General features: G+C 39.3%; 88 protein-coding genes and 1 pseudogene (2 of these 89 cut by a window edge). 32 read left to right on the top strand and 57 right to left on the bottom strand.

What is annotated here, in order from left to right; translation table 11 throughout:
• The 6 genes from dprA to SOM16_RS19500 form a co-directional block, all read right to left on the bottom strand.
• Positions 1-901: the 5' portion of a DNA-processing protein DprA gene (gene dprA, locus SOM16_RS19525; protein ID WP_320465675.1), read on the bottom strand. 194 nt of this gene lie to the left of the window's left edge; only the first 901 of its 1,095 coding nucleotides appear in the window; the start codon lies at positions 899-901; the stop codon falls past the left edge of the window.
• A gap of 55 nt (positions 902-956) precedes the next feature.
• A complete protein-coding gene (locus SOM16_RS19520) occupies positions 957-1,223 on the bottom strand; it encodes a hypothetical protein (protein WP_320465674.1) in 267 nt (88 codons plus the stop codon).
• A gap of 143 nt (positions 1,224-1,366) precedes the next feature.
• Entirely contained in the window at positions 1,367-2,875 is a 1,509-nt protein-coding gene (locus SOM16_RS19515; RefSeq protein WP_320465673.1) for a S41 family peptidase, read from the bottom strand.
• A 3-nt stretch (positions 2,876-2,878) separates the two neighbouring features.
• Entirely contained in the window at positions 2,879-3,487 is a 609-nt protein-coding gene (locus SOM16_RS19510; protein ID WP_320465672.1) for an HAD family hydrolase, read from the bottom strand.
• Positions 3,488-3,493: 6 nt separating this feature from the next.
• On the bottom strand, positions 3,494-3,973 hold the full coding sequence (locus tag SOM16_RS19505) for a hypothetical protein (RefSeq protein WP_320465671.1): 480 nt from the start codon (positions 3,971-3,973) through the stop codon (positions 3,494-3,496).
• Between the two features lie 111 nt (positions 3,974-4,084).
• Positions 4,085-4,738: an ABC transporter ATP-binding protein gene (locus tag SOM16_RS19500; RefSeq protein WP_320465690.1), complete on the bottom strand. Its 654-nt coding sequence runs from the start codon at positions 4,736-4,738 to the stop codon at positions 4,085-4,087.
• Between the two features lie 272 nt (positions 4,739-5,010).
• Between SOM16_RS19500 and SOM16_RS19495 the strand changes: the two genes are divergently transcribed.
• The 7 genes from SOM16_RS19495 (at position 5,011) to SOM16_RS19465 (ending at position 11,447) form a co-directional block, all read left to right on the top strand.
• Positions 5,011-5,646: a hypothetical protein gene (locus tag SOM16_RS19495; protein ID WP_320465670.1), complete on the top strand. Its 636-nt coding sequence runs from the start codon at positions 5,011-5,013 to the stop codon at positions 5,644-5,646.
• A gap of 1 nt (position 5,647) precedes the next feature.
• On the top strand, positions 5,648-5,944 hold the full coding sequence (locus SOM16_RS19490; RefSeq protein WP_320465669.1) for a transcriptional regulator: 297 nt from the start codon (positions 5,648-5,650) through the stop codon (positions 5,942-5,944).
• A 364-nt stretch (positions 5,945-6,308) separates the two neighbouring features.
• The gene (locus tag SOM16_RS19485; protein ID WP_320465668.1) at positions 6,309-7,886 is read left to right on the top strand and encodes a DUF4173 domain-containing protein; all 1,578 of its coding nucleotides are present in this window, start codon (positions 6,309-6,311) and stop codon (positions 7,884-7,886) included.
• 28 nt (positions 7,887-7,914) lie between these two features.
• Positions 7,915-8,223 (top strand): hypothetical protein, encoded by a 309-nt coding sequence (locus SOM16_RS19480; RefSeq protein ID WP_320465667.1) that lies wholly within the window; start codon positions 7,915-7,917, stop codon positions 8,221-8,223.
• A gap of 82 nt (positions 8,224-8,305) precedes the next feature.
• Positions 8,306-9,007, top strand: coding sequence for a hypothetical protein (locus SOM16_RS19475; protein ID WP_320465666.1), 702 nt, complete (start codon positions 8,306-8,308; stop codon positions 9,005-9,007).
• A gap of 171 nt (positions 9,008-9,178) precedes the next feature.
• Complete coding sequence (gene sucC, locus SOM16_RS19470) at positions 9,179-10,378, top strand: ADP-forming succinate--CoA ligase subunit beta (protein ID WP_320465665.1); 1,200 nt, start codon at positions 9,179-9,181, stop codon at positions 10,376-10,378.
• A 388-nt stretch (positions 10,379-10,766) separates the two neighbouring features.
• Positions 10,767-11,447, top strand: a complete 681-nt coding sequence (locus tag SOM16_RS19465; RefSeq protein WP_320465664.1) for a DUF3575 domain-containing protein — start codon at positions 10,767-10,769, stop codon at positions 11,445-11,447.
• Between the two features lie 247 nt (positions 11,448-11,694).
• Here SOM16_RS19465 and SOM16_RS19460 read toward each other — a convergent pair whose 3' ends face one another.
• Positions 11,695-12,897: an MFS transporter gene (locus SOM16_RS19460; protein ID WP_320465663.1), complete on the bottom strand. Its 1,203-nt coding sequence runs from the start codon at positions 12,895-12,897 to the stop codon at positions 11,695-11,697.
• Positions 12,898-13,000: 103 nt separating this feature from the next.
• On the opposite strand from SOM16_RS19460, the gene SOM16_RS19455 reads away from it, so the two are divergent.
• Entirely contained in the window at positions 13,001-13,558 is a 558-nt protein-coding gene (locus SOM16_RS19455; RefSeq protein WP_320465662.1) for an NADPH-dependent FMN reductase, read from the top strand.
• Between the two features lie 313 nt (positions 13,559-13,871).
• A complete protein-coding gene (locus SOM16_RS19450) occupies positions 13,872-14,474 on the top strand; it encodes an outer membrane beta-barrel protein (RefSeq protein ID WP_320465661.1) in 603 nt (200 codons plus the stop codon).
• 73 nt (positions 14,475-14,547) lie between these two features.
• Here SOM16_RS19450 and SOM16_RS19445 read toward each other — a convergent pair whose 3' ends face one another.
• The 3 genes from SOM16_RS19445 to SOM16_RS19435 form a co-directional block, all read right to left on the bottom strand.
• Positions 14,548-16,200 (bottom strand): M28 family metallopeptidase, encoded by a 1,653-nt coding sequence (locus tag SOM16_RS19445; protein ID WP_320465660.1) that lies wholly within the window; start codon positions 16,198-16,200, stop codon positions 14,548-14,550.
• Positions 16,201-16,727: 527 nt separating this feature from the next.
• Positions 16,728-17,801, bottom strand: coding sequence for a cellulase family glycosylhydrolase (locus SOM16_RS19440; RefSeq protein WP_320465659.1), 1,074 nt, complete (start codon positions 17,799-17,801; stop codon positions 16,728-16,730).
• Between the two features lie 45 nt (positions 17,802-17,846).
• Positions 17,847-18,896, bottom strand: coding sequence for a glycoside hydrolase family 43 protein (locus tag SOM16_RS19435; RefSeq protein WP_320465658.1), 1,050 nt, complete (start codon positions 18,894-18,896; stop codon positions 17,847-17,849).
• Between the two features lie 372 nt (positions 18,897-19,268).
• Between SOM16_RS19435 and SOM16_RS19430 the strand changes: the two genes are divergently transcribed.
• Entirely contained in the window at positions 19,269-19,517 is a 249-nt protein-coding gene (locus SOM16_RS19430; protein WP_320465657.1) for a hypothetical protein, read from the top strand.
• Between the two features lie 63 nt (positions 19,518-19,580).
• Here SOM16_RS19430 and SOM16_RS19425 read toward each other — a convergent pair whose 3' ends face one another.
• Together SOM16_RS19425 and SOM16_RS19420 are read right to left on the bottom strand one after the other, a co-directional pair.
• Entirely contained in the window at positions 19,581-20,408 is an 828-nt protein-coding gene (locus tag SOM16_RS19425; RefSeq protein WP_320465656.1) for an MBL fold metallo-hydrolase, read from the bottom strand.
• Between the two features lie 23 nt (positions 20,409-20,431).
• Positions 20,432-21,070, bottom strand: coding sequence for an MgtC/SapB family protein (locus SOM16_RS19420; protein WP_320465655.1), 639 nt, complete (start codon positions 21,068-21,070; stop codon positions 20,432-20,434).
• 148 nt (positions 21,071-21,218) lie between these two features.
• Here SOM16_RS19420 and SOM16_RS19415 point away from each other — a divergent pair, with 148 nt between their 5' ends.
• Positions 21,219-21,428, top strand: coding sequence for a hypothetical protein (locus SOM16_RS19415; RefSeq protein ID WP_320465654.1), 210 nt, complete (start codon positions 21,219-21,221; stop codon positions 21,426-21,428).
• Positions 21,429-21,521: 93 nt separating this feature from the next.
• Here SOM16_RS19415 and SOM16_RS19410 read toward each other — a convergent pair whose 3' ends face one another.
• Together SOM16_RS19410 and SOM16_RS19405 are read right to left on the bottom strand one after the other, a co-directional pair.
• Positions 21,522-22,322, bottom strand: a complete 801-nt coding sequence (locus tag SOM16_RS19410; RefSeq protein WP_320465653.1) for a helix-turn-helix transcriptional regulator — start codon at positions 22,320-22,322, stop codon at positions 21,522-21,524.
• A gap of 120 nt (positions 22,323-22,442) precedes the next feature.
• Positions 22,443-23,351 carry an NmrA family NAD(P)-binding protein gene (locus tag SOM16_RS19405; RefSeq protein WP_320465652.1) on the bottom strand — a complete coding sequence of 303 codons (909 nt, stop codon included), beginning with the start codon at positions 23,349-23,351 and terminating at the stop codon, positions 22,443-22,445.
• 377 nt (positions 23,352-23,728) lie between these two features.
• Here SOM16_RS19405 and SOM16_RS23280 point away from each other — a divergent pair, with 377 nt between their 5' ends.
• Positions 23,729-23,881 (top strand): helix-turn-helix domain-containing protein, encoded by a 153-nt coding sequence (locus SOM16_RS23280; RefSeq protein ID WP_414692279.1) that lies wholly within the window; start codon positions 23,729-23,731, stop codon positions 23,879-23,881.
• A 661-nt stretch (positions 23,882-24,542) separates the two neighbouring features.
• Here the strand turns inward: SOM16_RS23280 and SOM16_RS19400 are convergent.
• The 5 genes from SOM16_RS19400 to SOM16_RS19380 form a co-directional block, all read right to left on the bottom strand.
• On the bottom strand, positions 24,543-25,250 hold the full coding sequence (locus tag SOM16_RS19400) for a hypothetical protein (RefSeq protein WP_320465651.1): 708 nt from the start codon (positions 25,248-25,250) through the stop codon (positions 24,543-24,545).
• 89 nt (positions 25,251-25,339) lie between these two features.
• Positions 25,340-27,196, bottom strand: coding sequence for an RHS repeat-associated core domain-containing protein (locus tag SOM16_RS19395; protein WP_320465650.1), 1,857 nt, complete (start codon positions 27,194-27,196; stop codon positions 25,340-25,342).
• 476 nt (positions 27,197-27,672) lie between these two features.
• A complete protein-coding gene (locus tag SOM16_RS19390) occupies positions 27,673-27,900 on the bottom strand; it encodes a DUF7336 domain-containing protein (RefSeq protein WP_320465649.1) in 228 nt (75 codons plus the stop codon).
• A gap of 34 nt (positions 27,901-27,934) precedes the next feature.
• The gene (locus SOM16_RS19385) at positions 27,935-28,687 is read right to left on the bottom strand and encodes an RHS repeat-associated core domain-containing protein (protein ID WP_414692277.1); all 753 of its coding nucleotides are present in this window, start codon (positions 28,685-28,687) and stop codon (positions 27,935-27,937) included.
• Positions 28,688-28,805: 118 nt separating this feature from the next.
• A complete protein-coding gene (locus SOM16_RS19380; RefSeq protein ID WP_320465648.1) occupies positions 28,806-29,312 on the bottom strand; it encodes a hypothetical protein in 507 nt (168 codons plus the stop codon).
• Between the two features lie 193 nt (positions 29,313-29,505).
• On the opposite strand from SOM16_RS19380, the gene SOM16_RS19375 reads away from it, so the two are divergent.
• Entirely contained in the window at positions 29,506-29,823 is a 318-nt protein-coding gene (locus SOM16_RS19375; RefSeq protein ID WP_320465647.1) for a hypothetical protein, read from the top strand.
• A 113-nt stretch (positions 29,824-29,936) separates the two neighbouring features.
• On the opposite strand, the gene SOM16_RS19370 is transcribed toward SOM16_RS19375, so the two are convergent.
• The 6 genes and pseudogenes from SOM16_RS19370 to SOM16_RS19345 form a co-directional block, all read right to left on the bottom strand.
• A complete protein-coding gene (locus SOM16_RS19370) occupies positions 29,937-30,233 on the bottom strand; it encodes a hypothetical protein (RefSeq protein WP_320465646.1) in 297 nt (98 codons plus the stop codon).
• A 19-nt stretch (positions 30,234-30,252) separates the two neighbouring features.
• Positions 30,253-31,107 (bottom strand): annotated as a pseudogene (locus SOM16_RS23275) (RHS repeat-associated core domain-containing protein); the annotation flags it as partial.
• Positions 31,108-32,462: 1,355 nt separating this feature from the next.
• Positions 32,463-32,693: an RHS repeat-associated core domain-containing protein gene (locus SOM16_RS23270; RefSeq protein ID WP_414692276.1), complete on the bottom strand. Its 231-nt coding sequence runs from the start codon at positions 32,691-32,693 to the stop codon at positions 32,463-32,465.
• A gap of 524 nt (positions 32,694-33,217) precedes the next feature.
• Complete coding sequence (locus SOM16_RS19355; protein ID WP_320465645.1) at positions 33,218-33,880, bottom strand: hypothetical protein; 663 nt, start codon at positions 33,878-33,880, stop codon at positions 33,218-33,220.
• Between the two features lie 3 nt (positions 33,881-33,883).
• Positions 33,884-34,456, bottom strand: a complete 573-nt coding sequence (locus SOM16_RS19350) for a hypothetical protein (protein ID WP_320465644.1) — start codon at positions 34,454-34,456, stop codon at positions 33,884-33,886.
• Positions 34,390-34,833 (bottom strand): RHS repeat-associated core domain-containing protein, encoded by a 444-nt coding sequence (locus SOM16_RS19345; protein WP_320465643.1) that lies wholly within the window; start codon positions 34,831-34,833, stop codon positions 34,390-34,392. The genes SOM16_RS19350 and SOM16_RS19345 overlap by 67 nt, the downstream gene beginning before the upstream one ends.
• 731 nt (positions 34,834-35,564) lie before the next feature.
• Between SOM16_RS19345 and SOM16_RS19340 the strand changes: the two genes are divergently transcribed.
• Positions 35,565-35,930 carry a chorismate mutase gene (locus tag SOM16_RS19340; RefSeq protein WP_320465642.1) on the top strand — a complete coding sequence of 122 codons (366 nt, stop codon included), beginning with the start codon at positions 35,565-35,567 and terminating at the stop codon, positions 35,928-35,930.
• A 128-nt stretch (positions 35,931-36,058) separates the two neighbouring features.
• On the opposite strand, the gene SOM16_RS19335 is transcribed toward SOM16_RS19340, so the two are convergent.
• The 6 genes from SOM16_RS19335 to SOM16_RS19310 all read right to left on the bottom strand — a co-directional run bounded on the left by SOM16_RS19335 (position 36,059) and on the right by SOM16_RS19310 (position 48,076).
• The gene (locus SOM16_RS19335) at positions 36,059-38,545 is read right to left on the bottom strand and encodes a DUF4982 domain-containing protein (RefSeq protein ID WP_320465641.1); all 2,487 of its coding nucleotides are present in this window, start codon (positions 38,543-38,545) and stop codon (positions 36,059-36,061) included.
• 72 nt (positions 38,546-38,617) lie between these two features.
• Positions 38,618-41,161 (bottom strand): membrane or secreted protein, encoded by a 2,544-nt coding sequence (locus SOM16_RS19330; protein WP_320465640.1) that lies wholly within the window; start codon positions 41,159-41,161, stop codon positions 38,618-38,620.
• Positions 41,162-41,257: 96 nt separating this feature from the next.
• The gene (locus tag SOM16_RS19325; protein ID WP_320465639.1) at positions 41,258-42,307 is read right to left on the bottom strand and encodes a glycoside hydrolase family 53 protein; all 1,050 of its coding nucleotides are present in this window, start codon (positions 42,305-42,307) and stop codon (positions 41,258-41,260) included.
• Positions 42,308-42,314: 7 nt separating this feature from the next.
• A complete protein-coding gene (locus SOM16_RS19320; RefSeq protein WP_320465638.1) occupies positions 42,315-43,430 on the bottom strand; it encodes a SusE domain-containing protein in 1,116 nt (371 codons plus the stop codon).
• 15 nt (positions 43,431-43,445) lie between these two features.
• Positions 43,446-45,053, bottom strand: a complete 1,608-nt coding sequence (locus tag SOM16_RS19315) for a RagB/SusD family nutrient uptake outer membrane protein (protein ID WP_320465637.1) — start codon at positions 45,051-45,053, stop codon at positions 43,446-43,448.
• A gap of 41 nt (positions 45,054-45,094) precedes the next feature.
• Positions 45,095-48,076, bottom strand: coding sequence for a TonB-dependent receptor (locus tag SOM16_RS19310; RefSeq protein WP_320465636.1), 2,982 nt, complete (start codon positions 48,074-48,076; stop codon positions 45,095-45,097).
• Between the two features lie 192 nt (positions 48,077-48,268).
• On the opposite strand from SOM16_RS19310, the gene SOM16_RS19305 reads away from it, so the two are divergent.
• From SOM16_RS19305 to SOM16_RS19290, 4 genes are all read left to right on the top strand, one after another.
• Positions 48,269-52,345 (top strand): hybrid sensor histidine kinase/response regulator transcription factor, encoded by a 4,077-nt coding sequence (locus SOM16_RS19305; RefSeq protein ID WP_320465635.1) that lies wholly within the window; start codon positions 48,269-48,271, stop codon positions 52,343-52,345.
• A gap of 603 nt (positions 52,346-52,948) precedes the next feature.
• Positions 52,949-53,731, top strand: coding sequence for a (2Fe-2S)-binding protein (locus SOM16_RS19300; RefSeq protein ID WP_320465634.1), 783 nt, complete (start codon positions 52,949-52,951; stop codon positions 53,729-53,731).
• 16 nt (positions 53,732-53,747) lie between these two features.
• Positions 53,748-54,731: a xanthine dehydrogenase family protein subunit M gene (locus SOM16_RS19295; RefSeq protein ID WP_320465633.1), complete on the top strand. Its 984-nt coding sequence runs from the start codon at positions 53,748-53,750 to the stop codon at positions 54,729-54,731.
• 14 nt (positions 54,732-54,745) lie between these two features.
• A complete protein-coding gene (locus tag SOM16_RS19290; RefSeq protein ID WP_320465632.1) occupies positions 54,746-56,881 on the top strand; it encodes a xanthine dehydrogenase family protein molybdopterin-binding subunit in 2,136 nt (711 codons plus the stop codon).
• Between the two features lie 233 nt (positions 56,882-57,114).
• On the opposite strand, the gene SOM16_RS19285 is transcribed toward SOM16_RS19290, so the two are convergent.
• The 26 genes from SOM16_RS19285 to SOM16_RS19165 form a co-directional block, all read right to left on the bottom strand.
• Positions 57,115-57,663 carry a hypothetical protein gene (locus tag SOM16_RS19285; protein ID WP_320465631.1) on the bottom strand — a complete coding sequence of 183 codons (549 nt, stop codon included), beginning with the start codon at positions 57,661-57,663 and terminating at the stop codon, positions 57,115-57,117.
• Positions 57,664-57,817: 154 nt separating this feature from the next.
• Complete coding sequence (locus SOM16_RS19280) at positions 57,818-59,269, bottom strand: TolC family protein (RefSeq protein WP_320465630.1); 1,452 nt, start codon at positions 59,267-59,269, stop codon at positions 57,818-57,820.
• 31 nt (positions 59,270-59,300) lie between these two features.
• Positions 59,301-60,599: an HlyD family secretion protein gene (locus tag SOM16_RS19275; RefSeq protein ID WP_320465629.1), complete on the bottom strand. Its 1,299-nt coding sequence runs from the start codon at positions 60,597-60,599 to the stop codon at positions 59,301-59,303.
• Between the two features lie 52 nt (positions 60,600-60,651).
• Positions 60,652-61,656 carry an ABC transporter ATP-binding protein gene (locus tag SOM16_RS19270; RefSeq protein ID WP_320465628.1) on the bottom strand — a complete coding sequence of 335 codons (1,005 nt, stop codon included), beginning with the start codon at positions 61,654-61,656 and terminating at the stop codon, positions 60,652-60,654.
• 293 nt (positions 61,657-61,949) lie between these two features.
• A complete protein-coding gene (locus SOM16_RS19265; RefSeq protein ID WP_320465627.1) occupies positions 61,950-62,078 on the bottom strand; it encodes a hypothetical protein in 129 nt (42 codons plus the stop codon).
• Between the two features lie 405 nt (positions 62,079-62,483).
• Positions 62,484-63,167 carry a hypothetical protein gene (locus tag SOM16_RS19260; protein WP_320465626.1) on the bottom strand — a complete coding sequence of 228 codons (684 nt, stop codon included), beginning with the start codon at positions 63,165-63,167 and terminating at the stop codon, positions 62,484-62,486.
• 215 nt (positions 63,168-63,382) lie between these two features.
• Complete coding sequence (locus SOM16_RS19255) at positions 63,383-63,943, bottom strand: suppressor of fused domain protein (protein ID WP_320465625.1); 561 nt, start codon at positions 63,941-63,943, stop codon at positions 63,383-63,385.
• A gap of 331 nt (positions 63,944-64,274) precedes the next feature.
• Complete coding sequence (locus SOM16_RS19250; RefSeq protein ID WP_320465624.1) at positions 64,275-64,595, bottom strand: hypothetical protein; 321 nt, start codon at positions 64,593-64,595, stop codon at positions 64,275-64,277.
• A gap of 284 nt (positions 64,596-64,879) precedes the next feature.
• The gene (locus tag SOM16_RS19245; RefSeq protein ID WP_320465623.1) at positions 64,880-65,413 is read right to left on the bottom strand and encodes an SMI1/KNR4 family protein; all 534 of its coding nucleotides are present in this window, start codon (positions 65,411-65,413) and stop codon (positions 64,880-64,882) included.
• Between the two features lie 53 nt (positions 65,414-65,466).
• Positions 65,467-65,940: a hypothetical protein gene (locus SOM16_RS19240; RefSeq protein WP_320465622.1), complete on the bottom strand. Its 474-nt coding sequence runs from the start codon at positions 65,938-65,940 to the stop codon at positions 65,467-65,469.
• Positions 65,941-66,103: 163 nt separating this feature from the next.
• Positions 66,104-66,370 (bottom strand): DUF4259 domain-containing protein, encoded by a 267-nt coding sequence (locus tag SOM16_RS23265; RefSeq protein ID WP_414692278.1) that lies wholly within the window; start codon positions 66,368-66,370, stop codon positions 66,104-66,106.
• A gap of 237 nt (positions 66,371-66,607) precedes the next feature.
• Positions 66,608-67,327 (bottom strand): hypothetical protein, encoded by a 720-nt coding sequence (locus tag SOM16_RS19235; RefSeq protein WP_320465621.1) that lies wholly within the window; start codon positions 67,325-67,327, stop codon positions 66,608-66,610.
• A 13-nt stretch (positions 67,328-67,340) separates the two neighbouring features.
• Positions 67,341-67,823, bottom strand: a complete 483-nt coding sequence (locus SOM16_RS19230; protein ID WP_320465689.1) for a Tox-REase-5 domain-containing protein — start codon at positions 67,821-67,823, stop codon at positions 67,341-67,343.
• Positions 67,824-67,953: 130 nt separating this feature from the next.
• A complete protein-coding gene (locus SOM16_RS19225; RefSeq protein ID WP_320465620.1) occupies positions 67,954-68,538 on the bottom strand; it encodes a suppressor of fused domain protein in 585 nt (194 codons plus the stop codon).
• A 24-nt stretch (positions 68,539-68,562) separates the two neighbouring features.
• On the bottom strand, positions 68,563-69,465 hold the full coding sequence (locus SOM16_RS19220; RefSeq protein WP_320465619.1) for a hypothetical protein: 903 nt from the start codon (positions 69,463-69,465) through the stop codon (positions 68,563-68,565).
• Between the two features lie 17 nt (positions 69,466-69,482).
• Positions 69,483-71,003: a hypothetical protein gene (locus SOM16_RS19215; RefSeq protein WP_320465618.1), complete on the bottom strand. Its 1,521-nt coding sequence runs from the start codon at positions 71,001-71,003 to the stop codon at positions 69,483-69,485.
• 7 nt (positions 71,004-71,010) lie between these two features.
• Positions 71,011-71,964, bottom strand: coding sequence for a hypothetical protein (locus SOM16_RS19210; RefSeq protein ID WP_320465617.1), 954 nt, complete (start codon positions 71,962-71,964; stop codon positions 71,011-71,013).
• Positions 71,965-71,976: 12 nt separating this feature from the next.
• On the bottom strand, positions 71,977-73,731 hold the full coding sequence (locus SOM16_RS19205; RefSeq protein ID WP_320465616.1) for a type VI secretion system Vgr family protein: 1,755 nt from the start codon (positions 73,729-73,731) through the stop codon (positions 71,977-71,979).
• Positions 73,732-74,336: 605 nt separating this feature from the next.
• A complete protein-coding gene (tssD, locus tag SOM16_RS19200) occupies positions 74,337-74,732 on the bottom strand; it encodes a type VI secretion system tube protein TssD (RefSeq protein ID WP_029281980.1) in 396 nt (131 codons plus the stop codon).
• A gap of 286 nt (positions 74,733-75,018) precedes the next feature.
• Positions 75,019-75,414 (bottom strand): type VI secretion system tube protein TssD, encoded by a 396-nt coding sequence (gene tssD / locus SOM16_RS19195; protein WP_029288480.1) that lies wholly within the window; start codon positions 75,412-75,414, stop codon positions 75,019-75,021.
• A 396-nt stretch (positions 75,415-75,810) separates the two neighbouring features.
• Complete coding sequence (locus SOM16_RS19190; protein ID WP_320465615.1) at positions 75,811-76,824, bottom strand: cellulase family glycosylhydrolase; 1,014 nt, start codon at positions 76,822-76,824, stop codon at positions 75,811-75,813.
• Between the two features lie 38 nt (positions 76,825-76,862).
• A complete protein-coding gene (locus SOM16_RS19185; protein WP_320465614.1) occupies positions 76,863-78,707 on the bottom strand; it encodes a beta-galactosidase family protein in 1,845 nt (614 codons plus the stop codon).
• Positions 78,708-78,744: 37 nt separating this feature from the next.
• On the bottom strand, positions 78,745-80,274 hold the full coding sequence (locus SOM16_RS19180; RefSeq protein WP_320465613.1) for a glycoside hydrolase: 1,530 nt from the start codon (positions 80,272-80,274) through the stop codon (positions 78,745-78,747).
• Between the two features lie 169 nt (positions 80,275-80,443).
• Positions 80,444-82,135, bottom strand: a complete 1,692-nt coding sequence (locus tag SOM16_RS19175; protein ID WP_320465612.1) for a RagB/SusD family nutrient uptake outer membrane protein — start codon at positions 82,133-82,135, stop codon at positions 80,444-80,446.
• Between the two features lie 4 nt (positions 82,136-82,139).
• Positions 82,140-85,331: a TonB-dependent receptor gene (locus SOM16_RS19170; RefSeq protein ID WP_320465611.1), complete on the bottom strand. Its 3,192-nt coding sequence runs from the start codon at positions 85,329-85,331 to the stop codon at positions 82,140-82,142.
• A gap of 380 nt (positions 85,332-85,711) precedes the next feature.
• Complete coding sequence (locus SOM16_RS19165; RefSeq protein ID WP_320465610.1) at positions 85,712-89,824, bottom strand: hybrid sensor histidine kinase/response regulator transcription factor; 4,113 nt, start codon at positions 89,822-89,824, stop codon at positions 85,712-85,714.
• Between the two features lie 2,947 nt (positions 89,825-92,771).
• Here SOM16_RS19165 and SOM16_RS19160 point away from each other — a divergent pair.
• The 14 genes from SOM16_RS19160 to SOM16_RS19095 all read left to right on the top strand — a co-directional run.
• Entirely contained in the window at positions 92,772-93,173 is a 402-nt protein-coding gene (locus SOM16_RS19160) for a hypothetical protein (protein WP_320465609.1), read from the top strand.
• A 168-nt stretch (positions 93,174-93,341) separates the two neighbouring features.
• Positions 93,342-94,346: an ABC transporter transmembrane domain-containing protein gene (locus tag SOM16_RS19155; protein WP_320465608.1), complete on the top strand. Its 1,005-nt coding sequence runs from the start codon at positions 93,342-93,344 to the stop codon at positions 94,344-94,346.
• Complete coding sequence (locus tag SOM16_RS19150; protein WP_320465607.1) at positions 94,312-95,703, top strand: HlyD family secretion protein; 1,392 nt, start codon at positions 94,312-94,314, stop codon at positions 95,701-95,703. The genes SOM16_RS19155 and SOM16_RS19150 overlap by 35 nt, the downstream gene beginning before the upstream one ends.
• Before the next feature lie 14 nt (positions 95,704-95,717).
• Positions 95,718-97,193 (top strand): TolC family protein, encoded by a 1,476-nt coding sequence (locus SOM16_RS19145; RefSeq protein WP_320465606.1) that lies wholly within the window; start codon positions 95,718-95,720, stop codon positions 97,191-97,193.
• 218 nt (positions 97,194-97,411) lie between these two features.
• Positions 97,412-98,167, top strand: coding sequence for a class I SAM-dependent methyltransferase (locus SOM16_RS19140; RefSeq protein ID WP_320465605.1), 756 nt, complete (start codon positions 97,412-97,414; stop codon positions 98,165-98,167).
• A 125-nt stretch (positions 98,168-98,292) separates the two neighbouring features.
• Positions 98,293-99,114, top strand: a complete 822-nt coding sequence (locus SOM16_RS19135; RefSeq protein ID WP_320465604.1) for an MOSC domain-containing protein — start codon at positions 98,293-98,295, stop codon at positions 99,112-99,114.
• A 312-nt stretch (positions 99,115-99,426) separates the two neighbouring features.
• Positions 99,427-100,926, top strand: a complete 1,500-nt coding sequence (locus tag SOM16_RS19130) for an acyl-CoA dehydrogenase family protein (protein WP_320465603.1) — start codon at positions 99,427-99,429, stop codon at positions 100,924-100,926.
• Between the two features lie 758 nt (positions 100,927-101,684).
• Positions 101,685-104,852 carry a SusC/RagA family TonB-linked outer membrane protein gene (locus SOM16_RS19125; protein WP_320465602.1) on the top strand — a complete coding sequence of 1,056 codons (3,168 nt, stop codon included), beginning with the start codon at positions 101,685-101,687 and terminating at the stop codon, positions 104,850-104,852.
• Positions 104,853-104,921: 69 nt separating this feature from the next.
• Positions 104,922-106,889: a RagB/SusD family nutrient uptake outer membrane protein gene (locus tag SOM16_RS19120; protein ID WP_320465601.1), complete on the top strand. Its 1,968-nt coding sequence runs from the start codon at positions 104,922-104,924 to the stop codon at positions 106,887-106,889.
• A 369-nt stretch (positions 106,890-107,258) separates the two neighbouring features.
• Positions 107,259-110,222 (top strand): glycoside hydrolase family 2 protein, encoded by a 2,964-nt coding sequence (locus SOM16_RS19115; RefSeq protein ID WP_320465600.1) that lies wholly within the window; start codon positions 107,259-107,261, stop codon positions 110,220-110,222.
• A 34-nt stretch (positions 110,223-110,256) separates the two neighbouring features.
• A complete protein-coding gene (locus SOM16_RS19110; protein WP_320465599.1) occupies positions 110,257-111,924 on the top strand; it encodes a GH39 family glycosyl hydrolase in 1,668 nt (555 codons plus the stop codon).
• Positions 111,921-113,528 (top strand): family 43 glycosylhydrolase, encoded by a 1,608-nt coding sequence (locus SOM16_RS19105; RefSeq protein WP_320465598.1) that lies wholly within the window; start codon positions 111,921-111,923, stop codon positions 113,526-113,528. The genes SOM16_RS19110 and SOM16_RS19105 overlap by 4 nt, the downstream gene beginning before the upstream one ends.
• Before the next feature lie 52 nt (positions 113,529-113,580).
• A complete protein-coding gene (locus SOM16_RS19100) occupies positions 113,581-114,993 on the top strand; it encodes a family 43 glycosylhydrolase (RefSeq protein WP_320465597.1) in 1,413 nt (470 codons plus the stop codon).
• Between the two features lie 7 nt (positions 114,994-115,000).
• Positions 115,001-115,343: the 5' portion of a glycosyl hydrolase 115 family protein gene (locus tag SOM16_RS19095; protein WP_320465596.1), read on the top strand. The gene runs 2,030 nt beyond the window's last position; the window shows 343 of its 2,373 coding nt (coding positions 1-343); it begins with the start codon at positions 115,001-115,003; its stop codon lies off the right edge, out of view.

Raw genomic sequence — 115,343 nt, 5'->3', positions numbered from 1 at the left:
GTGCATTTTTTTTCTTCTCCTTCACCTCGTTATCCCAACCCAGGTAATAAATTAAATCATTTGCATGGTTAATTAATCCGGCACGGTTTGTTTTAATGAGGAAGTTGCATCCTTCAGAGAAAACATCATTTGTTCTCCCCGGAAAAGCATAAACATCTTTATTATAAGAATTTGCGATTTCGGCGGTAATCAGTGCACCTCCTTTGATAGATGCCTCCACCACAATGGTTGCATCTGCAATACCGGCAATGATCCGGTTTCGCTGAGGAAAATTTTGCCGATCAGGATTTGTTAACGTTGGAAATTCGGAAAGCAGGCCACCATTTAATACCATTTTCTGTGAAACGGTTTTATGAATCTGTGGGTAAAGCCGGTCTAAGCCATGGCCCAGCACACCAACAGTGGTGATCTCATTTGCAATGCATTCTTTATGAGCAGTAACGTCAATTCCATAAGCTAAACCACTAACCACTAAAACGTTATAAGCAGATAGCACTTCACCAAGTTGTTTACAAATATTCCTTCCGTAATCAGTTGCATTTCTTGTACCCACTACACTGATGATGCGTGGATGATTAAGATCAGCTTTGCCTTTAAAATAAAGTAAAATTGGCGAATCAACACAATGTTTTAATCTCCTGGGATAGTTATCATCAGAGAAAAATAAAACTTCTATTCCATGCTTTTCTACAAATATGAGTTCTTCCGCTGCTCTTTTTAAGGCATCTGTATTTAAAATTGCATCAATCGTTTTATCCCCTATTCCTGGAATTTGTAATAACTGTTTCCTGTTGGCTGAAAATACCGCTTCGGCACTTCCGCAATAAGCCAATAAGTTTTTTGCATTGACAGGACCAATAGACTTTATAAAAGTTAAAGCGATTTTGTGGAGCGTACTCATTCATTTTAGGTTAAGGTTAATAAATGCGGGATGATTTATTTCCTTAAAAAGCAACCTAAAACTCGATATCGATCAGGCTAGTAAGTGGAATATGGATGTTGTTTTTAAGTTGAATATATTTTTCTGTTACGGCCCAAACAGTGGTATCTACACGTTTCGGACCTATTGTAGTATTAAATGTGATCACAGCTTTTGATTTAAATTCATTTCCAAGTCGCTGGGCTTCATCAAGTTTTGTTTTCAGGTTGGTAGTGTGATCTTCTCCGGCATTGATAATATTTAAATATTCTATATGTTCTTTCGCTATAATTTCTATTGACATAATCTGCTTCTAACTAATAATCTTAAACAAGCTTATTAATTTTTAGCAGAAAAAACAAGCTTAAAAGTGCTTTTAATGTAATATTTAGCAAAAAAAAGTCTTAAATAATTATTTCCGGCTGTGTGTCAATGGTTTTAAGATTATTATTTAAGAATCGGCTTCCTGGTTTCTACCATTCCTTTAAATTCGTGATCTAATTTCTCGTTTACCTGATCAATCTGCACCCTGGAAACCCCGTTAGTACTACTTAAAGCATTTTCCTTTGTAAATGACGTGAAACGGCCTGTAGCAGAATAATTAAGGGCTTGCGCAAGCAGGCTTTCAGCCGGATCGCCGAAATCAGTTGTTAAGTCATCTGAAAGATCTTTATCTACCGCCATCCCATCGAAATAATCACCAAAATCTGCAGAATTTTTGGTCTGGAACTGAGGAATATATAAATCATTTTTATCTATACGCAGCGAAAAGAAACCAACTGGTTTCCCATACGTTTTACGCCCAATTAACTTCACATCCATTACTGGTTTCAAGTTGTTGATCAGTAATTCGCTAGCTGAAGCCGTGCCGCTTGTTACCAAAAAATAAACCCTTGTTAAGCCATTAAGTGATCCCCTCTTTTTAAAGAATTCCTGGTTTCCGGCAGCTGCTGTTGGCTTATAATCATAATCAAACATCGAAAATAAAGTTTTAACTCCGCTTGAATTGGTATCGTAAAACTTTTGATTCTGAAGTATCGTAGCTTGCTTATCCTGCATGGTTTTGGTCCAATAAGTAGTGTACATCACTTTCCCGTTTTGAGAAGAAGGTGCAATCAAATTGGTAAACGCTTCAGATGTTGCAACAGAACCACCGCCATTATATCGCAAATCTACAACCAGTTCGGTAACACCATCCGTTGCAAATTTGCTGAATGCCGCATCCAGTAACGGAACAGCGTTAGTTGTGAAACTATTAAACACAATATAACCAATCTTTTTAGCACCTACAGTATAAGTATTGCTGAATAAAATTGGATTAATATTATACGATCCCCTGGCTACTACTAAATTTTGAACCGTATTATCGGTTTTGGTAATGGCTAGCGCAATTGTTGGATTATTACCAAAAATACCATCATTTAAATTATCAATATTGGCCTGGCTGGATCTCGAAGTTGAGCGTCCGTTTACCATGGTAATTATATTTCCCCTCTTTAAACCTGCAAGTGCTGCCGGAGATCCCGGATAAACATATTTTACACGTAGAAGGTCCCCATTATCATAATTAGCAGAAAATCCGTAGTCGCCGCTTACGCCACCTAATTGGCTGGCAACACTACCGTCATCAATAAAAGAATATTTATCTTTACCGCCCGTGCTTGGCAATGCCTTTAGCGCAGCTAAAACCTGATTATTGTTACTGTATTTTCGGGGATTAAAATCATCGTAAGCCGGCATTCCTACATTCCAGAAATAGGTTTGCTTGGCATAAAGAAAAATCGAATCCCGTGTTAAAAAATCACGGTTGGTCGTTGGCGTTTGTAAATTATTCTTATCTGGCACGGTAGATTGAGTATCCTCGCCTGGAGAATCCTTTTTACAAGAGGTAATTAATCCAACCGATACCAGTAAAAAACACCAAAAAAGATTTTGTGCGCTAACTTTTTTCAACATAGTTTATTTGTAAATTTTTAGTGACTCAATATACGGTAAATTACTTAATCTGGATTGTGCTTCGTCGAAATTATTTGCACCGATTACCAATGCTTGTTCAGCAGATATATTATTAATGCTAAGTACGTTCTGGAAAATCTCTGCCTTGGTTTGTTTCAATTCGTCTGCAAAATAAACGGTTAGATATTGTTCCAACCCATTCCATTCCGTTTGTTTAATTTTATTGAGTTGTTGTTCAGGATTTCCAGCCGTAACAATGAAGATTTTTATTCGGTTTACAACCAGTTCCTGAAGAAATTTGAGCATTTCCTGAAAAAGCAAAAGCTTTAATGGCAATCTGGCATTCTGATGCAATAAATCGAAGTTATATTGATATTTTGGATCGATTTTGAATTGAGCTGCTGTCTTTTCAAATAACCCATCCGAACCAGATTGCTCATACGCTGAACGCATAAATGCTACAATTGGCTGGGCCTCCTTCTGCTCTGCATATTCAATAAATTGTGCAAAAAGATAATAAACTTGCAACAGGTAATCTTTCTCCGGAAATAAGACATTATCTAACTCGAAAATTACAGCTTGCTTATTCTTTAATAACTGAAAAATCTCCATATGCTCTTAAACGGTAAAAAGTTTTAACTCATCATCAGGTAAGTTGTAACCAAAAACACCACTCCATTCTTCTTCGCGCCTGATAAAGATTTCACCTCCGCTAGCGAAAATGCATTCTCCATGAATGAATACGGCAAAGTTTTTAAATGTATTTTTTTCTTTCGAAAGATAAGAATCAATTAATTCTGGCTGTGGCGTAAGTACCTGAATACCATATTCTCCAAATAACACTGCAGATTTGGCCAAGGGTTCCAGCTCGTAATCGTGCAATGGAATGATACTATCAATTGCTTCTGTGATACAAAAATTTAATAAAATATGGGCAATGCTTTCCTTATTTAGTATCCCAAGAGATGAAAAGGCATAATTTTCGGTGATTACGCTCGGCACATCACCATAATCTGCCAGTAAAACGAAGTGGCTGGGAAAGGCTTTCATCAGCTTCAATGCTTTAGCACTGTTGCCTCCTGTAATAAGTATTTTCAAGATTTAGTAATTGAATGAGTGAATTTTGAATGATTGAATGATTGAGTGATTGAGTGATTGAATGAATGTCTTTCCTATTTCTTAGAACTGCAAAAACCTCTGTAATCTTACCTATTGTACTATTAAACCGTCTTTCATCGTTACTACCCGATCGCTTGTTTTGGCCAGGTGTTCATTATGCGTAACAATTACAAATGTTTGCTGGAAATTATCTCTCAAAGTCACAAATAGTTGATGCAAAGCTGATGCATTCTCTGAATCCAGATTTCCAGACGGTTCATCGGCCAAAATAATAGATGGATTGTTAATCAGTGCCCTTGCTATCGCAATTCTTTGCTGCTCGCCACCAGATAACTGATTTGGCTTGTGGTGAGCCCTGTCTTTTAGTCCAAATAAATCAAGTAACTCCAAAGCCCTGGTTTCTGCTTGTTTCTTATTTGTTTTAGCAATAAAAGCTGGAATGCAAACATTTTCAATAGCACTAAACTCTGGCAATAAGTGGTGGAATTGAAATACAAAGCCAATATTCTGATTGCGGAAATTGCTCAGCAAATCTCCTGAAAGCTTACTAATTACTGAACCTTTCAATTCTACATCACCTTCATCCGGTTTATCAAGCGTACCCAAAATATGTAATAAAGTACTCTTTCCCGCTCCAGAAGGACCAATAATACTCACAATCTCTCCCTTTTGCACCTCGAAATTCACCCCCTTCAGGATCTGCAGATTTCCGTACGATTTTTTTATTCCAGTGGCTTTTAGCATGGCGTAAAAATAGTTAAAAGTTTTAAGTGGAAAGTTATAGGTTGTAAGTTTTAGCAAAGATTAAGGAGTAAGGATTGAGGAGCAAAGAGCAAGGATGAAAGAGCAAGGATCAAAGAGCAAAGATTAAGGAGCAAAGCGCGAGGATGAAAGAGCAACGATTAAAGAACAAAGAATCAGTGTAATCTCTATAGCTGTGAAATCAACCCCCAGAAAAAATAAAATTTGCATTTACCAATTTCTTGTTTAACTTTGAAAAACAAAGCACTTTCAAAATGAGCAATCAAGAAGAACAATTAAATGCCTTAAAAGACATCAGACAAATGATGGATAGATCGACCAGGTTTATTTCTTTGAGTGGCCTGTCTGGCGTTTTCGCTGGTGGTATTGCATTGATTGGAGCTTATTTTGCGCACGAAGAGATTGAAAAGTTTTTTGATAAAAGAGGATATGCTTATGGCGTACAAGGTGAAATCGATTTAGAATTCAACTTGGTTAAACTCGGTTTAATCGTATTATTTGTTGCACTCGCCGGAGGCGTTTTATTTACTTACAGAAAAAGTCAGCAAAATAATCTTCCCATTTGGGATAAAACATCGAAGGCTTTACTCTTTAATTTAATGACACCTTTAATTGCTGGTGGCTTATTCATCATTGCTTTACTCGTTAATCATCCAAATACCTATAGCATCATAGCGCCTACCTGTTTAATTTTTTATGGCCTGGCACTTATCAATGCCAGTAAATTTACTTTTAGCGATATCCGCTACCTCGGTTATCTGGAAGTAATACTTGGCTTAATCTGCATGTTTTATGTGGGTTACGGTTTGTGGTTCTGGGCATTTGGCTTTGGCGTACTTCATATTATTTACGGATTAGTGATGTATTTTAAATACGAAAGAGGCGAGTAAGATGAAGAATCCGATAGCAGATTTAAATAAAATTTTCGATAGCAGAATCAGGTTAGGTGTAATGTCTATGCTTGTGGTGAATACAGAAATTGGCTTCAACGATTTAAAACAAATGCTGGAACTAACTGATGGCAATTTGGCTTCCCACCTGAATACCCTCGAGCAAGCCGAATTTATTAAAGTTCATAAGGGTTTTATCGGTCGCAAAACAAGCACCACTTATTCGATTACTCCTTTAGGAAAGCAAGCCTTTAAAGCACATTTAGATGCCCTGGAAAAAATGATCAAAAAACTATAAACTATTTTTTTACCTATTCACTTTGAAATTCAAAGCACTTTTAGAAATGACAAATACATTAGAACCACAGATTATACTTATCGGGAAAAAGGCTTCAATTTATTCGGCCGTTATTGGGACACTCCTGCTCCTCGCCTATCTGATAAGCAACGAACATTCCTTGATAGCGATAGGTATAAGTTATATCCTGTTTGCTTTCGTTATTAATAGTTTAATTCTACTGGCTTTAGTTGCAGCACTTTTTTTTCACACCCCACATTGGAAGAAAATTGTTGCAACCATCATTTGCGTATTGCTCAATATTCCCCTAAGCATTTTTTACTTGTCCTTCGTGATTATTTAAATAACACTTCATCATTCAATTATGAAAAATAAATCCAACCTCCTACTCCTCGCCTCCTTACTCGGTGGCTTACTGTTCAGCTTCTTATTTTGGGAAGAAAGACTGGCATTTAATTTATTAATATACAGCATTTTTATACTGGCTATTACTTATTTAAATGTTGAGGTAATTAAAAGCACAAAATTTAAGATTTATGGCCTGGCACATCTTCTAGCTGCCATTTTAGTAGTAGTGAACAATACAGACTTATCTATAGCAACTTATTACATCAGCTTGTTGGTATTTGTTGGGATTAGTCATAACCAGCAGATCAGAACCGTATTTTCGGCCTTGCTGGCGTCGATCCTTCAGATCGTCACAACTCCCTTTAATCTCATTAAGAACCTGAATAAAATAAGTATAGGCAACTTTAACCTGAAACCTATTTTCAGATTAATCAAGTATATCATCATTCCTGTTATCGCAGTAATCTTTTTTACTTGTCTGTATGCTGCAGCCAACGACCTTTTTGCGCATTACGTAGAGACTTTTTTAACCAGCATTTTTAATTTCTTTAAAGGAATTCTTCAATTCTTTTTTAAAGACCTGGATATTGAACGTTTCGTTCATTTCTGCTTTGGATTAGTGCTAACCACTGGTTTACTCTTGGCGTTTCTTGATAAAAGTATTGAAAACGCAGAGCTAAAAGCCAGTGAACAATTAAGAAGAATCAAACGAGGATCAACTCAAAAAACACTATGGTATCTGGTTATAGAAACGTTTGCCGGAAGTTTATTAACACGAAAAATGGCACTTAAAACCGAATACATTATCGGTATAATTATGTTTGTTGCACTAAATTTCCTGCTGCTACTCTTAAATACCATCGATATCACTACACTTTGGTTTGGCTATAAACCAGCAGGTAATTTCTCTGGAGCATTACATGAAGGCACAAATTCGTTAATTTTCAGCATCATCATGGCGATGGCTGTTATTCTCTATTTCTTCCGTGGGAATTTAAATTTTTACAGCAAAAGCAAAATACTTAAAGCACTTGCTTTTACCTGGATGATTCAAAATGTTATTCTCATTGTTTCAGTTCTGATCAGAGATGGATATTACATCGAGTTTTACGGCCTCACCCATAAGCGGATTGGCGTTTTGGTATTTGCCTTGCTCTGCATCATCGGCCTGGCTACCGTTTACATAAAAGTGGCCAAACAAAAAACGCTATTTTATCTCTTCAAAATTAATGGAGGCATTTGGTTTATGCTGCTGCTTGCTTTCAGCATCATCAACTGGGATGTTGCCATTGCAAAATACAACCTGTCGCAAAGTGAGAAAATTTCTTTAGATGCAGATTATCTGCTCTCGCTTTCTGATAAAACATTGCCTGTACTGGATGAGAACAGAGCGAAACTGCACTACACGCCAACCAAAGTATATCAAGAAAGGGAGGTCCCAACGCCGCAAACCGCCGGTTTTTACAGTGATCAACTTGATGAACGTATTGGCTATTTTAAGGAACGCTACAAGAAAGAAGGCTGGTTATCATGGAATCTGCAGGACTGGAATGTGGCCAGGTATTTTGGGATTAAAAAATCACTTCATAAATAGTTATAAAATTCTTTAAATTTAATACATCATGATAAATCAACAAACAGGTAACTCATCAAAACTAAGGATCAGGATTATTCTGGTTACCACCGCTTTAATTTTAAGTATCCCATTGATAGCCATGCAGTTTACCAAAGAAGTAAACTGGACACTTTCAGACTTTGTGATAGCAGCAGTGTTATTATTAGGCACAGGCTTAGCAATAGAACTGGTCATCAGGTATGTAAAAATCGGTTTATCGAGAACCATACTTTTGGTTATTATTCTATTGCTTTTATTCTTAACCTGGGCAGAATTGGCTGTTGGTATCTTCGGAACTCCTTTTGCCGGAAGCTAAAATCATACAAATGCGCTTTCCTGATGCAATGCTGCAGTTGGAAAGTGCATTAAGATTAAATTATGTTAAAAAAACTAACCAGATGAAAAAGAACGTTTCAATACCATTACTCGCCCTATTTTTGATTATTGCATCAGCCTGTACTGAAGATCAAAAAACCATTTCAACTATTAAAGAAAGTGTTGGCGCAACAAGTACGAGTCAGCAGGAAGTACAATATGGGTCGGCCATTATTGTTAAAAATACAGACGTATTGATATATCCCCTAAGTTTGAGTGGGAAGGATGAGGATAGTTATGAAAGGGAGGTAAAAAGCAATCAGTGGAATTTCATTTTTTATAATGTAATTTCTGGCACCAGGGATTTCCTAACAAGAGAAAAGGTGATCATCAACAGTTTCCAAATTGGTGATTCAGAACAAGGAGCAGGTAATCAACCCACATTATCGGATCAGTTTATTTATTATGATATTAACGATGCTGATACTGATGGAGATAGGAAATTGACCCGGAAAGATGCCCATAAGCTGTATCTTTCAACATTGGCCGGAAAGTCATTTATCAGGATAACTCCAAAAAATTACAAGCTTAAGAGCTGGAAGTTAGACACTAAACATGATCTCATTTTATTAGACTTAATTAAAGATTTAAATGGCGATAAAAAATCAGATTATCAGCAAGAAGCTGAATATTTTACTTACAATTTGAAAACAGGCGTTTTAAATGCGGTTTTCGATCAGAAATTAAAAGATGAAATTAAAAATCTGGCGAAGAAAGTATTATAACATACAATCAGCTGGATTAAATATTAGAAATCAGCTTTTTATCAAATAACGATAGATCTGGTTACGCTCATTTATCCGATTAACATAAAACGTTCATTTTCTATAAAAAAAGGGTAAATACTATTTGTTTAAAGGCTTTAGAATTGTAGCTTTGGGCAAATTTTGTAGCAAATGAATATTCACGAATACCAGGGTAAACAAATATTAAAAAGTTTCGGTGTTAACGTTCAAGAAGGAATTGTTGCCGATACTCCGGAGCAAGCTGTTGAGGCTGCCAAGCAATTAAAGATCGATTATAACTCTGATTGGGTTGTTATTAAAGCGCAAATCCACGCTGGTGGCCGCGGTAAAGGCGGCGGTGTTAAATTGGCTAAAAACCTTGAAGAAGTTAAGCAACGCGCTACCGATATTATTGGTATGCAGTTGGTTACTCCTCAAACCGGACCAGAAGGAAAGTTGGTAAGTAAGATTTTAGTTGCTCAGGATGTTTATTATCCAGGTGCATCAGAAACCAAAGAATTCTACATTTCAGTATTGTTAGATCGTGCAAAAGGTCGCAATATTATTATGTACAGTACTGAAGGCGGTATGGATATTGAAGAAGTTGCTGAACATACGCCACACTTAATTTTCAAAGAGGAAATAGATCCTAAAGTTGGTTTACAAGGATTCCAGGCACGTAAAATAGCTTTCAAATTAGGTTTAAGCGGTGTTGCACATAAAGAAATGGTTAAATTTGTATCTGCTTTGTATAAAGCATACGATGTAACTGATTCTGCCATGTTTGAAATTAATCCGGTGTTAAAAACAAGTGATGATAAAATTATTGCTGTTGATGCTAAAGTTGATTTAGATGAAAATGCATTATTCCGCCACAAAGATTACGCAGCAATGCGCGATACAATGGAAGAAGATCCAATGGAAGTTGAGGCAAGTGCTTCTAACCTGAACTTTGTTAACCTTGACGGTAACGTTGGTTGTATGGTTAATGGTGCTGGTCTAGCCATGGCAACTATGGATATCATTAAATTAGCTGGTGGTGAACCTGCTAACTTCTTAGACGTGGGTGGAACTGCAAATGCACAAACAGTTAAAGCGGCTTTCAACATCATTTTGAAAGACCCTAATGTTAAGGCCATTTTAATTAACATTTTTGGTGGTATTGTTCGTTGTGATCGTGTTGCTCAGGGTGTAATTGATGCTTATCAGGAAATTGGAAATATCCCTGTGCCAATCATCTGTCGTTTACAAGGCACAAACGCAGAAGAAGCTAAGAAATTAATCGATGAGTCTGGATTGCAAGTTTACTCAGCAATCGCATTAAAAGAAGCTGCTGATTTAGTAACTAAAGTACTGGCAGAACAAGCGTAAAAAAAGGTAAAAGCGAAAAGCAGAAAGTGTAAAAGCTGAAAGTGTAAAAGCTGAAAGCGAAAAGCGAAAAGCGGAAAGCGGAAAGACGTTTACAATAGCCATAAAAATAAATGCAAATGGCCTGTTCATAAATTGAGCAGGCCATTTTGTTTTTCGGTTGGTGAGGCACCTACCTTATTGATGAGTCGGTTCACCAGAGAAGAACTTATTTTGTTAACCGAAAACAATCATCATCAAATAAATATGCAAAACAGCCTATTTCATCAATCACAATCTTTATTTCAAAGTGTCTCTTCATCAGTTGTATCCATGTAAAATAAAAACAACTAATCATGTAGTTTTGTGCATTTTTTATTTTATTTTGGAGCACACAAAAACACAAATGAAAATGAAAAAACAACTACTATCGCTGGCTATGCTATGCGCTGTTGCATTTGCTTCAAATGCACAAACTGAAAAAGGAGATAACCTAATTGGAGGAAGTATTTATTACACCAAAGATAAACGGACGCCTGAAAATTTAAATAATTTGAATTCATTAGATCAGACTAACTTCGGTATCATCCCTCGTTTCGGCCATTTTGTAAGCACAAATTTAGCAATTGGTTTGAGTGCTGGCTTTTCGAGAAACAAAGTTTTCTACGAATCAAACTTTTACACTGGTACAGGTACGTTAGTCAGCAATTCTGAAACTACAAACAAAAATTTCAATGTAGGCCCGTTCGTAAGATATTACGTTAATATCGTTGATAAATTTAAATTTTTTGGTCAGGCTAACGCCTTTGTGGCTTTTGGAAATTCCATTTCTCACGATGGAGGTTCAGTTACGGTTATTCCTCGAAGTACTAGGTACAAAACGACCTCATACTCGGCAGCTGCTAATCCAGGCTTTGCATTCTTTCCTACAAAGCACTGGGGATTCGAGTTTTCTTTTTCTTTAATCTCCTATAACAAATACAAAATGAAAGATGACGGAAATAATGTCGGATCTCAGGCCTACCAAAATGAAGGATTTCAATTCGGACTCGATTCATTTAATCCAAGCCTGGGACTCAATTACCATTTTTAATAAAGATCTGCGGAACTATCAATAAGATAACGGTGAATTAAAATAAAAGTAAACCAACTTACAAGATAAACAATAGACGCGCATCAAAAAATAAAGAATGGCCTGTTCATAAATTGAGCAGGCCATTTTGTTTTTCGGTTGGTGAGGCACCTAAACTATTGATGAGTCGGTTCACTAGAGAAAAACTCATTTTGGTAACCGACCAATGAACAACGAAAAAGAAAATCATTTATCTTCCTTTAAATCCTTATTTTCTCTTGGTTTCTATATTTGGCAGAAAACCTGTTAACAAACCAATTAAAGGAAGGAAAGCACAAATCTTAAATACATAATCTATTCCTTCTGAATCAGCAAGCCTGCCTAAAAGTGCTGATCCTATTCCACCCATTCCGAAAGCGAAGCCGAAGAATAAACCAGCTACGAGTCCCACTTTTCCTGGAATTAATTCTTGTGCGTATACTAAGATGGCAGAAAATGCAGAAGCTAGAATCATCCCAATGGGAACAATCAGTACACCTATCCAAAACAAATTGGCATGTGGTAGTAGTAAAGCAAAAGGTGCTGTTCCCAGTATAGATGCCCAGATTACGTATTTTCTCCCAATTTTATCACCAATTGGCCCACCCAACAATGTTCCCGCAGCAACAGAAAACAAAAACACAAATAGATAAATTTGTGACGTTTGAACCGAAACCTGAAATTTATTGATCAGGTAAAAGGTAAAATAATTGGTTAAACTTGCCATATAAAAATATTTCGAGAAAATTAAAAGCAATAAAATCACCACAGAAAAAATAACTTTATTTCTTGAGAATTGACTGATTTCGGTTTGGATGGCTGTTTTCTTACTTCTAGCCAGTACAAATCCTTTATACCAGTTGCCAACATAGGTTAAAATCACAATGGCCAGTAATGCAATTGCCGAGAACCAGATTACGCTAAATTGCCCGTATGGCACAATAATCCAAGCCGCCAGTAATGGTCCTAAAGAACTTCCGGCATTACCACCCAGTTGAAAAACCGATTGTGCTAAACCACGCTTCCCGCCAGATGCGGCATGTGCCATTCGCGAAGCTTCAGGATGGAATATAGAAGATCCGATCCCAATAAAAGCAACAGAAATTAACATCGTATAAAAATGAGCCGATTGAGATAAGGTGATTAACCCAGTCAGAGTAAATGCCATTCCAATAGCCAGAGAATAGGGCTGTGGTTTCTTATCTGTATATAAACCCACAAACGGTTGTAATAATGATGCAGCCATTTGAAAGGTAAGTGTAATTAATCCGATTTGAGAAAAACTTAATCTGTAATTCGTTTTTATAATCGGGTAAATTGCCGGGATTAATGATTGAATGGTATCATTTAACAAATGTGAAAAACTAAGCGCAAATAGAATAGGAAAAACAGTTTTTTCGATGATAGGAGAAATGGTACTATTTTCAGCCATAGATATTGAATTTAAGAGTGTAAAAGTAACTATTTTAGATTTTATGCATCAGCTGAATAGCTGATAATGAAAAACTTTTATTCTAATGTTCGGTTTATTTAAAATGGAAAAGAAAAAAACTATTATCGGCCTCTGCGGAAGCCTTAGAAAAGGTTCGTACAACGAAATGTTGCTAAAAGTTGCTGGCGGTTTACTCCCTGACGATATTCATTTTGAAATTGTAAGGTATGATGATATTCCTGTTTATAATGAGGACCATGACACCCCTAAAGCAACAGAACGCCCTGACAGTGTTACGAAATTGAGAGCATCATTAGCCACTGCTGATGCCTTCATAATTGCTTCACCAGAATACAACTATTCTATTCCTGGTGGATTAAAAAATGCCATTGACTGGGCCAGCCGTGGAAAAGATAGTCCGTTGATGCATAAGCCTGTTGCTGTTTTAGGTGCCACACAAGGTCTTTGGGGAACAGTAAGAATGCAAACTGCGTTTCTTCCGGTTTTTACTTTTTTAAATATGAATCCTGTTTTACAACCAGAAGTTTTAGTTGCCCAAGCGCAGAATAAGTTCGATGAATCAGGAAATCTGAATGATGAAATGACAATTGGTCTCATTAAACAGAAGATTGAAAAGCTTGTTTCGGCCTGTAATGTATAACCCCTAAATGAAAACATTCCCATAAGCGCTGACACAATTACAGTTAAAAAATCTGACATTTATGCCAAAAAAGTCAGTTTGTCAATTTTTTTTAACTTAAAAATTAATCAACTGATTAATTTTTAGTCACACAAAAATAATAATGAATTAACCCCAATTTTATATATCATTATCAATTAAGCAGTTGATCTAAAACTGATTTTCTGATGACTGTACGATAATTTATTGGCATCGATATTGACTTTTCAGCAAATATAGTCAGACATTAAAAAATTAAACTGGCTGTATTTTTAAACAAATAAATAATATAACGATGAAAAAATTATTATTATCATTAGTGGCAGTTGCGGGTTTAGTTTACAGTGCAAATGCACAAACTGAAAAAGGAAAAATTATGTTGGGTGGTAGTGTTGGTTTCAATTCTACTAAAGTAGAAGGTGCCGCAAAATCTGACGTGAGCTTTAGCATTGTTCCAAATATTGGTTATTTCGTAAGCGATAACTTCGCAATTGGTACAGGTGTTGGTTATACATCAAACAAAGAAGTAAGTGACAACAATTTAAACCAAGCTTTCAAAGTTGCACCTTTTGGTCGCTATTATGTTAATTTATCAGATCAGTTTAAATTCTTCGGTCAGTTAACTGTACCGATGGAATTTGGCAATGATAAATTTGTAGATAACAATGGTGATACCGGTGCTAAATTGGCAAAAACTACAGATATTGGCGTAAATTTAGCTCCTGGTTTTGCGTTCTTCCCAACTAAAAGAATTGGTATCGAAGTTTCTGTTAATGGTTTAGGTTATAATAACCGTAAAATTACTAATGAGGTTACTGGTAATGAAACAACTACTAACTCATTCGGTTTAGAAGCCAGCACTTTAGCTCCAAAATTGGGTGTACAATTTCACTTCTAATGTTTAGCATTTAGTAAAAAATACTTTAATATTTTTAAACGCGTCCAGGCTTTGCAGTCGAGACGCGTTTTTTTTATTTCTTCTCCCTGATTGATTTAAATTCAGAGCCTTCTTTCCATTTTGGATAAGACGCCTCATTACTCAATCGATAGCCCAAATCAAAAACTAACCTTACATCTTCCACAATACCAGATAAGTCCCAGGTATTGGCATCAACATTATCCTGGGGAGAATGATACCTGAATTTGGTAAAATCTGCTACCTGTTTCAAACCCCAGGCCCTCCCGTTTTTTACATTATCAACCCCGGAACCTGTAAATAATGATGGCACACCAACTTTTGCCAGGTTAAAATGATCAGATCGGTAATATAATCCTGAAGATGGAACGGGATCAGGAACAACTACCCTTCCCTGCTTCTTAGCAGAAGTTGAGGCATAATCTTCTAATTCGGACTGGCCAAAACCATAAACAACAATATCTTTCGTTTTGCCGGCAATTCCCATCATATCCATATTAATGTTAGCTACCGTTTTAACCAAGGGAAAAACCGGATGTTTGGCATAATATTCAGACCCCAACAAACCTTGCTCTTCTGCGGTATAAGAAATAAATAAAATGGTACGGCCTGGTTTTTTAGGCAGCTTTTTAAAGGCTGTCGCCAATTCGAGTAAAGAAGCTACACCAGTAGCGTTATCAACCGCACCATTGTAAATAGAATCGCCCTTTACCTTTTCACCAATACCTAAATGATCCCAATGGGCAGAATAAATAATGGCTTCATCTTTATGTTTATCGCCAGAAACTTTAGCCAGCACGTTGTATGATAAAGATTTTTTAATCTTATTTTCTATCGTTAATGATGTAGTTAAACCCAAATCAACAGCTTTAAAACCTTTCTTTTTAGCCGATTCCATCAGGCCATCACTTTGTCCTGCCAATTTAAAAAGTGCTTTTGCTTTATCCAGGCTAATCCAACCCTCAACCACAGTTCTATTCATTCCATTATCTTCAGATTGTAGATTGAGTTTCGATTTAGACCAGCCACTTCTTACTACACTCCAAGGGTAGGCTGCAGGTTCGGTATCATGAATAATTAAAATCCCGGTAGCACCTTGTCTTGATGCCTCCTCAAATTTGTAAGTCCACCTGCCGTAGTAGGTCATGTTTTTCCCTTTAAATAAGGTAGCATCTGCAAAACCCGGATCGTTAATCATCACCACTACCGTTTTACCTTTCACGTCTAAATCCTTATAGTCATTCCAACCATATTCTGGTGCCACAATGCCGAAGCCAGCAAAAACCAATGGAGAATTTGTAATGTTTACCTGATCCTTTAACCTTCGCGATCCGGCTACGAAATCGGTTAGATAAGTAAGATCTAATGAACCCGACTGGCCTTTAATAACCATTTTAGCTTCCGGTACCGATTTAATTTCCACCATAGGTACTTCCTGAAAATAACTATCTCTATTTCCAGGTTCAAGACCTAATTTTTCAAATTCATTTTTTAAATAGTTTATCGTTTTGGTTTCGCCACTGGTAAAAGGCTTTCTACCGGCTAAACTATCTGCTGCAATAACGGATAAATATTGGCTCAGACTAGCATCATTAATCGCTTTTACGGAAAGTGAATCGGGTGAAATACTGTCTTTTTCACTGGTCTGTTTGCAAGAGCCCAGTAAAAGAAAGGCACAACCAGATAAGAGTATTGTTTTTTTAATCATAATCATGTTTTGAAATTACGAAGAAATTCACAAAGGCAAAGCATTCGAGCGCAATACTCCTATCCGCCTGCCAGCACGTTTCGACTGAAGGGGCAAGGACGCATGAAAAAAACATTTTTCGCAGCTAAGAATTAGAAAAGAATATTAAACCGTAAGTCTTGAATCAAGTTCAGGACGACTGCTTTAACCCACGGTTCAAGCCCATGGAAAAGATCTAAGATTCAATCCTGCTATTTTCAACCTGCAATCCGGCCCAGGAGATGATGGGAGGAGAAGCCTCGAAATTTATATGCCAACAATTCAAATAACCCTAACACAAGGTAGCGCAAACGGCTCTTCAAACATTTTTTTATCCCGAAGTAAATCGAGCCCTTGCGCTACCGCCATTTAAATTTCGCCGCACGAATCCTATTCCAGGCCCAAGCCATGAGTTATTTATTTGTTTTATAAAAAGCAGAAATTATCGTTACTCAAGCTGATATTTCGAATTTATGATACAACTTCCTGGCACCTGAATAACAAGCTTGCTATTGATCATTCAGTTTTTTAATCAACTCTACTTCTTCTTTTTTATAAGGACTTCCGTCTTTTCGGAAAACTTCGTGAAACCATTCTTTCGGTTCTTCGCCATTTCTAAGTGGGGTATCCCAAGCGTATTTTGTATTCGATTTCCCGTCAACCAGGCCCCAGTTAATTGCTCCAATATTTTCCTTCTTCAACAATGGCATCACATTCTCAAAACGGCTTCCCCTTGTTCTGGCCATGTATTCAGTACAAATCATTGGGCGGCCATGCGACCGCAGCATGTCAATTACCCGTTGATGCCATTGCGGTTCTTCATAATCATGGTAAGTAATCACATCGGAATTTAAGGCCTGAAAAGCATTTAGCTCTTTATAATCCCATGCCCATAAGCCAGCACTGATGGGCTGCTCGGGATTAACCGCTCTGGCCCAGGTAAATACACTTTTTAACAGCGGGTAGGAACTAGTTAACTTACCAGAGTTGCCAGGCTCGTTGTATAAATCCCATAAAAGAATTCGCTTGTCGGTTTTAAAATGCGTCATCACATCTTTTACATAGCGCTCTAAGGCAGGAAAATTGGCTTCCTGTTTAGAATCCGGATCACCGGGATCCTGTACCCATCCAGAGTTGTGAATGCCTATCTGTGGTTCAGGTTGCTTACCAGGTTTGGCTTGCTTATTCCAGCAATCATCAAAAAACACAAAAATAGTCTTGATCTGGTGTTTGTTGGCAATGGTAAGGTATTGATCCATTCGTTTTTTAAAGCCCTGTTGATCTTGTTTCCAGGCGAGGCTATGCAGGTAAACCCGCATCGTATTGAAACCAATTCCTTGTGCCCAACCCAGTTCCTTATCTATTGTAGCCGGATCAAAGGTAGCTGCCTGCCACATTTCCAGCTGATTAATGGCTGTGCTCGGCAAAAAATCGGCCCCGTTAATCCATTTATACTGTTTGTACCAGGTAGTGGCCTTGTCTATCGACCAGACTTTTCCCACCACTGGTGTACGCTCTTGGGCGTGAGTAACCATAGCTATACTTAGCAGTAGAAATAGCAGGTAACTGAAATGTTTTCTCATATTTGGTTAGGTTTTTTTTATATTAAGTAGATGTTTAATTAAATACTATTTGTTTTGAGATGGAATAGGAAGTTCCTGGTCGCTGCGAACCGGAATCCCGAAATTTGGTGAACCATCCGGATTCCAGCTAAACTTTTGTGCCCGTGGCGAACGCTGTCTGCCACAACCCTGGCCCGGCGCTGAATTGGCATGGTATAAAATCCAGTCTTCCTTCCCGTCGGGAGATTTGAAAAAAGAATTGTGACCAGGTGCATAAACGCCATTTTCTACAGATTGCTTAAACACGGGCTGAGTGCTTTTTTCCCACGAGCTGGCTTTTAACAAATCTTTGCCTTTTAAAGTTAACATCCCCAAAGCGTAAAAATCTGTCCAGCAACCACTTGCTGAATAAATCAGGAACACGCTATTGTTGTGCATCAGGATCTGAGGTCCTTCGTTAACATCAACATGCGGCGGATTTCCAGGATCATTTAAGTCGCCATGTTTTTCCCAATCGAACTGTGGTGTGGAAATTTTATACCTTTTACCATCGATGGTCCAGGGGTTTTTCATTTTTGCAATAAAAATTTCCTGCTTTTGGTTAACGTCTCCCTCCCATCCTGCCCAGACCATATAAAGCTGGTTTTGATAAGTAAATACAGATCCGTCGATTGCCCATTTGTTAGTAACATCTCCAACTTGTCCTTTAAGTTCCCAGCTTCCGGTGAGCGGATTTTTAGCATCGTTTTCCAACACATACATCCGGTGATTTTTATTTTCGCCGTTATCCGCAGCGAAATAAACGTACCATTTATGATTGATATAATGGATTTCCGGTGCCCAGAGTTCTTTAGAATAAGCTGTATTTACTGACGGAATGAAAATAGTTTTCTGTTCGGCAGTTTTTAAATCTGCCAGGTTCTTTGTTTTCCAAATTACCAGTTTATTTTGCATAGAATGGGTGTAATAGTAATACCCATTCTTATAAATGCTCCAGGGATCGGCTCCTGCCGGAAGCAATGGATTCTTGAAAGTTTGTGCACAACTTACCTGAACAATAAACATCAGCAGGCAAGTGAGTAGCATTTTAAATATCGCAATTAGTTTTCTCCTCATTTTTCCGAAATCTTATCTACCGCATATCGCTGTTAGTACCGATTGATCTTTTCTAATCTTTATTGCTACCGATACCTATCCGAAGTTATATTGATTTTTCTTTAAAAGATGTAATTATTTTGTTTCAAAACCACACTGCATCTGCTGATTGGAGGCACTAATAATTTCCGCATTTTTATTTTGATCAAGCCCGTAAAAACACCTGTATACCGGAGATAGCTACCTGAAAAGCATATTACAGGGGCAAGGGCTCAACTATAAAGCAATTGTGCATGTTTTTAATAGGATAATCTGGTTATTTAAATCCAATACCTCTACCATCTAAGTGACCTGATTAATCGGACAGCTATTTTTTAATTAAAAATGAAAAACATGGAATCACAAAAAGAACAACATTCAGAGGGCAAAGTTGCTCGTGCAATTGAAGAACAGACCGCTAAATTACCTTCAGACCTTTTCTTATGGAGTGCCCTGGCATCAATGGGCGTATCCTTAACCTTAAAATGTTTAGGGCGGAAAAATACAGCTTTATTTGTAGGCCAATGGGCTGCACCTTTTCTATTGCTGGGCTTATATAACAAAGTCGTAAAAACGGAAGGCCATGACCAAACAGAAGGCTAATTACCAGATCAGCCAAGCGTCTATACTGACCTTGGCTGATTTTTTTTAATCGAAACGATATTACTACACGAATTTCCCGTGATCTGGTATAGCTACCGTAGCAAAATCCTCCACCAGTTTTTTCAGTCCTAAACGCAATTCGGCACCCTCCATGTATTGGCCATGGCCAGCGATAACTATTGCCGGACGTAAATCTTTAAGTTTCCTAACTGTTTCCCATGCGGCCTGCCAGTCGGTAGTCAGGTATCTGGGTGGCCCCTGTACTTCTTGCTTTTGAACAAGCACTTTATAAAATGAGTCTTGCTTAACGGTGATGAAAGCATCGGCAGAGATCAGGATTTTATCCTGCTCACGAAAGAAAACAACCTGCCCTGGTGAATGCCCTGGTGCGTGAAGCCATTGCCATTCGGGAAGGCCAGGTAGACTTCCATCTGCAGGAAAGGGAGATACGTGCCCGGAAATATCTATGGGTTCGTGTGGGTAAAGCGAAGAAAGTTTCGCCAGTAAACCGCCTTCAACAGAACTATCAGGTTCCGGATATTCCTGCTGTCCGGTGAGAAAAGGCATTTCTAAAGGATGCGCATAAACCCTAACATCCCATTTTTGTAGAATCTCTACAATGCCGCCCACGTGGTCGAAATGCCCGTGTGTTAAAAAAATCGCCTTTGGTGGGTTATCTTTTCCATAACGTTTCTCTGCCGCTGCAATAATTTCAGCACCGCACTTTGGCATCCCACAGTCGACTAAAAACCAGTCAGCATCCGGCTTCCCCAGCATCACTACGTTCACAATCTGGTTGGTAAAATAATACACATCATCAGTTACCGATTGACCATTCCCGCTTGAAAATGAAGTCATCGGAATCATTCTATTGTCTTTGCTCTGTTCCATCGTTGTTAGTTTAAATAAAGCACTTAGGTAAAGCTGACTACTTCTTCCATTTCAGCTAAAACCATATTAATTTTATCAATCTCTTTTTTCTTAGCATTCAATAAATAAACTGCAGTTAACCGGCCATTATCTTTGCCTACTTCCAATCTGCTGGGCTTCATCCCTGTACTTTCCAGGCGTTTTTCCAGCTGGTAAAGTTTTGAAATTTCACCATCAATAAGTGTAATGGCAAGCATCTTTTCCTTCTTAAACCCCGAAACCATTTTTTCTACGTAGCCCACTAACACGAGTACGATCAGGGTGCTCACGGTAAGGAGAAAGGCCAGGGCGTGATAGCCGATCCCCGCTGTCATGCCAATTGCGGCAGATGTCCAGATTACAGCAGCTGTGGTAAGTCCGCGAACGGAGATCCGATCCTGAAAGATGACGCCAGCACCAATAAAACCTATACCTGTAATGATGTTGGCAGAGATGCGATCGTCTGTTCCGGCGCCATGCCAGGAAACAATGGTGAAGATGGTGGAACCCAGACAGATGAGTATGATCGTTCGGAAACCAGCGGATTTGTTTCGGTATTCACGCTCAAAACCTATAATACTTCCGCATGCTACCCAGACGAGCATGGCTACTATATCCCTTGATTGTATTGTGAAATCCATCATATCGTTTAACGGCTGTTACCTCATCTAAAACAAAAAGAAATTTGTGGAGGTTTAGTTTTTATTCCCTTATCTCTTTTCTCAACGGAATACTATTTAAAATTTGGCTAAACCCATCTGCCTTTAGCCATGTTTTAAAGAGAAAAAGGTTATGAATAAAGACGAAGAAAACAAACTGGATAAAACCAAAACAACGGTAAGAATACCTGCCGAAGATATCAGAGCAGGTGCATCTGAAGAAGATCAATTGGAAAAGCTTGCCGAAAATGCAGCGAAAGATCCAGTACCGAAGGAAGATCAGATTGGTGCTTCACCGGGTAAAGGGCCACGCAACGGAGAAGAAGATACCGGCAATTCCTAGCTTTGCCAGCGAATCTTTTTCTGCCTGTCTGATTTTGCCGCAGGCCTGCGGAGCCTTGGTTCGGAACTTTTGCTGATACTAAACTGAATGCTTTTAGTTAAAAGACTTTCTAAAGTTATTTGGACTCATTTCTGTATAGCGCTTAAATAACTTATTAAAAGACTGTGGGTGTTCAAAGCCCAGTTGGTAAGCGATTTCACTCACAGACATATCAGAAATAGACAGCTTCTCTTTCGCCAGCTCAATTAATTTATCATGAATATGCTGTTGTGTACTCTGGCCGGTTAGCACCTTTAATAAACCGCTTAAATAATTTGGCGACATGCTTAACTGTTCAGCAATATACTGAACACTAGGCAGCCCCTTCTTTTGCAACTCGTCATCTCCAAAATAAGCGGAAAGGATGTTTTCCAGGCGATGAAGAACAGAGTGGTTGGATATTTTTCTGGTGAGGAACTGGCGGTGATAAAACCGATTTGAATAGGTCAGCAGTAATTCCAGCTGGGCGATCATCACATTTTCGGTAAATTTATCGATATTGGAATGGTACTCCTCCAGAATACTCTGCATAATCGCTGCAATAGTATGCTCTTCTTTCTCGGAGAGGAAAAGCGCTTCGTGTACCGAGTAATCAAAAAATTCGTTTTGCTTAATGGTTTTGGCCAGGCTGGTGTTCCACAAAAAGTCGGGATGAACGAATAACATCCATCCCGAATGGTTTAGAGCCGTTTCTTCTTCCACTTCAATGCGAAAAAGCTGCCCTGGTGAAATGAAAAACATGATGCCTTCATCAAAATCATACTGTTGCTGTCCATACCTCATTTTCCCATTAAAATTTCGCTTCAAGGCAATGGAATAGAAATCAAACACAATGCTGTTTTCTCCCTTCGGCATAGTTTTCACGTCATCGAGATTAATTACGCTAATAAGCGGATGCTCTGGTTTGGGTAAGCCTCTGAATTGATGAAATTCGCTAATTTTTTTAAACCTATGAAAGTGGGAATTGGCCATATACTAAGCTAACGATTCTTGTTTAAAGACGATTGCAAATTCTTTTGCATAGTCTGACATTTTTACTTTCCCCATTACCGTGGGTTTATTTTGGTAATAGTCTTGCGCCAATAATCCACTATGGAGTGCTGCATACATCTCCACTAAACCAGCAGCAATTTTCGGATTCATCCCAACGGTTAATAAACCATTTAAAGTTTCTTCATTAGAAATAAGTACCCATTTCAAATCTGGCTGACCAATGGCTTTGCCTAAAATGCGGGCTGTTTCATTTCCTGAGAGATCCTCACTTGCTACCGAACGAGCTTTTCTTCCTTCAAATGGCGTGGTTAACTCCTCAGCAACTGCCGCAGCAATATCAATCGGAGATACCCATGGTATGATATGATCGCCTCCATAATTGGCAGCGATTACACCTATTGATTTAATCATCGGGATATAGCTGAGCAAATTATAATAGAAAGAATTTGGGCGCATGTGGGTAATGGCAATACCTGTGGGTAACGCATTTAAAATCAATTCTACTTGATGCGCGCCTCGCAAAATACCATTTCCCTCGGCTAAGTTCCCTCCTATTGTACTTAAGTTCACTACCCTTTTAATGCCTGAATGTTGAATGGCCTGGGCATAATTCTGACCAAGGGCTTGGTAATAAGCCAACAGATCGAGATTTGGATCGAAATAATTTCCGGGTGGCACCATGGTGTAAACGGCATCTGCACCGGTGAAAGTTTTCGTTAAAAATTTAACATCATGCAGTGAGCCAATGGCTGGCGATGCACCAATTGATTCAATTTCCTGCTTTCTTTCGAGGTTGCTACTGATTACGGTAACTGAATGTCCTTTCCGAACCAGTTCTTTGGTTAAGGGTTTGCTAATATGACCCAGGGATCCTGTAATTATAATTTTCATTTTCTAATGTTTTGGTTAGTCAAATGTCAGAACAATCAATTCTGCAGATGAAGCCAAATCTATCTTTGTTGTAGCCAAAAAATGAGTTGGGGAGTATTTAAATGATAAGTTATCCTTTGAAGTGAGGATAAGAAAGCGGATAAGCCGTAATCTCCATTTACTTAAACTGTTTAGTATTTTGTAGTGGGTTAAAATAACTGAATCGGTTAAGCTGTTCAGCCTGCCGTGGCCGGAAGATATGAATACCGGAAGAAAGCAGATTGGAAGTTGCCGACCAGGATTGCCATTAGATATGGATCGCCTTAGCGAAACGCAATGACTAGATGAAATAAGATAACCGCATTATACGCAAAGCCAAGTAGATCTCGTAGCCGGAGCTGGCCAAAGAGGCAAATGTATTTCGCGAGATTATCGGCAGATACGAACGAAACGAAGTCTCGCCGTCGGTTGATGTGGCCAAAAAGATAGCCGATACACTCGAAGTTTCACTCAATTACCTGGCCGGAGGAAGGCAGCAAAACTGGCTTTGACAAACAAACCCTAAAGCTTATAGACGAAATATGGGAACTCGAACCTTCCATCAAGGACAAGCTCCTTTTCCTGGCTAACGCAATTATACGCGATGCTAAAACTGGTAAGCTCATTAAAAAAGCCCAACAATTTTTACATTGATGGGCTTCTAATTTATCTATTTTGGTACCAGCCACAGGCTGGCACCAGCGAACCAACTAAACACGCGATGGAACAGTGGGGCAAAGATCGCCAAGGCTTTCGAGGTAACGGTGGATTTCCTCATCGGTGCGGGCGAGAATCGCATCCTACAAAAGGAAACCGTGGAACGCATCAACGACATACAGAAAATGGATGAAGATACCCAATTCGTCCTGTTCAACTTAATCGATACCTACATACAGAACTTCAAGACAAAAAAGGCGTTCACCAAGTAACAGCAAAGCCCGACATCTCTGCTGGGCTTGCTATAATTTTATTCATTTCCCACACGCGACACGCGTGCGCCAGCGAGGGGATGTACGTACAAAAACACAACTTGTAGATCACAAAACAAACTACCCAACCTATATATCCAACTAAACGTATATACAGCATAGTATATAAACAATAAAGCCTGGCTCAATTGAACCAGGCTTCATATTTTTTAGGATTTTCAACATTTACTCAATTAAAGTCATTTCAGTTTGAAAGTAGGCTAAACTTGTCATTCAACTCGTACTTGAGCATAAGTGTTCTCTCACCTAGTTGTTTATTAGTTTTAATATCGTTTACCGTCAAAAGATATTGATCCATCTTCTTTGCATTAACAATCCTTAAATACCCTATATTTCCATTCTTATCATAGCTGACAAGGCTGTTTATATTTCCGAAACGGCTAGTAAATTCCTGACAAGAACTAGCCTTCGCAGACTTTCCCAGTTCAAAGAGCGTAAAATAAGAGACTTGGACTCCTGAGCCTGATGCGGATTGACCTTTCCCAATAAGGCACAAGTATTTCCTATCTTGGTTATAAACCCAATGTATAACCAGGGAAGAAGGATCTATTTTATTCTGAAGGCTAAATGTCTGTTTGCCCAAAACAACAGCATCCTTTTTGCTACCGGCATAGCTTACATAATCAATTGAAGGCACAATTTCTTTAGTTATAAACTTAGCTAAGAATTTACCCGTAAGCTCGTTTGACTCTACATAAGCGAACTGTCCTACTATTTTTTTATGCTTGACGGCATGGCTCAAAGAAAAGGAACTATAAATCGCATCAATACTTTTTGTTTGATGAGACTTAACAACAGCAGCCTTCCTAGCACCTTCCGTGTCTTGTGAATTAGCAAACGAGGAAAAGGTAAAAAGAGTAATGAATACTTGATATATAGCTATTTGTTTCATAATCAATTTTAATATCTTGGTGCTCCGGAGGCTTTAATAAACGAATTCGTTTTCTTCATAAACGTTGTAACTCCTTGATAACCATTAGTTTACCACGTATAAGAATAGTTGCCTCTAACGCCTGTTGCTTTACCGCTTTTATTGTAATAATATGTTGTAACAGGTGCTCCCCGTACTGTTTTACTTCCCAAGCCCTGCATGTCGTGGTCTGGCTTGGTAAACAATAATCCTCCAGTAGCTCTTTTTTCCGCACTAGATCCTATATCTGAACCAGCCCAGTGTGTTGCGCCATTTGAAATATCAGGCCCACCTGTCACCGCATTTATTGCTCCAGCAATAGCTGTCTGCATAAATGTGCCATTCCTTCCAACTTCGCTTGTACTATTAAATTGACCTGTTCTTGAATTACCATCCGTTGCGGCCAATGCAAAGCCGTTTATTGTTGAAGAAATGGTCGCATTGCTCCCTCTTGCTTCCATGTTGTTCATAATGGCACTGGCAATACCAAATACTTCTGCTTTAACATTTGATGTGCCAGACTCTCCATATGAAGTAGATGCAAGTTGCATCAATTCTGTATTGCTAACACCAAGTTCTGTAACCTTGCTATGATTTAGAAGTGTAGTTGTCACACCATTGGAAGTAGAAGATTTAATAATGGCACCTTTCCCAGCTACATATGCTTTATCATCGTCCTTTCCATCATTTCCTATATAACTGCCGTCCGCACCATAATAGTCACCAAACATTCCATCAGGATCTGTAAAAATCATTGGGTTATTGAACACATAGGCATATGGGGTGGTCTTTCTGTCCATTTCCGCCATCGGATCAATTACATTCCATCTCCCAATTACTGGGTCATAGAACCTCGCCCCATAATCATACTGCCCTAGCTCCTCTTGCAACTCCTTGCCGTTATAAAGATATTTATTATTTCCGAATTGCGCATTTTTTCTTAAACCAAAAGCATAATAATCATCTCGCTGTAATACTTCCAGTTGGTTGGTTGTAGGATTCTTGTAAAACGTTGTCCGCACATTCCCTAAATGATCTGAAAGGTTATACTCGTAACTATAACTTCCGCTGCCGTTATTCCTGGCCAAGCCTTCTTCTGTTTGAATGAAATCAATACTATTATCCGTTTTATATTGGATTCCATTAATATAATTGATGGTTCCCGCCGGTGTTATTTTCTTAAGTTTATTACCCGTGGCATCGTAGGTATAGCCAGCAACCAGGTTCTGGTTGTTCGCATCTCTAACCTGTTGCGGAAGGTTGAGTACATTATAATCAAAATGGAATCCCGAACGCCCATCAATTACCGCATTTCCATTCCGGTCATATTCATAGCCATTGGTTACCTCTGCAGCGAACCATAACTGGCTGCCATGGTAATGGTACTTATTATCCGTACCATTATCCCGCTGGAACCTGTCGATATTACCAAGCACATCATAAGCAATTGTCTCATTCATCGTAATCCCCGTACCGATAGAACTGCTCAACCTATTCAACTTATCGTAACCGTACGACATATAAATACCCGAAGACAGTGGATTAGAAGTTGCCGACCAGGATTGCCTGCCAATGTTGCCATTATACAAACCACTACCATTTTCGTTGTAATCGAGCTGCATGCTGAACAGATTGTTAACGCTGCTCTTCATCCAGCCCCTTTCATTATAAGCAAAGCTGGTATTCTGCTGGAAGTTAATTTTATCCTCGCTGTGCTGGCTTTTGTTCTTCAGCTGCCCAAGTTCATTGAATTCCAGTTTCGAAAGCACTACTTCCCCCTTATCATTAATATTTTCAAAGCTGGCCAGCTTCCTGCCCACATGATCGTATTCATAACGGTTGGCTATCGTTGTAGTTGAACTACCTGCCGTATGCGTACGTGTACTCGCGGTAAGCTCACCGCTAAAGTTATAGGTATTGTCCAGCACATCGGTACCGTTCAGGTGATTGCTGCATTATATTGTACCAATGCATCTTATAAATAAGTAATATTTTATGATAAATGACCTTTTAGTATATATTGTGAGAATCTAGCTAAACTAGCATCTTTCAAAATAGTGCATCTTAAAGCCCTCACCGAAAAAGGAAACCAGAGAATGCCATGGAATGAACAAGAAGATGCAAGGCTTACAGAACGCTTTGGTAATGGCTCCAAGATTATAGAACTTGTCACTCCATTCCCGTACTTACAGATGAATAAAAGCCAGGCTAATCAAACTTGTATTAGTACAGAAATAACAAAGCCCAGCAAGCTTTTAAACTGCCAGGCTTTGTTATGTGAGTTATATTTTGGCCTTAGCGAGACGCTAAGGCCAGATTTGGCTTATAAAACGCCGGGCTTTGCTATGTAAGTTACATTTAGTCTTAGCGACACGCTAAGACTAGATTGGTTCAAATAAATTTATTATTCGGTTACAAATCCAGAAGACCATTCATCTTGGTCTATCTTATTACAAGAAATCTCAAACCCTTCTTTAGAGTCCTTGAAGCCTTCCAATAGTTCAGCTCGTAATTGTGCTTCTATTGCTTTCTTCTCATCACTATAGACACCTATCAATTTGACATCCTCACTAGCAAGCAGTTTTTCATCGTAATGAGTATGCCATAATAAGTAAACAAATTTTATTTTCATTATATATTAATTTAAAGATTGAAAGTGTTTTAGCCTATTTATTTCTGTCTACATTCTTTTTAAGCTTATTATATTCACTGCCTGGCCCCGTATTACTCCAATTTCCTGATCCATACTGCTGATCCATTAATCTTTGGGCATAATCTTTCCCTGACTCTCCAGTTTCTGGTTTTTGGCCTGCTGCCCAAGAAGGAATATCGTTTGCTTTATCCTTATCACTTTTTTTAGTTTGAACTATTTCTGGCCGATACAGCTCACCAGGTCTTCTTCCTTGCATCCAAGCATCCATACCACTATTTGTTATTAAAGCCGCTAGGAACACTAATATTGGGTGTGGTGGCGGTATTCTAGGTAATCCTATTGTTCCAGATGGTGGAGACAAAGTAAGTGGAAAAGTATTTGCCTTTGTAGTCGTAATGGATACCTCTCCTAAATTGATCCCTAACTCAGCACTCTTAATTCCATACTGAATTTTCATATCAGTAGTAAGTTGGCCGTATTGCAACTGATCAACACCGCCAGTACTATTCACTTGATAAAATCTATCTGGCAAATCATTAATGACAACCGTTTGTAATTTTCCATCTTGGCCATATTGATAATCATTGTAGAAGCCCATTGTCCCTCTACCGTCTGGATCGATATTAAAAACAGGGTTATTCAATCCATAGTTATATGGCGAAACATGATCATAATCTTCCGCCAGCGGGTCAACCACGTTCCACCTTCCAATAACCGGATCATAAAACCTAGCGCCATAATCATGCTGCCCCAATTCCTCCTGCATCTCCTTGCCGTTATAAAGATATTTATTATTTCAGAATTGTGTGTTTTTTCTTAAACCATAAGCATAGTAACCGGGGCTTTGCCGAGCTCATGAATACCGATAAAAATATAAGCAACGATCAATAATCATCCCGCTGCAATACTTCCAGTTGGTTGATTGTAGGATTCTTATAAAACGTGGGCCGCACATTTCCCAAATGATCTGAATGGTTATACTCATAACTATAACTGCCGCTACCATTGTTACTGGCCAGCCCCTCTTCTGTCTGGATGAAATCAATACTATTATCCGTTTTATATTGGATTCCATTGATATAATTGATGGTTCCCGCGGGTGTTATTTTCTTAAGTTTATTACCCGTGGCATCGTAGGTATAGCCAGCAACCAGGTTCTGGTCGTTCGCATCTCTAACCTGTTGCGGAAGGTTAAGTACATTATAATCAAAATGGAATCCGGTTCTACCATCAATTATTGCGTTACCATTCCGGTCATATTCATAGCCATTGGTTACCTCCGCAGCAAACCATAACTGGCTACCATGGCAGTGGTACTTATTATCCGTACCATTATCCCTCTGGAACCTGTCGATATTACCAAGCACATCATAAGCAATTGTCTCATTCATCGTGGTCCCTTTACCGATAGCTCATACAACCAGCTAGAAATCAACAGGGTATTATTCTTTCCTCTTGATGAACTTAGGGCGGTAGCTTAAAAAGGTAATCGGGGTTTGGCCCAGAATGAAGAAGAAGATGAATTGCTTGCAGAACGCTTTGGTAATAATCTATCTATTTGGGACTTCAAGGCAAAAAAAGCTTATGCAGGATAATAACCAACACCTGGAGGTTCTCCAGGCCCTGGCCGCCGGCACCGACCCCATAACAGGTGAAGTGTTCCCTGCAGACAGCCCATACAACCAGTCCGAAATCATCAGGACGCTTTTCTTTGCCATTAGCCAACTCGAAGCCCTAGCCGAAAAAGGCAACCAGGGTTTAGCATGGAGTGAGGAAGAAGATGAATTGCTTGCAAAACGCTTTAACGAAAGCATTAAGATTACTCAGCTCGCTAAACTACACTCCAGGACTTATGGCGCTATAAAAGCCAGATTGCTTAAAGTTGGACTCCTACAGAAATGACAAAGCCCAACAGTTTTTAAACTGCCGGGCTTTGCCACTAATTTTATTTATTCTCACACGCCACAGGCGTGCGTTAGCAAAACACACGCTACAACAGCGGGGGCTATGCGAAGTTATTCAAATATGAGGCTATCGTCTAACGGTGTGTTTTTTTCGTCTTCATAGTACAAATACCTTCCTATTAAACGGTTATCTTGTGAAATCAATTGAAGCTTTACTTCTATTACAAACTTGTCTATATTACATTTAAAAAATTGAAACCGTATAAAATCTTCCACCAGAATAATTTCATCTATTTGGATATCAATCTCATCTTTTAGATAATCATTATCTGGATTCAAAATACATTCATTGAAAGAAAGCTTTGCTTTCAAATATAGGTCTTCAAAAAAATCAGCTTCTATTTTCATTATTTATCCAAATATCTATTTAGTGACCCATAACCTTATCAAACACAACGTGACCATTTTTTTCTTGATTCCCATAAATTCTTAGATCTCCACCTTTCCCCAATATTTTAACTTTGTGTGTGTATCCCGTTGCTTTTGCCTCACTTGCTGTTAATTTGATGATGCCGGAGTTTCCTGTTGGCGCAACAATTTCTTTTTTAATTGCATCTGCTACTTTCTTTTGAACAGCTGGATCTAAAGATTCAAATACTGACCGTTTTACCCACCCACTTACCTTAGCAATTTTTGTTCCCATCTTAAATTCTGAAACAAAAGGAATTACTCCAGCTAATCTCCATCCCCAAGACAATTCATTACCAGATCGATCTGTACCTTCAACAGCATTTGCTAAATCTAGACCAAGACCAACGGGTGTAAATCCAAAACCGAATTCCAACATATCGCTCATTCCAGTACCTCCATCCCCTTGTTCAACTTGACTTACAGAATACCCATCCTGAGTTTTTCGAATTATAGTTCCAGGCTTATTAACTACATTTCTGCCTGTTTTCTTAGGAGGATCTTCTTCTTTGTCTTGCTGAGACCTATTTTGCCCCAAGAATGCGGCTATTTCATCAGGGTTGTTTGTTGAATAGCCTCCTGCTGTCTCCACCCACATCCCATTAGGATCCAATTTTCCAATGGGGTCATTCAGGGCATAATTGTATGGTGAATAAGCATGGTAACTTTCAGACATTGGATCCACCACATTCCATCTTCCAATAATTGGATCATAGAACCTTGCGCCGTAGTCATACTGCCCTAGCTCCTCTTGCAACTCCTTGCCGTTATAAAGATATTTATTATTTCCGGATTGTGTGTTTGCTCTCAAACCAAAAGCATAATAACCGAGGCCTAGCCGAGCTTATGAATACCGATAAAAATATAAGCAACTATCAATAATCATCCCGCTGCAATACTTCCAATTGATTGAATTTGGGTTTTTGTAAAACGTAGCCCTGTCGATATTACCCAGCACATCTTAGGCGATTGTTTCATTCATCGTGATCCCTTTACCGATAGCCCGTACAACCAGCCCAAAATCAACAGGGTATTATTCTTTGCCCTTGATGAACTTAGGGCGGTAGCTGAAAAGGTAATCGGGGTTTGGCCTAGAGTGAAGAACAAGATGAATTGCTTGCAGAACGCTTTGGTAATAATCTATCTATTTTAGTACCAGCCACAGGCTGGCACCAGCGAACCGACTAGACAAGCGCTGGAACAGCGGGGGTTACTATAAAAATAACAAAGGCCAACATTACTGTCGGGCTTGCTATAATTTTATTTAGCGATAAAATCGCTTTTCTAAATCATCTTCGTTAAAAACGAGGACGATAGGGAGTATTCAATTATTATACCTCTTAGCCAACCAAAGAAAGCCTTTCTTTATTAAAATTTTATCCCTTTGTATTGGTAGCCTTAAATTCGGAACTAATAAACTTGTTACGGTAAGTACCCGGCCATTCTTTAAGTGAATATAAGAATGGTTATACCCCTCCCAAGGACCTACAAAAACTCTATTTGCAGCCTGATTATAAGACAAATAGCATTTAACATAATCAATATCATCCAGAGTAAAGGTTAATGACTTTCCTTTGTGTGTAAAAGTAATCTCTTTCTTCTGATAAAAATACTGAAATATGTCTCCACGATTGACAATGTAATAATTTGCATGAACTACGATCGCTGGCAACCCCATAACAAGAAACATGAATGGCCCTATCCAAAGTACAGAATTAATATTTATATGCTTTATTACTGATAACCCATAAGGAAAAATTGAACTGATTATTACGCATAAAATTATTAACCATCCACTTTTAACATGGCTTATAAAATTCACTCTAAATACTTCCATTATGTTTACCTTCCTCTCGTTTTTGCTCTAATAATTGATTGGACAAAGTTTACTCCGTTGTTTAAACTTTATCTTGAATATCCTCAATTATCTGTGAATATTTATTAAATTAAACTAAAGATATCACACGGCTTTCTCCTACAGCCTCCAAACCGGCCCCAGCAGTCATCAATCCAGTTGCCACCCAATTTATAGCATCTTTAGTTGAATTATCCGCTGTAACATTATGTACGTCAGAGCAGCTTTCACCTAATATATACTACAAACTTCTCCATCCTTACCGAGTTTTATATTATCTACAACCGAGCCTTGGGCTCTATAATCGTCATAACCTACGATTTTAGCCTGTTCAGCAGTGGCAATATTTTAATCCCATTCCAGGTATTGCCTTTCTTTACCCAATCATTTAACTCCATACCATCAGGGTCTATAAACCTAATTGGGTTATTGGACGCATAGGTATAAGGTGACCACCTTCTACCTATCTTAGCTTTCGGATCCACCACGTGCCATCTTCCAATAACTGGGTCATAGAACCTTGCGCCGTAATCATACTGCCCCAATTACTACTGCAACTCCTTACCGTTATAAAGATATTTGTTATTTCCGAATTGTGTGTTTTTTCTTAAACCAAATGCATAATAACCGAGGCTTTGCCGAGCTCATGAATACCGATAAAAATATAAGCAACTATCAATCATGATCCCGCTGCAATACTTCCAATTGATTGAATTTGGGTTTTTGTAAAACGTAGCCCTGTTGATATTACCCAGCACATCATAGGCGATTGTTTCATTCATCGTAATCTCTTTACCGATAGCCCGTACAACCAGCCCAAAATCAACACGATATTATTCTTTGCTCTTGATGAACTTAGGACGGTAGCTTAAAAAGGTAATCGGGGTTTGGCCTTGAGTGAAGAAGAAGATGAATTGCTTGCAGAACGCTTTGGTAATAGTCTATCTATTTTGGTACCAGCCACAGGCTGGCACCAGCGAACCAACTAAACACGATGGAACAGCGGGGGCTTTGTTATGTAACTTACATTTTGCTTTTAGCGAGACGCTAAGGCCAGTAAGAGGTTATTTTACTGAACCTTGGACTGATAGATATTTTCAGGATGTCTTCTTTTCTCTTCCTCGAATCTTTGCTTCTTAATCTTTTCATATTCTATTTCTTTCCAAATTGAACTACTCCAAAAGCGTATGTCATTTAAATTATATTCGTAAATATCTGTTGTATCTTTAGTAACAAAATTATTAAAGCAAGCCTCTCTAATGTCCACTGATATATCGCTTTCGCTGGAGGAATTGGTAAACACCGGTCCTTTCCATGTTAGGCTTATTGTATTCCCTTGACGAATACCCAAATAACTTGTTGCGTCATAATACCAGGTATTTTCATTATCTGGAACTAATTGCCATTTTGTGAGATTTTTCACTATAACAAATACTGCCATCTTGTTAAAATCGGAGCTATAGAGAATACTGTCTATGATTAAATCCATTGAATCAGAGTATGCTGAATTATCAAAAAAGCCTTCTCTTTTCAATAAAAGTAATTTAAATTGTCTTTTTAATTCTATTTTATCTCTTAGGTAATATTCTTTTTTTATCGAACTATGATTTAGAAATTCTCTTGGGGTACTTTTTTTTTTTTGAAAGTCCATCCATCCATTAACATTTTTAAAATACCAATAGACTGAGAAAATAGAGCCAAAAAGAATAATGGTTAATATTATTTTTTTCATCACTTATTGTTTTTCCCATTTACTACCATTCCATTTATACGTTCCTTCAGATAAAGAACTAATATCGTTAAAGAAAGTAAATATAGAATGGTCTGTACTTGTTCCGGTATTTGTTCTTATATTTTCTTTAGAAAGTCCACTCTCATTTTCATTAGCCAGCCAACCCATTCCAAATATATTCAAATCATTTTTATGTTTAAATTGTAGTGTTTTAATATCTGGATCAGCGATTATATCTCCCGCTCCATAAGGATCAAAATCGGCCACTAAGGTAATTTTAATTTGTTTTTGTTGTTCAATCGGAAGAGTTTTTATATAATCTTTTAGGCCTTGGACAAATCCGTTACCATATGCTCCGCCCATGCTATGAGTTATGATCTTTATAGTTTCGACAATGTTGTTATTTTTATCTCTTGCCAAATTGGATATTATGTTAGCTGCGTCTTCTCTACCTTTTTTTCTACCTAAATCAATCCTCCCACTTGCTGTAGATGACTTATTAAAGTTAGTTAATGGATGCCATCCACCACCTGACCCATCGTAATATCTATCGCGGTAATCATGTAGTTGAGCCATGACAGCATCGGCAAAGCTATAATTCGCATACCCACTTGCATTTGGAGAATTAGGCATTTTATTAGCTGGAGTACTCCAGTAATTTCGACTTTTTCACCAAAATGATTACCATTAATGAAAATAACTAGATTACCATCAGGGTCTATTGCATTAGTAGGTTGATTAAGCGCATAAACATAGGGAGAGGTTGCAAAATACAGTTCAGCTTTATTATCGTTTTTATTCCACCTACCAATCACCGGATCATAGAACCTTGCGCCGTAATCGTAATACCCAAATTCCTCCTGCAACTCCTTACCATTGTACAAATATTTGTTCGTAGCACCCACACTGGCTTTTCTCAGCCAGATGTGTAATAATCGTCTTGCTGTAGCCACCGCACAGCACCATTGTAAATATCGAAAGTATAACGCACATTTTCAAGATGATCATAAAGATTGTAATGCTATAGGTGCCGCCCTTGTTCTGTGCCAGACCATCCGCGGTAAGAACAATATCAATCACATTTCCATTCTATGGAACAGAAACCCATTAAGCTTGAATAAGACTCACCGCTAAACCCACTCGAAAAGAGATTATTTAACCTGGTTAAAGCGCGACTGACCAGACAAAATTACGAGCTGGTAATGTGGGAAGAAAAGTCCCTAATGAAGTATGGCCTACCAATCAGCCACAAAAAAAACCGATCATCGTGAACAATCGGTTTAATTTTACAAAAAATTAACTTATACTAAAAAATGTAAAACTTATGGAAACAACGGTAACATTTAAACCGCTTTACGGTTATAAATGTTAATACTCTGCTAAACACAAATCCTCTTCTTACCCTATAGGTTTCAGGATTTTTGCATTTCGGACACTTATAGGAAGGAACACTCAATTTTTGGATGATTTAATTAGAGAATTGGAAGTAATTACTTAAAATTATTGTTTTTTGAATATAAAGATTTATGTAATCGACCTGACTGCCGGATAAGTAGATCAACAAAGGATTTTTATAGGTTATTTTGAAGCTTAAACTTTTATATTTTAAACTTTTTTTTTAATACGAAATAATAAAACCTTATTACCGAATATTAATTTTTGTTCTTTTTACGTTTAACTGAATATGAAACTTAACAAATGTTTATTCCTTGCGATTACGCTGGTTTTAATCAGCAATATCCGTGTTTTTGCACAATCAAGCCAACCTGCAAATCCCTTAGAAAGCAACCGAAAAAAAATCGATTCGCTGGATAAGCAATTGATTGATTTACTCGCTAAACGTGAGCTCATTGTAAAAGAGATTGGTATCTACAAAGCGAAGAATCATATTCCGCCTTTACAGCCTGCCCGTTTCCAGCAAGTGCTTCAAAAAAACATAGCGACAGGTAAAAAACAAGGCTTATCTCAAGATTTTATAACTGAAGTTTTTAACGCTATCCATAAAGAAAGCTTGAAAATGGAAGAAGATATAAAAGCCCTAAATCCATAACCGAATTCTTCTATCTCATAACTTGTTGAGCGCGCTTGTCGAAAGATTTTTAACGAAATAATTTTCCGACAAGCTCACGTTAACAACGGAGGCAATGAAATTTGCTCAAATAACTGAATTTAATGATTTCAGTTTGATGAATTAATTTCGGCTTCGGCGCTTTTTAGTGATTTCCCGCTTACTTTAAGTACCATTTTACCTGGTTTGCGGCCAGATTGTACCAGGATTACCAACTTACCACTAAAGAGTTTCATCGTTGGTTTGTCGAACATTTCTAGTGAGGTGGCATCGCCATTGCAAACCGCTTTGAATTTTCCTTCGCCTGTCACTTCAAAATTTAATCTTTCGTTTATTGTAGGACACGGATTACCATTTTTATCCACCACAGATGCCGTGATGAATGAAATATCTTTCCCATCCGCCAGAATTTGTTTACGGTCGGGATCGAGCACAATGCGATAAGGTTTACCCGCAGTTATTTTAGTTTCTTCTGCAACTGCTTTTCCATCTTTATCGTAAGCCACTACCTTTAGTGTTCCAGGTTCATATTTTACATCCATCCACATTAAGCGGTAACGGTTTTGAGGCGTTGAATTATTTTTCTTTTGCACACCCAAACTCTTGCCGTTTAAAAAAAGCTCTGCGCTTTCATAATTGGTATACACAAATACGGGTGTAGTTTGTCCTTCTCTCCCCTCCCAATTCCAATGCGGAAGTAAATGTAAGGTGGGTTTTTCGGTGTTCCATCTGCTTCTGTAAAGGTAATAGCGGTCTTTCGGGATTCCGGCTAAATCGCACATTCCAAAATAAGAACTGCGTGATGGCCAGCTTTCATCGTACGGTGTAGGTTCGCCCAGGTAATCGAAACCTGTCCATACAAATTCACCAATTACCCAAGGCTTATCGTCCTGCATTACAAAATCATCATCCGGCACGTTAGACCAGTCGCAACATTCCAAATCATAAGATGAACTCTGGAAATCGTTATAGGTTTTGTTCTTCGCTTTTACCACAGGGAATTTATAAATCCCCCTCGAACTTACTGTAGAAGCGGTTTCAGAACCCAATAACATGCCTTGTGGAAAGGCTTTGTAAGCTTCATCATATAAGTGCACACGGTAGTTTAGCCCCGGAATATCTAATAGAGCACCAAAACCGGAAGCCATAGTGGCTTTTACCTGGTCCATGCCCACCGTTACCGGACGGGTAGGATCTTCCCGATGAAATATTTCCTGCAGCCATTTTGCCCGTTTTACCCCTTCAGCTCCAAATTGATCCGGCACTTCGTTACCCGAACTCCACATCACAATGCAAGGATGATTTCTGGTCGCCCTCACTAAATTTACAACATCTTTTTCAGCATCCTGCTGGAAGAAACGGTGATAACCATTTTCTACTTTCGCTTTAGCCCATTCATCAAAAGTTTCTGCCAGAAACATAAAACCAAGTTCATCACAGAGTTCCAGTTGCTCTAAAGAGGGCATGTTGTGCGAGCTGCGAATGGCATCGCACCCCATATCCTTTAAGATCATCAGTTGCCTGCGCAGTGCAGCAACGTTGATGGCCGTACCCAGCGGACCTAAATCATGGTGCAAACAAACGCCTTTAAATTTACGAACGGTACCATTCAGGCTGAAACCTGTTCCGGCAACATAGCTGATGCTTCTCACCCCAAAACGTGTAGTTACTTCATCTAAAACCTTATTCCCCTGATATAATCGCGATACCGCAGTATATAAATACGGTGTTTCAGGACTCCATAGGTTTGGATTTAAGAGTTTAATATTTTGATCGGCCTCCTTGCCAAAAAACGTTTTGGCCGTATCGCTCATAACCAATTGGCCCTTGCTATCTAAAATTTGCGTAACCAGTTTAGCACCAGTTGCCGATAGCCTGGTTTTAATATTCACTTTTGCAAAAGCTTTACTTACTTCAGGCGTAGTAATACTGACTCCCCATTGCTCAATACTCTCTTTGTCTTTGGTAATCAGGCGAACATTGCGGTACAAACCTGCACCCGGATACCATCGCGATGATTTAGGCTGATTGCTCAAATGAACGGCCAATACGTTTTTCCCGCCTGCCAAAACATGATCAGTGATATCAATATAAAAATAGTTATAGCCATAATTCCACTCGCCTACTTTCACACCGTTTAAGAAAACTTTCGGTTCACTCATGGCTCCATCAAATTGCAAAATGATGCGTTGCGTTTTTGCACTTGCCGGTAAACTGAAGGTATTGCGGTACCAGGCTTCACCTATATAAGGCAATGCACCCGTACGACCCGTTTTTTCACTTGGCTTTGATTCTCCATTTTGCACAATGGCCACCATCTGTTTATCAATTTCCTTATCAAAGGGACCTTCTATTGCCCAATCATGTGGCACAGTAACGGTTTTCCATGCCCTATCATTAAAATCTCTAGCAGACGATGCTTCGTTTTTGCCCTTGAAAAACTTCCATCCATCGGTGAGTAAAACCTCGGTTCTCTGCTGACTAAAAACACTTAATGTTGTCGTCATCAATAGCAGCATCAAAAGGAAACGTTTAAAGGGATAAGATCTTCGCATAATTTTAATTGGATGCTGTTGAACAAGCACTTTTATTTTCATAAATGATCAAGATAAAAAGAATATGGTGTTAAGTCTTGCGCGAAGCGATGCGTATCGCCCTTTTTACAAAACTTATTTTAAATAAATAGATGATACGGTTAAGGTGACAGATTGGTTCAATAGCCCGGAAGCAAAGGTTACTTCTAGTTTTTCAACTTGTTTTAAATCAAAAGCAGCTTTGGTTGGCGACTGATAATATAACGGAAGAAAACCCGGATATGGTCGTGGCAACAGCAGTTGCTGATCGGCCGTTAATTGATTTAACGGGATCTCAATTTCCTGAAATTCCTGATTCGCAGAAATCTCCTTCGAAAAGAAATGCGCAGCGGCATCAATCAATCCTACCTTAACTTTAGTGTTTTTAATGTTTGATTTTACCCTGATTACCAACATGGTCATTCCTGCTAAATCTCCAATTCTTCCTGCCAGGTAATCGGCAATATAAGTTTGAAAGCCCAGAAGCGATTGCTTTTCTGGTGCATTCATCGAAAGTTTCCATTCGAGGTTTAATGGATTTTCAGACGAAGTGAATTCCATCTTATTGTTCTTCCAGTCGGGATTATAAATGTTGATGTTATTGCGGTCTGCCGCTGGATTAAAGATCTCCAATCGGGCATTTTTAGCTGCTATATAAGTTTGATAACTTTCTGTATCCAGTCTATCCCAGGCACGAGGATCGCCAATGTTATTTCCTGGAAAAGTGACGAAGTTTCCATTAGCCTGTTTTACGATAATTTTGTAATTCAATAGACCAACTTTAATAAAGGCTGCCGGAATAGTGGTAGTAAAGCCGCCATTATCATTCTTTTTCAGACCGATATTTTTCCATTCTCCAACTGCATTGTTCAGTTCTACATCTATCGAATCCTGTTTATTTAAGCCAAAAGCCTCCACATTAAGCACAAGATCTTGTTGTTCGCTGGCCGTTTTAAGTGCCGGGTGTTTTAAGAAAACACGGTTCAAACTAGATAGCGGTGCCACAAAATCGCCCAGCGAGATGTTGCCGTAAAGATCTTTGGCTCCTAAGGCAGACTTCAAACCTTTTTTCACCAACAGATAACTTCCTGGTGTAATTTCAAATTTACCTTGCCTGGCAGAACCGCTGTAGGCATTCCCGGTATTTAAGCCTTTGATATCAAATTCATCTCCAAGATCTTGCAGGTTAATTTTCATATCAAACTTTCCCCAGTTAATGGCAGTTACGGTTTTTTGAGGGGAAGCTTTTGCAAAAGGATCACTCATGGGAACGGCATCTGGCATCACTTCCAGTCGCCACACGCCGCTGGCCAACTGATCAATAAAATAGGCGCCCTTCCCTTGGTAATTTACCACAGGCGAACTGCCCACTCCGGCAATATGCTTTATTTTGGCAGCGTTCAAGGGTTTTGTCTCCGTTGAGTTGGTATAATAAAATGCATCTGCGGTATTCATTTCGCAGAGCGATTTTTGATAATCCAATTTGAAATTACCAAAGCGGGTTTCGCTGTTTTGTTTGGCAAGCCGGGGAAGCTGATGGAATACTTTGGAAGCAATTAATAAACTGATTGCTTTTGATGGCGTATAAGCCAGATTCAAATAATGCGTTTGATATTCTGTATTACCGTAGGCAGTTGCCATAGGGTCATAGGCGAATTGAGTGGCCCACTGAAAACCCGCCGACCTAAAACTTTTCGCCATCGCCGGATACATGATCGGTGCCATTACATCGCCAGCATCAAATTCATAAACAACTTTTGCCCTGTTTTTAAATGCCGGAATGGTATCGAAAGGAATTTTATAAGCCGCTACATTTGGCAGAAAATTTCCTTTCAGCGTATGACCTGATACTAAGCCTGTTGGATACCATTGAAAACTGTGACCTTTTACATCAGCTTTCACAATGGCGGCCGCATATTTTGGTGATTCACTAATATTATAAAAGATAGGTTTGGTCCATCCAGTACTTTTAATGGCATCTGCCATCCTATTGATATAGGTTGTAGTAATTTCGGGTGCGCCGCTATGCTGTGGTTCGTTGTTCACCTCTGTTGCTAAAATATCAACATCCTGCTGGTAGGTTAAGCCCGTGTAAGGATTTTTATGTTTAAAGAACTGTTTGAGGTAATTTTCCTGCGCTTTAAATGCCGCTTCATTAAGTAGTGCATCATGTTTACCATATTTAGCGGAGAAACTTCCTGTGCGTTCATCTTTCTCCGGGTAGCCGTTTCCCCAGAAAGCGATCGGCGTAACCAAAGTTTTAATTTTCCTTTTCTTTAATTCAGCCAGTAGAAAATCGAATAACCTCAGGTGTTCGTTATTGATTAAATTCCCAAGAGAATCTGAAATCTCTGTATCCCAAACATGCACCCGGAAGGCATCCAAACCCAAGCGGGAGAAATGGTAAACATCATCTTTAATGGCCTGTTCTGCTGTGATACCCGTTTTTAAGATGGCGCGATTGCCGTATGCGAAGGGTGCGGTATAATTTGTCCCAAAAAATGCGGCTTCTTTGTTATCCTTCTCCCAGCGGATCACGCCCTTAGAATCTACATAGATGCCCTGTTTATTTTGAGCGGATGCAAAAAAAGAGACAAAAGTTAGGATGAAGAAAAGTAAACACCGTTTATTAAAAATCATATGGAAAACGAGCTGTAAAAATAGCCGGACCGGATCAACCCGGCTAAAAATTTGTATGAATAAGAGATGAAATAAATCAATTAATGCTTTTGCAAATTAAGGCAAAAATGCATCCATCGCAACTGTCGGTTTGCCAGCATCATTAAAAGCGCCTAACTTGTAGCCATTCCAGCTATTGTAAGATTGTGGTTCCCAATAGAAAACGCCCAAACCTTTATTGTTGGCGAGCGATTTATTTTTCGCCATAATATCTTTAATAAAATCTCTGCAGGCAACGGCATCGGTTACTGGCATGCCTACTTCACAAATCATTACTTCAGAACCATAACGGGCAACCATATCATTCATATTGGCCAAACATTGGGTATTTTTTGTAGTCCAATCTGCTGCTGTTGGATAAAGCGACATGCCGACCACATCCCATTTTGCGCCATTTGCTTTCAAGCCATCAAAAACCCACCTGAATAAACTGTTATCAAAACCGTTGGAGATATGCACCACCACTTTCGAGCCTGGATTTACCGATTTCACACCATCGTAACCCGCTTGAATTAATTCGGCAAAATTTTTCATACTTACAGACGCTTTTCCATCGTTCCACAACATGCCATCATTGGTTTCATTGCCAACCTGTACCCATTCGGGGATAATATTTTCTGCCTTTAAAGCGGTTAAAACGGCAACGGTGTGGCTGCGAACAGAAGCTTTCAAGGTGGTAAAATCCTGATTAACCCAGCCAACAGGTTTATTCTGTTGTGCAGGATCTGCCCATGAATCGCTATAGTGAAAATCGATCAGTAAACGCATGTTTGCTGCTTTCGCACGTTTCGCTTTTGCCAATACATCGGCGGTATTGTTATAACCAGCTGGTGGATTTACCCAAACCCTCAGGCGAATGGTATTGATGCCTTTATCTTTTAAAATGGTAAACAAATCCTGTTGCACACCAGCACTGTTAAAAAACTTTCTTCCTACAGCTTCCATTTCAGTTACCCAGCTTACATCGGCACCTTTAGCGTAAGTACCAACCGGATCAGGTTCCGGATAGATCTGTGTTTCTCCTTTTATTGTTTTCTTGCAGGCTAAGCTGGTGATGATCACGATGGCCAAAAAACCAACCCGTTTTATATTTTTTATTGTGAACATGTCGATTTTATTTAATGGTGTAAGTATAATTTCCATCGCCTGCGCTTAAATCAAGCGTTACGGTGAACACCCCGGTTTTGGTTACGGGAATATTGATTCCACCCCAGGTTGGTGCGCCGGCAAACATTAAATTACCAGATGCATCTACCTTATAACTAATATCATAACTACCATTGCAAGTAAATACGAAAGCTTTTCCAGCAGTTAAGGCTACGTTAGCAGCCTCAAGCTTTCCAGTTGCGGCATTATAGTTTAGCGGTGTTGAGGTAAGGCTCCATCCATTGTCATCACCAGAGATGAAAAATTTAACTGGTGTGTAAGAAATCGTTAAGGCATCTACATCTGCATTCACTTTTAAATAAGCAGGTGAAGGCGTAAGGTATAAGTTACCACTATTCAAGCTCATGGTTGTTGCTGTTCCGCCCCAACCATATACTTTATTTGGATCTAAGGTAGAAGCTAATTGAAATGCGTCTCCTCCAAAACCATCGGCATTTGGCAAGTTAAGATAACCTTCATATTTGCCATTAAATTTAGCGGAGGTTAACAAAAAGCCATTGGTTCTTACACCCGGTGTTTTCCAGGAATTGCCACCTTTTACCAGTAATGCCGGATATTCTACGATGGCTTTATATGGGTTTACGGTCAACATTATCGTAGCATAAACGGGTTTGATAGTAGAAGGCACACCTGTATTCTGATTAACTTCGGCCTTTAACCTCACGGCCAGTGTACTCAACGTTCCTGTTGGCAAATTAAGTTGTACGCTGGTGAGCGAATTAAAATCTGCTCCGGTATATACCTTTGATAAAGTACCTTCCGGAAGTTTAACCACCACTGCATTGGCCCAGGCGTTTGCGCCAGTAGTATCAGCAGGAAGATCAAATTCCAGGGAATAGGTTGGCACAACAGTAGCGCCAAAATTTGCCGCATTGAAACTGAAGGTCACCACATTTGCGGCATCAGTTGCAGCAGTAAGTACTACAGCAGAGGCTGAACTTTTAAACGCCAATGTTCCGGCTGATGGTACAGAAATTACATTGGTACTCTCCTCTTTTTTGCAACCGAATATTACGGTGCAGAGCAGAAGTATGGTAAATAATTGATTAAATATTTTTTTCATGTGCTGAAGCGTTGATTAATATCCTGGATTTTGACGAAGATTTGGGTTGGCCGAAAGATCGGTTGGCGGTAAAGGAAACAATGAGAATCTGCTATTCACAGCGGCTCCGTTTCTTACGCCACCTTTCCAGGCCCATAAATACGCAGCGGTAGTAAATCTATTGTAGCGGATTAAATCTGTTCTTCTGAAAGCTTCATACCACAGCTCTCTTCCACGCTCATCTAAAATAAAATCGGTGGTTAAAGCACTTGATGTGATATTGCCCGCTGCTGTTCCATTATAAGCCCGGGTACGAAGCCTGTTTACGTAATCTAAAGCTGTGCTTAAGCTTCCGCCAGTACCACCTCTCAATACCGATTCGGCATAGGTTAAATAAGTTTCACCTAAACGGAAGAGTGGGAAATCAATATCAGAGAAATCTTTTGCCACATCCTGGTGAGGCGCTGGTCCGCCGGAGCGGGTTTTGTTTCTGTATTTTGTGCTAGAATACCCATCCGTAGACGTATATAAATCGGTTACTTCCAGGTTTTGTCCGGTCATATAAAACTGTGCCCTGCTATCAGTAGCACCAGTTCTATCTGCAAAAAGGTTAACAAATTGCTGCGTAATGCGCAAGCCACCCCAGTTACCGCTAGAGCCAGAAACTTCTGCAGGTACACCTGCCGGACCGTGCATCAGATAAGTTGTACCGCCGAAATTTTGTGTGCTGGTACCATCGTAATTGATCGTAAAAATAAATTCATCGCGGTTTAAGTGGTTATCCGCAATGGTTAATTCACGGTAGTTATTGTGCAAGGCATAACCAGCTCCTGTAATTTTGTTGCAATACGTAATGGCATCAGTATACCTGGCCGTTCCGGTGTATACCTCTGCATTTAAATAAATCCGGCTTAATAATGCCCAGTCTGCCGCTTGATCTGCACGCCCATATTCGTTTGCTTTTGGAGCAGCTAAATCACCTTCAATGGCTTTAAGTTCAGATTCTACGTAAGCAAATAAATCTTTACGTGCAATTTGTTTTGGTAATTCTTTGCCACCAATTTCTGTAGTTTCAGTTACCATGGGTACGTTCCCATAAAGATCCATTAATACCGAATATTGAAAAGCCCTGATGAAACGTGCCTCTGCCCTGAAACGGCGTACCTGATCTGCATCGGCTCCCGTAATGCCCCTTTTACTCAAATTATCATCTGAAGATTGATTGATAAAATCATTACACAAGGTAATTTGAAAGTATGAACGATAATATAATCCGTTAATAATGGAGTTGGTAGACGACCAGCTTAATTCGTGCAAGCCTAAAATGCCACCATCACTTTGCCATGACCATACCGCCTCATCGGTGGTAAGTTCCTGCAAGTTCCAGTACAACCGAAGGAAATCTGAGTTACCTTCATCTTTAATAATTTCTGTAGGAATATCTGGTTGCCCTACAGAAGCATTGCCGGTAAGGGCAAAAGCGCCATATACCTTGGCTAAGGATTGTTTGTAACCCGCTGCCGAGGTGTACACATTATCGGCAATGAGATCGTTCGTTGGCGTCAAATCCAGTTTAGTACAGCCAGCCATGAAAAGGGAAGCGCTGCAAACCAACACGAACATTTGTAAAACACGTAGTTTCATATATTTTTGATTAAAACGGTTCATCGTATTATTATAAAGCGTTAGTAATTAAGATTTAAGCCCAAAGAATATACACGAGGTCTCGGGTAGATATTATTATCAATTCCGGAAGCAACTTCCGGATCAAGCCCTTTGTATTTAGTAATTACAAATACATTTTGCACGCTCGCTGTGAGCTGTAACTTAGCCTTGCTGTTAAATAACTGACCGAAAGAATAACCCAGGTTGATGTTATCCATACGCAGGAACGATGCATTCTGAACATAATAATCGCTCAATAGCTGCTGTGTTCTGAAATTGGTGGCCAGGTAGTTTGGTGAAGCATTAAGGATAACCGATGTACCTGTAATCTGCGCCAGGTTTCCGCTCTGGCTATAATTGTTGTTGTAAACATAATTGCCCAGATTAGCCCTTAGCGTGAAAGACATGTTCCAACTTTTATAGCTTAAATTATTGCTAAAACCCAAAAATAATTTTGGATCTGCCTGTTTACCTTTCTTTAAATCGCTGGCGGTGATGGTACCATCGCCATTTTGATCTACATACACACCTTCAATCGGATTTCCTGCCTGATCGTAAACTTGCTCAAAAAGGTTAAACGTACTTTTCGGACCCGCCACCGCATTCAAGAAAACGAACTGACCGCCTACACCACCAGCAATTGAGCCACTTGGGAAACCCGGATAATTTGGATCGTTGGGTACTACGGTTAGATTGGTAATCGTATTTTTATTGTAGGTAGCATTTACGCTAAAATCCCAGTTGAAATCTTTCATTTTAACAGGATTGAAATTCAAAGTCATTTCCACGCCTTCGTTTTTCATATCGCCAACGTTTACGATTGCCGTTGCAGCAAAGTTAGTTCCGGCAGGTTGTGGAATTCTGTTCAACAAATCGCTGGTTTTTTTCTGATAGAAATCCAAACTACCACTAATTCGGTTATCAAATAATCCAAAATCTAAACCAATGTTAGCGGTTGCTGTTTCTTCCCATTTAATGTTGGCGATGTAAGCACTCGGACGGTACATTTGGTAAAAAGTATCGCCAAACTGGTATTGGGCATTCAACGAGCTTAGGCCATAAGTTGATAAATAACCGTAGTTATCAATTCCATCCTGCTGGCCTGTAATTCCGTAACTGGCACGAACTTTCAAATTAGAAATCGCATCGATGTTTTTAAGGAAAGTTTCATTTTTAGCGGTCCACGCTAATGCTACAGATGGGAATGTACCGTATTTAAAAGCTGGGCCAAAACGAGATGAACCATCGCGACGAACCGTAGCGGTTAATAAAAAGCGTTCATCGAAATTATAATTAAATCTACCGAAATAGGAAATTAAACGGTATTGAGGCTTGTTGAATGCAAAGGCAGGATCAGAATTAGCAACTTTGTTGCCTACCGCATCAAAAACCGGGTAAAAATATTGTGTAGTTAAATAATCATTGTAAGAGTAACCTGCGGTTGCATCTATCCTGCTTTTGATTGATTTAAATTCTTTCACATAATTCAGGTAAAAATCCAGAACGGTATTTTGCCTGTTGGTTTTATATTCATTTCTTACGCCATTGCTTACAATAGATTCAGCAGCATTCGGATCTACATAAACCGTTCCTTTACCACTTGCAACATCATAAGCTGCATTGAAATTGGCATGAAGTTCTGGCAAAAAGTGAAAAGAATAATCCAGTTGTAAGTTACCGATACTTCTCATCGGCTTAGCACGATCTTCTCTCTGCTCCAATAAACCTACCGGATTTCTACCTACCAGATTGGTTAAACCGGTCGGGCTGGTTGGATCCAGCCACTCCCAATAACCATTATAAGCAGATCGGTTGGTATAAGTGGCCTGTGTTGGATCAAAACTTACGGCACCACCGATGGCAGCGGTATTGGCGAAACGTGTTTTCTGCATGCTGCCTTTCAGGTTTAAATCTACCTTTAGGTGATTATCAAAGAAACGTGGGTTTAATACCAAGGCAGCAGATGTTTTTTCCAGTTGATCTGTTCTTAACAAACCAGTTTGGTTTTGATAGCCTACGGATACACGGTACGGCAATTTTTTAATCCCACCGCTGATGCTTAGGTTGTTATCGCTGGAGAAACCATCCTGATAAATCAGATCTTGCCAGTTGGTATTGAAATTGCCAAGCTGTGCCCTTTGTGCTGTAGTTCCGCGTTGGTTTACGATACCGCGAATTTCATCTGCACTTAACACTTCCAGTTGTTTTACAATTTTAGAAACCGAATTAACCGTGTTGAAAGCAACTTTCAACTCATTGCTTAAGCCCTTTTTGGTGGTAATAATGATTACCCCGTTTGATGCCCTGGCACCGTATATGGCAGCGGCTGATGCATCTTTTAATACCGTGAAACTTTCAATATCATTCGGGTTAATAAAACTTAACGGATTTGAAGCGCCTGAAACACCACCACTTTCTAAAGGCACACCGTCAATTACGAATAAAGGATCATTACTGGCATTTAAAGATGAACCTCCACGAATCCGGATGGTACTTCCAGCACCTGGCTGACCGCTGTTAGAAGTAATTGCCACACCAGATACTTTTCCCGAAAGCATTTGCTCGGGCGTGGTAATGCTTCCCTTCTGGAAGTCTTTCACCCCTACCACTGCAACCGAACCTGTTAAATCCTGTTTTCTGGTAGTACCATAACCCACCACTACTACATCATTTAAGGTAGAAGCATCTTCGGTAAGGGTAATGTTCAAGTTAGTAGATTGAGAAACCGGAATCTCCTGTACTTTATACCCTATTGAGGTAAACACTAAAGTTCCGCTCGCGGGAATTTTAATCGTGAAGTTTCCATTTCCATCTGTAGAAGTTGCGGTAGCTGTTCCTTTTAGTCGAACGCTTACCCCAGGCATACCCAAATTATCCGGAGCTGTTTTTACCACTCCAGTAATTGTAGCCTGCTGTGCAAAAAGAAATCCATGGGTAAAAATCAATAGTAATAGCATGAACATTCGCTTGTTACCACTGAAGAAAAAAGTAATCATCTGCATAGAAATATCGGTTAGAATTATAGCTACAAATAAAGCCTTTATCCCTCCGTTAGCTTTGTGCTATCGTGCATTCTTTTTGTTCTATTCGTCATAATATCGCCCCATTTGCTTATAAATCATACATGTTGATTAAAGAAGGTGAAAAATGAATTACATTTGGAAGCCATAAATTATCCCGGGCAAACCCTGTAAATGATTCTTCAAGCTAGATTTATTTTGTTCGTTTTTTTCCTCGTATCAGCCATAAGCGGCTACGGACAAAACCTAAAATTTAAGCACATTAACGTAGAACAGGGTTTATCAAACAGCACCATAGAGTGTATTTTTCAGGATCACCGTGGCTTCATCTGGTTTGGTACCCGCGATGGTTTGAACCGATACGATGGTAACCAGATAACTGTATTTAAAAGCAACGGCAAACCTGGCAGCATCAGTGATAATTTTATCAGGTGTATCATCGAAGATAAAGATCAAAATCTTTGGATCGGAACCTCCAACGGACTTAATAAATTTAATCCCGAGCAAAATAAATTTACCCGCTACGCCAATGCGGGTCAGAACAGTAACATCATTACTGCCATTGCCGAAAATAAAAATGGGATTTGGGTGGGTATCTATGGCAGCGGACTTTTTAGAACCAACGAAAAAACGAAAAGCCTCACGCCTTTCATTTATCAAAACCCAAAACAGGTTGGTACAAGGAAAGATTTTATCAATGATATTTACAGCGATGCCGATGCGAAACTCTGGGTGGCAACCGATGCTGGCGTGGAGTTGCTTAATACAATAAAAGGCACTACGGAAACTAAATTAAGTGGTTATAAGATCAGGGTAATTGAAAAAGCCAAAGATGGTTCGTTCTGGATGGCCACCGAAGAAAATGGCCTCATTCATTTTGATCCAAAGCGCAATACACTGAAAACCTATCTTCACGAAGAAAAGAATAAAAATAGTATTGGCAGTAACCTGGTGAGGGCCATAGCCTTCGACCAGCAAAATAAGGTCTGGGTAGGTGGCATTAACGGGGGCTTAAATCACTTTGATCCGGCTACAGACCTGTTTAAGCACTATGAAAATAAAGCTGGCAATGCTTCGAGCCTTTCTCAACGAACAGTTTCTGCCCTTTTTGTAGATAATCAGGGTAATTTATGGGTGGGTACTCACCGTGGTGGCGTTAATCTTTATAGTCCGCAGGCGGAGAAATTTAACCTGTTCAGGCAGGAGCCTGATCAAAATAGTTTGAGTTATAACGACGTCCGGACATTTTACGAAGCGGAGAACGGAGAGATTTATATCGGCACAGATGGTGGTGGATTAGACGTTTACAATAAAATAAGCAAATCGTTTACACACTATCGGTTTAATCCATTTAATTCAAATTCTATAGGTGCTAATGCTGTTTTAGATATCACAAAAACCCGGGGCGGTTTATTGGTTGGCACCTGGGCCGGTGGATTAAACCGGATGAATGCAGACGGAACGTTTACCAGATTTAATCATAACGACAATAATCCAACATCCATTTCTTCAGATTATGTGCAAAAATCTTTTGAAGATAGTGAGCATCACGTATGGATTGGTACTTATTATGGTGGATTAAATATCTTCAACCCGGAAACGAAGCGTTTTCAACGGATTATTGAAGGTGCAAACGGAACGCGGTTAATTGGCAATAACATTGTAGCGATAAATGAAGACCATGCGAAAAACCTGTGGATTGGCACTGACGATGGCGGCCTGAATCGTTATAATTTAAAAACGAAGGTGTTTACCCACTACTTTACCGAAGGCGGCAAAAAACCAGATTTGCGGGTAATTTTTGTAGATAGGAAAGGCAACTTGTGGATCGGACAGGCTGGACTGTACCGTTTTGATGCCCATCGCAATCGGTTTACAATTGCTTCACAAAGGGCCAGCCTCGCCACAGCGTTTATCAAAGGAATTACGGAAGATGAGCAAGGCAATCTCTGGATTTCTACCGCCAATGGTTTGGTTAAATATAATCCGCAGCACCAGACCTTTAAGCGATATAATGCTGCAGATGGCTTGCAGGGGCTCGAATTTGAATCCAATGCATTTCTAAAAACCAAAGCTGGTGAAATGTTTTTCGGTGGTATAAATGGCTTTAATTCGTTTTTCCCGAAGGATATTAAAACCAATGCTTTTATCCCTCCGGTATACCTTACAGAATTAAAAATCTTCAACAAGGTGATTACACCACAAACCGATGAAGATATCTTAGCAAACGACATCAGCTATACCAAAAAACTGGATTTAGATTATGATCAGGCAACTGTTGCTTTTCGGTTTGCAGCGCTGAATTATGTATCGAGCGAGAATAATAACTACGCCTATAAGCTTGAAGGTGAGGATAAAGAATGGATTAATATTGGCAATAGCAGGCAAGCGGTTTACACCAACCTCGATCCCGGCAGCTATACTTTTAAAGTTCGTGCTGCTAATAATGATGGCATCTGGAACAAAGCAGGTATCTCCATCGTGTTGAATATCTCCCCTCCGTTCTGGGCGAGCTGGTGGTTTAGGCTCGCTGTGATTGCTACCGTAGTTTACCTCACTTACCTGGCATTGAGTTTCAGGCGCAGATTGGAACTGCGTAAAATTGAAGAGGAAAAGAGAGAAGAAATTCATCAGACGCAGCTTCAGTTTTTTACCAATATCTCCCATGAGTTCCGTACCCCGCTTTCCTTAATTCTTGGTCCGATTGAGCGCCTGCTAAATGAAGATACCCAACAATCTTTTCAAAGCTATTATACCACTATCCACCGCAATGCCAACCGTTTGCTAAGGCTGATTAATGAGTTAATGGATTTTAGAAAAACAGCCTCTGGTGCATTAAAGCTGAACGTGACTGCCGGAAATCTTGATCTTTTTGTGAATGAAATTGCAGAAGAATTTAAGGAAATGGCTACTGATAACCACATTAAGTTTACCGTAGAGAATAATAATCTTCTCACTGATGTATGGTTCGACAGGCAAATCATTGAAAAAATTATTCTCAACCTGGTTAACAATTCCCTGAAGTATACCAAAGCGGGTGGTGACCTTAAAATCCAGGTTTTAAATTCTTTAGATGGCATTACCCCACTTTTTGAAAATCAACTACACATTGAAAATGATTATCGCGGCACTAAATATGTCTACTTCCGGGTAATTGACAGTGGAATTGGGATCTCAAAAGACTCTATTCAGCATTTATTTGAACGTTACTACAGAATTACGGAGTCGCATTTAGGTTCTGGCGTGGGTTTGGCTTTTGTAAAAAGCTTAACCTTGCTTCACAAAGGTTTGATCAAAGTTTCAAGCGAACGGAACCAGGGAACTGAGATAGTTATCGGAATTCCGGTGTTAGAAAGCGATTATAATATTGAGGAGCAATTTACGCAAAGCACCGCCGCTGGCGGCACCCGACTGGAGAGTATTACCTATCAAAACGAACCGGAGAAAACAGCAACAATACAGCCAGAATCGTTTACCAGTGAAGACGCATTAACCATCTTAATTGTAGATGATAATGAGGAACTACGCACATTTTTGAAAGATACTTTAGCGGCACAATACCAAATTATAGTTGCTGAGGATGGCGCAAACGGGGTAGACATGGCGCAGCAACATTTGCCCGATTTAATTATCAGTGATGTGATGATGCCCGGAATGAACGGCACGGATTTTTGCAAAATAGTTAAGGAAAATATAGAAACCAGCCATATTCCATTTTTAATGCTCACTGCTAAAAACAGTGTTGAGGCAGAAATTGAAGGTGCCGAATCTGGTGCAGACCTCTACTTTACCAAACCGATTAATACGAACTTACTGCTCGTTACCATCCGGAACATTTTTGAGCAGCGAAAAAAAGTAAAGGAACATTATTCAAAGAATAAAGAAATGCAGCCACGAGACCTGGTGCATTCGGAAAAAGATAAACTTTTTATGAATAATCTGCTTGCTATTATTGACGCGCAAATGGTCAATCCGGAGATGGACATTGATTATTTATGCAGGGAAATCGGCATGAGCCGAACCAAACTGTATCAGAAAATAAAATCCATCACTGGACAATCTATTGGTGAATTTGTACGTTCTGCAAGGTTGCGTAAGGCGGTAGAAATCATGAAAACGGAAGATGTTCTAATGACGGAAGTGATGTATCGAATCGGCATTCAGACTCAATCTTATTTCACCAAGGCATTCAAAAAAGAATTCGGTGTTACGCCAACAGGATATATTCAGGGGTTAGGGAAAAAATCTTAAATAGTTTTTAATCTTGAGGGTGTTTATGTATGGTGATGTTTTGCCACGGAACCGCTGAATCACGGAGGAATTCTTCATCTATTACATGGGTAGCCCTTTCAGGGTATAAGATATTTTGCCACGGAAACGCTGAAACCACGGAATTATCATTCATCTAAACAGGTAGCCCTTTCAGGGTATAATATATTTTGCCACGGAAACACTGAAACCACGGAATTATCATTCACTTATATGGGTTGCCTTTTCAGGGTATGGTTATTTTTTGCCACGGAAACACTGAATCACGAAGGAATTCTTGATCTATATTTGTTATTCCATAAAGAGCAGTATGCGCTGCCTGTTGAAGTGCAAATCATCAACATCAAGTAAGCAATAATCCTCTAGTTGTTAGCTGAGGCAAACCGAATGGAATGGCAAGCCAGCGCAGCGGAAATGAATAAATAAAATATCTAAAAACTAACCTCTTTAAGACTAACCAACCCTAATAATGATAAAATCGTATCATTTCTGATTGTTTAAAACCAACTGTTTTTAAAGTTGTTAAAGAATTACTGCCCTCAACAAGCAGTAATTTGCAACTTCTGTCACTCCAAAAACAGTCTGATGAAACAAAACATTTCTAGCCTAACCCCCGAAGAAAAAAAACTATTCGGTGATCTCATGCCTGAAGAGCTCAATGAAGTACTGGATTCTGGCCTCAAGCGACGGCATTTCCTTAAACTAATGGGCTTGGCTTCCGCGGGCTTATTGGTAAGTCACATGGTGGGCGCAGAACAACTTTTTGCCAGATCAATGGAAATGGAAGACATTCCAGATTTGATGCCCTCAGCAATCGAAAATGGCATTAATGTAAGCTTCAAAGTCAATTCGAACACTAAAAAAGTATTGGTTGATTCTCGAATGACCTTGTTAGATACCCTTCGTGAACGCATTGGCTTAACGGGTTCTAAAAAAGGTTGCGACCATGGACAATGCGGTGCTTGTACTGTAATTGTAGATGGAAACCGTGTCCTTTCCTGCCTCACCCTTGCTGCTACCTGCGAGGGGAAATCGGTAATAACCATAGAAGGTTTGGCTAAAGAAAACGAATTGAATCCCATGCAACAGGCATTTTTGAAACATGATGGCTTTCAATGTGGTTTCTGTACACCCGGTCAGATTTGCTCCGCGGTAGCGCTGATGAAAGAAGCAAAGGAAGGACAGGCGAGTTTCCTCACCAAGAATATTCGTGATAAACCGAAATCGGTTATGTTAAGTGATGATGAAATTGCAGAGCGGATGTCGGGAAATATCTGCCGTTGTGGTGCCTACCCAAACATAGTTGCCGCAATTAAAGAAGCCCAAACCGGAAAAAATATCGAACAGAACTGGCTGTTTGCGGACTAATATTAATCATTAGATTATGACCCCATTTAAGTTTTCAATAGCAGAGAATCCTTCGGCAGCAATAGGTTTACTCAGTAAAAATGATCGTGCTGCGTTTTTAGCAGGTGGAACGAATATTCTGGATTTAATGAAAGAACAGGTGGCTAATCCAACAGAAATTGTGGATTTAGGCCGTCTGAAATTAAGTTCGATTATCGCAAGCGCAACAGGAATTAGCTTGGGTGCCCTGGCAAAAAATACAGAAACTGCTAACCACCCCATAATAAGAAAAGATTATCCGCTGTTAAGCAAAGCGATATTGGCTGGTGCCTCTGCACAGATCAGAAATATGGCGAGCAACGGAGGGAACTTGCTTCAACGTACCAGATGCAGTTATTTCTATGATATCGCCATGCCTTGCAATAAGCGAAATCCCGGTAGCGGTTGTGCCGCCATGGAAGGCTTCAACAGGATGCATGCTATTTTTGGCTGGTCGGATAAATGTGTAGCAGTTTATCCTTCGGATATGGCTATCGCGCTTTCTGCATTAAATGCAAGCGTAAAGGTGATGCAAACAAGCGGAACTGAACGAATTATTCCTTTTGGTGATTTTCATGTGCTGCCTAAAGACCATCCTGAAAAGGACAACAGCTTAAACTTCGGAGAGTTAATTACCTCGATTGATTTACCGAAAAATAATTTTGCAGGACATTCGGCTTATGTAAAAGTTAGAGATCGTAACTCTTATGCATTTGCCCTGGTTTCTGTCGCGGCAGGCTTTGAACTGCAGGGCAACAACATTGCAAATGCGCAGATTGCCATGGGCGGTGTAGCACATAAACCCTGGAGGGCCACAAAAGCGGAAGCTTTTTTAAAAGGTAAGCCAGCAACAAAGGCAATTTTTACAAAGGCTGCCGAGTTAGAAATGAGTACCGCAAAACCACTTTCTCATAATAAATTTAAGATTGAAATGGGTAAACAAACATTAATCAATGCCTTCGAACTTGCGTTGAAAGGTTAACAGATGCTGGAGATATGAAAGAAACTAAAAAGATTATCGGACAAGGCATCGATCGCATTGATGGCATCATGAAAATTACGGGTAAAGCGAACTACGCTACAGATTATCCGGCTACAAATATGGCTTACGCTGTACTTTTTAAAAGTACCATCGCAGCAGGAAAGATTACTGAAATTGATACTGCTTCCGCTGAAAAGTCGCCTGGGGTACTAAAAATTATTACGCATGAAAATGCACCAAAACTAAACGAAAAAGGTGGTTTGCGTGGTGGCGCCTTGTTGCAAGGGCCTGATGTTGTATTCCATGGACAACACATTGGGATGGTTGTTGCCGAAACTTTTGAGCAGGCCACTGCCGCAGCGCATTTGGTTCAGGTTAAATATCAGCAGGATAGTGCAGAGAAAATAGACTTCGAAAAATTAGCGAAGAACCCAGAAATGCCAAAGGGAAAAGAGCTTGCAGATTTAGTGCGGGGTGCCGGTAAGACCGCCATGGCTAATGCTGAAGTTAGAGTTGAACACGAATATGAAACACCTATTGAGCATCATCACCCAATGGAGCCACATTCAACTGTAGCACTTTGGGAAGGCGAAAACTTAATTCTTTATAACGGATCGCAAATCATTAATGGCGCGCAAACTGCTGCTGCTGCAACGTTAAATCTAAAGCCTGAACAAGTGCGGATTGTATCGCCCTATATTGGTGGAGGATTTGGCTCTAAAGGTGGTCAATGGGCAAATCTGGTTTTAGCTGCTGTTGCTGCTAAAATGGTAAACAGACCTGTGAAACTGGCACTTACCCGTCAGCAAATGTTTAACTCGGTAGGATTGCGACAAAGAAATATTCAAAAGATAAGTCTCGGCGCCACCAAAGATGGGATTTTGACCACCCTGGCACACGAAACCATTTCGCACACGGCTGTTGATTTTGAGTATATTGAACCTTGCGGAGACTGTTCCAAAATTATGTATGAGGTACCAAATTCACTAATTTCTTACCGGGTAGTGCCAATGAATCTCATTCTCCCGACCTATACTCGGGGACCGGGAAAATCTACCGGTAGCTTTGCATTGGAATCTGCGATGGATGAGTTGGCGCATGAGTTGAAAATAGATCCAATTGCATTAAGAATCAAAAATGAACCGAAGAAAGATCCTTCAAACGGCAAACCCTGGAGTTCCAGAACTACAGTAAAGTGTTTGGAGGAAGGTGCAAAAGCCTTTGGCTGGGATAAAAGAAAATCAACTCCGGGAACTAATTTTGCTGGTGATGATCTAATTGGTTATGGTGTTGCCTGTGGCACCTACCCCGCCAGGCAACGCGAAAGTTCTGCCGCGATTAAACTGACACGAAAAGCTAAAGTTGTTTATGCTACAGTCGAAATTGCGGCATCAGATCTTGGCACCGGAACCAATACCATTCTCGCTCAAACAGCAGCGGATGGGTTGGGCATTCCAGTTGCTCAGATTACCATTAAACTGGGAGATTCAGACTTACCCCCTGCCGCAGGTTCGGTGGGCTCAGTTGGCGCTTCGAGTTTTGCCAATGCGGTAAATGATGCGTGTAATAAAATTACGGATGAATTGATTTCAAAGTCAGGGAAACAATACTTCGTGCGGCCTACTGCTAGTGCGGTGATGAACGCCGAAAATATTACCAATTTTGAAACGCAGAGTACATCCAAGGCACCTGCAGAAGCAGAGCAATATTCTGCACACAGCTTTAATGCGAATTTTGCAGAAGTTCGCATTAACAAGAACACAGGAATGGTTAAAGTGACCCGATTCCTGGCGGTGACTGGTGCAGGGAAAATTCTGAATCCTAAAACCGCAAGGTCGCAGATTATTGGTGGAAATATCTGGGGCATCGGGATGGCGCTAACGGAGGAGTCAGTACTTGATCCAAGATATGGGAATTTCGCTACCAGATCTTTTGCAGATTACCATGTGCCCGCTAACCTCGATGTTGGAAAGTTAGATGCCATGTTTATTAATGAGGTAGATTTGATTCCAAATAAAATGGGCGTTAAAGGGATTGGCGAAGTCGGGATTGTTGGTGTAGCCGCTGCCATTGCGAATGCCGTTTTTAATGCAACAGGAAAAAGAATAAGATCATTGCCGATTACGCCAGATAAGTTATTGCCTTCGTAAAAGGTAGAGCGATTTTACTGATGATCTGGTTCAGTGTGATCAAAAAAATCAGTTAATTTGATTTAAAACTAAAGTTACTAACGCCAATAACGATTGTATGATCAGCGTTAGTAACTATTTTGCATAACGATTATTGCGAGCCGGTTCTTCCAGCAGTCGTAACAATCTATCTAATAAAGAGGGTCTTCTACTGGCCAGTTTCTCACCGACCAATAGAAGACCTTAAGCAAAACTTATTGTCCCCAACTTACCTGAATATTATTTTCCTGTGCATAAGCTTTACCCTTCTCCATTAATGCCGAATGTTTCTGTTCGAAGGTTGGACCATATTTCGTATCAATACTTTTAATAATTTCGTCTTTTGCATTTTGATCTCCGTGTGCATCACAAAGTTTTGCATAGGCCAGGTATTCATTTTTATAAACCGGGATCACATACTCGTATAAATCAATAGATAATTTTTGAAGTTCCTTCTGTTCATCACCAGAGGCAGAGAGTTTTTTAATTTCGTTAAGTGATTGCTCCAGAAACATCGTATTCATCTTCACATTGGTTACGGCTTCATCACCTTTTTTCTTACTAGATGGAATATTTGGATATTCCTTTGCTTCAGCTTCGATACGGTGAGCCAAATCCGCACTGGCAAAATCTTTAATGGTATTGGTGTTGAGAATAGTTGTATCGAAAAATTTTTCCGGTGTTTCAGAACAGGATGATAAAAACAGAATACTAACGATAAAAAAAGATAATAACTGTTTTGGATAAAATACGTTTAGTTTCATGATCATTTAAATTATGTAAGTTGCTATAAATTTGAGTTGAGCATTAGCAAAGATAATGCCGCATTGATGATATTAATCACTTGCAAAATTGTGCTAATAAGCCTTTTATTTACAAGACAGATATAAAAACAGTTATTAATCTCTGTTTCAGCACCTAATATTGTCTTCTTTTTCCTGCACGATAATATAAGTCTGCAATGGTTTTTTGAAAATTGGAAATAAGTTTAGCCCTTTTCACCAGCATATCCATTAATTTCGTTTCACGGGTATTAATTAGAAATAGGTTGCTTTCACCGAGCGCAAATTTTTGCAACTCTCCATTTACCAAAGCACGTTGGTTTTCTACATTTTTAGTGAGCAAAGTGACCTGGGTTTGTACTGCTTTCATTTCGGTAAAAGCCGTCATTACGTCCGTTTGTATTTCCCGGGTGGTTTGTTGAAGTCCGTAGGCCACCTCTGCCTGCTGAATCCTCACTTCCCGAAGCTTTCCACGTTCCTCCCGAAGAAATAATGGAAAAGAAAAATCAATTCCAACCTTGTAATTAGCGAGCCTAAAATCATAATTATTTGGTATATCAGAAAAATCTCTCCTTCCGGCCAGGAAAGAACCTTTTACATTGAGCTTAGGCTTCAGCATCTCCAGTCGATATTTTTGCTCAATTTCCAGTTTGGCAGATTGGCTTTTAATTTTAAGAATCTCGGGGTGATTGTCTGCAGCCTGAAGAATCAAGGTATCCAGTCGTAATTTTTCAACGGTAGTTTCAGTCTCCAACTTCTCTTCAGGTACCGCATCAGCGGGAAGTTCCTGCGGTTTTCCTGCTGAGCTCCAAAGGTGATTAGAGAGCAAAAGTCTCGAATTAGTTAACTGTACTGAAGATTCCTGAAGCTGTATTTCGCGATCCTGTAAAACAATTGCAGCCTCTACAGAATCAATCGGGGGTTTATCTCCCAGAATAACTTGTTCTCGAATGGCCCGAAAGCGTTTCTGTGCCAATTCTACGCCTTCTTTAGTAAATTTACGCTGTTCAAAAGCAAAATACCAGCTCCAATAATCCTTCATTGCATTATACCAGACACTATTGATTTGAGCAACTTTTTCGGCATCAGCATAGCCGACCATAATTTTTGCCTGGCGGAGGGTATTTCTACGGGCGTCAATCAGCAATCCCTGGCCAAGCGGAATAGTTAAACCTACCCCAGATAAACCAGTACTGCTGGTTCGGGTTTCCGGATTATTGTAAACGCCTACATTTCGGTCATAACCAAGATTAAGATCGGCACCTCCCAGCCACAAAGGCACCTTTAATTCACTATCCCAATGGTTATAATAATCTGTGCCACCGAAAGATTTTTTGCCGAAGGATGCCATTAATGCCGGATCGAATTTCCCCAGCGACTGAAGTACCCTGGCCTGTGCCTCTTTACTAAGCAAGCCCGCTTGTTTAACAATCGGATGATTTAGTAGAACCAATTCCTGCAGATCCTTCACCAGGAATACTCCGTTTCTATCTGCAGTGGGCTGTTGTGCTAAAACTGAAGTAAAAATACCGAAGAAAAAGATGGTTAACATCAAGCCCTGGTAACTGCATCCTTTATTAGTCAGCATAAATTTGAGGAGAAATTACTTGAATTTAAAATTATCTGTTATTGATATTTTCTGGCGTAGGTACCTTATCAAGGCTTGGAGGAAAACCATTTAGCTGTCGCCAGATTTCATACCAAACCGGAACGGTTCTTAAAATCACCCTACCATATACACCAGATCCCTGCCGAAGCTGTATTGGCCAGGGTTCATCATTTTTAGGAATATCGCGAAGTTGCCGTACCAATACCCGGTATTTCCCATCTGTACTCACGCGGTCAATTACCGATACTTTGCCACCAAAAGTTCCTACGGCTACTGATGGCCAGCCAGAGAATTGCACAGAGGGCCAGCCTTCAAATTGTAAACGGACGTTACTACTGTCTAAAATTAATGGAACATCCATCGCATCGACATAAATTTCTGCCGCTACTTGCGGGGAGAGGGGTTGAAGTGTAGCAACAGATTCTCCTTCCTTAATATTTTCGCCAATTCCTGCTTTTAATGTTTTAACAATATAACCATCCTGTGGTGCTCTTACCACATAAAGTTCTCGTCTGATATCTACATTCGACATTTCATTCCGCAGCCGCGCAATTTCCTCCTTAACTGAAGCCCTGCCAGAAAGCGCCGAGCTTCGATCTGCCTGAGCAGCGGCCAACGATTGATTGTATTTTGCACGAATATTGTCTAGTTCTATCACCGCATTTTCTAAACTCTGCCGGGAGCTGTTTAATTTATTTTCCTGACTTACTTCCTTTGCTTTATCTTCTTGTAGCTTCAATCTTCGGGTTTCAATATCGGTAAGGGAGAAAAGTCCGTTTTTGTAGCCAACCTCATAACGTTCTAGTCTGGATTTACTGGTTTGATAAAAGTTCCTGATGGCAACGAGCTCCGCGCTATCAATCCGAACATTATTCCGGGCTTGTACTACATTATTTTCTGCGGCTGATAACTGGATCCGCAAGCCACTGGTGAGGGCTGTGATCTGTGCGTTGGTGGCAGCTATTTTTTGTTCTGCTGCAACCTCTCCTCCGCGTTTAGCAGTAAGCTGTTCATCCAGGCGTTCAGGAAGTTCAGGATTGAAATAGGATTGGTTTGTCTCTGAGATAATAAGAATAGTATCCCCCTTTTTCACCTGTTCTCCCTCTCTTACCGCCCAGTGTTCAATTCTTCCCCCAATTTGATTTTGGATGGTTTGTGCCCTGTCTTCCGGCCTCAATGCTGTAACTACTCCACGGCCCGAGATGGTTTGTCTCCATGGTAATAACAAAATGATGATAAACAATATGGATACCCCAATCATTACCCGCCCCAAAAGTCTGGAGCCGCTTGATGAAATGAGGTTCGCCATAGAAAGTGAGGAGTTTTCATCTACGTTTCTTGCGACTGTTTTTTTTGATTCGTTAACCATTTCCCTGGTCTCCTTCCTCGATTTCAAGATCGGTAACTACGGCAAGTTTCTCACTTCCCGTTACCATATCAAATACCGTATTTAAACTGGTCATGAGTTTTTCTACTGCGTAGGATATTTGTACGATGATCACTTCTGCGGCTACAAACTGGCCGAAAGTCATCTGGCGCTGTACTACAAAATAAGATCCGAGCAATAAAAGGCCGCCCATGAGTATCGTACGGAGTACAACAGCGCTTGCAAACAATCTTTTCAAAATGCTGAAGTGGTCATTTCTCGCGCCAATATATTTTGAGGTGATCTCATCAGTCATGGTCATCACCTGGTTCATTTTTTCCTTGTTTGCGCGGTGGTTATCTAAATCAGCAGCAACACTCTCCAGGTAGGCAACCACTTCGTATTTATATTCTGATTCTTCGATACTTGTTGAAACGCCCCGTCTGTAATAAATGAGAATGATGATGCCGATGCAGAGGATGGTAAAAATACCAAAGCCTATAAATACCGGGTGATAAAACGAAAGCAAAATGGCGCTAAAGAAGATGAGTACCGCAGCGGCAACGATGTCAATCAAAAGCTTGGTCAGTCCTTTCTGAATCGTTAACACATCGAAGAAACGGTTAACAAGTTCCTGAGGGTTTTCTCCCTCCAGTTCCTTTTTTTTAATTCGTGGTAAGCGATAGGCAAAACCGAGCGCAGCTTTGATAAATATCTTTTGCTCTAGAAATTCGACTAAGGTGAGTTGTCCTAATAAAAGTATTCCTCCTACAATAATTCCGATTAATATCGCTGCAATTAAAATATAGGTTGAGCTGTACATCGAACCGTTTGAAAGTAGATTGAATACTGCCGCAGTTCCAAGAGGAAGTGAAAGCCCGATCATTCCGATTAGTCCGGCATAAACAAAAATATAGTTAATGGTGGATCGTTCGGCGTGCAAAATTTCGACAAGGCGCTGCCAGGGTGTAGGGCTGTTTGTTCGGTGGTGCTTTTTCATAAATCTAGAACGTAACAGCATTTTTATAATAATGTTTCACCAAAGAGATAAAAATATTGTATTGAAAGAAAAATAAATTTTATTATTCCTGATGGCGCTAAGGCGACGGGATTTTCAGGCTATTTAAATCTGAAATTTACAGTAAAAGTGCTGGCAGTAAAAATGCAATAAAATGCAACTATCATGCACTATGACTGGGCTTTGACTGGGCTAGGCCTGCGGTAGGAATTAGACTTTTCGCGGTAGCGAATAGCAGTGTGATTTGGAAAAGGTTTTAAATTTAAAAAAGCAATTTACATCACACATTTTAATTCGAATTTCTTAATTTTTAAAGAAAAAACAGGTGCTGCATTCTTCTCAAAATCAACTAACCGATCACTTGCCGTATCAATTTCGAAATTTTTTATTCCCCAAGCTTCCATATTTGAATTATTTACATTAATAAAATCTAGCTAGATCAAAACCAATCTCTTTAGAAAGTTCATAGTAAGATTTATTAGGATCAATATCTAAACTAGCAAATATTTGAGTTCTTAACTCTTGATTATAGAGTAAGTCGCAATCTGTCAAATAAACTGGCCATCTTATATCTTCAGGAATTAGATCAGGTTCTGGATCTGCGCGTAATTTTCCATTCTTATCAACATAAACACCTGTAATTCAATGCGATAAATACCTTGCGTTGATCAGACATAAAACAGACTGAACACATTCAGTAATCTTCCTCAGCTGCAATTTATTACCTATGGCTTTTATTTAGTTATTTAGAACAATAATTAGATTCACAAAAATCGAACGGAAAGTAAATTAAGTTTATCAAATCGAAATTATCTTTCGATGCCAATCCTAGTCCATTCATCAATTACGGGCCAAATTTCAATATTAAGTTTAGGCATTTTGGTATGCCACCAAATAAAACCAATTTTTTCATTTTCTGATTGTAAATCGATTGATGCATAATCTCCTTTTCCATTATCAAATAAACCAATACAATTATCTAATTTGAATGGCAACGTGCTAGCATCTATCTCTTCAAGTATGCCCCATTCTTCATTTCCAAGTATTATGGTATCTTCTATGGGCAATAGACCATTTGATTTAGATGCATAATAGACCCATCCATTATGTAAATTATTGTAAATATCTTTAAAACTATCTGGAAGCTTTTCAAAGTAATCAATAGTTGTTTTGGTATTCGGATTGAAGCCAATGTAATACACTTCAGCACCCTTTAGGTTTTTTATAGTATAAAGTAATGCCAACTGATCGTTATCAATAACCAATTCTACATCCAATAGATTTACTTTTAAATAAGTAATAGTGGATTGAAATTGGTATAAAAATTTAGACCAATGTTCTAATATGCTTGTTACTCTCTCTGTAACTTCAACTTGGGATATTGCTTCTTTCCAAAATTCTGGCATTTCTTTCAACTGCTCTTCGCTCAATGTATCAAAAGTTAATAGCTGTATTCCAGAATTGTATTTCTTTAAATATTCAATTTTGCTCATACTTTGTATTGAATTTTTTCATCTAAGATCTTTATTTTGATAATTATCAGTTTCGACAATGCTTTAAAACATTAATATCAATTTTGTCTTTCAATAGTTTTGTTAAGGGGTTCTTAAAAAGTTGAGCAATATGGAATAATACTATCTAAATCTTATTTCTCAAAAAAGCTCTATAAATCAAAAAGTTAGTTTCAACCACCAATTAAGTATTTTTGTTATAGCACTGACTTTCTATTAATATCAAAGATATTTATCTCTTCTTCTTCAAAAAGATTTTCTAGAGCCTCTAATCCCTCCTTAGCTTTGAATTTTAATTCTGCATCTGATATTGGTATACCCAGTAGAAAATTTATCTTATCATTTTCAACCTCAAAATCTTCCAATTTATCCTCCCATAAATATGGAGATGTAAATAACACATGCTTCATATCTAAATTTTCTTTATACATTTCAACTAACGTTTCAAAAACTGCTCCCGGTTTAATTCCCCAACCGTCTTTCATAATAAAGAAAGCACATGAACTTAAGATATTACCAATCTCTGTTTCTGAAGCATATCCTGTAAACAGTATTTCATACCTTTTATCATTAACCTCAATATCGGATAATCCAATTGTTGAATAGAAATTAATATTTGAATCAATTGGATCTGGACACTCCATAATGAATATAGATTTCTCGCTGGTATCATCTCCATATCTAATCACTTTAGGATTTATTCCAATAATTGGAGCAATTTTTTTATAGATTTTTTTTTGTCTTTCAGTTGGCTTCATAAATAATCTAAAAACTCTTTGAATCAAAGACAAAATCCTTCTTCGATTTGTCAAGATTTGAGTAATCAATTTCATAATCTTTCAATTGCTTAAACCACTTATTTAAGACCGGTTAAATCTTTCCTCAAATAAGTGCCAGAATCAGCTTTTTATTCCACGCATATAATATTTAAAATCATCACTAAAATATTTTAATTGTATTAATGAATTTTTAAAGAAATATATTTTCTTGTGGTCATTTCTAAATTAAGAAACCTATTAAAATTTCAAATTCTTCATATGCTACATTTTGGGATGCTACTGACATCTATTTAAAACCAAGATAATGTTATTATTCTTCCCAAGTTAAATCTGGATTCATTTTTTGATTTTCAAAATAATACTTAAGAGCGTTTAAAGCTGCATCTTCCTCTACAACTATTGTTGCAGGAAACGTTCCTTCCTGCCCACCTGTTACTATATCTATATCTTCATTTTCAGAAGCAGCTTTATTAATCAAGTGATCGTTATCCCATGCTAATATGATTTGGGTAAATTGTTTCTGATCTAATTGATTAAATTTTTCTAAAACTATTGAGAAATCAGCATTAGTTAAATCAATTGATTTTCCAATATTTACATTGTGGTTCCATTTATCAAAACCTAGTTGCATATGTTATTTATTATCTGGGTGGATAATATGTTTTTGTCCCGCTTCTCGATTAAACGATTTTCTAAATTTCGTTCATGATATAATAAAGAAAAAGGTTTTTTAATGCCAACAACTTGAATTAAATCTATTGTGATTTTCCTTTTTCAGGATAACTACATTATTCTTTAAAAGATTTTAGATTAACAAACTTTTTAATAACTGCTTTCAGCACCTCAACCAATAACTAAATACTAAGATAGCTCAACTTGTTTCAAATTTGGTTTTTGGATTTAGAGTGCTTATTACTAATCATCCATACCATCATAGAGGATTTCTGCGTCTTCATCATCATCCTCATCTCCATCAGGTTTATAGAGCATTGCAAGAAGTTCTGTAAAATTCACTGCTACGAAGTCTAGGTAATGCCGTTCATAATCGTTAGCCTCATCATTTATTACAATTTCATCATCTACAATGTGAAATTTTTGTTCATGATCCCAAAATAAGATTCTTGGGGTAATTTCATTTTTATTAAAATCAAAACAGAGATAATTTCCTCCTGCATCACCTGCAAATGGGTACACATTATTGGGTAATCTATCTTTAATTAATTCATATTCGGAAAGGATGTTATATTCCCTATTAAGGTTAAAATCAAGCAGCTCACCGAAGGATCTTCCTTTTAAATATTTGGTATCGAAAGTTCCTGGATCTGCAGTTCCATGATTATACTTTTTAACAATCGACAAAAAATGTTCTGGGAAAGTCACCTTCAAAGCTGATTCCACCAGTTGAATATTACTTTCGTTTTCTAGTTTCTCTACAAATTTCCAATTCATAATGTATTATTATCTTGTTCCTGGAATTTCAGTGTGTATAGCTCAATCGATTTTTAATCTCTAGACATCCTTTTTTTTTCAAAAGCTGCAAAAATCGCATCAATTTCAAGATTATCTTCAAATTTCGTACATTGTTTTAGGTTATACTTCTGGAGAAACTGATATAGACTTTCTGTTACATTCAGTACTTTATTTTCATCAATATAAATATCATCACCTTTCTGATACGTTACTTCTAGCCACCAGAAGTTTGGTTTGATGTCAATTGTTGAATTATCCTCATAACCCTCATCAAAAGTAAGCTCAAACGATTTAATTTTGAATCCAGTAAAACGTTCATTTTCTAATCCTATTTTTAAAACATTAGTGACGAAGAAAGCAGGATAGCATTCGACTAGATCATCACCAAGCCAATCCTCAAGGCTGATATGCAAATGGTTGATTTTAGCAAATTTTGAGGAGAAGTCAATATCACTTCTATCACCTAAACCTACAATTACTTCGGGTTCTATTTTTATATATTTCATATTATCTTATGGGTGGGTTGAATTGTGAGCCATACAAATCATCAACTACATCAGCAGCGACCTAAAGATCGCTTTTGATTAATTTTTATTCCAATCTGGTGGAAGGAAAAAATTAGTCTCTTTGTTAAAAAGTTTTGCTTCTGAAGATTGATCAGCTCTCAAATTATTTAAATTTACTTCTGACCAGCTTGATCAGAAGTAATTGATAATCCTGCCATTTGTCAAAATCCTCAGATTCTGTCCATAATTCCCTAAGTTCTGAATGATTTTCAAAAAATACTATTTTTTCGCTGGCCAATAATACCTTTTCAATGAGACTATAAGAAAAAGAGAAGTGAATATTTACTTCTAATTCAGTTTCGATCAGTTTGAATTTAATAGCTATTAATTCAAGGAATGCAAGCGTAAGAAAACTCTCTTCATCGTCTATAAACTCCTTTTCATCTAATATCTGATAAAGATATCTTCAAGTACACCGATATTTACATTCTTCTCAAAATCAACCTATGTCGATCCAATCATTTTTTAATAGTTTCGTAAGTTCTTTTATCGATAGTCTAATATAAATTAAATCACTTTACAAGAAATTAATTTTTAAATACATAAATAATAACACTTAACACAACAATCAAAATTTAAATAGGCAATTATATAATAGAAAATTATATCATAAAGTTAACATATCTCTAATTTCTATCGCTTTATTGACATAATCAATATCATTTGAGTCTGGACAACTTTCCTTTAGTATCAATATTACCCCATCCGAAGCAAACTCTTTTATAAGATCCACTGAAATATTTTTTATTCTCGAACTATCCTTAATATAGGTGATCCAGCCAATAGGTGGATCAAAATCTTTTTTGTTTACTTTGTGAAAAAAGGGTTTTGTAAATATAGTCCCGTCAATAGGGTGCAGAATTATTTGCAAATTTTTCAATAAGGCCATAGCAAAATGAATATTGATAAATCTTTCTATTTGTTCAGATGGAAACTCGAATAAAAAAAATGAAGATCTTGAACTTGATGTAGGTGAGACATCAATAGAGATATTAGCATTTGACTCTATTATACTATTAGGAGTATAAGAGGTCCTAAAACCAAACGGACTAATAGACTCATTTTGAAAATCTTTATCTTTTGAGTTTGGGTTTATAAATGCTATTTCTTTGTCTTTAATTTGAAGAAATACTTTGTCGTAGAAATCTTCAAAGTTATCTCCAAAGTTAATTGCAGAATTTGTCTCTAAATTCCAACTTCCAAAATTAGAGAAGTAACTATCAAAATTCATTAATGATTGCAAAATATTTTTACAAAAATTGATGTATTCTTCTGCTGTAAGGTCGGCTTTATCAAAGCGTAATCTAAGCATAACTTTTTCCTTCATGGGGTAAAAATATTTATTTAGTTGTTACAATGACATCTATATTTATTCCTTCTTCAGCAAAAATTTCTTTTAATTGTGCTGCTTTTTCTTCTGTAGGAACATGATATTCTAATTTACTTCCTGCTTCGCTAGCAATGTCGGCATCCATCCTTGCTTTATTAATTTCAGATTGTCTTGCTGCCTTTTCCCACGGCTTATTTCCAGACGGTGGCCATTTATCCCAGTCCTTTGCATCTTTAAGTGCATTGGTTTCAGGATCGTAACCATCAAATTTTTTCTCTCCGCTCTTCATCTTATCAGTCTTCACAACATACTCAGTGTTTTTTGGTGCACCAGTTACTTGTTCTTGGTATGCTGCACCTTTTTCAGGAGTAGTACGAGTTTCCCATGTACCTGGACCACCATCCGATTGACCGTTTTTAAAAGATGGTTTTTTAGCTTCATAAGCCTTACCATCTTTACCTTTAGCTGGGCCCTCTTCAACAGGCTTATTAATATTTCATAAAGTATAAATCTCTTTTCAGCCAATTTTGAAAACTAGTTTTATAAATTAGAATATTAAATTCAAAAAAAATGCTATCTCTGTTGAAAGATAGCATTAGTTAATTGTTCATTTTATATTTCGCTTATAGAACTGAATTTCTATTAAGTTCATATATATCTATTTCATTTTCCTGAAGTAATGATTCTAAGGCTTCATCACCCTTATCTATTTTAAATTGAAGCTCGTTTTCTGATATAGGGATACAAAGTAAAAACTCCACTTTTTTTGATTCTAAACTTAACCCCTCTAACTTATCTTGCCATAAAAAGGGAGTAGTAAAAAATATGTGTTTCATATCTGAATCTTTAAAATAAAACTCAATCATATGCATGAATACTACTCCTGGTCTACATTCATATCTATCTTTGATAATATAGAAACAACAAGTTGATAAAACGTTTGGAGCCTCTTGAAACTCTTTATAAGCAGCTAGTAAAAGCTCTATAGCAATGTTTTCTTGTTTTTCACCAATCTGCACAAGATTTTTATGATCAGATAAGCCAATCGAACAATATATCCCTACATTTACATCAATTGGATCCTTTAAACTTAAGATATCAATTTGATTAACTTTATCATTATCAAAATAGGGGTAAACATGTGGTTCGAAACCTATTGCACCAGCTACAAATCGAGCTATTTTTATATTTTCTTGAGATACTTCCATTTTCAAATTTAACTAACTCAGGCTTTAAAGATCTAACGCTAAATGTGGATTATCTTCTATTAATTTGTGTTTACATTGACTTACCAAGTCTTGTTGCGGTATTTCTATTGTCATTGAAGGAAGCTGATTGATTTTTAGTTTCATCAATTCATCCAATCCATTATAGGTAGGAAGACCCAATACTTTTCGAATAGCCAGCCAAGCCAAAATCTCAACAGGAAAAATAAAATAATCAGAACTGGTAAACTCAGGGCTAAACTCATTTCCATCCTCATCGGTAGCTACATCTTCATCGCATTGGGCGATGTGAAAAATGCTTAGCTTATCAACAATATCATTTAATTTTTGTTGGTCTGTAGTATCCCAATTTGCCAAAGCTTCTTCATAAATCCCTAAGTGATCAGGATGTTTTAGTTTTGTTTTGTCGAGTTCTATTTTTTGCCATTTACAAAAAAGCTCAATCACAAACCAGGCATAAAGTGGCTTTGCTATCCATCCATTATATTGTTTTCCATAAAGCATTTTTAGTAGTAAGTTACCATATTTCTCCGCTTCATTACACCATCCAAGGTAAAGTAATTGGCCAAGGTGCATTATACTTCTATCAAATGGGATCGCACTTTTATAAGAATTAGATATTTGACCTAAAGCTAAATCCCAATTGCTTGATTGCATTGCCCAATATGTCGAAAGCGACAAATATTTATTAGTGATTTTATGTTCATTAATGAAATCACTGATAAAATGCCATAAATTCCAGTCTGCTAAATAATTAAAATTGCTACTTACAGTGGTTAAATGTTTTTCTCCCTCCAAATACAATTTTAAATCCTCAAACGGTTCCTCTAGGTGGGACTTTTTCAATTTAATTAATTGATGTTTTTTCTTTTTTTTTGTGTATTCTGTCGCTTCAATAAGTGATTTCATAATTAGAATTTTATTTTTTATGGATTAGGATCCCACCCTCTTGGTTGTGGGTCTGCACGTAAATCTCCATTCTTGTCAACATAAATATCATATTTCTCATTATTAATCGGTTTACCATCAAATTCCGCTTCTTTAATTGCTTCATTAGCGGCCTTCGCCTCTTTAGAACTTACACCATCCGTATAACCATCTTCTTCATTAGCCGCACGATTTAAACGATCATTGGTGTATTTTTCACCACCCATTGTTTTTTGATCGCCTCTTAATGGAATTTCTTTCATATTTCCATTATCCCAAAGTTTGTCTTGCTGAGTTGATTTAACTTCAACTTTCATTATTTCGCCAGTTTTGGAATTGCGTGCAACAATATCTACGCCATTTCCTGATTTGTTTTGCACTTCATAAAACTGGTTAAAACCTTTACTTTCTAACATCGCTTTAACAACATTTTCACCAAAGTCACCTAATTTTTCACCAACCTTCATCTTGAAGTTCCTGAAATCGAATGACTTATTCAATTCATAAGCCTTCCCATCTTTACCTTTAACTGGGCCCTCTTCAGTAGGCTTAACATTTTCAACAGGTTTAACCTCTTCTTCTTTAGGTTTCCCTTGTTCGTCTTTTGATGCAACTGGTTCTTCTTTATTACCACCAGCGGGTTCCTCTTTCGGCGTAACACCAGGTTTCGCACCTGGAACCCTCAAATTTAAGAAATAAAGCAATAACATGGCATCCATCGGTTCTGCGCTTCCGCTTGCAATCCGCTTTACGCTGCCATATTCAGGAAACGCTGCATTTCCAAAAGCGGCATCGCGTTCATCCACATTATTAATGTCAATCTGCCCTAAGGCCTGTTGATTTGAAACGGCATTAGCACCGAAGTACAAACGTGCCGCCATTCCCCAACCCGTAATTGATCCCACAATATTTGTGCCTACACTGGCCAGTGTGGGGAGAGACAATGCGGCAGCACCAGAAAGGAATGCGCCCCCTAAACCTATTAGTGCACCACCTAGCGCTCCCAATATTACGGTCTCACCAAAATTCCCCATCCCTACACGAAGGGCATCCCACCAATTTTTTATGTTAGGTGCATGTATAATTTTAGATCCAAATACCGGACATTCCATGGTACTTCCAGTGGTTAGTGTTTTTTGTCCGCCGATCATCAAATTGCTCTTATCGCCAATCCAGGTTCTGGCTATAGCTGCTTTCTGACCACACACCATCCCCCCCACTATGCTACCAAAAGCAGCACCGGCGGCACCAGCAGCAGCGCCAACTGCAACCATTACACCTAAAGCTGCGCCTCCGGTTGCCACAATTAATACCGCTATTACCGCAGCAATTAGCGCCATAATTAACATCACCCACTTGCAAACAAAATCACCGATTGATGCCGTGGCAGTATCACTTTTAATCAGGTATTTTTTACTATCTTTCTGTTCTGCAATGCGCTGAATACTTTGCATTTGAGCGGGCATAATACCGCCTGAACACATCCAATAATCTTCCTCAGTTGCAATTTTATTTCCCATGTCAAGGTTAATCTAACAGGCTGAAATTTATCTTTTTTGGTGTTTCTTCTGGAGCATTTTGTGTGGTTGCAGAGGCTTTTGGTTCGTTTTCCACTTCCTGATTATCTGCCATAATACGATAAACCATTTTTGCTTTTAATAATTCAGGGTGAACAATTTCTTCTTTGGTGATTAATCCTTCTAAAACCTTTCCGCTACTATAATCAACCTTATACTTAGCTTCATCCTTGACTTCCGGCTTTCTATCGGCAATTTCCGTAATTGGAAAACTACCGTAAGCATTTTTAATCCATGTTTTATCAAAACTTTGCGTTGGGTGACCAACTATATTTACAATTGCTTTCTTTTCATCAGTTAGTGAATTTTCAACTGTGATGGCATAACTCCATTTAACAGATTCCTGCGCAAACAGACTTTTTTTGGTAATGTTTTTCCCACCGGGTAAGTTTAAACCTAAATAGGCATTGAAAAACACCTCAAAAAATTCATTCCCTTTTACCGCAGCTTTAATATTTTCCGGACTATTAAAAAGTTCATCATTCAATGCAATGATGCCTTTCATATTGTCATGCTTGGTCTGTATGACTTCCATTTCAGCTTTAACTTGCGCCCATTTACGCTGTATTTCTTTGATATTTTTAACTTCAAGTAATTCACCTTCTTTACTAATCAGCATATTGAGTTCATTATACATCCTTTTAAAGGCATTATTAAAGGCACTTAAATCACGCATATTGGGATTATTACTTTCTTTCAAAACGTTGTCGAGACTTAATACTTCGATATGATAGCCCTGGTCTGTTATTTTCAGAATGCGAACATCCCACCTAAACTCAGTAACGGTTTTCACTACTAGGCTACTCATCACAATCTCAGAAGTTTGTTCAACGAGATACCTTTCTGTAAAACACTTATTAATTTGAATTTTCGATTGCTTATTTTCAGATGAATTCCAAAACATAAATTTTAGCTTTTAGTTAATAAAAACATCACCACCATCAATTGTGGTAACACCACCTGTAACATGGTTGGTGCCAATGATCTTATTATTGGTCGATGTAATAACAGTGTCTTTAGCATTAATATTTGTGGCATCGCCTTTAATATCAATTTTTGCGGAGTTACCTCCTTTTTTTGCAATCTCTATTTCTGATGCGTGAATCGTAATTTTATCCCCTTCCAGTGTAATTGCTGCCGCACCGTTCGTTAACACAACCGTTTGACTTGAAGTTACCGTGACCTTATTTTCTCCATCAACTACAATGTGATTGCCACCCGTTTTATCTTTAATCGTAATCCCTCCACCATCATTTAACTGAACAGTATGCCCGCTTTTAGAAGTTAAGCTTTTGCTGTTATTGCTTGCGCTACCACCACTTCCGCTTTTGCCATGGAAAACTGAGCCCAGTACAATTGGCCTTGCGACATTTCCTTCTTCAAAACTTATCGCAACCTGATCGCCAATTTCAGGAATAAATACAAAGCCCCTGTTCTTGCTTACCTTTTCGCTGCTTCCGGCATCAGGCGTAATGACCCGCAGCCATTCAGTCACATCATTGGTTTTACAAGCCCATTTAAACTTCACTTTAATCCGACCCTGTCCCTGCGGATCTGCATTGTCGATCACATCCGCTAATTGCATATCAGGCTGTGGTTTCTTATAGTTGGTTACCTGGATCCGTTCAGTTGTGGATACTACACCTTCAAATGTGTTGTGGTACTTGCCTGTTCCATCAAGATTGTGGGTAATACTGGTGATTAAAAACTGACCTAAACTTTCTGTTAAAAAAGCAACCTCTTGCCTGATGCTCATGGTAATTTCAGCGATGGTGCCAATGCCCAGTTCACAATTATCGCCACTGGCGTTCACCTTTAACAACTCACTGATGTTTGCCTTTTCTTCATTCTCTACATGGCTTTTAATGTCGCCATTATTGTCTACCCTGATTAATGAAGGCTGATTGAAGGTTTTGCTATACATCAGGTTGGAAGCTTTTATGGCATGGGCCAGATCTGGATTTCCATCGGCTTTTCCACTGCTTTCGCTCTGTAACATTTCATCCTGTTTGGGGTTGTAGGCAAAACGTTTATTTTTAATTGGTGCAACTTCCATGGCATATTGAAGGTTGTGCACGTCACGTCCATAAAATAAGGCGATATCTTTTTGCACATCGGGTTTACCAAAGTTGAGTTGCTGCCCATCGTAGTAGAGCCACTCATGGTATTCGCCAGATAATCGGTTCAGGAATTCCCAATCACTTTCCTTGTACTGAATCAGGTAATCGATGCTAGATTGTCGACTTGCGTTCGTTACAATTTTTAAGTCGTTGGCAGGAGTATCGCTGGTAGCCAGTTTTACAATGTCGTTCAGATCCTTATCCAGATAGGATCCCAGGTCTTCGCCACGATCTATTAAAATGGTTGGACTGTAACCGCTCACAATCAAAACGCCATGGTAACCATGACTTTGCGCCAGCTCTACCCGGGTTACCAGACCTGAAAAATGCTGAAGCTGAGTTTGTGAATAACCAAAGGATGCGGTTAAGGTTTTACCTACAAAATCGCGACTATCATTCAGGTGAATTAAACCTGGAGCACCCATTTGATCGTGATTAAACCGCAATTCGAAATAATGGTGGCTGTTGAATGCCTGTTGCAGGCTGAAGGAGGCAAAATGGTTGATTGCCTTGTCTTCTATATTGATCTCGGTGATGAGTTTCTTTTCCATAATTAACGGGTCATTCGTTCATTGGTCTGGGTGCAAAAATTCGGTGCTTTCCGGGTTTTTGTGGCAATAAATTGTTCACTAGTTCAATGGTCATTTATTTATTAAAAGAGGTGCAAGAAAAATTCAGTGCTTTCCATGTTTCCGTGGCAATAAATTGGTCACTAACTCAATGATCATTGGTTTATTGAAACCGACGCAAGAAAACTCCGTGCTTTCATATTTCCATGGCAATAAATTAGTCACTAGTTCAACGCTCATTTGTTTATTAAAAGCGATTCAACAAAAATTCCGTGCCTTCCATGTTTCCGTGGCAATAAATTGTCCACTAGCTCAACGATCAATTGTTTATGGAAAGCTATGCAGGAAAATTCCGTGATTTCCATAGCAATAAATTATTCACTAGTTCAATGGTCATTTGTTTATCAGTTCGGATGCGAAATGTTTCTGCGTATTTTGCATTAACTTACAAACAACTGAAAACCAAATTTACTTAACCGAATACTATGGGTATGTCAATTTAGATGAGTATCAGAAATAATTGGATTTGATACACCAAAAAGCAACTGGCAGAACCAGTCACTTTTTGATGATTTCTATTTTGAGAACTATGCCTTTGGCCAATCATTTTCGTGTTCTGCATTACCCAGTTTGAGTTTACGGGCAGATACTACGAAAGTGAGTGTCATTGGTGTATTGTCATTTACGGCAATACCTTCGCTATACTGAACGATATAACCATCTTCGAAAGTTAATTCTTTCATTTTTGCATCTTCTTCGCCTTTTTTGAAGGTGATGGTTCCTGATTGAGGTTTGTACTGGTTATTTACCATCGATTCGATTACCGAAGTATCTTCTGTAGATTCGATTTCGATGTTAATGGTTCCACCGTATACCCCTGATGATGGACGGCCCTTAGCGTCTACATCTCTGTTTAATGAAAAGCTGCACTGTAATACATCAAATTCCTTTGAACCTAATGTTAATCTGGTTTTAAATGCCATTGTGGTAAGTTTTAAATGTTTTTGAAAAAATGAATTGCGGTTTATCAGGTTAGTTGGTTAGATGGGTTATGAGCGTTACGAATAATAGCTAAACAATACTAACCGATAATAACCACCAAAAGGTTATGGGTTATAAGTTTAGAGAGGTTAGAAGGTTAGAAATGCACTAAACAACACTAACCGGTAATAACCACCAAAAGGTTATGGGTTATAAGTTTAGAGCGGTTAGAAGGTTAGAAATGCACTAAACAACACTAACCGCTAACCCATACTAACCTTTTCCTTTCTACGCTTTAGGCCAATCGTTTAAATGTTCCGCATTCCCGAGTTTCAGCTTTCGGGCTGAGATCTGGAATTTAAGCGTCATCGGGTGATCGCCTACAATGTTAATTCCTTCGGAATACTTTACAATGTAGCCATCTTCAAAATCGACTTCCTTCATTTTGGCATCTTCTTCAGATTTCTTAATTAAAAGGGTTCCGGTAATGGGTTTGTACTGGTTATTTACCATTGCTTCGATTATTGAGGTGTCTTCGGTTGACTCGATCTCAATATCAATGGTGCCGCCGTAAACTCCGGAAGAGGGTCTTCCTTTAGCATCTACATCGCGGTTTAACGCATAGGCGCAATGAAGTACATCGTACTCCTTGCCCGAAAAATTCAATCTAGCTTTGAAAGCCATAGTGTCTAAATTTAAAGGTTAAATAAATAGGTTAATGTAGCGTCCGCTACATCAATCGTTAACCAAATATTAGGCCAATTAGCAGCTATCTTATTCATTACGAACGAATAATAGATTTATTTTTTTATAAAAACATGCAATTGATAATGGAAACGCAGTTTTTCTTCGACAAAAAAAATGTACTTTTTTAATCTCGGTATTCGTAAAACTTCTTATACAACCTTGAAACGTGAAAAGATTGTAGCGTTTTTGGACAAATTGGGGATTTTTTCTACAGATGTAGGGGCACTTAGTCGTTTTTCGTTGCTTGTTTTTCGTTTAAGGATAGTTCAAATTGTGTAATTGACTGTGGTGGATTTGCTTTAAGCTTTAGTCTTTGAAGCAACTTACCAATTATCAGTAGCCCCAACCGAAACGTACCCGCGTAGCGCCCGATGGATTGGTAACGGAAAGTGTGATGCCCGCTCCTGCTCCGCTTTTGTTTAATAAACTGTAGCTATCGCCATCTCTGATGCCCGGCCAGTAGATACTGGATAAATTCGTGTTCTGAAATACGTTTGTAGATCCTACGAGGTATGCAACCTCGTTATCACTGCCCACCGCGCCAGTGTAATTTTTGCCGGTCGTCATCCCGGCGCCGAATTCTGTTACAATCGTTCTTGAAGCATAGGTACCGAATCTCGCACGCCAATTGGCTTCCCAATCACTTTGTGTTCTAACATTCCAAAATGCATAATTATGCAGCGCGAGTAAACAGTCTTTAAACCGTACATCTGCACCTATCCCATTTACATCTTCAGCATAACCTGTACCTGATAGCAGAATTCTGCTTCTTGGAAGATTTGGGAACTTTGCTAAAAACTGTTCATAAACTGTACTTAACTGTGCTAGTGAATAACCGTAAGGCTCATTGATTACTTCTATGTACACATCACTTTGCTGGCCATATTTATTGATGACGATGGTCCACATTTGCAAAAAAGCATCCAGATTATCGATCTTACCATCCTTAGTGGCAGCACTTTCCCAGCAAGATAGAACAACCTTTAATTTCTTATTAAGTGCCTGATCTATTGTAGCCTGATAAGCCGTCCACCACCGCTCTGTTACTGAAGGCGGGTTAATTGGTAGGCGGATTGCATTAACACCTTGCAAATTAGCCAGTACACCATTATAAATGGCATTCGATTTTGTAGCCACCGTGGTATAATCATCCCCAGCATCTAAACCTGATGGAATTACCCATCCATCCACAAAGTTATCACGGGCATCAGCCCAGTTTACACCGGAAATTAGCGGATGTACAGCCTGCTCTTCGGAAATGGATTGTGAAACCTCTACTGCTTCCTTGGTACAAGCTGATAAGACCAGACTTAAGCCTGCAATCCATGCGTAATTTCTGATGCCCATGATATTTGCTTTAAATTATTTGATTTTCAGTATTCTGATCATTTTTTCACTTCTGTAACTTCATCTAAAATTGGTTTTGTTAAACTGCTGAGCACATTAACTTCTGGCTTGTTCAGTTCTAATACGATGATTTCATTTGCTCCTTTTTTCAACCATTCTGCAGGCAGATAAATAGTTTGCTGCGGACCAATACTCCAGTATTTACCAAGGTTATGTCCGTTTACCCAAACTACACCTTTGCCCCATTTCCTTAAATCCAGGTAAGTATCGGCTGGCGTATTTACTTTAAATGAACCGAGTTTCAATACCGGAGAATCTCTCTTGGCCTTCTCAGCATTGATTTTAGCAGCTTCAACCTTATCGAAAGGTAGAGAATACATGGTCCATGATTTTAGTGGTGTACCACCAAATGAAACCTGGCCCACAATTCCTTTTTTATTTTTGAGGAGGTTAGGTCCGAAGTTAATTCTACCCATATTTTCTACAAAAATTTCGAGTATATGGGTTCCGGCAGGGATATCAAGCGATAAACTTTCCTGTCCCAATCTCCTGTCTAAAGTTCCCTTTCTCTTGCCATCAAGATAGATGATGGCATAATCGCGAAGGCCATCAATTTTCAAATCTGCTTTTTTACCACCTGTGATTTGTGTTTTATACAGCATGTAACCATAGGCTTGATTCAGGTCTTCAAATGTTAGCGGTTGCTCACTCACTTTACCCTGAGCAAGCTGATCAAAGATTCCAACTTCCTTCGTAAATTTAATCTGATCCAATGCGATGGTTGGTTTAGGTTGGGGCACTTCCGGTAATTTTTGGTCTTTAGGCAAGTGTTTAGCGATAACCTCTCTAAATTTCATAAACTTATCAGTCGCATTTCCAGCCTCATCAAGCGGTGCATCATAATCATAGCTGCTAATTTGCGGCTCAAAAGGAATGGTGTCTCTAAAGTTTGCGCCATTCATAAAACCACGCGTGCTTCCCCCGTGGAACATGTACATATTAATCGAGATACCGCTAGAAAGTACGGTATCCAATTTTCCGGTATATTGTGCTGCAGGAACTTTATGGTGAGGTGTGCCCCACCAATCAAACCAGGCTGGATACCATTCTGCAATAAAGAATGGTCCTTTTCCATCGTTCAAACTCCGAACAGCCTGTTTTACTTTTGTTGGATTATCCTGACCATTAATGGCTGGCATCAAACCTTTCAAATGGCCTTTAACAATATCTTTTTCCGGATCGCAGGTATATAATAAACCGTCAAAACCAGCATCAACAAACATCTTGCGATTCATTTCCAGGTAAACTTTATCAGCTCCATAAGAACCATATTCATTCTCTACCTGTACCATGATGATATTTCCGCCGTGATTTACCTGAAGCGGTGCCAGTTGTTTACCAATCTCATCAATGTATTTTTTGTATTCTGCCAAATATTGTTTTTCGCGGCTTCTTACCTCGAGGCCTTTTTCATTTTGCAACCAGTAAGGATAACCTCCAAATTCCCATTCGGCACATACATATGGGCTGGGTCTTAGGATTACCCACAGGCCTTCTTCTTTCGCAATTTTGACGAACTCGGCGATATCGTTGTTACCTGAAAAATCGAATTTGCCTTTTTCCGGCTCGTGTAAATTCCAGAATACATAAGTGCCGATGGTATTTAGCCCCATTGCTTTAGCCATTTTCATTCTCGCTCTCCAGGCCTCTCTAGGCACTCTCGGGTAGTGAATTTCTCCAGAAATAATTTGGTAAGGCTTATTATCCAGCATAAAGGTGCTGTCGCCTAAAGTAAAAGAATGCTCGTTACTTGTCTTTCCACATCCAAAAAGTGTGATAGCCAGTAGCACTACATTTAATATAAGTATCTTTTGTTTTTTCATGGTATTAATGTTGAGGTATTTGCGGTTAAGTGCATTCCTATTTTTGTTTATTCGCAATAATAGTGGTAACGGATTTAGCAGGAAGCGTAATTGCGTTTACTGCGGCAACAGACTTCGCCAAACTTTTACCTTCGGCAGTGGTGTAAACGGTTACGCTTTTTTGTTTTTGATCTATTCCTTTCAAATCAAGGTTAATGGTATCGTCACTGTTATTCACCGCAACAGTCACCAATTCATCCGCTTTAAAATAGGCCGAAACATAAAAATCTTTTTCATCAGAGAGCTTAAGTTCAACCCTTTTACTACCTGGCGGGATGAAACGGCTATAGTTTCCAAATGCCCAAAGCGTTTTGCTGTCATAAATTTTGCCATTGGTTTTGCTATCATCAATATACAAGAGTCCGTCTTTATAATCACCGGTTGAGATGGCTAGCCACCATTGCCATGAACTGGCATTGGCATAAGTTAAATCGTGGTGAATGAGTTTCGCAATAAATAATGCCGTTGTCATTCCCAGATCTCTGCCTTCTCCTTTTAACAAACTATCGCCAAGCACACAATATTCTGACATCCAGAATCTCAGTTGATCATATTTGGCAACTTCATCTTTTACGGCTTTTCTAATCTCAATTGCTTTCTGTTCCGGACTTGTAGTGAAATAACTATGTCCGGAAATACTGCGGTCTACGTTTTTCAGATTCCCTATATAGCCCGGTGATGCAGGGTTAAAAAAATATTCGATCTGTTTGCTTTTCGCTGTATCCGGATGATTAGTGAGATAGTTTAACTGGCCTGCATCTGCAATCTGAATTTTCGTTTTCAACTGGGTTTTGCTTAATGCAGCACTCACCTTTTTAACCAACACCGCCAATTCGCGATTGGTATATGGGCAACCTTCCTGATTTCCTTCATTCCATTTCCACTGCGGTTCATTTACCGGGCTCAAATATTCCAGCTCCACTCCTGTTTTCTTCTTAAGCATTTGAGTTGTCTTTACCAGATCCATTGCAAAATCGTCTGCTTTGCTGAAATCGAGATTGGTTTTTCCGTCGCTTGAAAATGCTTTGTTATTTAGCGTGAAATTTACATGCGGACTATTTACAAATCCCAGAAAATGTTTAACGCCTCTGGTTTTGGCTGCATTCATAAACCAAACCTGACCGGGCATGGCATTCTCATTGTATGTTTTATCTGCATTTAAAAAAGACTGCTGCCTTCTCCATTCATTGCGGATTCCGCTGGCTTTTCCTTGCTCGGCACTTCCGCCACCGATAGCAAAACGCCAGAAATTAAGACCAATTCCCAAAGGATTTCCGGCTGCATCAGTTTTGGTGCTGAAAAGCAAATCTGCCATTTTGTTTTTTTCTACATCAGGCCATAAACCTGCAAACTGGCAAATCCACGCATCAGAAGCACCAAAACCCTCTATTGTTTGGGCAGATTTTTTATAATCTATTTCTGCGGTGATACGTCGTTGATTTTGTGCATTTGAAATTGTTGGCGAAATAGACGCCAACAGCGCAGTGACAGTGAATGTAAACGATAATCGTGGTAAAAAGCGATTCATTTTATGGTGGATCAAAATAAGCAATGAGGCCTGTATCCTGCAAATCCATCTACCGGATTGAAAAACTTAACCAGGGGATTTCATTCGGATACATTACTGATGTAACGTTTTCAATGCTTTAGTTTTACAATAGTTTAAAAAGCGGGGCTTACTGCCCCGCATAAAAATCTCAGTACCCAGGATTTTGCTCCAGCTTACCACCCGAAGATAGAATTTCTGCTCTAGGAATTGGTAACCAATATTGTTTATTCTGAAAAGTTTTGCCATCAAGCGCAACTTTTGGCGCATAGGTTAATGCACTTCCTGCTTTGGTCACAATAATTCCAGCAGCAGGCTTACTTTCTACCTGTGGCGCAATCTGCCAACGGCGCACATCATAATAACGATGCTCTTCAAATGCGAGCTCCACTCTACGTTCATAACGAACGGCATCTCTCATTTGTGCTTGGCTCAATCCACTTGCCAGTGCCGGCATATTCACATCTGGTCTTGCTCTTACCATGTTAACGGCTTGCCTGGCGCTCATTGATGCTCCGGCAGGAACCGCATCTGGTCCGTAAGCTTCGTTTGATGCTTCTGCAAAGTTCAATAATACTTCTGCATAGCGCATGTAAATCCAGGGCTGTAAACCCGCAACATCCCATGGATTATCAATTGGAAAGGCGTCGTTCATGAATTTCTTTAAATAATAACCGGTTTTGGTCGTGTTCCAATTAGAGTTACCGTCTTTACTATCTTTTCCACCCGGAACAAAAGCCTCCATGTTTCTGCCGCGGTAGTTTGCACCATCATAAATTACGGTGTAACCAAATCTTGGATCTCTGTTTTGATAAGGTTTAGCAGGATCATAACCAGAACCCGTTTCTGTGATGGCTCTTCCACTAGTGGTTTGATAATCATCAACTAAATTCTGCAAAGGCGTGTTTCCACCCCATGCGTTATAACCATTAGGTCCGTTGGCAATTTCCAAACAAACGTGTCTGGCATTGGTGGTGAATAATCTTTCAAAAATTACTTCATTGGTTTCGTTTACCAGGAACATATTATTATATCCGCCAGTATAGATCCCATATTTATTTAAGCTAATTACAGCCTGAGCGGCTGTTGCGGCATCTGCCCAGGTTCCGGCATTATAAAGCGGGCTAGCGGCATAAAGTGCCAGTCTTGATTTTAAGGCCAATGCGGCTCCTTTTGTGGCTCTGCCCAATAACCACGCACTGTTATTATTGGTTGGTAAAAGTGCCGCAGCAGCATCCAGTTGTGTTAGTACATAATCGATACTTTCTTTAAGTGTTGCTCTTTTAAAAAGTGCGTCATCCTGCAGGTTATCGTTTAACTGCGTTACTTTATCACTCATTAAAACGGCACGGCCATAATTGCGGATCACATCCTGGTAACGGAAAGCCCTGATAAATTTCAGTTCGCCTTCAATTAAACGTTTATGGCCTGCGCTCATATTAATTTTCGAAAGCACTTCCAAGGCGTAATTGCATTCGCGGATGCTGCGGTAACTTCTAGACCACAAAGAGGCCGTGCTACCTAAATTATCCGGAGAAATCTGTCCGCGTTGCATGGCCCAGCTTCCATCATCGTTGGTGTAAATTGATTCGTCTGTGTAAGAACTAGACATGCTGTATTCAAACCCCCGGCCAAAGCCAGGATTGGAGCCCTCTCCTTCCTTATCCTGTAACCGCGGACTTACGTAACGATTGAGTACAAAGGCTTCGAAAATGGTCGAATCATTTTCTACTGATGCCGTACTGATTACAGATGTGGGGGTGATTTCTAAAAAATCTTTCTTGCATGATGCGAATAGAAGCGCCGCACCAAGGGTAAAATATAGTGGTTTATATACTTTCATGATGTTAAAATTTAACGTTTGCGCCTATGTTGATGATTCTTTGTTGTGGATAGAACTGGCCGCTTTCACTGCTTCCTTCAGGATCGTAATCTTTCACTTTCGAAATGGTGAATAAATTAAAAGCACTTGCGTACAATCTTAAACCAGAAATTTTAATTTTGGATAGCAGGCTGGTATTGAAATTATAACCCAACTCTACGTTCTTCATTCTAAAAAACGAGGCATTGTTTAACCAAAAGTTATTGCGGAATGCACCACCACTAATGGCATTAGATGCGCGTTCTGTTACCCGTGGAAAAGTACCTGCATTGTTGGTTGGAGAGAACCGGTTATCGGCCCAACTGCTGTAGAAATTACCTACGCTTCCAGATTCTGGTAAAACATACTGGCTTACGCGGGATTGGCCTGCGAAAAGCACAGACACATCGAAGTTTTTGTAAGATGCGTTTAAGTTTACACCATAGGTAATTTGAGGCACATTTCCGTATTTACTTCTGGTTTGATCTTTAAAATCAATCACACCGTCTCCATTAAAATCTTCATATTTCAAATCGCCTACTTTGGCACCTGTAACATGTGGGTAGGCATTTAATTCATCCGCATTGCGGAAAATACCTAAGGAATTGAAAAGCAAATAACTTCCAATAGGCCGACCTGTTTGGCGCTGATAATCCAGCGTACCTGCTGCTTCATCTATAAAAATGATTTCACTTTTCGCATAAGTCATGTTTCCGGTTACACCCCAGTTAAAGTTCTCTCCAGAATGGTTATAACCTAAACTCGCCTCTACACCTGAACTATTGATTTTACCAATGTTTTCTGATGGCACCAAAGGAACAACTCCATCTTGCGGAAACGGATTTACGATACCCGATGTTCCCGGAATGGAAGCATTTCTGGTTAATAGAATATCGCTACGTTTTTGATTGAAATAAATGGCTTCTAAAGTGAAGTTTTTTAAGAAGGTAGCATTAACACCAATATCCAACTTATTTGCCCTTTCCCATCCCACTTGTGGATTGGCTAATTTGATCAGGTTTAAGTTAGGCTGAATCACATTTACACCACTGCCTGGATTAGCCGCAACAAATCCATTTCCTATTAAGGTATAGTTATCAAAGTATTGGTAAGGTGCGATTAAATCACTTCCCAATGAACCATACGATGCCCTAATCTTTAAATCATTGATAAAAGAAACATGATCGCTAAACCATTTTTCTTTGCTCACTCTCCATGCCCCCAAAACGGAAGGAAAATAGCCAAAACGGTTTCCATCTGCAAAAAGAGAAGAACCATCTACACGCATCTGACCTTCTATAATATAACGTTCATCGTAATTATAGGCAATCTTAGAAATATAACTCTGGCGAGGATAATCTGTACTGCTTCCTGAGTTTCTCAAATCTGTAGCTGCTGTACCACCTTGCGAAAGTTCTGGTAAAGTGGTTGAAATATAGTTTAAACGTTGTGCATCAAAAATCTCATAACGTTGTCTGCTTTGCTCATAAGCAACAAAGGCATCGATACTGTGCTTACCGAATTTCTTTGCATAATTTAACCTTACGTTAGAGGTGATGAGGCTGGTGTTTGCCTGAGACTCGTATAAAGTTGCTTTTGCATTACTGCCACCCACAACTACCGTGTTATAAATCCCGGAAGATTGATCGTAAGAATATAAATTATATGGTTTATTGAAATTCTTCGCAAAATTAGAGGTTTTATCTACTGAGAAAAACCCGTCTACCGAAAGTCCGTCTACACCTGGAATCTGATAACTACCTCTTAAAATGGCATTGAAAACCTGGGTTGGATTTTTAGCCGTACCACCAAGATCAGTTACCTGAACGGCAGGGTTATTATTTTCGATGCCTGTTGTTGGTAAACCATTTGGATAAAAGGCACTAACAATTGGCTTTGCACGATAAATGGAACGGAAAATATCGCCAGCACCAGAGATTGGGAAAACGCGGTCTTCCTCTCTTCCAGAGATACCTAATCCAATTTTTAGTCTTTTGGAAATGTTGGCATCAATGTTCGATCGGAAATTATATTGTTTATAGCTTGCTGCACCGTTTTGGTAAATCGCATCCTGATAGATTTTACCCAGCGACACGAAATATTTCACATCTTCTGTACCGCCACTCACGGATAAACTGTGCTGATTTTGAAGGGCAACACTCTTTAGTGTTTGTCCAATCCAGTCTGTATTAGGGAATAAAAGCGGATCTGATCCATCGCTGAATTTTTGAATCTGCGCTGGGGTATAGGATTGATTAAGGCCGCCGGCAGGATTAGAATCAAAATTGATTTCATTCATCAATTGGGCATAAGTTGCTGCATCGGCCATTTTTGGCAAGCGCGTTGGCTGACTAAAACCCTGGTTAAAGGTATAACTTACCGTTGGTTTGCCGAGTTTACCTTTTTTTGTAGTAATTAAAATTACTCCATTTGCTGCACGATTACCATAAACCGCTGCTGATGCATCTTTCAGTACTGAGATACTTTCTACATCATTTGGATCGATCCTTTCTAAACCACCCAACTGACCTGGAATTCCATCCACTACCACTAAAACATCGGTATTGGTTGTGGTACCTAAACCACGGATTAAGATTTTAGATCCATCATAGCCTGGTTCTCCACCTCTATTATTGATTACCACTCCGGCTACCCTACCTGCAAGTGAGTTAGAAAGATTTGGTTGCGGACTTTTTACCAGGTCGCTCCCTTTAACTACAGCAACTGAACCGGCTAATGTTGCTTTTTTCTGTGTACCATAACCCACAACAACCAACTCATTTAAGGATTTAGAATCTGGTGCAAGCTGCGTATTTACAGTAGATTTGCCCCTGGTTGCTACCTCTGTATTTGCATATCCAATATAGGAAAAGACCAGGATGGCGTTTTCATTCGGTACTTTAATGGCATATTTACCTTCGCTATTGGTTTGGGTTGCCACTGTTGTTCCTTTAACAGCAACACTTACTCCCGGAAGTATTCCACCATTTTCATCGTAAACGGTTCCGCTTACGGTAATTTCATCTTTGGCTTGTAATGGGCGGATAGCGCTTAAATGTGCGGATGCCATTGCTTCCTGAGCAGACAGCAAAGAAACACTGCCGACTGATACAATGAACAGCGTTCGTTTTGCACTACGACAAAACAGAACAGCCTGGCGCTGTAAAATTTTTCTCATGTTGGTTTAATTTGGTTACTTAATCATTAGCATTTTCTTTCGATCTCTTTCGCATGCTTTATTATATCAATAAGGCATAACTGGAAGTTCATTTGAAAGCACTGCTAAATTCTACCAATTCCAACTAAATTAAAGGGGGTAAATAGCTAATATTAGCGGGGTAAAAAACCAGAAAAGGACGCTATTTGCGCCAATTTAGCTAAAAATGGTTTTAATGTTGTTAACGCTGCTAATTTCTTAAAATGATAGCACATCAAAAATTCAGCTTACGGTTTTGTGGCATCGCCTGCTTGTTCATCAGGTTTGGTTTCCAAAAGGTGCATAATAGTAAGCGCGATTTCAGATGCTGAGTCTCCCTAATTCCCAAATTAGCGGCACTATCATTTTGTCTTTTTCAACCCCGGATCGATGGAGCGATTATTGGAAAAGTTTTTCCGGTATTTTTTGATGTAATCTGATGGGTTCATGCCAAATACTTTTTTAAATTGTTCTCTAAAATACTTGATATCACTCATCCCTACAGTGTACATGGTTTCCTGTATGGTCTTATCGCTGCTGATAAAAATTTCGGCAGCCTTCCTTAGCCGGATAAACCGGATGAAGCTGTTGGATGAATGCCCTGAGATGGATTTGATTTTATTAAAAAGATTAGCTCTGGACATTCCAGTTTCTTCTGCCAGCATCTTAATGTTAAAATTAGGATCTTCGATATTGCGTTCTACAATCGTAATGCAATTCTTAAGGAAGTCCTTGTATTCGGCAGAAATTTTCGAACTGGTTGGATTTAGCGTAATCTCGCTGTAGAAATATTTCTGCAAACTATTTTTACTCTTTAAAATACTAGCAATCCTGGCCACGAGTAGTTCTTTATCGAAGGGTTTACTAATATAATCGTCGGCGCCGCTCTCTATCCCCTTTAACTTAATTTCTGCAGAGGTACTTGCGGTTAATAATACAATTGGAATATGGCAGATCGATTCATCTTCTTTAACAATGCTGCAAAGCTCTATTCCGCCCATGCCCTGCATCATCACATCGCTAATTACCATATCTGGCAAAAATTCGCGGATAATGGCAAGGCCACTTTCACCATCGCCTGCCTTATAAATCTGGTATTTTTCTTTAAATACTTCGCCCAGGTAGTCGGCAATTTCTTCGTTGTCATCTACAATCAGAATAGATTTTTTCTCCTGAGCCAGCATATCGCCCAATACTATTTCCTTATTCTTAACCGGTTCGGTTACCAGATCATCCTGGTTCAGTTCTTTTAGAAAGGAAGAACTCTCCATTCGATCGGGAACAATAAAAGCAGGGTTAATGTGCGAACTTCCCTTCAGTAATTTAATATTAAATGAGGTTCCAACGCCATCGTTATTTTGACAGTTGATGGTGCCTCCATGCATCTCGATGAAGTTTTTCACCAGGAATAAACCAATTCCAAACCCATTTCCAAATGATCGGTTGGCATCAGATTCCTGATAAAAGCGGTTAAATATTTTCTCCTTAGAATCCTCTGCAATACCACAACCGGTATCTGTAATTGAAATATTAACCTGATCTGCTGTTTCATTAATTTCTACCGCAATCCGGCCGCCATCTGGCGTAAATTTAAAGGCATTCGAGAGCAAGTTGAAAACTGCAATTTCGAGCTTTTCCCGGTCAGCGAAGACATCAATCCTTTCTGAGACAGAGATAAAATCATATTGAATGCCTTTTGAACGGGCCTGATGAGCAAAGCAAAGAAAAACCTCTTTCAACAATGTGGTTAGGTTGAGGTTCGCAGCCTTCAGGGTATCACCCTGCGCATCTGCCTTTCTAAAAAGCAATAACTGATCTACAAGACTTAATAAGCGTTTGGCATTCCGGTAAACGATATGCATACTACTGGTATCGAGACTCTTATCATCCTGATAAAGAAGCTCTTTTACAGGATTAATAATTAAAGTAAGCGGCGTTCTGAATTCATGTGAAATATTGGTAAAAAAAGAAAGCTTCCGTTCATTAAGTTCTTTCTCCTTTTCACCTTCTATATGCGCTACTTTAATTTCATATTTGAGTTCATCCTGTTTTTTCCGGTACGAAATATAAACGTAAGTACTTGCCCCGATTGCACTAACATAAATCAAACAGGCCCACCAGCTTAGATACCAGGGCGGATTTATTTTAATCACAATCGTATAACCTTCATCATTCCAAACCCCATCATTATTGGAGGCCTTTACCTGAAAGCGATAGGTTCCGGGGTTTAAGTTGGTGTAGGTGGCCTTTCGCTGATTGCCAACGTAGTTCCACTTTTTATCGAAACCGACCAAGCGGTAGGCATATTCATTTTTCCAGGAGTAGGCATAATTAAGCGCCACATACTCTATCGAAAAAACACTTTGATCGTAGTTTAAAGTAATTTCTTTGGCAACATTGAGGTTTTCCTTTAAAGGACCATCTGCCTCTGGCACAACAGATTTATTAAACAACTGGAAATCGGTCAGGTAAACAGGTGGTGGCACCCGGTTAAACCTGATTTGATCTGGATTAAAAGAGAAATAGCCTTTGTTGCCCGCCACAAAAATCGATTTTCCATCTCTGGTAATAGTAGAATTTGCCAGCACGCCATCCGCTTCATCAAAATTTCTTACCTTTTTGCTTATCGGATCAAAGCTGGAAATACCACTTTCAGTGGCAAGCCAGATTTTTCCATCTGCATCTTCCACAAGGTCATTAAACACATTGCTGGCAAAACCATCGGTTTTTGAGTATACCTGCAAACTATTGCTTTTCGGCAGAAACCTGTTTAATCCATCAGGCGTGCATACCCAGATATTTTTTCTCGAATCGGTATAAATTGCCTTAACAATATTGCTGCTCAAACCTTCGCGTCCACCATTAACCGTTTCCATTGCACGGAAATGCCGGGTTTTAGGATCAAAAATATTCACACCGCCACCATAGGTACCAATCCAAATTTTCCCATCGGGCGCTTTTGAAAGGGCATAAGTGTGGTTATTATTGATTGATAAAGGGTTTTTGGGCTGATTATAAAAGTGTTCAAAATGGTTGCGCTGGCTATCGTAAATTTTTATCCCGGCATCGGTAGCCAGAATATAAACACCCCGATCTATCTCTAAAATATCTCTAAAAACATCTTCGTTAAATAAATTCCCTATAGCTGAATGGTGATAGTGATGTTTAAAAAGATTACTTTTTGAATCATAGCTATCGAAACCGTTCTCTGTAAGAATCCACAAAAGCCCATTGCTATCAAAATAAAGCTTTTGTATTTCATTACTGGTCAAGCTGTTTGAACTGTTGTTTTTTGAAAAGGCTACCGTTTTTCCTGATTTCTCATTGATGGAAAAAAGCCCGTTGTTCGTTCCCAGCCAAATAACAGCATCACGGATCACTACACTTTTAACTTCCCGGTTGCCGAGGGGCAGCAAATTAATATTAAATTTATATTGCTGATGATCAATCTTTCTTAATCCGTTTCGGCCGTTAATCCAAATGATTCCATCCTTATCCTTATAAGTATCGCCATAGGAGAAGTTGGGAATGTCGTTAATTTTATTCCAGCTCCCTGAGCGCGTGTTGTGCCAATAAAAACCATTGTTCCCTCCAACTAACACGAGGTCTTTACCTGTTGACATAATGCTGAAAACAGAGTAGTTCTCTCGATCCGGAATTTCTACCTTCGAAAATTTAAGTGTTTTGGGATTAAAACTAAAAAGTCCATTCCAATAGGTTCCAACCCAGATATTGCCGTCTGCCGCATTAGCCAATGCCCAAACATCGTTAGGATTTTTGGTACCCGGCTTTTTGTACTGTGCATAATTAAAAAAGGATCGCTTCTTTTTATCGAAACGATTTAATCCGGCGCTCCAGTTGCCTAACCATAAATCACCCCTCACATCTTCGATAATGGAATTAACCGATTTGCCAACCATGCTTTTTTTATCGGCGGCATTGGGTTTATAGACTATAAAATTTTTACTTGCAGTTACATACTGGTTAAAGCCATCATCAGTACCTACCCAAACTGCACCGTTTTTATCGCACAGCAAAGACCAGACTTTATTGTTGCTCAAAGAGTGGGAATTGTTATCGCGGTGTACAAATCTGGTGAAGGTTTCGGAAAGCGGATCCAATAGATTTAAACCATCCATAGTAGCTACCCAAATTTTCCCCTGATGATCTTCCACTATTGCATTTACAAAGTTGTTCGAAATTGACGAACTGTCTGCCGTTTTATTTGAAAAAACTTTAAAGGTATACCCATCAAAACGGCATAATCCATTTTCGGTACCTACCCAGATAAAACCCCGTTTATCTTTCAGTGTGGCAGTAGTATTTTTAGAAGGCAAACCATCATTTGTAGAATAGGTTTTGATTTCGCTCTTATACTGCCCTGATAAAAAAACGCTGTTAGTTCTCTGTGCTACAGAAATGTTGAGGGTAAAGAAAAGAAAGCAGCTTAAGGCAACTGTTCTTATAAATTTCATGCTTTATTTGCTTAGTCTTTGATGATTAAATGCCGGGAGCGCATTTAAATAATTAACGAAGATAGTTTAATATGTATTAATTTGGTTACAACTAATTTCAAAAGTGGATGAGTTAGCTTCAGATTGCTGCTATTTTACTTTAATAAAAGGGAACTTAATGAAGAAACTTAGGGTGATGAGATTTGCGCATGTAGAGAAATTGAGATCCGGCAGTTTTGATTCTTTTGCTGTCAAAAGAAAAAAAGCTCGTCCGGCAAGGACACGATAAGATCCTTTAAACCCGAAGCGTAAAAGACATTTTTTTCTAGCATTCATCTATCAGCTGGAGTTATCACCTGCTGAAAACTTTTCCCCGCTGCGCTGGCTTGCCTCGGCTGGCCGCCGAAGGGCTTCTACCTTTTTCTTGATAAAAAGGTAGCCAAAAATCAAGGCTTGGAACTGATGTCGGATTAGCGCGTCGAAATTTAAATGGCGGTAGCGCAAGGGCTCGATTCGCCTTGTAATACAGATTTGTTTTTAGGAGCCGTTCGCGCTACCTTGGGTTGTGGGGAAATTTGAACGTTGGTGCAAAAATTTCAACGGCTTCTCCTTCCATCATCTCCTAGGCCGGATAGCAGGGTGGCAATAGCATGATGAGAAAGTGGGATGCGGACTTAGATTTATAACAAGAATTGCGATCGCTATCACTACCCAACAAGGCCAAACCACCGTTTCTTCGTTCTGCTCTTAGACCGACATGGTCAATTTTTTGGGGTGGCACTACCTAAGCCTACCTCCTGACTTGGATAAAAAAATTGCGAGCCGGCAGTTTTGTTTCTTTTGCTGTCAAAAGAAAAAAAGGCCGTCCGGCCAGGACAAATAGAATCCTTTTAATCGAAGCATAAAAGACATTTAAATTGTACCAGTCATCTATCAGCTGGTGTCATCACCTACCAAAAACTTATTTCCGCTGCGCAGCCTTGCCTCGGCTAGCCGCCGAAGGGCTTTCTTCTTTTTCTTAACAAAAAGAAGCAAAAGTCAAGGCTTGGACCTGATGTTGGATAAACTCGTTAAAGCCTTGTTTCGGCAGCACAAGCACCCGATGAAAAATCGGGAGAGGACGCGCTGCCTTGGGTTTTGGTGGGTTGAAAGATTGTGGGGAAGCTTTAACGTTTTCTCCTTCCATCATTTCCTATGCCGGATAGCAGGGTGGCAATAACATGTGGCTATAGCAGGGTGGCGATCGCTGGGGACGTTTTGCAATTCCCCTCCGTTGGAGGGGTGCCCGCAGGGCGGGGTGGTTTTTGAACTGGCTGTTTTCCGCTGCGCTTAGCTTGCCTCGGCTAGCCGCCGAAGGGCTCTCTTCTTTTTCTTGACAAAAAGAAGCAAAACTCAAGGCTTGGATCTGATGTCGGATTAGCGCGTCGAAATTTAAATGGCGGTAGCGCAAGGGCTCGATTTGCTTTGTAATACAGATTTGTCTTAGGAGCCGTTCGCGCTACCTTGGGTTTGAGGTATTTGAACGGGAGTGCAAAAATTTCAACGGCTTCTCCTTCCATCATTTCCTATGCCGGATAGCGAGGTGGAAATAGCATGATGAGAATTAGATGCAGACTGAGGTTTATAAGTGGTTGAAGCTTTAACGTTTTCTCCTTCCATCATTTCCTAGGCCGGATAGCAGGGTGGCAATAGCATGATGAGAAAGTGGGATGCGGACTTAGATTTATAACAAGAATTGCGATCGCTATCACTACCCAACAAGGCCAAACCACCGTTTCTTCGTTCTGCTCTTAGACCGACATGGTCAATTTTTTGGGATGGCACTGACCTAGCCAAGCTACTGACTTGAATAAAAAAATTGCGAGCCGGCAGTTTTGTTTCTTTTGCTGTCAAAAGACAAAAGGCCCGTCCGGCCAGGACACGATAGAATCCTTTTAACTCGAAGCATAAAAGACATTTTTTTGTAGCATTCCTCTATCGGCTGGTGTCATCAGCTGCTGAAAACTTTTTTTCCACTGCGTTGGCTTGCCTCGGCTAGCCGCCGAACGGCTTTTACTTTTTTGCTTGATCAAAAAAGTAACAAAAAAATCAAGGCTTGGATCTGATGTCGGATTAGCGCGTAGAAATTTAAATGGCGGTAGCGCAAGGGCTCGATTCGCCTTGTAATACAGATTTGTTTTAGGAGCCGTTCGCCCTACCTTGGGTTGTGGGGAAATTTGAACGTTGGTGCAAAAATTTCAACGGCTTCTCCTTCCATCATTTCCTAGGCCGGAGAGCAGGGTGGCAATAGCATGATGAGAAAATAGGATGCAGACTTAGATTTATAACGAGGATGGCGATCGCTATCACTACCCAACAAGGCCAAGCCACCATCCCTTCGTTCTGCTCTTAGACCGGCATGGTCAATTTTTTGGGATGGCACTGACCTAGCCTAGCTACTGACATTTCCTAGGCCGGATAACAGGGTGGCAATAGCATGAGGAGAAAATAGGATGTAGACTTAGATTTATAACAAGAATGGCGATCGCTATCACTACCCAATAAGGCCAAACCACTGTTTCGTTCTGCTCTTAGACCGGCATGGTCAATTTTTTGGGATGGCACTGACCTAGCCTATCTACTGACTTGGATAAAAAAATTGCGAGCCGGCAGTTTTGTTTCTTTTGCTGTCAAAAGAAAAAAGGCCCGTCCGGCCAGGACAAAATAAGATCCTTTTAACACGAAGCGTAAAAGACATTTAGCTTTTCCGCGCGTTCATAAATACCTATAAAAACATAAATAACTTATGAATAAATCAAGGTTTAGAATCCCTTAAATCCGTTACTCGAATAAATTGGGAAGTCCAGTTAACCATAAGACGATAGCAAGTACTCGATCTCCGTCTATCTGCCAGTATTCTAATCTTATTTTAACACCAACAATAGTTTTTCTAATCTCAGCATAGCATTCTGCCAAATTTGACGTTTTAATGAGCAAAAATTATGCTAACGGCGATTTGTGCGTGTGGAAACACTATATATTTGCAACTGATATAATGGAAGGATTAAGAAATAAGTTATTAAAAAGCATTTTTGCGCTAATACTTTTGAGTGTATTGGCGTTAAAGGTTTGTGCTTTTTCTATTTCGTATTTTTCCAGTTCAACGGATGCATTTTCGATCGAAAAAAGTGCAGAAGAAAACAAAGATAAAGAAGACGAGGCGCTTGATAAAAACAAGAAGAAGTTAATGTTGTACGAATCATCGATAATTGATGTAGCACATTACTTCTGTATCAATCATTCTCCCCTTCCTGCTCAGCACTATCATGTCCAGATGGATGCACACCCACCTAAGAGTGTACCAACGCCGCCCCCCGATCTATTTTCTTAATTGAAGACAGAATTTTAATTTACCAAGCCTGTGTTTTAACAAAGGCATTGACAGGATTGATCTGCAGTATGCCGATCGCAGTTGTCGAAGTAAATTAGTTGTCGCTCCTTTTTATGCTGGTTTTTCCAACCCGCATTTTTAATATTTCACTAAAAGTTAAAAATAACAATGAAGAATCATCACGTTGCCGGTGTACCCACACCCTGGCAAAGATTGGTACGCATGCTTTATTACGAACGCAGCACCATCAATTACATTTACATTTATGCGATGTTAATTGGCCTCATCGGCCTCTCTTTACCCCTTGGTACCAGTGCCGTTTTCAACCTGTTATCTAACGGTGCCATGTACAGTTCTACCTATATTTTAATCGCTGTTATCTTGGTTGGTATTGTAGTAGGCGGACTATTATTAATCGGTCAGCTTACTTTAGTTGAAGTAATTGAACAAAAGATTTTCGCAAAAACAGCCATAGAATTTGCTTTTCGCTTACCGCGGATTAAAAAGAAAGCATTGGAGGGCGAAAATCCTTCCGAACTGATTAACCGCTTTTTTGACATTTTAACCATCCAGAAAGGCCTTACCAAGTTACTGGTTGATATTGTTGCAGCTGCCGTTCAGATATTTTTCAGTGTAATTTTGCTGTCTTTTTATCACCCTGTATTTATGGTTTTTGGAATGTTCGTTTTAATTGCGATCATTTTAATTTTAATCTTGTATTATCGTCGTGGCGTACAAACCAGTATCGAAGAATCTGAATATAAATACGAGGTTGCAGGGTACCTGGAAGAAATTGCAGCAGATTTGGATACCTATAGAAACAACAAAGAAAAGCAACGGCAAATTATCAATCGTACAGATGAAATTACCGCCAATTATATTCAGGCGCGAAATGATCACTTTTCTGTACTGAAGCGGTTTTTCATCAGTGCCGTGGCTATGCGTACAATATTGATGGGTTCTTTATTACTACTGGGTTCTTATTTCGTAGTAGAAAGGCAAATGACATTTGGTCAATTCGTTGCCGCAGAGGTAATTATTGTGCAAATTAGTTATGCCATCGAAAAATTAATGACCAATTTAAATACCGTTTTTGATATGGTGACCGGAAGTGAAAAACTTGCTGTGGTTACTGATCTTGAATTGGAGGAAGGAGATTTTAGCAATGGGTAAAATCAGTAATCACCAGGCGCAGATTCAAAACTGGCAGGAATTATCAGTTCAGGCAAATAGTAAAATATTAAATGCGAAAGGACCGAAAATGCTCGGCAGAGTTTTGCTGTTTATTATCATATTCTTTGCGATTTTACTTTTCCTTCCGTTCCGGCAAACCATTCCTGGGCGTGGTACGGTAACTGCGCTACGTCCGGAAGACAGACCGCAAACCGTTCAAAACCAGATTGGTGGAAGAATCGAACACTGGGCTGTACGCGAAGGACAAGAGGTTAAAAAAGGTGATACGATTCTGGTCATTTCAGAAACCAGTCAATCCTATTTCGACCCTGAACTTCCTACCCGATTAAACGAACAACTGGATGCCAAACGTGGAAGTGAAAGTGCGGCCGTGCAGAAAATTGATGCCACTAAAGGCCAGATGAAGGCCCTAAGTGATGGTTTGCGTTTCCAAATGAAGGCTGCAGAAAATAAGGTACGCCAGGCAAGGAACTATGTGAGTATTGATAGTGCAGAACTTCTGGCCGTTCAAAAGTTTTACGAAACGACCAAAACCAGATTGGAGCGTTATGAAACGGGGTATAAAAACGGCCTCTTTTCGCTTACTGACATCGAAACCCGAAGATTAAAACTTCAGGAAGATAATGCCAAAGTAATTAGTCAGCAAAACAAACTGAGCAACTCTACGCAGAATTTGCTTAATTCGAGTATCGAACTGGATAATATCCGAGCGAAATACCAGGAATCTCTGGCCAAAGCACAGTCTGACATGAGTTCGGCTATTTCGAGCAGAGCAAGTGCGCAGGGCGATATTGCTAAACTGCGGAATGATATTTCAAATATCAGCATCAGGCGCGGCCTGTATGTAGTACGGGCGCCCCAAGACGGCTATGTAGTTAAGACAATGAAGGCAGGGATCGGAGAAAATATCAAGGAAGGTGAATCAGTGGCTACACTGCAACCCAAATCACCAATGGTGGCCGCAGAACTTTATGTAAGTGCCATGGATGTGCCTTTGATTTTAGATACGAGCGATGTTCGATTACAATTTGAAGGCTGGCCTTCGGTGCAATTCTCAGGCTGGCCATCGGTAGCAGTCGGAACCTTTGCAGGAAAAGTTTCCTCCATAGACAGGGTAAGCAGTACTGGCGGAAAGTATCGCCTTTTAATTAGTCAAACTAACCCCGTACCTGCAAAAGATGAGCCCTGGCCAATACAACTTCGTCAGGGATCTGGTGTTTACGGACGCATTATTTTAAGATCGGTGCCACTTTGGTACGAGATCTGGCGACAGCTAAATGGCTTCCCTCCAAGTTTGGAAAAAGAGCCTGCGGGCGTGAGTAAGGATAAAAAATAATTGTGGAAACCATCATGAAAAAAGATTTTAAAGCGCTCTTTGTCGTTACCATGCTGTTGCTCTCTGCAATGATCACGAATTTGGCAAGTGGCCAGGATATGTCAGTTTTAAAAAAAGAAACAGATACTGCAAAAGTTTTTGAACTGGAAGATTTGCAAATGTTGGTTTTTAGGTATCATCCGGTGATTAAACAGTCTGCATTATTAAGTGAATCAGCCAAGGCAAATGTATTGCAATCTTTAGGGTACTTCGATCCCGAGCTTAAAGCAGGCTTTGCACGGAAACTTTTTGGAAATACAGAATATTATAACAAATGGAACAGCGAATTAAAAATTCCGCTTTGGCTGGCTGGTGCCGATTTAAAAATTGGTTATGACCGCAATGTGGGGACTTATGTAAATCCAGAAAGCCGAACCAATTCGCAAGGCTTGTCGGCAGTAGGTTTGAGTATCCCGCTAGGGCAAGGTTTATTGATTGATGCCCGGAGAAACACCCTCCGCCAAGCAAAAATAATGGTAGAATATGCAGAAGCAGAACAGCTTAAGCAGATTAATGCCGTGTGGTATGGTGCAGTAAAAGATTACTGGAACTGGTATTATGCCCATAAACAGTTTGCCTTAATTAATGAGGGATTAGAACTGGCCCAGCGCAGGTTTACAGCGTTGAGCAGACAAACCATCATGGGTGATAAGCCAGCCATAGACTCTGTTGAGGCCTATATTACGGTGCAGGAAAGAATTATTCAGAAGGAAAAAATGAAAATTGAGCTTCAAAATGCACAACTCGTACTTTCTAACCACCTTTGGAATGAAGATGGAAACCCGTTGGAATTACCTTTCGATGCGGTACCTCAAAACATAGATCTGGCTAAGGCGAAACCAAATCCGCTAATTTTAGATACGTTAATTGGCCAGGCTGCTAACCAACACCCGGAATTGGTGAAATTGAGAACTAAGGGGGCACAGCTTGCTGTAGAGCGAAGTTATCGGCAAGAATTGCTCAAACCGAAACTAAATGTAATGGGGAACCTACTTTCCAGCAGGACTGATTTCAACAGCGTTATTCCAGGCTATTATGATTTTAACTGGAGCAATTATAAGGTAGGAATTGAGTTTGCTTTACCTCTTTTTCTACGATCTGAACGAGGGAAATTAAGAGAAGTAAAAATTAAACAACAGGAACTAAACTTCGATCTTCAACAATACGGAAGAACGATCAGAAATGATATTACAGCATCATACAATGACCTTTCAGCTTATGCTGCGCAGTTGGCTGTTCAAATAAAGAGCATTGAAAACCAGCAGATTTTAGTTACCGGAGAAAATCAAAAATTTAGCCTCGGGGAAAGCACTTTGTTTCTGATTAATAGCCGGGAAACTAAGTTGATTGATATGAAAATTAAACAGGAAAGTATGGTTGCAGGCTACCAGAAGACACTTGCAGAACTGTATTATAAGGCTGGAACCAGGCAAAACGTCCGTTTTAATTAATAGCTGTAATACCAGACAGCAGGTGACAGGATAAGTTAAAATTGTTAGGTTATCGTTAAATGACCATACCCTGACCTGACCAAGTTTGGTTTAAATTTAATATTATCCGTTTATTTGTATACTTTATCGATAGGCATTTATATTCGATTTGTTTGGCTAAATAAATAGCATTCGATAATTATTAATTGCGCCTACCCTGTGCATAAAAATTAAATTAAATGAACAAGAGTCCTATATCAAGATTTTCGAACCATTCGGAAGACTATCAAAAATACAGACCACGATATCCTGAAGCAATTATTACTTACCTGGAGCAAAATATTGGCTTACATAAGGATAAATTAATTGCAGATATTGGGTCTGGAACAGGGATTTTTACTGAGTTGTTGTTAAAGAATGATTACCGGGTTCTGGCCGTTGAGCCAAACGAGCAAATGAGAAACCAGGCTGAAATTCGTTTAAATCAGTACGAAAAACTTGATCATATAACCGGAACAGCCGAACAAACTAATTTAGCAGATCACAGTGTTGATTTAATTACTGTTGCCCAGTCTTTTCATTGGTTTGATTTAGAACAAACTAAAACAGAGTTTAAGAGAATTTTAAAACCTGGCGGACACGTACTTCTGGTTTGGAATATTTTACAGCAGAAAAGTCAGTTTTTAAAAGCTTATCAGGCACTAAAAGATCAGTATGCAGATCGAAAACCCTACGTTGAAAAATTAGAAAATACGCGGATAGAAACTTTTCTCGGCCCAGCCGCTACGGTACGCCAGGAAATTTACCATAGTCGCCTGCTAAATAAGGATGAACTTTTGGGTTATTTCAGGTCATCGAGCTACTCCCCTGTTCAGGGAGAATCTGGTTATGAAAAACTGGTCGCAGAAATCGATCAGATTTTTTCTGAGCATGAGCAAAACGGTTTCGTAAAACTGGAATATGATGCAAAACTATTTTTCTCCTCATTTAAATAATAGAATTCGAATCCAGCCATCAATAGTGTTTGGGTTTCGATCATCATGAGCTATTTCAAAAACAACATTTTTATGTTAAACTGGCACATTATTCTTTGCAATCTACTTTTTAGTATATTTATCGGATGAATGCTTTTTACCTAACCGACATTTATGTTTACCCAATTAAATCGCTTGGTGGAATCAGGCTGGAAAAGGCATTTTTAGAAGAGAAAGGCCTTCAGTACGACAGGCGGTGGATGTTGATTGATCACGAAGGAACATTCGTTACGCAACGTAAACATCACCAACTTTCTTTGCTTCAGGTGCAGATCCATGGGGATAGGTTATTGGTTAACCATAAGGGAGACACACAATTACAAATTTCTTTTAACCTTAATGAAGATACGGGTGAAAGCATAGCCGTTACCGTTTGGGATGACACCGCTTTAGGGTTGGAAGTGAGTAAAAAGGTGAGCAGCTGGTTTTCAGATTACCTTGATTTTGAGGTGAGACTGGTTCGGATGTCTGATGAGGAAAAGATTCTGGTCGACCCACAATATGCGGCAAATGGCGAAACCAAAAGCTTTTCAGATGGTTATCCCTGTCTGATTATTGGACAATCTTCTCTTAATGGTTTAAATGAAAAATTAGATGTGCCGGTGAGCATGAACCGTTTCAGGCCAAATTTAGTGTTTTCTGGTGGAGTAGCACATGTTGAAGACAGCTTCAAAAACTTTAATATCGGAGAGATACTATTTTCTGCTGTAAAGCCTTGCGCCAGATGCGTATTAATTACTGTAGACCAGGAAACTGGAATAAAAGGTCAGGAGCCCTTAAGAACATTAGCCACTTACAGAACCCTGAATAAAAAGATTATGTTTGGCCAAAATCTGCTTCACCAGGGTACGGGAATACTTAGTGTTGGTGATGAAATCAACATACAAGACTGGAAAACAATTAACTAACCCATAAAAAACAGTGTTGATAATTATTTAGATTGGTTCTAAATAATTATCGCGAATTTTGGATCGTTATCCAAGCAGGAGGAATATCAAAACAATCAAATTGAATTATTAATTCATTTTGATTGGTGCGATCTTTATTTGATGAGCGATAATCACTAAACGTAAAACTAATTTACTGCCTTGCTGTTTAAGGCTTTGAATAAATAGTAGAAAGACGACAGAAATTTACCACATTGCCTAAATCAATTTGATTAATAGCGGAATAAGAAGCCTTGAACCAAAAATATAAATAAGCTTAACGAAGCATAAATAATGAATAACTTTAACCAAGAGTTTCCTGAATTTTTAAAAAACTTTGAACAAAACCTTAAACATCTATTTCAAGAAAAACATGATATTGATCAGTTAAGCTTGCAACGAGGCCTTCCGCCAGAATTGCTGAAAGAAATCATGGATCATGTGCCTTTATCAGTAGCCATTCCTTCGGCCTTTGGTGGCAGAGGATCTAAGGTTAAAGAATGCCTGGGCATTCTTTCTGCAGCTTCTTATGAATCTTTATCACTCTCTTTAACTTTCGGAATTAACATTGCTTTGTTTTTAGAACCTGTTGCCAAATATGGCAATGAGGAAATCAAGCAGGGGATTTTTGACCGTTTTTTGCATGAGCAAAATATGGGTGGTTTAATGATTACGGAACCTAACTTCGGAAGTGATGCGCTAAATATGCGAACCACCAATGTGGCTACCGAAGAAGGTTATAAAATTAAAGGGACTAAACATTGGCAGGGACTTACCGGAATGGCCAATTACTGGATTGTTGCGACCAGAAATGAAGGTAATGATGCTTCCCTATCAAGAGATATTGATTTTTTTGTTTGCGATGATACAAAACCTGATCAAAAAATAACGGTAGAAGAGTATTACGATAATGCAGGCTTATACCTGATCCCTTATGGCCTTAACCAACTTGATTTAAACGTTCCGAAAAACCATAAGCTTCAACCAGAAACTACCGGAATTAAGATGATGCTGGATATCCTCCACAGAAGCAGAATGCAGTTTCCGGGCATGGGAATGGGCTTTATTAAGCGCATGTTGGATGAAGCCTACAACCAGTGTAACAACAGAAAAGTTGGCATAGGCAATTTATTGGGAATGGATAATGTGAAGTTTCAAATTTCCAGGTTACAGGCAGCCTATACGATTTGTTCGGCCATGTGTGCGAAGAGTTCATCAATCAGCGGAATCGAAAATAATCTCGCAACAGAAGGATTAGAAGCCAATACCATGAAAACCGTCGTCACCGATTTCATGCAGGAAGCTGCACAATTACTTGTCCAGCTATCGGGTGCAAAGGGCTACCGTACCACGCACATTGGCGGAAGGGGAATTATGGATAGCCGTCCTTTTCAGATTTTTGAAGGATCAAACGAGATGCTTTATGCCCAAATTGGTGAAATGATTATTAAGGCCATGAAGAAGCAAAAACAGCCGCAACTTTACCAATACCTGAAAGATTTTCCACTGACCTCAAAGGCTACTGATCATTTTAAACAGGAACTTTCTTTTAACCCTGATGAACAACTGTCGCAAAGAAAAATGGTAGATCTGGGAAGAATTGTAGCCCGGATTATCTGTGTAGGTTATGTAATCGAACTTGGTGAAAAAGGCTTCAGAAAAGAATTGGTAGCCAACTGCATCATCATGCTTCAGCAAGAAGTTGCCAGCCTGATTACTTCCCTTAGGTTTAACAATGCAGTTATTGAAGTAAGTGACTATCATATGGATAGCTTGTGGTTAGATTTCGCTTAACCAAGTAGAATTGAACCGTATTTCATTTTACCTAATGCCTTAATGTTAAAAAATAAACCGATTATTTTCCAATCGTGTATAGCAGACGAAACATTAAGGCATTAGGTAGTTTAACACCTCAGCGATTTTGCTAATTTGTAATATCTAAATAAAGCTGTTCTATTTCCTGCTCGTTTCATCAAATAGCGCATTCAGTATGTTCAACCTTCCTGCTTTTCAATCACCTGTTTGTTAAGTCTGATAGCATTCCTTTCCGCTAGCTTTTACCCTACAACTTCAAGATATTAGTTTGATGAATGAATAATACAGCGGTTTCTATGCAGGATGGATCAGGATGGGTTAGTAAAATAAAAGTCCTAACCTCGTAACTGCAATTAACCAAATATATTCAACACGCTAAAAAAATACAGATAACAGCTATTTAATCTTAATTATTACGGCAACTACTGCTAAAGATGCTTTAACTGGCCGTAAAAAATTAAAATAATCAAACCAAAACCTTTTCAGACTTCACAAAATTGACTGAGACTTCCTTCATCACAAATAATTTACAATTAGAAAGATGTCTCATTAAAAGCAGTTTGACTTACAAACCAAATTTAAAAATGGCTACTAATTAAGAGCACCGAAATCCGACTTGATCAGGTCTGCGTTTCCAGACTGGCTTAAAACCGCTGATCTTTTCCATATTGGAATTTTGCCTGGTGCAATGATTCTGATTTTACTAACTAAATATTTATAATCAATAATTAAAACCTATGTATTTTAATTTACATTCCAAGTCGCTTCATTGGCGAAATGCATCTGGCAGTAAAAAGTTCCTGATTATGGGAATCTCTGCCCTTTCATTGATGATGGCGAGCACATCTGTTAACGCTGCCTTCCCGTTCAAAAACGAACATCCTTTCATTAAAAAACGATCAAATACTTTTGATGAAACTATAAAGGGAAAAATAACCGATGATAAAGGCGAAACGCTTGTAGGTGTAATTGTTAAAGTAAAGAATACAACTATAGTTACCACTACAGATGCTAACGGTGCCTTTTCTATCACCATTCCAACCGGAACAGCTAACCCGGTTTTAGTGGTTTCTTATGTGGGTTATACCACACAGGAAGTTGCGGTAAACGGACGGGCGAATATTACCGTTCAAATCAAAAGCGCCATTAACGATCTTGAAGAAGTGGTGGTAGTGGGTTACAACACGGTAAAGAAAAGCGATTTAACCGGGTCTGTGGTAAGTGTGGGTGCGGAAGAGATCAGATCGAGACCAGTAACCAACGCTTTGCAAGCCATTCAGGGTAAGGCAGCTGGTGTTGATATTACATCAAACGAGCGCCCAGGACAGTTGGGAAGTATTTTAATTCGTGGTGTACGCTCTTTAGGTGCAAGTAATGCTCCTTTATATGTAGTAGATGGGATTCCATTACAGGCAGGCGGGATCGATGCCATTAATCCAAATGACATTGAAAACATCGACATCCTAAAAGATGCATCAGCTACTGCTATTTATGGTTCACGTGGTGCAAATGGTGTGGTTTTGGTAACGACTAAAAAAGGTAAAGCCGGAAGGTTAACCATGGACTATGTAGGTACAGCAACCATCGAAACGCTACAGGATCGAATGGAAATGATGAACTCAGCACAATATGTTCAGTTCAGAAGAGACGCCTATTCTATTACTAATCCCACTTTGGCTCAAGACAGAACAATTTTCGCTGGAGACCCGAATGTGATCGCTAATCTAGAAAAAGCATGGGCTGGTGGAACTTACGACGGAAGTTTAATACCTACCACTGACTGGGGTGATTTAGTCACCAGAACCGGCTTTACCCAAGATCATGTATTAAGTGTAAGTGGCGGTACTGATAAAATCAAGGCTTACGGATCATTTGGTTATTTAAATCAAACAGGAACGCAGTTGGGTCAGGATTTTGAAAGATACAGTGGAAAATTAAGCGTTGAACTCAATCCGGTAAAATGGTTTAAAATGGGTCTTAATTTAACGGCAACCTATGGCTTACAGAATTATGGTTTCCAGGCGGCAAGTGCATCTGGTGCCGGCAACATTTATGCTGCTGCACGTGGCATGCTCCCTTTAGCTATCCCATTTGATGCAAATGGTAATAGAATTAACTTGCCTGGGGGAGATATCAACATCCAGAATCCAGTCCTTGAAGCAGATTACAACATCAACTTGCGCAAAACCTTAAGAACTTTGGGCTCCGCATTCGCAGAGGTTAACTTACTTAAAGGATTAAAATACCGCATTAATTTCGGTCCTGATTTTTCTAACTTTTATAATGGAAGGTATCAGGATGCGCGTTCTGTAAATCGCGACGCTGGTGTACCAGGATCTAACAACAACTTTGCACAATTGGATCAAAACAATAGATTTGCTTATACCCTTGACCATTTATTATACTATGATAAAACGCTCGGCAAACATAATTTCGGAGTAACCCTATTGCAAAGTTCTTCCTCTTTCAGGAATGAATCCTCATCCATGAGGGGAAGCAGAATCAACTTGGCTGCACCACTGTGGTACGGATTAGGAGGCGCAAATATTACTGCACTAGATGCCTTTGACACAAGCCTAAGAGAATCTACGTTAAACTCCTATATGGCGAGGGTAAATTATAGCTTTAATAATAAGTACTTGCTAACGGCTTCCGGCCGTTGGGATGGTGCCTCACAATTAGCTGCTGGTAATAAGTGGGATTTTTTCCCATCCGCTGCTTTTGCGTGGCGAATAGACCAGGAAGACTTTATGAAAGACATAAAGTGGGTAAATTCACTTAAAGCAAGGTTAGGCGTTGGTAGTACAGGAAATTCATCTGTAGATATTGGTAGTACACTGGGACTCTTACAACCACTTACCTATACCTTCGGTAGCGCTGCACAAGTTGGCTATGTAGCTTCTGATGCTTCTCTGGCGAATCCAATTTCATTCCCGAATAAATTATTAAGCTGGGAAAAAACACTACAATACAACTTAGGTATTGATTTTAGCTTATTGGCAGGAAGAATCAGTGGTTCCTTAGATATTTATAAATCTAACACTACCGATTTAATTTTGCTTAAGGACATTCCTATCATAAACGGCTACCCAACATCTTACGATAACATCGGCGAAACAAAAAATAGAGGTTTAGACTTGACTTTAAATACAGTTAATGTTAAAACAAAAGATTTTACCTGGGAATCTACCTTGAATTTCTCAACCAGTAAAGATGAAATTGTTAAACTTAACGGTGGCGATATGGTTACAAACCGTTTTTTTATTGGGCAAAGAAATGGCGTTGCTTACGATTTTGTAAAAGATGGAATCTGGCAAAACACACCTGCGGACTTAGCTGAAATTGAGAAATTTAAAGCTAATGGCAACAACTTCAGGGCTGGAGATATCAAAGTTAGAGATTTGAATGGCGACTATAGAATTGACGCCAATAATGACCGTAAGGTAATAGGCCAATATAATCCAAGCTGGACTGGTGGATTAACCAACACTTTCGGCTACAAAAATTTCGATTTATCCATCTTTATCGTAGCAAGATATAACTTCTTGATCGAAACTGGTGCAGAAGCATTACAAGGTCGCTTTGCACAACGTGTGTTAGATTATTGGACCCCTACAAACCCAACCAATGATTATCCAAGGCCAAATTATGGTAGTGCAGCTGGTGATCAGTATAAAAGTTCTATGAACTACCAGGATGGATCTTTTATCAAAATCAGAAACATTTCACTGGGTTATAATTTTGCAGAGAATGTGGCAAAGAAATTAACACTATCGAGGTTAAGGGTTTATGCACAAGCAATTAACCCAGGCTTGATCTATTCAAAAGTTAAATGGATCGACCCGGATTTACTTACTTCCACTTTTAACAGAGGTATTGTATTTGGAATTAACGCAAGTTTCTAAAATTAAACTGAACTTGAGGTATTTATCATTCAATTTAAATACGTTAAGCAGTTCAAACAAAATATTGAGATGAAAAAAATTATAAATTTAATATCAGGCGTAGCATTACTGGGCGGTTTAATGGTGTTACCTACTTCCTGTAAAAAAAGCTTCCTTGATGAAGAAGTGATCAATTCCCGCAATACATCTGATTTCACGACCACACTTGGCCTAAATGACCTGGCGGTGGGGATGTATCAAACTCTAAAATTCCATTTTAATTATACCTGGGCTTATACCAGCACCAATTATGGTGTTGATGAATTTACCGTTGGTGGTGATAGAACAGAGCAAATGTGGAACTCTTACGACGGAACCCTAAACTCATTTAATAGTGATGTTCGAGCAATTTTCGACAACATGTATACTAATATTAACTCGGCAAACATTCTAATCAAAAATGTACCCGTCTACTATGAAGGTGCAGATAAAAATGCCCGTTTAGGTGAAGGTTATTTTATGCGTGCTTTTGATTACTTTAAGTTAGTGAAGCAATATGGTGGGGTTCCCCTTCAGCTTGAATCTTTAGAAGTAATTAAAGAAGACTTTACCAGAAATTCGGCTAAAGAAGTTTACGATCAGGTAATTAAAGATTTTACACAGGCTTATGATCTACTCCCTGCTACTCCTAGTCAACCTGGTAGAATTACCAAATGGGCTGCTGCTCACTTTTTAGCCAAAGCTTACTTATTCCGTGCAAGCGAACTTTATAACGACTGGAATAGTGATACCAAAACTGCAGATCTTCAGAATGCAGTGAGATACGCTGATCTTGTCATCAATAGTGGTGCGCATACTTTAGCCACCAATTATAGTGACCTTTGGAATTTTACTACGGTAGATGGACCGAACGAAAACAACAGAGAAGTCATCTTATCAGCACAGTTCTCTAACAACACCGCCACACAAGGCCGTTACGGAAATCAGGTTCACTTGTATTATCCATCTGTTTATCAAACCCTTCCGGGTATGGTTCGGGATATTGCAGGCGGACGTGAATTCCAAAGATTGAAAACTACAGACTATGCAATTGATGTTTATGACCGTGTAAACGATTCGCGCTTCTGGAAAAGTTTTAAAACGCGGTATATTGCAAACAATGCCGCTAACTTACCTAGATGGACAGCTGCTAATGCCCCAACTCCTGCTCAGGTAAATCAACCGAAATTTACTGTTGGTCAGGAATCAATTCTTTACATCGTAAATGATGCTGGCGATACCCGTTATACCAGCACGAACATTGCCCTACGGGCGCCAAGTATGTTTGTCAGGTATTTTTCTGGCCAGCCGCAAAGCTATTTAAATGCCCATGGAAATTATGGCGTGAGTCAGTATGTAGCTTTATCTAAGTTTATGGATGGTTCCAGAAATTTAGTGGCTTCACAATTTGGTCAACGTGATGGGATTTTGGCAAGATTGGGTGAGACTTATCTGATTGCTGCTGAAGCTGCCGGAAGACAAGGCTTATATGGTCAGGCAATTGCCTATTTAAACAGGGTTCGCGATCGTGCAGCTTATAAAGATGGGGAAGATCGTTCTTCGTATGTTGATGGCGGTATTTCTTACAGAACCAATCCGGCGGTAACTAATGCTAATGTTTCCTATTCAGATAGAAACACTTATTTCGAATCGAACAATATTCCGGTGAGCAGTACAAACACCTTAACGCCAATGCACTTAAACAGCGAAGCTGATATCTTTAATTCAAACAAAGAATTTTATGATAGAATTGGCGCAGTTTCTCAAGCGGATAAATTTACGGCTTTCATCCTGAATGAGCGTTCAAGGGAGTTAATGGGCGAACTTCAAAGATGGGAAGATCTTGCCCGGACAAAAACATTAATAGCAAGAACGTCAGCTTTTAATGGGGAGGCTAAACCGCAGGAAAACAAACATTATTTAAGACCGATACCACAATCTTTTTTAGATGTAATTAAAATAAACGGTGCGGCTTTATCACCTGCACAAAAACAGGCTATGCAAAATCCAAACTGGTAGATTCAAGTAATTTTCATTCAAAGCGCAATTGGTTCGAGGCCAATTGCGCTTTTCGTTTTAAAGACCGTTTCCAGTTTTCATTTTTTCAAACGATTGAATTGCTACTAAATCCATTTGTAACAGATCTATGGCACATTTTGCAGGATGGAACAGGATGGTTTACCGCTTTATTAACGGTAAAATCGTATTAGTAGCTAGCCAAATATCTTTCACTGCTTCCGTTTTTTGTCCGTTGGCGAAACCGGCTGATCTGATATTTTTTTAAGCTTATTTTTTTATGCTTATCAATAGGTTTAGCTACCCATATTCAGATCACATCAATATTAATCACGCTAAAATACTGCACGCTAATCCATCCGCTAAATGAAAATGCTCAAATTTTTCTTATTGTTGTCTTTAAGCCTAACAACTGGCTACATGCATGCTCAAACCAATAGCCCGGTTCGGAAAACATATAATTTTAATCCGGGATGGAAATTATATGTCGGAGATGAGCAAAGTGCAGAAACCGTTGATTTTGATGATTCTAAATGGAAATCGATTACCTTACCCCATGCCTGGAATGAAGACGAAGCTTTCAAAAAATCAATCGAACAGCTATCTACCGGGATCGCCTGGTACCGCAAACATTTCAGAGTTGCAGATGGGAAAGACAAAAAAATATTTTTAGAATTTGAAGGGATCAGGCAGGCCGGAGAATTTTACCTCAATGGTAAATTTATCGGCCGGCATGAAAATGGCGTTACATCATTTGGTTTCGACATCAGCGATTTAATCGACCCCAATAAAGACAATGTTTTAGCAGTGAGAATTGATAATGCCTGGAACTATAGAGAAAAGGCCACCAACTCTGGCTATCAATGGAGCGATAAAAACTTTAATGCAAATTATGGCGGAATTTCAAAAAATGTGCGTTTGCATGTCACCGCGAAACTTTATCAAACTTTGCCACTTCATGCTATTTTAAATACCAAAGGCAATTATATCTACGCCAAAAACTTTGACATTACAGGTAAAAGCGCCGTCATCGTAGCTGAATCGGAGGTAAAAAATGAAACTTCCTCAGCTCAAAATGTTAAATACGAAGTAGAAATTAAAGATGCTGAAGGGAAAATAATTAAAACATTTGGTTCCGCAACGCAAAATATTGAAGCTGGCACCATAACAACGCTCAAAGCAGAATCATTGGTAAATGGACTTCATTTCTGGAGCTGGGGTTATGGCTATTTGTATACCGTAACCTCTCGCCTGCAGATAAATGGAAATACCATTGATGAATTAAATACAAAAACGGGTTTCAGAAAGGGCGAGTTCAAAAACGGGATGGTCTATCTGAACGATCGGGTATTAATGATGAAAGGCTATGCTCAACGCACCAGTAACGAGTGGCCTGCCATTGGTTTATCTGTACCAGCCTGGCTAAGTGATTACAGCAATGGTTTAATGGTAGAAAGCAATGCGAATTTAGTAAGATGGATGCATATTGCACCTTGGAAACAGGATGTAGAATCTTGCGACCGGGTGGGCTTAATCCAGGCCATGCCTGCGGGAGATGCAGAGAAAGATGTAACAGGTGTACGCTGGGATCAACGAAAATCTGTGATGATGGATGCTATCATTTACAACAGGAACAACCCCAGTATCCTGTTCTACGAGTGTGGCAACGAATCCATCAGCGCTGCACATATGGAAGAAATGAAAGCCATCAGGGATCAGTTCGATCCGCATGGCGGCAGGGCAATTGGATCAAGAGAAATGCTGGATATTCCGGCTGCAGAATACGGTGGTGAAATGTTATACATCAATAAAAGTGCAACCAAACCGCTCTGGAGTATGGAATATGCTCGTGATGAAGGCTTGAGAAAATACTGGGATGAATTTTCTCCACCCTTTCATAAAGATGGCGCCGGACCACTTTATAAAGGTGCAGATGCCAGCATTTACAACCGCAATCAGGATACGCATGCTATCGAAAGCGTAATCCGGTGGAACGAATATTATAAAGAAAGACCCGGAACCGGAACCCGGGTGAGCTCAGGCGGGGTGAATATTATCTTTTCTGATTCAAATACCCATTATCGTGGAGAAGAAAACTACCGCCGAAGCGGAGAAGTAGATCCGATGAGAATCCCTAAAGATGCTTTTTTTGCGCATCAGGTAATTTGGGATGGTTGGGTTGATGCTAAAAAAACAGGCATCCACATCATCGGGCATTGGAACTATAAAGCTGATACGAAGAAAAATGTTTATGTAGTAGCCTCTGGCGATAAAACGCAGTTATTTATAAATGGAAAATCTCTTGGTTTTGGGAATAAAAGCGAAGGATTTCTTTATACATTCAAAAATGTGAGTTATCAATCAGGAACGTTAAAAGCGATTTCTTACGACTCCAAAAACAGAAAACTGGCGGAGATCCAGATTAAAACTTCGGGTGAACCAGTGGCTTTAAAACTGACTAAAATACTAAATCCAACTGGCTTCAAGGCAGACGGTGCCGACCTGGCGCTGGTAGAAGTTGAGGTAGTTGACGCTGCAGGTAACCGTTGCCCAATCGCTTTAAACATGATCAATTTCGAACTTGACGGTCCGGCTGAATGGCGTGGCGGAATTGCGCAGGGGCCAGATAACTATATTTTAGCTAAACAGTTACTAGTGGAAGGTGGTGTAAACCGCGTTTTAATCCGTTCCACAACCGCTGCCGGAAAAATTAACCTCACCGCAAAGGCGGATGGCTTGAAGACAGCTGCAATTGTTTTAGAGACCTTACCGATTCAAGTTCAGGATGGATTATCTGTCCAGCTTCCGGCAGATGGTTTAAAATCAAACCTGAAAAGAGGTGAAACCCCTGTTGAACAGACCTACCAGGTAAGCAGAAAAGCAATAAAAATTGTGGGCGCCACTGCAGGTGCAAACAGCGACAAAACCAGATTTAGCTACGATGATAATGAATTGAGCGACTGGGTTAATGACGGAAACATCAACACTGCGTGGATTAAATATGAGCTTGAAAAAACGAGTACGATTACTGAAGTAGCATTAAAGGTGAACGGTTTCAGGACCAAAATCTACCCGATCCGGATCCTGGTAGATGGTAAAGAAGTATTTAAAGGCAATACCGTTCCCAGCCTCGGTTACTTTACGGCGATCTGTAAACCCACTAAAGGAAAAACGGTAACTGTACAATTGCTAAATTCGGGCGAGGCCACCGCTGAAAGTAAAAAAATTGGTGTAGAAGTAAATGGCAAAAAGCTGGATGATGGCATTGAAAGAGCCGAGACAAAATCTAAAGGTGGTTTAAGCATTATTGAAGCTGAAATTTACGAATCAAAATAAAAGCGTAGCAACCTCAACCCTATTCATCTCTACTATGAAAAAATACATCAAACTTCCTGCCGTAGTGTTGCTCTGCTTCGGACTGCTCAATAGTAGTTATGCTCAAAATAAAGCAGCTGTCGAGGTCAACTTTGATCGCAAAATTGGTGAGATGAAACCCATCTGGGCTTGGTTTGGTTATGATGAACCAAATTATACGTACATGAAGGATGGGCAGAAATTATTAACCGACCTTTCGAAAATAAGTCCGGTTCCGGTTTATGTACGGGCACATAACTTGTTAACTTCGGGTGATGGAACCCCGGCACTGAAATGGGGATCAACAAATGCCTACACCGAAGATGCCCATGGGAATCCGGTTTATAACTGGACCATCGTTGACCGGATTTTTGACACCTATGTAAAACGAGGTATGAAACCCCTGGCACAAATAGGTTTTATGCCCGAAGCCTTATCCATCAAGCCGCAACCTTACCAGCACAAATGGAAACCGGGTACACGTTATGAAGAAATTTTAACTGGCTGGGCCTATCCACCAAAAGACTATCAAAAATGGGGCAACCTGGTATACGAATGGGTAAAACATTGCGTAGACAGGTACGGACAAAAAGAAGTGGAAAGCTGGTATTGGGAAGTTTGGAATGAAGCTGACGGGGCCTACTGGAAGGGTACGCAGGCGGAGTTTTTCAAATTGTACGATTACGCCGCCGATGGATTGAAGAGAGCCTTGCCAACGGCAAAAATTGGTGGTGCAAATGTAACCGGAGGCGGAAGCAACTACCTCGATGCATTTATTAAACACTGCCTTGCTGATACCAATTATGCTACCGGCAAAATTGGATCTCCTTTAGATGCGGTATTGTTTCATGCAAAGGGCTCACCTAAAGTGATTAACAATGTGGTGGTTATGAGCATCCGCACCGAACTCCGGAATGTAGAATCGAACTATAAAGTGATCAGTAAATATCCGCAACTTAAAAATATTCCGGTGATTATCGGTGAGTTTGATCCCGAAGGTTGTGCCGCCTGTGGCATGTCTACCAATCCTGAAAATGCCTACAGAAATGGCACCATGTATTCAAGTTATACTGCTGCATCTTTTGCAAGACTTTACGAATTGACAGATCTATATAAAATAAATCTCTTAGGCGCTGTAAGCTGGTCGTTCGAGTTTGAAAACCAGCCGTGGTTTGCTGGATTCAGAGACCTTGCCACCAACGGAATCAACAAACCAGTTTTTAATGTATTTAAGATGTTAGGTATGATGAAAGGCAATCGGGTTGAAGCCACCAGTAATCAGATGTATCCATTAAAAACGGTACTCGATTCAAGCATCAGAAAGGCTACTGCAGATATGGGTGTACTGGCTACAAACGATCCGCAATCTGCCTCTGTTCTGGTTTGGAATTATCATGATGAAGATAAAAAGGGAACTGTAGATTCTGTATTGGTAAACTTTAAAGGCTTAATTAAGAAACAAGTGGTGGTAACGCACTACCGCATTGATGATGTGCACAGTAATTCTTATGAAATGTGGAAAAAAATGGGCGCTCCACAACAACCAACAGCCGCACAAATTTTAACGCTGTCCAAATCAAGTGAATTGAAAACAATCGGAAAACCGGTAAAATACAACACTGCTAGCGGTCCTTTTAAATTCTTGCTACCCAGACAAGGCATTTCCTTATTGAGTATTAAATGAAAATGATTTTAATGAATTTTATTTACACCAGAGCCATTACCATACTATTGTTATCCCTATTTTTCGGCATAACAAATACAGCACTTTCGCAAGTTATTGAAAACGATTCCTTTTGGAAAACGAAAGATGGCCAACCTATTAATAGCCAGGGTGGCGGCATTTTTAAATTTAAAGACCCAAAATCGGGTGTTAAAAAGTATTATTGGTATGGTGTACATTATGCGGAGGCTGATCTTTACCGAAATGATCCATCGGTTACACAGCAGAATGCCACTTTCGAATCGGTAACCTGTTACAGTTCTACCGACCTCACTAATTGGGAAACCGAGGGTGATGTACTCACTAAAAGTGAAACCAATAAGACGATGAAAACATGGGTTGGCCGATTAGGAGTGGCTTACGTAAAAGAACTACATAAATATTCCATGTTTGTTCAGCATGGCAAAGAGGTATTAATTGCCATTTCTGATTTACCTACTGGCCCTTTTACTACTCATCAGCACATTAATATGGAACCTTTAATCGGCACTTCGAACACAGGCGACCAAACTGTATTTACCGATGAAGACACCGGCAAGTCTTACCTGATTTATTCTTATGGCCGTGGACGCAACAAAATCTATATTTCTGAAATTGGTGTAAAAGATGGGAAGGTGAACCTTTTGGATTGCCAGCAGATTTTTCAAGGCGAAAGCCGGGAGGGAAATTGCATGTTCAAATACCAGGGTAAATATTACATGTACGCTTCCAACATTTACGGCTGGGATGGCTCACTGGCCTATTATTTAGTAGCTGATGATATACGTGGCCCCTACCTCCCAACAAACAAGATGCTGGTAACTAAAGGCAGCGAGGCTGATTATGCACACGTTTCGCAAACTGGCTTTTTTGTCAATGTAAAAGGATCAGCAACAGAAACAGTGATTTACTGTGGCGATCGCTGGGCTGATTTCGCAGGAAATGGATTAGGTTATAATCAGTGGTGTCCCCTATCTTTTGATGGGTCAACCCCTTATTTCAATTCGCTTCACTCATGGATTTTAAATGAGAAAACTGGCGAATGGAAGGTTGCAAAAGACAATAATTACGTTAAGAACGGTAGTTTTGAAGCTGACCGTAAGCGGATTCCAAGTGTGGTTAAACCCGTACAAACTGCACTAACGGGTTGGGATACAGAAATCGTAAAAGGTAATCTGGTAAGTTTAGACAGCGCAACCTCACCAGATTTAAATCATTTTAATACCCAGCCGGAAAGAAAGGTAGTGGTTGGAGAGAAAAGTTTAAATATCAGTGACCGGATTGATTTTGAACGAAAGGTTTCTCAGGTAATTTCTTCCTCTCCTTACGTCGTTTTGCCAGATGGCACTTATAAGTTAACTGCGAAGGTAAAAAATAGTAAAGGTTTTAGCCAACTGGCGATGTATGCTGTGAGTGCAAATAAGCAGGAAAAATATTCCATCACAGATGAAAATACGGAATGGGAAACGATCTCGACCAATATTGCCGTTAAAGGAGGAAAGGTTGAAATTGGGTTTAGTGCCAGTGGAAAGGCTAGTTCATTTTGTCTGGTTGATGATGTATCCCTGGTGAAAATAAAACAGTAAAATTTGAAATGAATAGTAATTACATTGAATGACTTATTATAAATCTCCCGGGGTGAAGATCGCAAACATAATAGTATTAATCGTTGTCTTTGCACTCTATTACCAACAATCATACGCGCAACAGCCCGGTAAAACAGATGCGATCTATTCCGGCCTGCCCTGGTACGATCAGTACGGGAAGGTAGTAAGTGCGCATGGTGCCAACATTATTCAGGAAAAGAATCTCTTTTACCTCTTTGGTGAAGCCCATACTGATACCAGTAATGCTTTCGTTGGATTTAATTGCTATTCCTCCAAAGACCTGTATAACTGGAAGTTCGAAAAAATTGCCCTGCCCGTTCAGTCCAGCGGTAAACTCGGACCAAATCGCATTGGCGAAAGGCCGAAGGTGATGAAGAATTCAAAAACTGGTGAATTCATCATGTACATGCATGTAGATACGCTTGGTTACAAGGACCAGTTTGTAGGCTATGCAGTTTCCAAAAACATAACAGGACCCTATCAATTTCAAGGTGCATTACTTTTTAACGGGAAGCCGATCAAAAAATGGGATATGGGTACTTTTCAGGATGATGATGGTAAAGGATACCTGCTTACGCATGGCGGCGTAATTCATCAGTTGAGTGATGATTATAAATCAATTGTTGCGGAGACCAACAAACAAATTGCTTCAGGCTTTGAATCGCCCGCACTTTTTAGAAAAGGTAACACTTATTATTTTATCGGGTCGCATTTGACCTCCTGGGAGAAAAACGACAACTATTATTACACTTCGACGTCACTTTCAGGACCCTGGATTGCCCGTGGCTTAATTGCGCCTAAAGATCAGCTCACCTGGAATTCACAAAGCACTTTTGTATTAAAAATCGCTGGAAGTAAAGATACTACCTATCTGTTTATGGGCGATAGATGGTCTTATCCACGCCAGCTATCTGCCGCAACTTACGTTTGGCAACCTATTAAATTTTATGGTGATTCAATCTCACTTCCAAGCTATCTGGATGCCTGGAATATTGATCTTAAAACTGGCCTGACTGTTGAAAAAAACAGTATTTATCAGACAATTGAGCATGATGACAAACGGATTCAATACATTGGAGACTGGGCTAGATCAGTAGTAGAAGCTCTCCCGGTAAGTCGGTCGAAAGCTGAGAATGCATCTTGTAGTTTTACCTTTAGTGGCACACAAATCGGCCTGCAAACGGTTGTACTTCCAGATAATGGTTACGCGAACATCATCCTCACAGATAAAAACGGAAAGGTGGTGGTTAAAAACCTGATTGATATGTATTCGAAAGTTCCTGCAGCGCGAATCGTTTTTTTAAGTCCGGTTTTGCCAAAAGCCAAATACAAATTAACAATTTCTACTGCCGGGGAAAGACCCAACTGGACGGACAAAAAGAAAATAAGTTACGGCAGTACTGCCAATAATATCACCATTTCAAAACTGATGATCAAAGAATAATATTGATATGAATTTAAAAAAAATCATTCCCTTCGTTGCCACTTTTGCGCTTGCCCTTCCCTACCCGGTTTTTGCAGATTTTATTTTCACAAAAGAAAATAATGTAAATGTTGCCATTTCAGCAAAAGAAGCGCCGGTGGTAAACACTGCCTTAGAAATTTTCAGTCGTGATTATAGCGCTGTATTTGCCGGAAAAGTTAATATCAGCAGCAACGCGCAGATCTTGATCGGAACGTTGGGAAATGGTTCAGCGGCTGAAAAAGGAATTGATCACCAATCTATCCAGGGTTTAAAATTACATCAGGAAGGTTACGTAATCCAGGTTAAAAACGATAAAGTTTACATCTTGG

This window comes from Pedobacter sp. CFBP9032 (genome assembly GCF_034045265.1).
In the GTDB taxonomy this organism is placed as follows: Bacteria; Bacteroidota; Bacteroidia; order Sphingobacteriales; family Sphingobacteriaceae; genus Pedobacter.
The sequence above is the reverse complement of the archived record's forward strand: the minus strand, read 5'-3'. Positions and strand labels throughout refer to the sequence as shown.

Bases quoted from the DNA above. Each gene is read 5' to 3' on its own strand.
- SOM16_RS19520 (WP_320465674.1), bottom strand. From the start codon at position 1,223: ATGTCAATAGAAATTATAGCGAAAGAACATATAGAATATTTAAATATT.
- SOM16_RS19515 (WP_320465673.1), bottom strand. From the start codon at position 2,875: ATGTTGAAAAAAGTTAGCGCACAAAATCTTTTTTGGTGTTTTTTACTG.
- SOM16_RS19510 (WP_320465672.1), bottom strand. From the start codon at position 3,487: ATGGAGATTTTTCAGTTATTAAAGAATAAGCAAGCTGTAATTTTCGAG.
- SOM16_RS19500 (WP_320465690.1), bottom strand. From the start codon at position 4,738: ATGCTAAAAGCCACTGGAATAAAAAAATCGTACGGAAATCTGCAGATC.
- SOM16_RS19495 (WP_320465670.1), top strand. From the start codon at position 5,011: ATGAGCAATCAAGAAGAACAATTAAATGCCTTAAAAGACATCAGACAA.
- SOM16_RS19490 (WP_320465669.1), top strand. From the start codon at position 5,648: ATGAAGAATCCGATAGCAGATTTAAATAAAATTTTCGATAGCAGAATC.
- SOM16_RS19485 (WP_320465668.1), top strand. From the start codon at position 6,309: ATGAAAAATAAATCCAACCTCCTACTCCTCGCCTCCTTACTCGGTGGC.
- SOM16_RS19480 (WP_320465667.1), top strand. From the start codon at position 7,915: ATGATAAATCAACAAACAGGTAACTCATCAAAACTAAGGATCAGGATT.
- SOM16_RS19475 (WP_320465666.1), top strand. From the start codon at position 8,306: ATGAAAAAGAACGTTTCAATACCATTACTCGCCCTATTTTTGATTATT.
- sucC (WP_320465665.1), top strand. From the start codon at position 9,179: ATGAATATTCACGAATACCAGGGTAAACAAATATTAAAAAGTTTCGGT.
- SOM16_RS19465 (WP_320465664.1), top strand. From the start codon at position 10,767: ATGAAAAAACAACTACTATCGCTGGCTATGCTATGCGCTGTTGCATTT.
- SOM16_RS19460 (WP_320465663.1), bottom strand. From the start codon at position 12,897: ATGGCTGAAAATAGTACCATTTCTCCTATCATCGAAAAAACTGTTTTT.
- SOM16_RS19455 (WP_320465662.1), top strand. From the start codon at position 13,001: ATGGAAAAGAAAAAAACTATTATCGGCCTCTGCGGAAGCCTTAGAAAA.
- SOM16_RS19450 (WP_320465661.1), top strand. From the start codon at position 13,872: ATGAAAAAATTATTATTATCATTAGTGGCAGTTGCGGGTTTAGTTTAC.
- SOM16_RS19445 (WP_320465660.1), bottom strand. From the start codon at position 16,200: ATGATTAAAAAAACAATACTCTTATCTGGTTGTGCCTTTCTTTTACTG.
- SOM16_RS19440 (WP_320465659.1), bottom strand. From the start codon at position 17,801: ATGAGAAAACATTTCAGTTACCTGCTATTTCTACTGCTAAGTATAGCT.
- SOM16_RS19435 (WP_320465658.1), bottom strand. From the start codon at position 18,896: ATGAGGAGAAAACTAATTGCGATATTTAAAATGCTACTCACTTGCCTG.
- SOM16_RS19430 (WP_320465657.1), top strand. From the start codon at position 19,269: ATGGAATCACAAAAAGAACAACATTCAGAGGGCAAAGTTGCTCGTGCA.
- SOM16_RS19425 (WP_320465656.1), bottom strand. From the start codon at position 20,408: ATGGAACAGAGCAAAGACAATAGAATGATTCCGATGACTTCATTTTCA.
- SOM16_RS19420 (WP_320465655.1), bottom strand. From the start codon at position 21,070: ATGATGGATTTCACAATACAATCAAGGGATATAGTAGCCATGCTCGTC.
- SOM16_RS19415 (WP_320465654.1), top strand. From the start codon at position 21,219: ATGAATAAAGACGAAGAAAACAAACTGGATAAAACCAAAACAACGGTA.
- SOM16_RS19410 (WP_320465653.1), bottom strand. From the start codon at position 22,322: ATGCCGAAGGGAGAAAACAGCATTGTGTTTGATTTCTATTCCATTGCC.
- SOM16_RS19405 (WP_320465652.1), bottom strand. From the start codon at position 23,351: ATGAAAATTATAATTACAGGATCCCTGGGTCATATTAGCAAACCCTTA.
- SOM16_RS19400 (WP_320465651.1), bottom strand. From the start codon at position 25,250: ATGAAACAAATAGCTATATATCAAGTATTCATTACTCTTTTTACCTTT.
- SOM16_RS19390 (WP_320465649.1), bottom strand. From the start codon at position 27,900: ATGAAAATAAAATTTGTTTACTTATTATGGCATACTCATTACGATGAA.
- SOM16_RS19385 (WP_414692277.1), bottom strand. From the start codon at position 28,687: ATGCAGGAGGAATTGGGGCAGCATGATTATGGCGCTAGGTTTTATGAT.
- SOM16_RS19380 (WP_320465648.1), bottom strand. From the start codon at position 29,312: ATGAATGAGACAATTGCTTATGATGTGCTTGGTAATATCGACAGGTTC.
- SOM16_RS19375 (WP_320465647.1), top strand. From the start codon at position 29,506: ATGCAGGATAATAACCAACACCTGGAGGTTCTCCAGGCCCTGGCCGCC.
- SOM16_RS19370 (WP_320465646.1), bottom strand. From the start codon at position 30,233: ATGAAAATAGAAGCTGATTTTTTTGAAGACCTATATTTGAAAGCAAAG.
- SOM16_RS19355 (WP_320465645.1), bottom strand. From the start codon at position 33,880: ATGAAAAAAATAATATTAACCATTATTCTTTTTGGCTCTATTTTCTCA.
- SOM16_RS19350 (WP_320465644.1), bottom strand. From the start codon at position 34,456: ATGGCTCAACTACATGATTACCGCGATAGATATTACGATGGGTCAGGT.
- SOM16_RS19340 (WP_320465642.1), top strand. From the start codon at position 35,565: ATGAAACTTAACAAATGTTTATTCCTTGCGATTACGCTGGTTTTAATC.
- SOM16_RS19335 (WP_320465641.1), bottom strand. From the start codon at position 38,545: ATGAAAATAAAAGTGCTTGTTCAACAGCATCCAATTAAAATTATGCGA.
- SOM16_RS19330 (WP_320465640.1), bottom strand. From the start codon at position 41,161: ATGATTTTTAATAAACGGTGTTTACTTTTCTTCATCCTAACTTTTGTC.
- SOM16_RS19325 (WP_320465639.1), bottom strand. From the start codon at position 42,307: ATGTTCACAATAAAAAATATAAAACGGGTTGGTTTTTTGGCCATCGTG.
- SOM16_RS19320 (WP_320465638.1), bottom strand. From the start codon at position 43,430: ATGAAAAAAATATTTAATCAATTATTTACCATACTTCTGCTCTGCACC.
- SOM16_RS19315 (WP_320465637.1), bottom strand. From the start codon at position 45,053: ATGAAACTACGTGTTTTACAAATGTTCGTGTTGGTTTGCAGCGCTTCC.
- SOM16_RS19310 (WP_320465636.1), bottom strand. From the start codon at position 48,076: ATGCAGATGATTACTTTTTTCTTCAGTGGTAACAAGCGAATGTTCATG.
- SOM16_RS19305 (WP_320465635.1), top strand. From the start codon at position 48,269: ATGATTCTTCAAGCTAGATTTATTTTGTTCGTTTTTTTCCTCGTATCA.
- SOM16_RS19300 (WP_320465634.1), top strand. From the start codon at position 52,949: ATGAAACAAAACATTTCTAGCCTAACCCCCGAAGAAAAAAAACTATTC.
- SOM16_RS19295 (WP_320465633.1), top strand. From the start codon at position 53,748: ATGACCCCATTTAAGTTTTCAATAGCAGAGAATCCTTCGGCAGCAATA.
- SOM16_RS19290 (WP_320465632.1), top strand. From the start codon at position 54,746: ATGAAAGAAACTAAAAAGATTATCGGACAAGGCATCGATCGCATTGAT.
- SOM16_RS19285 (WP_320465631.1), bottom strand. From the start codon at position 57,663: ATGAAACTAAACGTATTTTATCCAAAACAGTTATTATCTTTTTTTATC.
- SOM16_RS19280 (WP_320465630.1), bottom strand. From the start codon at position 59,269: ATGCTGACTAATAAAGGATGCAGTTACCAGGGCTTGATGTTAACCATC.
- SOM16_RS19275 (WP_320465629.1), bottom strand. From the start codon at position 60,599: ATGGCGAACCTCATTTCATCAAGCGGCTCCAGACTTTTGGGGCGGGTA.
- SOM16_RS19270 (WP_320465628.1), bottom strand. From the start codon at position 61,656: ATGAAAAAGCACCACCGAACAAACAGCCCTACACCCTGGCAGCGCCTT.
- SOM16_RS19265 (WP_320465627.1), bottom strand. From the start codon at position 62,078: ATGGAAGCTTGGGGAATAAAAAATTTCGAAATTGATACGGCAAGTGAT.
- SOM16_RS19260 (WP_320465626.1), bottom strand. From the start codon at position 63,167: ATGAGCAAAATTGAATATTTAAAGAAATACAATTCTGGAATACAGCTA.
- SOM16_RS19255 (WP_320465625.1), bottom strand. From the start codon at position 63,943: ATGAAGCCAACTGAAAGACAAAAAAAAATCTATAAAAAAATTGCTCCA.
- SOM16_RS19250 (WP_320465624.1), bottom strand. From the start codon at position 64,595: ATGCAACTAGGTTTTGATAAATGGAACCACAATGTAAATATTGGAAAA.
- SOM16_RS19245 (WP_320465623.1), bottom strand. From the start codon at position 65,413: ATGAATTGGAAATTTGTAGAGAAACTAGAAAACGAAAGTAATATTCAA.
- SOM16_RS19240 (WP_320465622.1), bottom strand. From the start codon at position 65,940: ATGAAATATATAAAAATAGAACCCGAAGTAATTGTAGGTTTAGGTGAT.
- SOM16_RS19235 (WP_320465621.1), bottom strand. From the start codon at position 67,327: ATGAAGGAAAAAGTTATGCTTAGATTACGCTTTGATAAAGCCGACCTT.
- SOM16_RS19225 (WP_320465620.1), bottom strand. From the start codon at position 68,538: ATGGAAGTATCTCAAGAAAATATAAAAATAGCTCGATTTGTAGCTGGT.
- SOM16_RS19220 (WP_320465619.1), bottom strand. From the start codon at position 69,465: ATGAAATCACTTATTGAAGCGACAGAATACACAAAAAAAAAGAAAAAA.
- SOM16_RS19215 (WP_320465618.1), bottom strand. From the start codon at position 71,003: ATGGGAAATAAAATTGCAACTGAGGAAGATTATTGGATGTGTTCAGGC.
- SOM16_RS19210 (WP_320465617.1), bottom strand. From the start codon at position 71,964: ATGTTTTGGAATTCATCTGAAAATAAGCAATCGAAAATTCAAATTAAT.
- SOM16_RS19205 (WP_320465616.1), bottom strand. From the start codon at position 73,731: ATGGAAAAGAAACTCATCACCGAGATCAATATAGAAGACAAGGCAATC.
- tssD (WP_029281980.1), bottom strand. From the start codon at position 74,732: ATGGCATTTAAAACCAGATTAACATTAGGTTCAAAGGAATTTGATGTA.
- tssD (WP_029288480.1), bottom strand. From the start codon at position 75,414: ATGGCTTTCAAAGCTAGATTGAATTTTTCGGGCAAGGAGTACGATGTA.
- SOM16_RS19190 (WP_320465615.1), bottom strand. From the start codon at position 76,824: ATGGGCATCAGAAATTACGCATGGATTGCAGGCTTAAGTCTGGTCTTA.
- SOM16_RS19185 (WP_320465614.1), bottom strand. From the start codon at position 78,707: ATGAAAAAACAAAAGATACTTATATTAAATGTAGTGCTACTGGCTATC.
- SOM16_RS19180 (WP_320465613.1), bottom strand. From the start codon at position 80,274: ATGAATCGCTTTTTACCACGATTATCGTTTACATTCACTGTCACTGCG.
- SOM16_RS19175 (WP_320465612.1), bottom strand. From the start codon at position 82,135: ATGAAAGTATATAAACCACTATATTTTACCCTTGGTGCGGCGCTTCTA.
- SOM16_RS19170 (WP_320465611.1), bottom strand. From the start codon at position 85,331: ATGAGAAAAATTTTACAGCGCCAGGCTGTTCTGTTTTGTCGTAGTGCA.
- SOM16_RS19165 (WP_320465610.1), bottom strand. From the start codon at position 89,824: ATGAAATTTATAAGAACAGTTGCCTTAAGCTGCTTTCTTTTCTTTACC.
- SOM16_RS19160 (WP_320465609.1), top strand. From the start codon at position 92,772: ATGAGCAAAAATTATGCTAACGGCGATTTGTGCGTGTGGAAACACTAT.
- SOM16_RS19155 (WP_320465608.1), top strand. From the start codon at position 93,342: ATGAAGAATCATCACGTTGCCGGTGTACCCACACCCTGGCAAAGATTG.
- SOM16_RS19145 (WP_320465606.1), top strand. From the start codon at position 95,718: ATGAAAAAAGATTTTAAAGCGCTCTTTGTCGTTACCATGCTGTTGCTC.
- SOM16_RS19140 (WP_320465605.1), top strand. From the start codon at position 97,412: ATGAACAAGAGTCCTATATCAAGATTTTCGAACCATTCGGAAGACTAT.
- SOM16_RS19135 (WP_320465604.1), top strand. From the start codon at position 98,293: ATGAATGCTTTTTACCTAACCGACATTTATGTTTACCCAATTAAATCG.
- SOM16_RS19130 (WP_320465603.1), top strand. From the start codon at position 99,427: ATGAATAACTTTAACCAAGAGTTTCCTGAATTTTTAAAAAACTTTGAA.
- SOM16_RS19125 (WP_320465602.1), top strand. From the start codon at position 101,685: ATGTATTTTAATTTACATTCCAAGTCGCTTCATTGGCGAAATGCATCT.
- SOM16_RS19120 (WP_320465601.1), top strand. From the start codon at position 104,922: ATGAAAAAAATTATAAATTTAATATCAGGCGTAGCATTACTGGGCGGT.
- SOM16_RS19115 (WP_320465600.1), top strand. From the start codon at position 107,259: ATGCTCAAATTTTTCTTATTGTTGTCTTTAAGCCTAACAACTGGCTAC.
- SOM16_RS19110 (WP_320465599.1), top strand. From the start codon at position 110,257: ATGAAAAAATACATCAAACTTCCTGCCGTAGTGTTGCTCTGCTTCGGA.
- SOM16_RS19105 (WP_320465598.1), top strand. From the start codon at position 111,921: ATGAAAATGATTTTAATGAATTTTATTTACACCAGAGCCATTACCATA.